The organism is Bradyrhizobium sp. LA2.1, from assembly GCF_040547725.1.
In the GTDB taxonomy this organism is placed as follows: domain Bacteria; phylum Pseudomonadota; class Alphaproteobacteria; order Rhizobiales; family Xanthobacteraceae; genus Bradyrhizobium; species Bradyrhizobium barranii.
On the sequence record NZ_JBEPQI010000006.1, the window covers coordinates 173,015 to 285,328 of the forward strand.

Annotated in this window: 104 protein-coding genes, 1 tRNA gene and 1 riboswitch (1 of these 106 running past the window's edge); of the genes, 64 read left to right on the top strand and 41 right to left on the bottom strand. The window is 64.9% G+C overall.

Annotation, left to right across the window (positions count from 1 at the left end; translation table 11 throughout):
• Positions 1–165 precede the first annotated feature (165 nt).
• Positions 166–837 carry a DUF938 domain-containing protein gene (locus tag ABIB95_RS13465; protein ID WP_354239939.1) on the top strand — a complete coding sequence of 224 codons (672 nt, stop codon included), beginning with the start codon at positions 166–168 and terminating at the stop codon, positions 835–837.
• Positions 838–1,060: 223 nt separating this feature from the next.
• Here ABIB95_RS13465 and ABIB95_RS13470 read toward each other — a convergent pair whose 3' ends face one another.
• Positions 1,061–3,130, bottom strand: coding sequence for a prolyl oligopeptidase family serine peptidase (locus ABIB95_RS13470; RefSeq protein ID WP_354239941.1), 2,070 nt, complete (start codon positions 3,128–3,130; stop codon positions 1,061–1,063).
• Positions 3,131–3,327: 197 nt separating this feature from the next.
• On the opposite strand from ABIB95_RS13470, the gene ABIB95_RS13475 reads away from it, so the two are divergent.
• Both ABIB95_RS13475 and ABIB95_RS13480 read left to right on the top strand, forming a co-directional pair.
• On the top strand, positions 3,328–4,575 hold the full coding sequence (locus ABIB95_RS13475) for an MFS transporter (RefSeq protein WP_354239943.1): 1,248 nt from the start codon (positions 3,328–3,330) through the stop codon (positions 4,573–4,575).
• 174 nt (positions 4,576–4,749) lie between these two features.
• Entirely contained in the window at positions 4,750–5,985 is a 1,236-nt protein-coding gene (locus tag ABIB95_RS13480; protein WP_354239945.1) for an MFS transporter, read from the top strand.
• A 127-nt stretch (positions 5,986–6,112) separates the two neighbouring features.
• Here ABIB95_RS13480 and ABIB95_RS13485 read toward each other — a convergent pair whose 3' ends face one another.
• Together ABIB95_RS13485 and ABIB95_RS13490 are read right to left on the bottom strand one after the other, a co-directional pair.
• Positions 6,113–6,607, bottom strand: coding sequence for a VOC family protein (locus tag ABIB95_RS13485; protein ID WP_354239947.1), 495 nt, complete (start codon positions 6,605–6,607; stop codon positions 6,113–6,115).
• Between the two features lie 90 nt (positions 6,608–6,697).
• Positions 6,698–7,243 (bottom strand): carboxymuconolactone decarboxylase family protein, encoded by a 546-nt coding sequence (locus ABIB95_RS13490; RefSeq protein ID WP_354239949.1) that lies wholly within the window; start codon positions 7,241–7,243, stop codon positions 6,698–6,700.
• 136 nt (positions 7,244–7,379) lie between these two features.
• Between ABIB95_RS13490 and ABIB95_RS13495 the strand changes: the two genes are divergently transcribed.
• Together ABIB95_RS13495 and ABIB95_RS13500 are read left to right on the top strand one after the other, a co-directional pair.
• Positions 7,380–8,579, top strand: coding sequence for an acyl-CoA dehydrogenase family protein (locus tag ABIB95_RS13495; RefSeq protein WP_354239951.1), 1,200 nt, complete (start codon positions 7,380–7,382; stop codon positions 8,577–8,579).
• 182 nt (positions 8,580–8,761) lie between these two features.
• The gene (locus ABIB95_RS13500; protein ID WP_354239953.1) at positions 8,762–9,901 is read left to right on the top strand and encodes an acyl-CoA dehydrogenase family protein; all 1,140 of its coding nucleotides are present in this window, start codon (positions 8,762–8,764) and stop codon (positions 9,899–9,901) included.
• Between the two features lie 290 nt (positions 9,902–10,191).
• On the opposite strand, the gene ABIB95_RS13505 is transcribed toward ABIB95_RS13500, so the two are convergent.
• The 10 genes from ABIB95_RS13505 to ABIB95_RS13550 form a co-directional block, all read right to left on the bottom strand.
• Positions 10,192–11,229, bottom strand: a complete 1,038-nt coding sequence (locus ABIB95_RS13505) for an amino acid ABC transporter substrate-binding protein (protein WP_071917064.1) — start codon at positions 11,227–11,229, stop codon at positions 10,192–10,194.
• Positions 11,230–11,284: 55 nt separating this feature from the next.
• On the bottom strand, positions 11,285–11,878 hold the full coding sequence (locus ABIB95_RS13510) for a L,D-transpeptidase (protein WP_354239955.1): 594 nt from the start codon (positions 11,876–11,878) through the stop codon (positions 11,285–11,287).
• 350 nt (positions 11,879–12,228) lie between these two features.
• Entirely contained in the window at positions 12,229–13,203 is a 975-nt protein-coding gene (locus tag ABIB95_RS13515; RefSeq protein ID WP_354239957.1) for a hypothetical protein, read from the bottom strand.
• A gap of 84 nt (positions 13,204–13,287) precedes the next feature.
• Positions 13,288–13,851 carry a thioredoxin family protein gene (locus ABIB95_RS13520; protein WP_354239959.1) on the bottom strand — a complete coding sequence of 188 codons (564 nt, stop codon included), beginning with the start codon at positions 13,849–13,851 and terminating at the stop codon, positions 13,288–13,290.
• A gap of 31 nt (positions 13,852–13,882) precedes the next feature.
• A complete protein-coding gene (locus tag ABIB95_RS13525) occupies positions 13,883–14,581 on the bottom strand; it encodes a cytochrome c biogenesis CcdA family protein (protein WP_354239961.1) in 699 nt (232 codons plus the stop codon).
• Positions 14,582–15,134: 553 nt separating this feature from the next.
• The gene (locus ABIB95_RS13530; protein ID WP_028151983.1) at positions 15,135–15,746 is read right to left on the bottom strand and encodes a sigma-70 family RNA polymerase sigma factor; all 612 of its coding nucleotides are present in this window, start codon (positions 15,744–15,746) and stop codon (positions 15,135–15,137) included.
• Positions 15,747–16,068: 322 nt separating this feature from the next.
• Positions 16,069–16,800 carry a response regulator gene (locus ABIB95_RS13535; RefSeq protein ID WP_028151984.1) on the bottom strand — a complete coding sequence of 244 codons (732 nt, stop codon included), beginning with the start codon at positions 16,798–16,800 and terminating at the stop codon, positions 16,069–16,071.
• Positions 16,801–16,824: 24 nt separating this feature from the next.
• Positions 16,825–18,570: an ATP-binding response regulator gene (locus tag ABIB95_RS13540; protein WP_063979952.1), complete on the bottom strand. Its 1,746-nt coding sequence runs from the start codon at positions 18,568–18,570 to the stop codon at positions 16,825–16,827.
• A complete protein-coding gene (locus tag ABIB95_RS13545; protein ID WP_223154137.1) occupies positions 18,540–20,540 on the bottom strand; it encodes a sensor histidine kinase in 2,001 nt (666 codons plus the stop codon). Before ABIB95_RS13545 ends, ABIB95_RS13540 begins: the two co-directional genes overlap by 31 nt.
• Before the next feature lie 83 nt (positions 20,541–20,623).
• Entirely contained in the window at positions 20,624–21,619 is a 996-nt protein-coding gene (locus tag ABIB95_RS13550; RefSeq protein ID WP_354239963.1) for a TRAP transporter substrate-binding protein, read from the bottom strand.
• A gap of 143 nt (positions 21,620–21,762) precedes the next feature.
• Between ABIB95_RS13550 and ugpB the strand changes: the two genes are divergently transcribed.
• From ugpB to ABIB95_RS13600, 10 genes are all read left to right on the top strand, one after another.
• Complete coding sequence (gene ugpB / locus ABIB95_RS13555) at positions 21,763–23,145, top strand: sn-glycerol-3-phosphate ABC transporter substrate-binding protein UgpB (RefSeq protein ID WP_354239965.1); 1,383 nt, start codon at positions 21,763–21,765, stop codon at positions 23,143–23,145.
• A 191-nt stretch (positions 23,146–23,336) separates the two neighbouring features.
• A complete protein-coding gene (locus ABIB95_RS13560) occupies positions 23,337–24,284 on the top strand; it encodes an aminoglycoside phosphotransferase family protein (protein ID WP_354240256.1) in 948 nt (315 codons plus the stop codon).
• A gap of 246 nt (positions 24,285–24,530) precedes the next feature.
• The gene (locus tag ABIB95_RS13565) at positions 24,531–26,153 is read left to right on the top strand and encodes an ABC transporter substrate-binding protein (protein WP_071909096.1); all 1,623 of its coding nucleotides are present in this window, start codon (positions 24,531–24,533) and stop codon (positions 26,151–26,153) included.
• Between the two features lie 275 nt (positions 26,154–26,428).
• A complete protein-coding gene (locus ABIB95_RS13570; RefSeq protein WP_063979949.1) occupies positions 26,429–27,442 on the top strand; it encodes an ABC transporter permease in 1,014 nt (337 codons plus the stop codon).
• A gap of 3 nt (positions 27,443–27,445) precedes the next feature.
• Positions 27,446–28,345 (top strand): ABC transporter permease, encoded by a 900-nt coding sequence (locus tag ABIB95_RS13575; RefSeq protein WP_063979948.1) that lies wholly within the window; start codon positions 27,446–27,448, stop codon positions 28,343–28,345.
• A gap of 284 nt (positions 28,346–28,629) precedes the next feature.
• The gene (locus ABIB95_RS13580; protein WP_354239968.1) at positions 28,630–30,360 is read left to right on the top strand and encodes a dipeptide ABC transporter ATP-binding protein; all 1,731 of its coding nucleotides are present in this window, start codon (positions 28,630–28,632) and stop codon (positions 30,358–30,360) included.
• Positions 30,361–30,390: 30 nt separating this feature from the next.
• Positions 30,391–30,570, top strand: a complete 180-nt coding sequence (locus ABIB95_RS13585) for a DUF4089 domain-containing protein (RefSeq protein ID WP_028148078.1) — start codon at positions 30,391–30,393, stop codon at positions 30,568–30,570.
• A gap of 7 nt (positions 30,571–30,577) precedes the next feature.
• On the top strand, positions 30,578–31,972 hold the full coding sequence (locus tag ABIB95_RS13590) for an AtzE family amidohydrolase (RefSeq protein WP_354239970.1): 1,395 nt from the start codon (positions 30,578–30,580) through the stop codon (positions 31,970–31,972).
• A 12-nt stretch (positions 31,973–31,984) separates the two neighbouring features.
• Positions 31,985–32,377: an oxalurate catabolism protein HpxZ gene (gene hpxZ / locus ABIB95_RS13595; RefSeq protein ID WP_014491241.1), complete on the top strand. Its 393-nt coding sequence runs from the start codon at positions 31,985–31,987 to the stop codon at positions 32,375–32,377.
• A 4-nt stretch (positions 32,378–32,381) separates the two neighbouring features.
• Positions 32,382–33,104, top strand: a complete 723-nt coding sequence (locus tag ABIB95_RS13600) for a GntR family transcriptional regulator (protein WP_354239972.1) — start codon at positions 32,382–32,384, stop codon at positions 33,102–33,104.
• Between the two features lie 111 nt (positions 33,105–33,215).
• Here the strand turns inward: ABIB95_RS13600 and atzF are convergent, their stop codons facing one another.
• Both atzF and ABIB95_RS13610 read right to left on the bottom strand, forming a co-directional pair.
• Positions 33,216–35,021, bottom strand: coding sequence for an allophanate hydrolase (atzF, locus tag ABIB95_RS13605; RefSeq protein ID WP_354239974.1), 1,806 nt, complete (start codon positions 35,019–35,021; stop codon positions 33,216–33,218).
• A 192-nt stretch (positions 35,022–35,213) separates the two neighbouring features.
• Entirely contained in the window at positions 35,214–35,720 is a 507-nt protein-coding gene (locus ABIB95_RS13610; RefSeq protein WP_354239976.1) for a MarR family winged helix-turn-helix transcriptional regulator, read from the bottom strand.
• Positions 35,721–35,868: 148 nt separating this feature from the next.
• Here ABIB95_RS13610 and ABIB95_RS13615 point away from each other — a divergent pair, with 148 nt between their 5' ends.
• Positions 35,869–37,719, top strand: a complete 1,851-nt coding sequence (locus tag ABIB95_RS13615; RefSeq protein ID WP_354239978.1) for a feruloyl-CoA synthase — start codon at positions 35,869–35,871, stop codon at positions 37,717–37,719.
• A gap of 352 nt (positions 37,720–38,071) precedes the next feature.
• Here ABIB95_RS13615 and ABIB95_RS13620 read toward each other — a convergent pair whose 3' ends face one another.
• On the bottom strand, positions 38,072–38,578 hold the full coding sequence (locus ABIB95_RS13620) for a MarR family winged helix-turn-helix transcriptional regulator (RefSeq protein ID WP_354118953.1): 507 nt from the start codon (positions 38,576–38,578) through the stop codon (positions 38,072–38,074).
• An 83-nt stretch (positions 38,579–38,661) separates the two neighbouring features.
• On the opposite strand from ABIB95_RS13620, the gene ABIB95_RS13625 reads away from it, so the two are divergent.
• The 3 genes from ABIB95_RS13625 to ABIB95_RS13635 are packed head-to-tail and all read left to right on the top strand — an operon-like array spanning position 38,662 to position 41,469.
• Positions 38,662–39,870 (top strand): cytochrome P450, encoded by a 1,209-nt coding sequence (locus tag ABIB95_RS13625; protein ID WP_071909105.1) that lies wholly within the window; start codon positions 38,662–38,664, stop codon positions 39,868–39,870.
• 12 nt (positions 39,871–39,882) lie between these two features.
• Positions 39,883–40,206 (top strand): 2Fe-2S iron-sulfur cluster-binding protein, encoded by a 324-nt coding sequence (locus tag ABIB95_RS13630; protein WP_208067634.1) that lies wholly within the window; start codon positions 39,883–39,885, stop codon positions 40,204–40,206.
• A 51-nt stretch (positions 40,207–40,257) separates the two neighbouring features.
• Positions 40,258–41,469: an ABC transporter substrate-binding protein gene (locus tag ABIB95_RS13635; protein WP_354239981.1), complete on the top strand. Its 1,212-nt coding sequence runs from the start codon at positions 40,258–40,260 to the stop codon at positions 41,467–41,469.
• Positions 41,470–41,617: 148 nt separating this feature from the next.
• Here ABIB95_RS13635 and ABIB95_RS13640 read toward each other — a convergent pair whose 3' ends face one another.
• Positions 41,618–42,880: an NAD(P)/FAD-dependent oxidoreductase gene (locus ABIB95_RS13640; protein ID WP_354239983.1), complete on the bottom strand. Its 1,263-nt coding sequence runs from the start codon at positions 42,878–42,880 to the stop codon at positions 41,618–41,620.
• 299 nt (positions 42,881–43,179) lie between these two features.
• Here ABIB95_RS13640 and ABIB95_RS13645 point away from each other — a divergent pair, with 299 nt between their 5' ends.
• Positions 43,180–44,352 carry an ABC transporter substrate-binding protein gene (locus tag ABIB95_RS13645; protein WP_247312836.1) on the top strand — a complete coding sequence of 391 codons (1,173 nt, stop codon included), beginning with the start codon at positions 43,180–43,182 and terminating at the stop codon, positions 44,350–44,352.
• Between the two features lie 293 nt (positions 44,353–44,645).
• On the opposite strand, the gene ABIB95_RS13650 is transcribed toward ABIB95_RS13645, so the two are convergent.
• From ABIB95_RS13650 to ABIB95_RS13690, 9 genes are all read right to left on the bottom strand, one after another.
• Entirely contained in the window at positions 44,646–46,517 is a 1,872-nt protein-coding gene (locus ABIB95_RS13650; RefSeq protein WP_354239985.1) for a bifunctional sugar phosphate isomerase/epimerase/4-hydroxyphenylpyruvate dioxygenase family protein, read from the bottom strand.
• Entirely contained in the window at positions 46,514–47,251 is a 738-nt protein-coding gene (locus tag ABIB95_RS13655; protein ID WP_208067631.1) for an ABC transporter ATP-binding protein, read from the bottom strand. Before ABIB95_RS13655 ends, ABIB95_RS13650 begins: the two co-directional genes overlap by 4 nt.
• 9 nt (positions 47,252–47,260) lie before the next feature.
• The gene (locus ABIB95_RS13660) at positions 47,261–48,004 is read right to left on the bottom strand and encodes an ABC transporter ATP-binding protein (RefSeq protein WP_038933436.1); all 744 of its coding nucleotides are present in this window, start codon (positions 48,002–48,004) and stop codon (positions 47,261–47,263) included.
• Complete coding sequence (locus ABIB95_RS13665; RefSeq protein ID WP_071909113.1) at positions 48,001–48,999, bottom strand: branched-chain amino acid ABC transporter permease; 999 nt, start codon at positions 48,997–48,999, stop codon at positions 48,001–48,003. The genes ABIB95_RS13660 and ABIB95_RS13665 overlap by 4 nt, the downstream gene beginning before the upstream one ends.
• The gene (locus ABIB95_RS13670) at positions 48,996–49,871 is read right to left on the bottom strand and encodes a branched-chain amino acid ABC transporter permease (protein WP_028148063.1); all 876 of its coding nucleotides are present in this window, start codon (positions 49,869–49,871) and stop codon (positions 48,996–48,998) included. The genes ABIB95_RS13665 and ABIB95_RS13670 overlap by 4 nt, the downstream gene beginning before the upstream one ends.
• A 230-nt stretch (positions 49,872–50,101) precedes the next feature.
• Complete coding sequence (locus ABIB95_RS13675) at positions 50,102–51,232, bottom strand: ABC transporter substrate-binding protein (RefSeq protein WP_354239988.1); 1,131 nt, start codon at positions 51,230–51,232, stop codon at positions 50,102–50,104.
• Positions 51,233–51,290: 58 nt separating this feature from the next.
• Positions 51,291–52,169: a shikimate dehydrogenase gene (locus ABIB95_RS13680; RefSeq protein WP_354239990.1), complete on the bottom strand. Its 879-nt coding sequence runs from the start codon at positions 52,167–52,169 to the stop codon at positions 51,291–51,293.
• Between the two features lie 144 nt (positions 52,170–52,313).
• Entirely contained in the window at positions 52,314–53,252 is a 939-nt protein-coding gene (locus ABIB95_RS13685; RefSeq protein ID WP_354239992.1) for a LysR family transcriptional regulator, read from the bottom strand.
• 251 nt (positions 53,253–53,503) lie between these two features.
• Entirely contained in the window at positions 53,504–53,680 is a 177-nt protein-coding gene (locus tag ABIB95_RS13690) for a hypothetical protein (protein ID WP_014491261.1), read from the bottom strand.
• Between the two features lie 165 nt (positions 53,681–53,845).
• Here ABIB95_RS13690 and ABIB95_RS13695 point away from each other — a divergent pair, with 165 nt between their 5' ends.
• The 9 genes from ABIB95_RS13695 (at position 53,846) to ABIB95_RS13735 (ending at position 62,618) form a co-directional block, all read left to right on the top strand.
• Positions 53,846–54,583: a helix-turn-helix transcriptional regulator gene (locus tag ABIB95_RS13695; RefSeq protein ID WP_354239994.1), complete on the top strand. Its 738-nt coding sequence runs from the start codon at positions 53,846–53,848 to the stop codon at positions 54,581–54,583.
• An 83-nt stretch (positions 54,584–54,666) separates the two neighbouring features.
• Positions 54,667–55,326, top strand: coding sequence for an acyl-homoserine-lactone synthase (locus tag ABIB95_RS13700; protein ID WP_071909116.1), 660 nt, complete (start codon positions 54,667–54,669; stop codon positions 55,324–55,326).
• A gap of 1 nt (position 55,327) precedes the next feature.
• A complete protein-coding gene (locus ABIB95_RS13705; protein WP_008540920.1) occupies positions 55,328–55,546 on the top strand; it encodes a hypothetical protein in 219 nt (72 codons plus the stop codon).
• A 296-nt stretch (positions 55,547–55,842) separates the two neighbouring features.
• Entirely contained in the window at positions 55,843–56,760 is a 918-nt protein-coding gene (locus ABIB95_RS13710; RefSeq protein ID WP_008143427.1) for a branched-chain amino acid ABC transporter permease, read from the top strand.
• The gene (locus tag ABIB95_RS13715) at positions 56,757–57,701 is read left to right on the top strand and encodes a branched-chain amino acid ABC transporter permease (protein ID WP_063979903.1); all 945 of its coding nucleotides are present in this window, start codon (positions 56,757–56,759) and stop codon (positions 57,699–57,701) included. Before ABIB95_RS13710 ends, ABIB95_RS13715 begins: the two co-directional genes overlap by 4 nt.
• Positions 57,694–58,461, top strand: a complete 768-nt coding sequence (locus ABIB95_RS13720) for an ABC transporter ATP-binding protein (protein ID WP_063979902.1) — start codon at positions 57,694–57,696, stop codon at positions 58,459–58,461. The genes ABIB95_RS13715 and ABIB95_RS13720 overlap by 8 nt, the downstream gene beginning before the upstream one ends.
• The gene (locus ABIB95_RS13725; RefSeq protein WP_354239996.1) at positions 58,454–59,182 is read left to right on the top strand and encodes an ABC transporter ATP-binding protein; all 729 of its coding nucleotides are present in this window, start codon (positions 58,454–58,456) and stop codon (positions 59,180–59,182) included. The genes ABIB95_RS13720 and ABIB95_RS13725 overlap by 8 nt, the downstream gene beginning before the upstream one ends.
• A gap of 152 nt (positions 59,183–59,334) precedes the next feature.
• A complete protein-coding gene (locus tag ABIB95_RS13730) occupies positions 59,335–60,216 on the top strand; it encodes an AraC family transcriptional regulator (RefSeq protein ID WP_354239998.1) in 882 nt (293 codons plus the stop codon).
• 110 nt (positions 60,217–60,326) lie between these two features.
• On the top strand, positions 60,327–62,618 hold the full coding sequence (locus ABIB95_RS13735; protein WP_354240000.1) for a TonB-dependent siderophore receptor: 2,292 nt from the start codon (positions 60,327–60,329) through the stop codon (positions 62,616–62,618).
• A 313-nt stretch (positions 62,619–62,931) separates the two neighbouring features.
• Here ABIB95_RS13735 and ABIB95_RS13740 read toward each other — a convergent pair whose 3' ends face one another.
• Both ABIB95_RS13740 and ABIB95_RS13745 read right to left on the bottom strand, forming a co-directional pair.
• On the bottom strand, positions 62,932–64,368 hold the full coding sequence (locus tag ABIB95_RS13740; protein WP_354240002.1) for a glutamine synthetase family protein: 1,437 nt from the start codon (positions 64,366–64,368) through the stop codon (positions 62,932–62,934).
• 130 nt (positions 64,369–64,498) lie between these two features.
• Positions 64,499–65,857, bottom strand: coding sequence for an aromatic ring-hydroxylating dioxygenase subunit alpha (locus ABIB95_RS13745; RefSeq protein ID WP_354240004.1), 1,359 nt, complete (start codon positions 65,855–65,857; stop codon positions 64,499–64,501).
• Between the two features lie 111 nt (positions 65,858–65,968).
• Here ABIB95_RS13745 and ABIB95_RS13750 point away from each other — a divergent pair, with 111 nt between their 5' ends.
• From ABIB95_RS13750 to ABIB95_RS13765, 4 genes are all read left to right on the top strand, one after another.
• Entirely contained in the window at positions 65,969–66,754 is a 786-nt protein-coding gene (locus ABIB95_RS13750) for an IclR family transcriptional regulator domain-containing protein (RefSeq protein WP_354240006.1), read from the top strand.
• 68 nt (positions 66,755–66,822) lie between these two features.
• On the top strand, positions 66,823–67,155 hold the full coding sequence (locus tag ABIB95_RS13755) for a PRC-barrel domain-containing protein (protein ID WP_085399250.1): 333 nt from the start codon (positions 66,823–66,825) through the stop codon (positions 67,153–67,155).
• Between the two features lie 85 nt (positions 67,156–67,240).
• Positions 67,241–68,974, top strand: coding sequence for a YbaL family putative K(+) efflux transporter (ybaL, locus tag ABIB95_RS13760; RefSeq protein WP_354240008.1), 1,734 nt, complete (start codon positions 67,241–67,243; stop codon positions 68,972–68,974).
• A complete protein-coding gene (locus ABIB95_RS13765) occupies positions 68,925–69,185 on the top strand; it encodes a hypothetical protein (protein ID WP_354240010.1) in 261 nt (86 codons plus the stop codon). The genes ybaL and ABIB95_RS13765 overlap by 50 nt, the downstream gene beginning before the upstream one ends.
• A 109-nt stretch (positions 69,186–69,294) precedes the next feature.
• On the opposite strand, the gene ABIB95_RS13770 is transcribed toward ABIB95_RS13765, so the two are convergent.
• On the bottom strand, positions 69,295–69,975 hold the full coding sequence (locus ABIB95_RS13770) for a transglutaminase-like domain-containing protein (RefSeq protein WP_354240012.1): 681 nt from the start codon (positions 69,973–69,975) through the stop codon (positions 69,295–69,297).
• A 181-nt stretch (positions 69,976–70,156) separates the two neighbouring features.
• Here ABIB95_RS13770 and ABIB95_RS13775 point away from each other — a divergent pair, with 181 nt between their 5' ends.
• A complete protein-coding gene (locus ABIB95_RS13775) occupies positions 70,157–70,936 on the top strand; it encodes a cobalamin B12-binding domain-containing protein (protein WP_354240014.1) in 780 nt (259 codons plus the stop codon).
• A gap of 6 nt (positions 70,937–70,942) precedes the next feature.
• Here ABIB95_RS13775 and ABIB95_RS13780 read toward each other — a convergent pair whose 3' ends face one another.
• On the bottom strand, positions 70,943–71,332 hold the full coding sequence (locus ABIB95_RS13780) for a group II truncated hemoglobin (protein WP_354240016.1): 390 nt from the start codon (positions 71,330–71,332) through the stop codon (positions 70,943–70,945).
• Between the two features lie 229 nt (positions 71,333–71,561).
• Entirely contained in the window at positions 71,562–72,578 is a 1,017-nt protein-coding gene (locus ABIB95_RS13785; RefSeq protein WP_502917829.1) for a helix-turn-helix transcriptional regulator, read from the bottom strand.
• Positions 72,579–72,606: 28 nt separating this feature from the next.
• Between ABIB95_RS13785 and ABIB95_RS13790 the strand changes: the two genes are divergently transcribed.
• The 5 genes from ABIB95_RS13790 to boxB all read left to right on the top strand — a co-directional run bounded on the left by ABIB95_RS13790 (position 72,607) and on the right by boxB (position 79,026).
• Positions 72,607–74,148: a benzoate-CoA ligase family protein gene (locus tag ABIB95_RS13790; RefSeq protein ID WP_354240018.1), complete on the top strand. Its 1,542-nt coding sequence runs from the start codon at positions 72,607–72,609 to the stop codon at positions 74,146–74,148.
• Positions 74,149–74,263: 115 nt separating this feature from the next.
• Positions 74,264–75,082 carry an alpha/beta fold hydrolase gene (locus tag ABIB95_RS13795; protein ID WP_354240020.1) on the top strand — a complete coding sequence of 273 codons (819 nt, stop codon included), beginning with the start codon at positions 74,264–74,266 and terminating at the stop codon, positions 75,080–75,082.
• An 18-nt stretch (positions 75,083–75,100) separates the two neighbouring features.
• Entirely contained in the window at positions 75,101–75,628 is a 528-nt protein-coding gene (locus ABIB95_RS13800) for a DUF309 domain-containing protein (protein WP_354240022.1), read from the top strand.
• A gap of 116 nt (positions 75,629–75,744) precedes the next feature.
• Positions 75,745–77,433 (top strand): 2,3-epoxybenzoyl-CoA dihydrolase, encoded by a 1,689-nt coding sequence (boxC, locus tag ABIB95_RS13805; protein WP_354240024.1) that lies wholly within the window; start codon positions 75,745–75,747, stop codon positions 77,431–77,433.
• A 156-nt stretch (positions 77,434–77,589) separates the two neighbouring features.
• On the top strand, positions 77,590–79,026 hold the full coding sequence (boxB, locus tag ABIB95_RS13810) for a benzoyl-CoA 2,3-epoxidase subunit BoxB (protein WP_354240260.1): 1,437 nt from the start codon (positions 77,590–77,592) through the stop codon (positions 79,024–79,026).
• A gap of 190 nt (positions 79,027–79,216) precedes the next feature.
• Here boxB and ABIB95_RS13815 read toward each other — a convergent pair whose 3' ends face one another.
• Together ABIB95_RS13815 and ABIB95_RS13820 are read right to left on the bottom strand one after the other, a co-directional pair.
• Complete coding sequence (locus ABIB95_RS13815; RefSeq protein WP_028155161.1) at positions 79,217–80,017, bottom strand: SDR family oxidoreductase; 801 nt, start codon at positions 80,015–80,017, stop codon at positions 79,217–79,219.
• 228 nt (positions 80,018–80,245) lie between these two features.
• Positions 80,246–81,304 (bottom strand): polysaccharide deacetylase family protein, encoded by a 1,059-nt coding sequence (locus tag ABIB95_RS13820; RefSeq protein WP_166348133.1) that lies wholly within the window; start codon positions 81,302–81,304, stop codon positions 80,246–80,248.
• Between the two features lie 164 nt (positions 81,305–81,468).
• On the opposite strand from ABIB95_RS13820, the gene ABIB95_RS13825 reads away from it, so the two are divergent.
• The 13 genes from ABIB95_RS13825 to phoB all read left to right on the top strand — a co-directional run bounded on the left by ABIB95_RS13825 (position 81,469) and on the right by phoB (position 93,297).
• Positions 81,469–82,863, top strand: a complete 1,395-nt coding sequence (locus ABIB95_RS13825; protein WP_354240027.1) for an OmpA family protein — start codon at positions 81,469–81,471, stop codon at positions 82,861–82,863.
• Positions 82,864–82,865: 2 nt separating this feature from the next.
• Entirely contained in the window at positions 82,866–83,162 is a 297-nt protein-coding gene (locus tag ABIB95_RS13830) for a hypothetical protein (RefSeq protein WP_063979886.1), read from the top strand.
• A gap of 128 nt (positions 83,163–83,290) precedes the next feature.
• Entirely contained in the window at positions 83,291–83,881 is a 591-nt protein-coding gene (locus ABIB95_RS13835) for a TetR/AcrR family transcriptional regulator (protein WP_354240029.1), read from the top strand.
• Positions 83,878–84,810 (top strand): haloalkane dehalogenase, encoded by a 933-nt coding sequence (locus ABIB95_RS13840; RefSeq protein ID WP_354240031.1) that lies wholly within the window; start codon positions 83,878–83,880, stop codon positions 84,808–84,810. Before ABIB95_RS13835 ends, ABIB95_RS13840 begins: the two co-directional genes overlap by 4 nt.
• An 11-nt stretch (positions 84,811–84,821) precedes the next feature.
• Positions 84,822–85,049, top strand: coding sequence for an Rdx family protein (locus ABIB95_RS13845; protein WP_354240033.1), 228 nt, complete (start codon positions 84,822–84,824; stop codon positions 85,047–85,049).
• Between the two features lie 453 nt (positions 85,050–85,502).
• Positions 85,503–86,558 carry a lysylphosphatidylglycerol synthase domain-containing protein gene (locus ABIB95_RS13850; protein ID WP_208084046.1) on the top strand — a complete coding sequence of 352 codons (1,056 nt, stop codon included), beginning with the start codon at positions 85,503–85,505 and terminating at the stop codon, positions 86,556–86,558.
• Between the two features lie 32 nt (positions 86,559–86,590).
• On the top strand, positions 86,591–87,889 hold the full coding sequence (locus ABIB95_RS13855; protein ID WP_063979881.1) for an ATP-binding protein: 1,299 nt from the start codon (positions 86,591–86,593) through the stop codon (positions 87,887–87,889).
• 144 nt (positions 87,890–88,033) lie between these two features.
• Positions 88,034–89,047, top strand: coding sequence for a phosphate ABC transporter substrate-binding protein PstS (gene pstS, locus ABIB95_RS13860; RefSeq protein WP_063985930.1), 1,014 nt, complete (start codon positions 88,034–88,036; stop codon positions 89,045–89,047).
• A 144-nt stretch (positions 89,048–89,191) separates the two neighbouring features.
• The gene (gene pstC / locus ABIB95_RS13865; protein WP_063979880.1) at positions 89,192–90,181 is read left to right on the top strand and encodes a phosphate ABC transporter permease subunit PstC; all 990 of its coding nucleotides are present in this window, start codon (positions 89,192–89,194) and stop codon (positions 90,179–90,181) included.
• Position 90,182: 1 nt separating this feature from the next.
• On the top strand, positions 90,183–91,028 hold the full coding sequence (pstA, locus tag ABIB95_RS13870) for a phosphate ABC transporter permease PstA (RefSeq protein WP_063979879.1): 846 nt from the start codon (positions 90,183–90,185) through the stop codon (positions 91,026–91,028).
• Positions 91,025–91,846 (top strand): phosphate ABC transporter ATP-binding protein PstB, encoded by an 822-nt coding sequence (gene pstB / locus ABIB95_RS13875; protein WP_063979878.1) that lies wholly within the window; start codon positions 91,025–91,027, stop codon positions 91,844–91,846. The genes pstA and pstB overlap by 4 nt, the downstream gene beginning before the upstream one ends.
• 11 nt (positions 91,847–91,857) lie before the next feature.
• Positions 91,858–92,574, top strand: a complete 717-nt coding sequence (phoU, locus tag ABIB95_RS13880) for a phosphate signaling complex protein PhoU (RefSeq protein ID WP_028148025.1) — start codon at positions 91,858–91,860, stop codon at positions 92,572–92,574.
• A 15-nt stretch (positions 92,575–92,589) separates the two neighbouring features.
• On the top strand, positions 92,590–93,297 hold the full coding sequence (phoB, locus tag ABIB95_RS13885; RefSeq protein WP_014491300.1) for a phosphate regulon transcriptional regulator PhoB: 708 nt from the start codon (positions 92,590–92,592) through the stop codon (positions 93,295–93,297).
• 236 nt (positions 93,298–93,533) lie between these two features.
• Here the strand turns inward: phoB and ABIB95_RS13890 are convergent, their stop codons facing one another.
• On the bottom strand, positions 93,534–94,046 hold the full coding sequence (locus ABIB95_RS13890) for a GcrA family cell cycle regulator (RefSeq protein WP_354095540.1): 513 nt from the start codon (positions 94,044–94,046) through the stop codon (positions 93,534–93,536).
• A 456-nt stretch (positions 94,047–94,502) separates the two neighbouring features.
• Between ABIB95_RS13890 and ABIB95_RS13895 the strand changes: the two genes are divergently transcribed.
• The 3 genes from ABIB95_RS13895 to ABIB95_RS13905 all read left to right on the top strand — a co-directional run bounded on the left by ABIB95_RS13895 (position 94,503) and on the right by ABIB95_RS13905 (position 97,939).
• Entirely contained in the window at positions 94,503–95,711 is a 1,209-nt protein-coding gene (locus tag ABIB95_RS13895; RefSeq protein WP_354240036.1) for an aspartate aminotransferase family protein, read from the top strand.
• Entirely contained in the window at positions 95,711–96,634 is a 924-nt protein-coding gene (gene argF / locus ABIB95_RS13900; RefSeq protein WP_014491303.1) for an ornithine carbamoyltransferase, read from the top strand. Before ABIB95_RS13895 ends, argF begins: the two co-directional genes overlap by 1 nt.
• A 297-nt stretch (positions 96,635–96,931) precedes the next feature.
• A complete protein-coding gene (locus ABIB95_RS13905; RefSeq protein WP_354180394.1) occupies positions 96,932–97,939 on the top strand; it encodes an Hsp33 family molecular chaperone in 1,008 nt (335 codons plus the stop codon).
• A 143-nt stretch (positions 97,940–98,082) separates the two neighbouring features.
• Here ABIB95_RS13905 and apaG read toward each other — a convergent pair whose 3' ends face one another.
• Positions 98,083–98,475 (bottom strand): Co2+/Mg2+ efflux facilitator ApaG/CorD, encoded by a 393-nt coding sequence (gene apaG / locus ABIB95_RS13910; protein WP_014491305.1) that lies wholly within the window; start codon positions 98,473–98,475, stop codon positions 98,083–98,085.
• Positions 98,476–98,655: 180 nt separating this feature from the next.
• Here apaG and ABIB95_RS13915 point away from each other — a divergent pair, with 180 nt between their 5' ends.
• Genes ABIB95_RS13915 through ABIB95_RS13925 form a run of 3 tightly spaced genes read left to right on the top strand, consistent with a single transcriptional unit; the run spans position 98,656 to position 101,702 of the window.
• Positions 98,656–99,921 (top strand): OpgC domain-containing protein, encoded by a 1,266-nt coding sequence (locus ABIB95_RS13915; RefSeq protein WP_354240038.1) that lies wholly within the window; start codon positions 98,656–98,658, stop codon positions 99,919–99,921.
• Complete coding sequence (locus ABIB95_RS13920; protein WP_354240040.1) at positions 99,921–100,700, top strand: SGNH/GDSL hydrolase family protein; 780 nt, start codon at positions 99,921–99,923, stop codon at positions 100,698–100,700. Before ABIB95_RS13915 ends, ABIB95_RS13920 begins: the two co-directional genes overlap by 1 nt.
• Before the next feature lie 12 nt (positions 100,701–100,712).
• Entirely contained in the window at positions 100,713–101,702 is a 990-nt protein-coding gene (locus tag ABIB95_RS13925; protein ID WP_071909137.1) for an SGNH/GDSL hydrolase family protein, read from the top strand.
• Positions 101,703–101,785: 83 nt separating this feature from the next.
• Here the strand turns inward: ABIB95_RS13925 and ABIB95_RS13930 are convergent, their stop codons facing one another.
• Positions 101,786–102,982, bottom strand: a complete 1,197-nt coding sequence (locus ABIB95_RS13930) for an O-succinylhomoserine sulfhydrylase (RefSeq protein WP_063979873.1) — start codon at positions 102,980–102,982, stop codon at positions 101,786–101,788.
• Positions 102,983–103,053: 71 nt separating this feature from the next.
• Positions 103,054–103,133, bottom strand: a riboswitch (SAM riboswitch).
• Positions 103,134–103,213: 80 nt separating this feature from the next.
• Between ABIB95_RS13930 and ABIB95_RS13935 the strand changes: the two genes are divergently transcribed.
• From ABIB95_RS13935 to ABIB95_RS13950, 4 genes are all read left to right on the top strand, one after another.
• Positions 103,214–104,350, top strand: coding sequence for a 2'-deoxycytidine 5'-triphosphate deaminase (locus ABIB95_RS13935; protein ID WP_094183942.1), 1,137 nt, complete (start codon positions 103,214–103,216; stop codon positions 104,348–104,350).
• Positions 104,351–104,519: 169 nt separating this feature from the next.
• Positions 104,520–104,927 (top strand): PAS domain S-box protein, encoded by a 408-nt coding sequence (locus ABIB95_RS13940; RefSeq protein ID WP_354240043.1) that lies wholly within the window; start codon positions 104,520–104,522, stop codon positions 104,925–104,927.
• A gap of 104 nt (positions 104,928–105,031) precedes the next feature.
• Complete coding sequence (locus tag ABIB95_RS13945; protein WP_354240045.1) at positions 105,032–106,084, top strand: hypothetical protein; 1,053 nt, start codon at positions 105,032–105,034, stop codon at positions 106,082–106,084.
• A gap of 162 nt (positions 106,085–106,246) precedes the next feature.
• Positions 106,247–107,692, top strand: a complete 1,446-nt coding sequence (locus ABIB95_RS13950; protein ID WP_354240047.1) for an MATE family efflux transporter — start codon at positions 106,247–106,249, stop codon at positions 107,690–107,692.
• On the opposite strand, the gene ABIB95_RS13955 is transcribed toward ABIB95_RS13950, so the two are convergent.
• The 5 genes from ABIB95_RS13955 to ABIB95_RS13975 form a co-directional block, all read right to left on the bottom strand.
• Entirely contained in the window at positions 107,689–108,180 is a 492-nt protein-coding gene (locus ABIB95_RS13955; RefSeq protein ID WP_354240049.1) for a hypothetical protein, read from the bottom strand. The two genes, ABIB95_RS13950 and ABIB95_RS13955, sit on opposite strands and share 4 nt — an antisense overlap.
• Positions 108,181–108,280: 100 nt before the next feature.
• Positions 108,281–108,682 (bottom strand): SRPBCC family protein, encoded by a 402-nt coding sequence (locus ABIB95_RS13960; RefSeq protein ID WP_354240050.1) that lies wholly within the window; start codon positions 108,680–108,682, stop codon positions 108,281–108,283.
• A 181-nt stretch (positions 108,683–108,863) separates the two neighbouring features.
• Positions 108,864–109,223 carry a VOC family protein gene (locus ABIB95_RS13965; RefSeq protein WP_354240052.1) on the bottom strand — a complete coding sequence of 120 codons (360 nt, stop codon included), beginning with the start codon at positions 109,221–109,223 and terminating at the stop codon, positions 108,864–108,866.
• Positions 109,224–109,278: 55 nt separating this feature from the next.
• Positions 109,279–110,118, bottom strand: a complete 840-nt coding sequence (locus ABIB95_RS13970) for a helix-turn-helix transcriptional regulator (protein ID WP_208084059.1) — start codon at positions 110,116–110,118, stop codon at positions 109,279–109,281.
• A 95-nt stretch (positions 110,119–110,213) separates the two neighbouring features.
• On the bottom strand, positions 110,214–110,789 hold the full coding sequence (locus ABIB95_RS13975) for a methylated-DNA--[protein]-cysteine S-methyltransferase (RefSeq protein ID WP_354240055.1): 576 nt from the start codon (positions 110,787–110,789) through the stop codon (positions 110,214–110,216).
• Between the two features lie 173 nt (positions 110,790–110,962).
• Between ABIB95_RS13975 and ABIB95_RS13980 the strand changes: the two genes are divergently transcribed.
• A tRNA-Gly gene (locus tag ABIB95_RS13980) sits at positions 110,963–111,036 on the top strand.
• Positions 111,037–111,547: 511 nt separating this feature from the next.
• Positions 111,548–112,314, top strand: the 5' end (the start) of a protein-coding gene (locus tag ABIB95_RS13985) for a DPP IV N-terminal domain-containing protein (protein ID WP_354240057.1). 2,287 nt of this gene lie beyond the right edge of the window; 767 of the gene's 3,054 nt are visible here — the first part of the coding sequence; the start codon lies at positions 111,548–111,550; the stop codon falls past the right edge of the window.

Here is a 112,314-nt window from a genome sequence, read left to right on the forward strand (position 1 = left end):
TCAAGACTATGCGCGCGGCAAAATGGAGTTAATATCTTCCGCATTGCAACTAAAGAGCTTATTTGTCCGGCGGATTCGGGCCAGGAGCGCTGGCCGGCTGTTTTCGGGGCGTTTGGGCGCCCATCGTGTTTTTTTCCCGTTCTCGTTTTTTCAAGGGGACCTCAATTGGCAGAATATGTCGTCGAATTTGGCAGGGACGGCGGACGGGTCGAGTCGGATGGGCGGCTCGATGCACCGGCATTTCATCGCAATCACGAGCCGCTCTGGGCGGCGCTGGAAAAGCATCTCGCAGGCCTGAGCGGCAACGTCGTCGAGCTCGGCAGCGGAACCGGCCAGCATGTGGTCCATTTCGCGCAGCACACACCCGGCCTGATCTGGTGGCCGAGCGACCTCAACCAGCGCCACCTCAAGAGCATCGAGGCCTGGCGCGTTCATTCGGGCCTGCAAAACATCCGCTCACCCCTGCGGATCGATCTCACCGACCCCGATTGGTGTCCGGAGATGCGAAGCGGACAGGGCCCGACGAGTCTTGCCGCATTGTTCTGCGCCAACGTCATCCACATCGCACCATGGAGCGTGGCCGAGGGCCTGTTCGCCGGTGCCGGCCGCTACTTGCGGGCCGACGGCAAGCTGTTCCTCTACGGCCCGTTCAAGCGCGACGGCAAGCACACCGCGCTCAGCAATGCCGTGTTCGACACCTCCTTGCGCGAAGGCAATCCCGAATGGGGCGTGCGTGATATCAGCGACGTCGAGACGCTCGCCCGCGGAGCCGGCCTTCGCCTCGTCGACACGATCGAGATGCCGGCAAACAATCTGACGCTGGTGTTTTCGCGCTAGCGACGCAGGAGGTGCGCTCCCTCCCCCCTTGCGGGGGAGGGCGGGCGAGAGGGGTAGCCCAGGAAACGGTCTATCCATCTACGACCTGCCGCGCGCGCAAATCGAGAGAGTCCCCCGCGTGGCCACCCCTCTCCCTGCCCCTCCCCCGCAAGGGGGGAGGGAATGAGAGAGCAGTGGCCGCCTCACGTCGTGACGCGATCAAAGTCCCCGAGCGGCAGCGCGACTACGCCTCGCCGTCCTTCCACCCGATCCTGTCCTTCAAGAACCGGAAGCCGATCACCTCGAACCCCGCGCGCTCCTTGTTGTCCTTGCCGTAGCCGTGGCCACCTGCTTCCGGCTCGTAGAACCAGGCCTCGTAGCCCATCGCCTGCAGCTTTGCGGCCATCTTGCGCGCGTGGCCGGGATGAACGCGGTCGTCGCGGCGTGTCGTGGCGATCAGGATCGGCGGATAGGACTGGCCGGCTTTCACGTTGTGATAGGCCGAGTAGGTCTTCAGCCACTCCCACTCTTCGGGTTTATCAGGGTCGCCATATTCCGCGATCCAGCTCGCGCCCGCGAGCAGTTTTGTGTAGCGGCGCATGTCGATCAGCGGAATGGTGCAGAACAGCGCGCCGAAGCGCTCGGGGTAGCGCACCAGCATGTTGGTGATGAGGATGCCGCCGTTCGATCCGCCTTGCGCCGCGATCCGCTTTGGCTGCGTCACGCCGCGTCGCACGAGATCGGCGGCCACGGCCGCGAAATCGTCGTGCGAGAGTTTCTTGCCGGCGAGCCGGCCGGCATCGTGCCAGCGGGTGCCGAACTCGCCGCCGCCGCGCAAATTCGCCTGCACGATGGTGCCGCCGCGCTCGAGCCACAGCTTGCCGAGCGAGGGGTTGTAGTACGGCTTCACCGCATGGGCGAAGCCGCCATAGGCGCTCATATAGACGGGCGCAACGCCGGTCTCGCCGGCGGGACCGGTCTGGACATAGGGAATGCGCTCGCCATCGATCGAGATCGCCTCGTGCTGTGTGACCACGAGGCCGTCGGCGGTGAACGTCTTCGGCGCCTGCTTCAGCACGGTCGGGCTTGCGACGCCGCGCTCCAGCAACAGCAGCGACGGCGGCGTGAGCGGGTCCTGCACATTGGCGAGCAGGTCTCCATTGCTCTCGGACGGATGGCGATCGAGCGGCCAGATGTCGACGACGCCGATTTGCGGGAGGCCGGGAAGCGTCTCGCGGCTCCAGCCCGTCGCTGATGGCGTGCAGATCTCGAAGCGCGGCTGCAGCTCGTCGAGGATCGACAGCACCAGCTTGCCGCCCGCCCAGAACAAGCCTTGCAGAGCGCGCCGCGGCGCGGGCTCGAACAGGACCGCGAAATCGCGGTGGCCTGCGAGGAACGCGGAGAGCGAGATGCCGAGCACGGTGTCGGTGGCATAGGTCCGCCCCTCGACCGTCCAGTCCTTGCGCAGCTTCATCGCGAACCAGTCGCCATGCGCCTGCATCCAGATGCCGGTCGGCAGATCGAGCTTCGTCGTCGCGCCAGCCGCATCGCGCAGCCAGATCGCATGGTCGAAGAAATCGATCTGGTCGACGATCCAGACCCGCGGCGCCGGTCCCGTGTCGTCGGCCACGCCTGACATCGCCATGTGGTCGGCCGTGGTCTCGAGGATCGTTTGCGCCTGATCGACAGGCTGGCCGCGCCGCCACACGCGAACGGTCCGCGAATATCCGGAAGTAGTCGCCATGCCCTCACCATGGGCGCTCGACAGCAGCAGCGTATCGGCATCGATCCAGTCCACGTCGCCCTTGGCTTCCGGCAGCACAAAACCGTCCGCCACGAAACTCTTCGTGTCGAGGTCGAACTCCCGCAAGGTGACGGCATCGCTGCCGCCGCGCGACAGGCTCAGAATGGCCCGCGAGGTCCCTCGCAGCGAGTTGATCGAGCTCAGCAGCCAGTCTTCGCCTTCCTTTGCCGCAAGCTGGTCGATATCCAGCATGACCTCCCACGCAGGACTCGCTTTGCGAAACTCCGCCAGCGTGGTTCGCCGCCACAGGCCGCGCGGGTTGGCGGCATCCTTCCAGAGATTGTGTAGATCGCTGCCGCGCCGGCTGACATAGGGGATGTTGTCGGGACGATCGTAGATCGCCGCGAGGACATCGCGGTCGCGCTCGAAGGCCGCGCCCCCGAACGCGGCGAGCGTCAGTTGATTCTGCCGCGCGACGAAATCGAGCGCCTGCTTGCCTTCGATCTCCTCCAGCCAGAGCCAGGGATCGTCGTCGGGAGCGCTGAGCGTGGGCCGGTCGTCGACGGACATGAACGATACTCCTGCAGGTCGCGGCGGATAGGATTTGATCGAGCGCAAGCCGTCAATAGCGCGGGCCGGTATCATCCGCCCGATTGCGTCAGAGGCATGGCCTGCGCCCGTTTGCGCCGGTTGCCCGCCCTCCCACGCCCCTCCATAGTGCTGGGAATCAACAAGGCTCTTGTGAGCCCCTTGGGGCGGAAATGCCGATGTTAGACGTGACTACAGCCCACGAAATCGCTGCCGACGCCCGCGTGCGTGCCAATGTGGTGCGCCTTGCCGCGGCGCAGGCGCTGACCGGCGCCAACTCGGCCGTGATCTTCGCCACCGGCTCGATCGTCGGCGCGACGCTCGCGCCCGACATGTCGTTCGCGACGGTGCCGATCTCGATGTATGTGCTGGGGCTCGCCGCCGGCACGCTGCCGACCGGTGCGATCTCGCGCCGCTTCGGCCGCCGCGCGGCCTTCATCGTCGGCACGGGTCTGGGCACGCTCACCGGTTTGTGCGGCTCGTTCGCGATTTTGCATGCGTCGTTCGCACTGTTTTGCGTCGCGACCTTCCTCGGCGGGCTCTACGGCGCGGTGGCGCAATCCTATCGCTTCGCCGCCGCCGACGGCGCGAGCGCGGCCTACCGGCCGAAAGCTGTGTCCTGGGTGATGGCCGGCGGCGTGTTCGCCGGCGTGCTCGGTCCGCAGCTCGTGCAATGGACCATGGATGTCTGGTCGCCCTACCTGTTCGCCTTCAGCTTCCTGGTGCAGGCCGCCGTCGCGCTGGTCGCGATGGGCATCGTCGCCGGCGTCGACATGCCGAAGCCGGCACCGGCAGATCTGCACGGCGGCCGGCCGCTGCTCGAGATCGTGACCCAGCCGCGCTTCATCGCGGCGGCGCTGTGCGGCGTCATCTCCTATCCCATGATGAATCTGGTGATGACCTCGGCGCCGCTCGCCATGAAGATGTGCGGCCTCAGTGTCAGCGATTCCAATTTCGGCATTCAATGGCACATCGTCGCCATGTACGGGCCGAGCTTCTTCACGGGCGCGCTGATTGCGCGTTTCGGCGCGCCCAAGATCGTCGCCGCGGGCCTGCTGCTGGAGGCCGTGGCCGCCGGCATCGGCCTCTCCGGCCTCACCGCGATGCATTTCTGGGCCACGCTGATCGTGCTCGGTGTCGGCTGGAATTTCTCCTTCATCGGCGCCTCCGCGCTGGTGCTGGAGACGCACCGTCCGCAGGAGCGCAACAAGGTGCAGGCCTTCAACGATTTCCTGGTGTTCGGCATGATGGCGATCGGCTCGTTCTCCTCCGGCCAGCTGCTGGCGAATTACGGCTGGTCCGCGGTGAACATGGTGGTATTCCCGCCGGTGGTGCTCGGCCTCGCCGTGCTCTCACTGGCGTCCTGGGCCCGCCGCCGCAAGGCGCGGCTGGACGCGGCGATGGGCGAATTCCCGGATGCGATCTGAGTTGGCAGGAGGCTGTCAGCAGCGTTGATAGTTCGATCGCTGTCGAAGTGATTTTTGGAGGCGGTTTATTAGATGATGCGTCATGGCCGGGCTCGTCCCGGCCATCCACGTCTTGGGCGCGGATCGAAGAACGTGGATGCCCGGGACAAGCCCGGGCATGACGGAGTAGGCAGCATGCTCGACAATCCTCAACAGTCTCGCATCGACGAATCCTCCCTCCGCTACGAAGGCTGGCGCATCGTCGCGGTCTGCTTCCTGCTCGCGACCTTCGGCTGGGGGCTCGGTTTCTACGGCCAGAGCGTCTATGTCGCCGAGCTCCAGCGCGCGCGGGGCTGGCCGGCTTCGCTGATCTCCTCGGGCACGACGTTCTTCTATCTGTTCGGCGCGCTGCTCGTCGTCTTTGTTGGCGAGGCGGTCAGAAAATATGGCCCGCGGCTCTGCCTGATCGCCGGCACGCTGGCGATGGCGGCGGCCGCGGTCGCGATCGGCGCGGTGCGCGAGCCCTGGCAGCTCTATCTCGCCGACGCCGTGCTCGCCTTCGGCTGGGCCGGCACCAGTCTCGCCATGATCACCAACACGATCAGCCTGTGGTTCGACCAGAAGCGCGGCATGGCGATCAGCCTGGCGCTCAACGGCGCCAGCTTCGGCGGCATCGTCGGCGTGCCGCTGCTGGTGACCCTGATCGGCCATGTCGGCTTTGCCAGCGCGATGTACGCCGCCGCCGGCGCCATGCTGGTGTTGCTGCTGCCGGTGATCCTGCTTCTCGTCGGCCGGCCGCCCGATCTTCACGGCTGGCACGCGACGGCGAAGGCCAGGCCGCAATCGTCGACGGAGATCCGCGCATGGGCGCTGCGCGACGTCGGCTTCCTCACGGTGACCATTGCGTTCGCGCTGGTGCTGTTCGCGCAGGTCGGCTTCATCGTGCACCTGATCTCGTTCCTCGATCCCGTGATCGGCCGCGAGCGCGCGGCGGTGGCGGTCGCGGTGCTGACCGCGATGGCGGTGATCGGCCGCGTGCTGTTCTCGATGGTGATCGACCGCCTCAACCAGCGGCTGGCGTCAGCGCTGTCGTTCCTCAGCCAGGCTGCGGCGCTTTGCGTCGTCATCAATTTGCACAACGACTATGCGCTGATCGCGGCTTGCGCGGTGTTCGGCTTCTCGGTCGGCAATCTCATCACGCTGCCGTCGCTGATCGTGCAGCAGGAATTCGACTCCGCCTCGTTCGGCGTGCTGATCAGCCTGAATACGGCGATCAACCAGGTGACCTATGCGTTCGGCCCGGGCGTCGTCGGCTTCCTGCGAGATTTCTCGGGCGGGTATGAGCTGCCGTTCTATCTCTGCATCGCGCTGGAGGTGGCAGCGGCGGCGCTGATCATGGTGCGTGGGACGCCGCGAGCGAAAACGGCATAGAGGCGCGACGGCGCCTCAACACACTCCGTCATTGCGAGCGCAGCGAAGCAATCCAGAATCTTTCCGCGGAGACAGTCTGGATTGCTTCGTCGCTTCGCTTCTCGCAATGACGAGGAGAGAGCGGTATTTAAGCCTCGCGCTGCTTCAGCAACCCCTCGACATCGAGCCGCTTCGTGAACATCGCAAGCTTGCCGTCCGGCCCGAGCGGCCATTGCTCTTTCGGCTTGTCCCAATACAGCTCCACGCCGTTCTCGTCGGGATCGCGCAGATACAGCGCCTCGCTGACGCCGTGATCGCTGGCGCCGTCGAGCGCAATGCCGGCCGTGAGCACGCGATGCAGCGCATCCGCAAGCGCGGGCCGCGTCGGATAGAGGATCGCGGTGTGGAAGAGGCCCGTCGTGCCCGGCGGCGGCGGCGAGCCACCCTTGCTCTCCCAGGTGTTGAGTCCGATGTGGTGATGATAGCCGCCGGCCGAGATGAACGCCGCGCCCGAGCCCATGCGCTGCATCAGCTCGAAACCAAGCACGCCGCAATAGAAGCCGAGCGCACGATCGAGATCGGCGACCTTGAGGTGAACGTGGCCGATCCTTGTGCCGGCATGGACGGTTGGGCTTTGCGACATGGTGCTGCTCCGTTGACCAACTCCAGATAAGGCCGGCTTCGGGACAGTGCTACCTGCCTATCCCGAAACCCATCGTTTCCGGATACGAAACTATGAGAGCTCCGGCACCTCGCCCTCCGGCAGCTCGAACTCAAACGTGTTCAGCGTCATCGACACCATTGTGTAATAGCCGCACAGCCCGATCACCTCGACGACGCCGCGCTCGCCGAGCAACGCGACGGCCGCATCGTAGAGGCCCTTCTCGACGCCATGGCCTTCATGCAACGATTTCGCGACGTCGTAGATCATCTGGCCCTTGGGATCGTCGAAGACAGGCGTGCGGCGGTCGCGGATCGCGTCGATGATCTCAGGATCCATGCCGCCCTGGAGCGCCAGGCGCTTATGCGCATACCATTCGTAATGCGCAGTCCAGTGCCGCGCCGTCACCAGGATCGCAATCTCCGAAAGCTTGGCGGGGAATATCGTGTCGTAGCGCAGCACTTCGCCGAGCCGGGTGGCGTGACGGGCCATGTCGGGGCTGTTGAGCCAGGCCATCATCGGCGCCGGCGGCTTGCCGCGCTTGCCGGCAATCGACTCGTCATAGGTCTGCCGCTGGCTCTCGTTCATTTCGCCAGGCGAAAGGAGTTTCAGGCGCATTGTTATTTCCTCTTTGTTTTCAAGGTCGCCGTGGCGGCGACTATAGCCGAATGCAGCGCCACGGAAGTGGTTGAATTCCACGGTGCGATGGCTCAGAGTCGCGCCCAACAAGTCTTTTTGATTGATGGAAACGACCATGAGTGAATCTGAACCCGCCGATCTTGAGAAATTCCGCAGCGAGACGCGCGCCTGGCTGGAAGCCAACTGCCCGCCGGAGATGCGCAAGCCGGTGACCTCGGATAGCGACGTGTTCTGGGGCGGACGCAATACGAAATTCGCGTCCGAGCCGCAGCGCCTCTGGTTCGAGCGCATGCGCGACAAGGGTTGGACCGTACCTGACTGGCCGAGGGAATATGGCGGCGGTGGCCTGAGCGCTGCCGAGCACAAGGTGCTGCGCGCCGAGATGGCCAGGATGGGCGCGCGTCCGCCGCTGTCGAGCTTCGGCATCTGGATGCTGGGGCCGGCGCTGCTCAAATACGGCAACGAGGCGCAGAAGAAAGAGCACCTGCCTGACATCGCGGCGGGCCTGATCCGCTGGTGTCAGGGCTATTCCGAGCCGAACGCCGGCTCCGATCTCGCCTCGCTCCAGACCCGCGCCGAGAGCGACGGCGATGATTTCGTCATCACGGGCTCGAAGATCTGGACGTCCTATGCCAACTATGCCGACTGGATCTTCTGCCTGGTGCGCACCGATCCCACGGCGAAGAAGCACGACGGCATCAGCTTCATCCTGTTCGACATGGCCTCGAAGGGCGTGACGACCAAGCCGATCCTGCTGATCTCCGGCTATTCGCCGTTCTGCGAAACCTTCTTCGACGGTGTCCGCGTGCCGAAGTCCCACGTGGTCGGCACCGTCAATCGCGGTTGGGACGTGGCAAAATATCTGCTCCAGCATGAGCGCGCGATGATATCAGGCATGGGCGAGCGCGGCGTCGGCCGGCCGCTCGGCCAGATCGCGGCGGATTCCGTCGGCACCGATGCACAAGGCAAGCTCGACGATTCCATGCTGCGCGGCCGGATCGCGAGCTTCGACGTCGATGAGGCAGCGCTCGCTGCTTGCGCCGAACGCGCGGTTGATCTTGCCAAGGCCGGCCAGGCGCATCCGGCGTTCTCGTCCGCGATGAAATATTACGGCACCGAGCTCAACAAGCGCCGCCACGAGATCCTGATGTCGGCCGGTGGCGTCAACGCGCTGGAATGGGAGAGCGAGCGTTCCAGGCAGGGCGCCCGCCCGCGCGCCTGGCTGCGCACCAAGGCCAACTCGATCGAGGGCGGCACGACGGAGGTGATGCTCGGCATCGTCGCCAAGCGCATCCTGGATTTGCCGGGGTCGTGAGCACGCTCTCACCACCCGTCATTCCGGGGCGCGCGACTTGTCCGCCGAAGCTCGAAGAGCGAAGGCGGAAGCGCGAGCCCGGAATCCATAACCACCAATCGGGAGTATGGATTCCGGGCCTGCGCCTACGGCGCATCCCGGAATGACGAAGACAAAATAGATTTCGCATCGGAAACACGCACATGGCCCTCGTCCTCACCGAAGAACAATCGATGCTCCGCGACTCCGCGCGCGGGCTGATCAGCGACAAGGCGCCGGTGTCGCACCTGCGATCCCTGCGCGACGCCAAGGATCCCACCGGCTTCTCCAAGGAGCTGTGGCACTCCTTCGCCGAGATGGGCTTTGCCGGCCTCCTGGTGCCGGAAGAGTTCGGCGGCAGCGGTCTCGGCTTCATGGAAGCCGGTGTGGTGATGGAAGAGATCGGCCGCAGCTTAATGCCGTCGCCGTTCCTCGCCACCAGCGTGGTCGCGGCCTCGGCCCTGAATCGCGGCGGCAATGCCGCGCAGAAGTCGGAATTCTTGCCGAAAATTTCCAACGGCTCGCTGCTCGCGACGCTCGCGATCGACGAAGGTGCCAAGCATCGCCCGCTTCAGACCAGCCTGCAGGCGGTGCGCGCCGGCAATGGCTTCAAGCTCAGCGGCGCCAAGGCGCTGGTCGTCGACGGCCACGTTGCGGACCTCTTCATCGTCGCGGCGCGCACCGCTGGCGCCGCCGGCGAGCGTGAAGGGCTGACGCTGTTCCTGGTCAATCCCAAGGCCAAGGGCGTTGCGATCGAGCGCACCATCATGGTCGACGCGCACAACGCGGCACGGATCGAGCTTGCCAATGTCGAGGTCAACGCCGATAGCGTGCTCGGCGAGGTCGATCAGGGCGCGGCGCTGCTCGACGGCGTGCTCGACGTCGGCCGCGGCGCGGTCGCCGCCGAAATGGTGGGCTTGAGCGAAGAAGTCTTCAACCGCACCGTCGAGTACCTCAAGAACAGAAAGCAGTTCGGCAAGCTGATCGGCGAATTCCAGGCGCTGCAGCACCGCGCCGCCGAGCTCTATGTCGACATCGAGATCACCCGCGCCGCCACGATGAAGGCGCTGCAGGCACTGGATGCCGACGTCGCCAAGGCCGCATCAAGCGTCGCCGTGGCCAAGGCCCGCGCCGGCACCACCGCCACGCGCGCGGTGCAGGAAGGCGTGCAGATGCATGGCGGCATGGGCATGACCGACCAGTTCGACATCGGCTTCTTCATGAAGCGCGCGCGCGTGTGCGAGGAGCTGTTCGGCGACGCGAACTACCACACCGAGCAGCTGGCAAGAGCGCGGGGATATTGATCTGAGTTGAGGAGAGGCGCGAAGAGCGCGCCTCACACGCGGTGTCGTCGCCCGGCTTGACCGGGCGACCCAGTACGCCGCGGCCTGTCCGCATACGATTGACGTCTCGGAATACTGGATCGCCCGGTCAAGCCGGGCGATGACAGTTGAGAAGGTGGAGAGCGCCTGCCCCAAGCTCCGTCATGGCCGGGCTTGTCCCGGCCATCCACGTTCTTAAGGTGCCTCAAAAACGTAGATGCCCGGGACAAGCCCGGGCATGACGATTGAGAGCGTGGCTGAGCCGGAAGCTACTACCGCATCGGCGGCGCGTACTGCACGCCGCCCGCATTCCACAGCTGGTTCATGCCGCGCGGAATCTTCAGCTTGGACTTCTCGCCGATGTTGCGCTCGTACATCTCGCCGTAATTGCCGACGTTGCGGATGATGCGGACGACCCAGTCCTTGGTGAGGCCGAGCTGCTCGCCGTAATTGCCCTCGGTGCCGACCAGGCGCATCACTTCCGGCTTCTTCGACTTCAGCGCCTCGTCGATGTTCTCCGAGCTCACGCCGAGCTCCTCGGCGTTGATCATCGCGTAGAGCGTCCACTTCACGATCATCATCCAGTCGTCGTCGCGCTGGCGCACCACGGGCGCGAGCGGCTCCTTGGAGATCATGTCCGGCAGGATCATGTTGTCGCCGGGCTTGGAGAGGTTCAGCCTGAGCGCGTAGAGCTGGGAGACGTCGGCGGAGAGCGTGTCGCACTTGCCGGTGTCGTAGGCCTTCACCACGTCATCCAGCTTGTCGAACTTCACCTCTTCATACTTCATGTTGTTGGCACGGAAGTAGTCGGCAACGTTGAGCAGCGTTGTCGTGCCAGCCTGCACGCAGACCTTGCTGCCGGTCAGGTCCAGCGAAGTCTCCTTGTTGCGTGAACGCGGCAGCATGAAGCCGGCGCCGTCGTAATAGGCCACCGCCGGGAAATAGAGGTCATAGTCGAGCTCGCGCGCCATGCTCCAGGTCGAGTTGCGCGAGAGGATGTCCACCTTGCGGCTCTGCAATTCCTTGAAGCGCTCGCTGGCGTCGAGTGGAACGAACTTGGCTTTGCCGGGATCGTTGAAGATGGCGGCTGCCACCGCGCGACAGAAATCGACGTCGAATCCGGTCCAGTTGCCCTTGTCATCGGGGATCGAGAAGCCCGGCAGGCCCTTGTTGACGCCGCACAGCACCTCGCCGCGGCGAACGGTGCGCTTCAGGGTGCGGGTATCGTAGAACTCATAGATCACCGCCAGGGCGCCGACCAGTACGGCAACGGCGAGCCCGATCAGCAGGCCGCCTCGAAAAGTGCGCATCATGTTGCTCTCTCGAAATAATCGGGAAAAGGACTATTCGCTAAGGCGAGGAAGATCAGAGTTCGGGCTTCTGTCGGATGACCACCTTGGTGCCAACCGGGACGCGATCGTAGAGATCGGCGACGTCATGGTTGACGAGACGGAAGCAGCCCGAGGATACCTTGGTGCCGATCGTATCAGGACGGTTGGTGCCGTGGATGCGGTAGACGGTGGTGCCGAGATACATGGCGCGGGCACCGAGCGGATTGCCGGGGCCGCCGGCCATGAAGCGCGGCAGATAGGGCTGTCGCTGGATCATCTCCGGCGGCGGCGTCCAGTCCGGCCACTCCTTCTTGTTGGTGATGTTCACCAGCCCCTGCCACTGGAAGCCGTCGCGGCCGACGCCGATGCCGTAACGGATCGCGCGCCCGCCCGGCTGCACCAGGTAGAGGTGGCGCTCAGCGGTCGAGATGATGATGGTGCCCGGCGTTTCGGTGGTGCGGAAGTAGACCACCTGCTTCTGCCATTCTGGCTCGAGCTGGTAGGCGTCGTCGGCGACCAGGCCCGGCTCATCGCCGCGGTCGGGCTGCTGGGCGATGGCGTATGAGGTGTTCAGGACCAGGCCCAGCGCCGCGATGAACGCCCCGGTCAGGCGACGATAATCCGTCATTTCAAGCTCTCCCCGCTGCCACAGCGTAAATCATTCGGACCATCTGAACTCAGGGGCAGCTTCGTGGCAAGTTCATGGCGCGCCCGGCTGGTATGTCACGAGAATGCTTTGGTTTTTTGACGAGGCCGGGCAATGCCACAAACAGGGGATGGCGCGAAAAGCAGTGCCGGCGCCATCCTTCGGGTGGCGGGCTGTCAAATCTGCATCCGTCATGCCCGGGCTTGTCCCGCCTGCGCGGCCGAAGCCGCTTCGGCGAGGCGAAGGCCCGGGCATCCACGTTCTTCGTGCCCTGGGTAAAGACGTGGATGGCCGGGACAAGCCCGGCCATGACGACGTGGGCGTAGCGCGATCTAAATCTTATTACTCTCCGCCGCGATCCCGAGCCGTCGGACGATTTCGGCACCCACCGCTCGGGCCTCGATCCGCGACCCGATTCGTGGGCTGCGAAAGCGTCGCCCCGAGCGCAATCGGATGGTGACGATGCAGTGATCGTCCTCGGATCGGCCGCGGCGGTCGACGGTGATCGTCTTCACGTCGTGCCCCTCGATATGGTCGGCGCGCGGCGTGCCGTCGCCCCACAGGCGTTCGACGCGGATATCGCTCTCGCGGATGATCCAGAACGCGCCGGTCACGAGATTGGCGTATCTGTAAACCGCGAATGCGGCGATCGCGCCGAGCGGCAGCAGCAGGATATCGACATGGCTGGGCGGCCATCCACGCCAGAGCTTGTAGGCGTAGGGAACGGCGGACAAGGCGACGGCGATCAGCGCGACAATCCTTATGTCCCGCGCCGAAAACGCCTCGAGCGGCTCGCCGAGACGCATCTCGGGATTGCTGGCATCGAGCGGATTGACGGGTGACTCGACGTCGGGGACATCGAACTGCGCGGCGATCCGCGCCACGGTGTCGCGTACATGCGTGACGTCCGAGATCGGCGGCGACGTCAGGCGCTCCCCCGAGGCCAGTGTGAAGGCCAGCTGGAAACGGGCTTTCGCCCGCTTGCTGCCGGGAACCTGTAATCCCCTGATGTCGTCCTTCGCGACGATCCTGGTCCGGAGCTTTCCGAACGGTCGCTGTTGCCCGATCAGGATCTCGTTCGGCGTGATGATCCACACCACCGCAGGCGCCAGCATGATGCCGGCGACGAACGCTGCTCCGACGAGCAGCGCGGCCACCGAGACGATCACCTCCAACGTGTCGTGCGTGAACAGGCCCGGCGTGAAGCACAGCGCCACGGCGGCCGCAAAGCCGGACATGACCAGCCGCTGCGCGATCGAGGCGCCTTCGCGAAGGCGAATGTCGGGGCTGGTGGTCGCGTCGTCCATTGCGGGCGCTGATTCCGTCGCTCGGGAAACTCCACGGACGGGTCCGTGGAGTCAAGCAACAACGGCGGCAGCGGCGATCCGGCCTCAGCTGTTGGCGTTCAGCAGCTTTGCCACGGTGCGGTCGATCTCGTCGTAGCGGCCCTCGCCCTCGTGCTGGAACACGATCTTGCCGTTCTGGTCGATGATGTATTGCGCCGGCCAATACTGGTTCTGGTAGGCGTTCCAGGTCTTGGAATCATTGTCCTGCGCCACCGGATAGGTGATGCCGTGGCGCTTCAGTGCGGCCTGCACATTGGCGGCGGAGCGCTCGAACGGGAATTCCGGCGTATGCACGCCGACCACGACGAGGCCCTTGTCCTTGTATTTGGCGTAGAGGTCGGTGACGTGCGGCAGCGTGTTGACGCAGTTGACGCAGCCATAGGTCCAGAAGTCGACCAGCACGACCTTGCCGCGGAGGTCGGCGATGCTGAGCGGTTTCGAGTTGAACCAGGTATTGATGCCGGTGAAGTCGGGCGCAGCCTGCTGGCTTGCGGCAGCCGTGACGACAGGGGTGGCGCGCGCGGCCTCGTCGCAGATGCCGGGGATGACGGCGCCTGTCACGGCGATGCCGATCAGTGCGGCGGAGACGGCGAGCAATTTGAAAGTCATGGAAGCGTCCTCCGGTGAAGATGAGGGATGATCACAGGCCGATCTGGCCGGTGGGATAGAATCCGGTGAGCCACGCCACGATCAGCGTGTCGTATTGGAAATAAGCCGCGACCGCGAAGGCGATCACGACGACGCCAAAGCCCTGCTGCAGCCGCGGCGAGATCCGCGCGAGGCTGCGTACCCGCGTGGTCGCAGCCTGTCCGCCATAGGCGATCGCGAGCATCGGGATCGCTGCGCCGATGGCATAGGCAATCAACAGCACGCCGGCCCAGCTGGCGTTCTTCGACGTCGCGACCAGCGTCAGGATCGAGCCGAGCACAGGACCGGCGCAGGGCGTCCAGACCAGGCCGAGCGTGGTGCCGAGCACGAGGCCGCCGAGCGCACCCTCGCGCTGCACGGCGCCGGCATTGCCGAGATCGAGCCAGCCGTTGAGCCGGATCGAGAGCCATTCGAACGGCGCCGGCCACAGCATCAACAGGCCGAAGCCGAGCAGCAGGATCGACGCGGCCTCGCGCAGCACGTTCGGATCGAAGTCGAACAGCCGCGTGATCGCACCCAACAGCAGCGCGGTCGCCGAGAACGAGACGACGAAGCCGAGCGCGATCATCGCGGGCCGCAAGCGGCCCGCCCGCCCGATCGAGGCGCCGAGCAGGATCGGCAGCATCGGCAGCGTGCAGGGCGCGGCGATGGTCAGGATGCCGGCAAGGACAGCGAAGACAAGTTCGAGCATCGGGCACTCGTGAAGGAGGTCACGAGGGCAGTTCGGGATGGCTGCGCGGGTTGTTACGTGGCGTCACACGTTCGTGAGGGGGCGGGTGCCTGGTGTCGGGCGTGCCGGGCGGGATTGGCCGCGGCGACGGTGCGCTCCCTCCCCCCTTGCGGGGGAGGGCGGGGGAGAGGGGTAGCCCCGGGAAAGGTCTATCCATCCGCGATCGTGCCGCGCACGACAAATCGAGGGAGTCCCCGTGCGGTACCCCTCTCCCTGCCCCTCCCCCGCAAGGGGGGAGGGAATGAGAGAGCAGTGGCAGCCTCACTCAAGCGAGAGAGGTGCACCGAGCCTGCCGCGGCTTTATCGGCCCAAACACAAAACGACCCGGAGGGGGGCATCCCGTCCGGGTCGCTGGAAGTCTTGGGAGGTTTAACGAAACCGTATGTGAGCTTTATAGGAGGGAAGTTTTTCCGCCTGATGTTGTGCTTTGTTTCAATTATTTCGTCGGCGGTAACACTTCCGTGTCCGGGGACAGGGCCGAAAATCAGGCCCTATCCCATTGAAATCCTTGGCCTTAGGCGGCGAAACGGTCGACGCCGGCGCCCTTAAGCAAATCGGCCAGTTGCTTGCGGGCATAGAACATCCGGGTCTTCACCGTGCTCTGCGGGATGCCGATGATCTGACCGACCTCCTCCACCGACTTCTCATGGTAGTAGACGAGGTTGATGATCTCGCGATGCGCGGGCGACAGCTTTTGCACGCAGGCGCGCAGGATGGCGCTGGTGTCGTTGCGGTCGAGCGAGGTCTCCGGCGTCTCGGCATCGTCAGGAATCTGGCGCACGTCGTCCTGGTCGATGTCCTCGAAGCGGCGCTGGCGCATCGCGGTCAGCGCCTTGAAGCGCGCGATCGAGAGCAGCCAGGTCGAGACCTGCGAGCGGCCCTGGAATTGGCCTGCCGTGCGCCACACGTCGAGGAACACCTGGCTGACGAGGTCTTCCGCCGTGGTCGCGTCACGCACGATGCGCAGGATGAAGCGATAAACCCGCACATTGTGCCGGCAATAGAGGATGTGCATGGACGTCCGGTTGCCGTCCGCAATGCTCTCCAGGAGCATGTCGTCCGAGGTCGCCTGAGCGGCAATGATGCTCTGGCTGGCTTGGGCGTTGATGGCGATGACGTTCGGCATTGACTTAGCTCCCCGTAGCGCCGCAACCGAGCGGCGTTTCCTTGGACCAAAGTGTTAATCAGCGAACGTTTCGGGACGTCTGCACGAAAAGCGAAAAATGGTTTCGTGCGCCGCCAAATTGTTTCGTCGGACAGGCTGCGACGAAACATTCGGGGCGAAAAGCCGTGGAATTTCAATGTACGGAAAATACGGGGGTGGGGATTGGGGAGCGTCCGGGGCAGCCGGGAACGAAATTCCGGGCTTTGCGTTCGGTCGCGCCGCCCACGCCGTCATTCCGGGGCGCGAAGCGAGCCCGGGACGACAGCGGTAGGTGCCGCGCGCCCTACGCCTTCTCGCCCGCGGGCGAGAACAGATAGCCGCCGCCGCGGATGGTGCGGATCACGGCCGGCTTGGTCGGGTCGGGCTCGATCTTGCGGCGGATGCGCATGATGCGCAGATCCACCGCGCGATCGAAGGCTTCGGCGTCGCGCGCATTGGCCAGTTCGAGCAGGCGTTCGCGCGACAGCACGCGCTTCGGATTGGCCGCGAACACTTTCAGCAGCCCGAACTCGGAGGCGGTGAGCGGATGCTCGTTGCCTTCGTCGTCGCGCAAGGCCTGCGCTTCGAGGTCGAGCCATTTGGTGCCGAAGCGCACCAGTTGATCCTTGTCCGATTTGGCGGGCGCGGTCTCGGCCGCCTTCACCGGCGTGCTCCGCCGCAACACCGAGCGGATGCGCGCCATCAGCTCGCGCAGCTCGCAGGGCTTTGCCACGTAATCGTCGGCGCCGAGCTCGAGACCGACGACACGGTCGATCGGGCTCGCGGTCGCCGTCAGCATGATCACGGGCACGTTGATGCGGCTCTTGAGGTCGCGGATGATCGAGAGGCCGTCTTCCTCGGGCATGTTGAGGTCGAGCACGACGAGGTCCGGCATGCTGCCGTCGATCGCGGTGCGCAAGCTCTTGCCGCCGTCGCACAGCGTCACGGTGAAGCCGTGCATCTTGAGGTAATCGCCGACCATCTCCCGGGCCGGGGCCTCGTCGTCGACGATCATGATGTGCTGGCTTTGGGTCATATCACTCAGATCTCGGTACTCGAATCACGGCAACTCGGTCGCGGGCAGGGTGATGGTGAAGGTCGATCCCTTGCCGGGACCGTCGCTCTCGGCCGTCACCTCGCCGCCATGCATGTCGATAATACGCTTGACGATGGAAAGCCCAAGCCCCGTCGAGCTCTCGCCCGCGGTCGGTTTGGCCGACAGCCGCTGGAACCGGCCGAACAGGCGGCCGAGATCCTCCGGCGACAGGCCGGCGCCCTCGTCGCTGACGCGGACGACGGTATCGCTGGCCTCATGGGTGACGGCGACGATGATCTTGCCGCCGATCGGTGAGTATTTGATGGCGTTGCTGATCAGATTGTCGATCGCCTCGCGGATGCGGTCGGTGTCGCACATGGTGACGATGTTGGGTGGCGCCGTGACGCTGATCGCCTGCTGCTTGTTGACCGCGAGCGGGTGGTTGGCATCGGCGACCTCTTTCACCAGCGCCGCCACGTCGACCGGCTCGCGGCGGATGGTGATGTCGAAGGCATCGGCCATCGCGTCGGAGATCAGATGATCGACCATCGTGGTCAGGCGCTTCGTCGCATCGCGGATGTGATCGACCTGGGCGACCACGCCGTCGGACGAGGCGCCGGTCGAGATCAGCTCCTTCAGCATCTCGGTGCGGCCGAGGATGACGCCGAGCGGGTTCTTGAGGTCGTGGGCGACGGTGCCGAGAATCTCGTTCTTGAAGCCGTTGGCGCGCTGCAGCCGCAGCCATTGCGCCGAGAGGCGGCGGTTGGCCTGCATCAGCGCGCGGGTGCGCTGGGCGACGCGGTCCTCGAGCTGCGTGTTGGCGTCCTGGAGCTGCTGGTAGAGGATGACGTTGTCGAAGGCGATCGAGAGCCGGCTGGAGAAGATCTCGACCAGCGAGCGGTCGGTCTCGGACAGCTCGCGCTCGGCCTGCAGCAGCACCACCACCTCGCGGCCGGAGCCGGTCCGCAGATAGATCACGCTGCGGTGGTCGGCGAATTCGTTCTTGCGGCCCTGGAACGCGGCTTCGACCATCGTCCGCAGATCGGGGTCGAGCGCCTTCGACGAGGTCGTGCCGATGAAGCGGCTGTAGCAGCCGCTGCCGGCGAGCACGGAGAGCTCGGGGTCCACGCCGCCATTGTCGCGCAGCACCAATATGCCAGCGCAATCGACATTGAGCAGCGAGGCGAGCTGGGTCAGCACGCCCTCGGCGAGACGCTGCATCGACTTGAAGTCGTACAGCGTCGAGGCGGCGTCGATGATGATCTCGAGCCCGCGCCGCGTCTGCACCATGCGCTCGAGCTGCTGATAGGAGCGCAGCGCCGCGGTCAGCGAGGTGAACAGCTTGTCTGCGGTGAGCTCGGTCTTGGCCTTGTAGTCGTTGATGTCGTACTGGACGATCACGCGCCGCTCCGGCGCCTGGCCGGGTTGTCCCGTGCGCAGGATGATACGTACGGTCTCGTTCTTGAGCTCGTTGCGGATGAACTCGACCAGCTCGAGGCCGGCGACATCGGTCTCCATGATGACGTCGAGCAGCACGGCGGCGATGTCGCCATGCGCGGCCATCAGCTTGCGACCTTCCGCCGCGGAATGGGCGGAGAGGATCTCCAGCCCCTGGCCGTTGAGGCTGTAGTCGGACAGCGCGAAGCGGGTGCCGTCGTGCACGGCCGGATCGTCGTCGATGACGGCGATCTTCCACTTCCGTGCGTTCTGGTCCTCCGGTGCGGTACCGGTATCGTCGATCAGGTGGAGGACATCGTCCTGTTCGGCCATTGAGAAGTCCCGTCAGTCTCTGTGCTTTGCGCGCCGCCCTTGGCGACCCGGGGCATGATAATGCGAAAAGTAGTGCCTTGTCCCAGCTTGGATTCCAGCATCATGCGCCCGCCGAGCTGCTGGGTGACAAGGTTATAGACGATATGCAAGCCGAGTCCCGTGCCACCTTCATTGCGCCGGGTGGTAAAGAATGGGTCAAAGGCCTGGCGCTGCACGTCAGGGGTCATGCCGGCCCCGTCATCGGCGAAGATGATCTCGATGTCGTCGGTCCCGCGCGGCCGCGCCGAGATCGTGATCGTGCCGGCGCGGCCGTCGGCAAAGGCGTGGTTGGCGGCGTTGAGGAAGAGGTTGGTCAGAATCTGGCCGTAGGAGCCTGGATAGCCGTCGAGCAGGAGCCCCTCGGGCACGTCGGCCTGGAGCGTGATCGGCGAGCGCTTCAGGACCGGACGCAGGCTGGCGATGATCTGGTCGGTGGCTTCGCTGAGTGAGAACTGCCGCCGCTCGGCATGCGAGCGGTCGACCGCGACCTGCTTGAACGACTGGATCAGCTCGCCGGCGCGGGTGAGGTTGGCGACGAGCTGCTGCGAGGCGTCGCGCGAGGACTGCACGAACTCCTCAAGCTGCGAGCGGCGCAGGCCGCCGTCGCCCTTGAGCTGGGCCTCGAAGATCTCGGTGCGCCGGGCAAAACTCGAAGCAACGGTCAGGCTGATGCCGATCGGGTTGTTGACCTCGTGCGCGACGCCGGCGACGAGGCCGCCGAGCGCCGCCAGCCGTTCGGCGTCGATCAAATTCTGCTGCGCGGTGTTGAGCTCGAGCAGCGCGCTCTCGGCCTTCTCCTTGGACGCGCGCAGCTCGTCCTCGGTCTCGCGCTTCGCGATCGCGTTCTCGCGGAACACCTCGACCGCGCGCGCCATGGCGCCGACCTCGTCGCGTGCCTTGGTGCCCTGCACCTCGCGGTCGAGGTCGCCGAGCGTGATCGCGCGCATCGCGGTCATGATCTGCTGCAGCGGCAGGCGGATCGACAGCGCGATCAGCACGCCCGCGGTGAGGATGATGCCGAGGAAAATCACCGCGATCGACAGCACCCGCCGCGAGATATCGGCCAAGGTACGATCAAACGTCTCCTGCGCCTTCTGCTCGCGCTGGCGCATCTTGGTGGAGAGGTCGTCGATGGCGCCGATCGCCTCGGCTTGGCTGGCGTCGATGGTGTTGCGCAGCAATTCGGTGCGGCTCGTCAGCTGCTCGGAGAGTTTGGCGAAACCCTCGCGCAGCGCCATGGTGCGGGTCCCGAGCCGTTGCAGCGCCATGCGCTGCAGGTCGTTGTCGGCGAGATCGATCATGACCGGAATGGTCTTCTCGATCGTCTCGGTGTTGCGGCGCGCATCATCGGCGGCACCCGGCGAGAGCGACAGATAGTAGGAGTTGGCGGCCACCAGCATCGCGGTGAAGGCCTCGCGGGACTTGCCGAGCGAGGGCCAGATCAGGGCGTCGCGATGACCGGTGGCGCCTTCGATGATGGAATAGAGACCGGCCATGTCCCTGGCCGGGCCCTGCACCTGCTCCTCATAGGTCTTGGCGATGGTCGCCTGCACGCTGCGCAGCTCGCCGAAGCCGTTAAGGAAGCGGTCGGTGGTGCGCTCCAGTTCCTCGACCGAGCCCGACAGCATCGGGTCCTTGGCGGCACGGTCGGTCAGCGTGCCCAGCACCGCCTCGCGCAGCAGCAGGATCTCGGCGAACAGGTCCGGGCTCGGCTGGTTGATGTAGCGGTGGATCAGATTGTGCAGGCGCCCGGTCTCGCTCTCGAGCAGCGCCAGGATGCGGTCGGACTCGCGCACCTGGCGGACGTCGCCCCAGGCCGAGCCCAGCACCTGCGTGCCGTTCCAGATCAGCCCCACCAGCACCACGACCACGGCCGAGTTCAGCGCCGCGATCGACAGGATGCGCCAGCGGATCGGCACCGCGCGGAGCATCCCGACCAGGCGTGCGCGCAGCCGCCCGAGCGGGCCGGGCGGCCTGTCTGCGTGCTCGCTGTGTCCAAGTGCAGCCAAGCGGCTCACTCCACCTTGCGAATGCGTTCGATCAGCGCGGCCGCGGCGGGATCGCGCCCCGCCTTGGCATAGATCGCAGCCATCGCCTCCTCGAACGGCTTGCGGTCGATGTCCCTAGCGACGGTGATGCCGGCGGCTTCAGCCTTGTGCTGCGACTGCTCCTCGAGGTCGTGCCACTTCTCGCGCATGAACCGGCTGGAGCGAGCCGCGGCCTCGCGGAAGATCTGCTGGTCGTCCGCCGACAGGCTTTTCCAGGCCTTCAGCGAGATCACCAGCACTTCCGGGCTCATCGTGTGCTCGGTGAGCGCGAGGTGGCCGGCATGTTTGTAATGGTCTGTCGTCACGAAAGATGGCCAGTTGTTTTCGGCGCCGTCGATCAGATGGTTGGCAAGCCCGGTGAGCACCTGCCCGTAGGGCATCTCGACCGGCTCGGCGCCGAGCGAGCGAATCATCTCGCTCATCAACTCCGACTGCTGCACCCGGATCCGCAATCCCTTGAGGTCGGCGACACTTCGTATCGGACGGACGCCGTTGTAGATCGACCGCGCGCCGGAATCGTAGAAGGCGAGCCCGACGAAGCCGTAGGGCTCGAAACTGCCGAGGATCTCGCTGCCGATTGGCCCGTCCAGCACCTTCTGCATGTGCTCGATGGACCGGAACAGGAACGGCATGGCGAGCACGTTCATCGCCGGGACGAAGTTGCCGATCAGCGCCACATTGGTCCGGTTAAGGTCGATCGCGCCGACCCTGGTCTGCTCGATGGTCTCCTTCTCTTCGCCGAGCTGACGGGAATGGAACACCTTGATCTCGTGCCGGCCGCCGGTGCGCTCGGCAATCAGCGCGCCCATGTAGCGCAGCGCCTGGACGGTCGGGTAATCCTCGGCCTGGGTGTCGGCGGCGCGGAATTCTCGCGCAGCTGCGCTCGTCGCGCAGACCGCGAGCAGAAGCGCGACGAAGATCACCCCGGTCCGCGAGAGTTCGGCACGGTTCAGCACTGGCACACTCAACCCCTCAGTGGTGGAGTCTATGGCGAAGCAAAAAGGTTCAATGCAATCTAACAGATGGTTGAGGGAAGGCCATCCCGCCGCACCCGGCGGAGCGATTGTGCGGCGCGGCCGCCGTTCATTCCCGGTTGAAACAGGAAATGCCGCGCCTTAAGCAGGTACGGTCGCCTTTGCCGCGCGACACGGGAAGAGCCATCGTGATTTCAGCATCGAGTCTTTTGCGGATCCTCGCCGCTTTCATCGTCCTCGCAATGCCTCCTCAGGCGCGCGCCGCCACCGACATCGCGCTGTGGCACGCCATGTCCGGCGAGCTTGGCCGGCAGCTCGAGAAGCTCGCCGCCGACTTCAACGCCTCGCAGTCCGATTACCGCATCGTGCCTGCTTACAAGGGCAACTACACCGAGACGGTGACGGCGGCGATCTTCGCCTTCCGCTCGCGCAGCCAACCGGCGATCGTCCAGGTCAACGAGGTCGCGACCGCCACCATGACCGCGGCCAAGGGCGCGATCTATCCCGTGTTCACCATGATGCGGGACATGAACGAGCCGTTCTCGCTGGGCGATTACCTTCCCGCAGTCTCCGGCTATTACACCGATGCGGCCGGCAATCTGTTGTCCTTCCCGTTCAATTCCTCGACGCCGATCCTCTATTACAACAAGACCATGTTCCGCGACGCGGGCCTCGATCCGGAGACGCCGCCGAGGACATGGCCCGAGCTTGGGCTTGCCGCAAAACGCCTGCGCGAGCGCGGCGCTGTGTGCGGCTTCACCACCTCCTGGCCGTCCTGGATCCACATCGAGAATTTCTCCGCCTTCCACAATCTGCCGCTCGCGACGCGGACCAATGGCTTCGCGGGGCTGGATGCCGAGCTGACCATCAACAACCCGGTCGTCGTGCAACACATCGCCCAACTCGCCGAGTGGCAGAAGGACAAGGTGTTCGATTACGGCGGCCGCGGGCAGTCGGCCGAGCCGCGCTTCCAGAAGGGCGAATGCGGCATCTTCATCGGCTCCTCGGCGACGCGGGCCGACATCAAGGCGAATTCGAAGTTCGATATCGGCTACGGCATGATGCCGTACTGGCCCGATGTGAAGAACGCACCGCAGAACTCGATCATCGGCGGCGCCACGCTGTGGGTGCTGCGCGACCGCCCGCGCCAGGAATACAAGGGCGTAGCGCGGTTCTTCGCCTATCTGTCGCAGCCCGGCGTGCAGGCCGCCTGGCACCAGAACACCGGCTATCTGCCGATCACCCGCGCCGCCTTCGAGCTGACGCGCGCGCAGGGTTTTTACGAGCGCAATCCGGGCTCCGCGATCTCGTTCGAGGAGATCACGCTGCATCAGCCGACGGAGAACTCGAAGGGCATCCGGCTCGGCTCCTTCGTGCTGATCCGCGGCGCAATCGAGGACGAGCTGGAGCAGGCCTTTACCGGCCAGAAGGGCGCGCAGGCCGCGCTCGATGCCGCGGTCGAGCGCGGCAACAAGCTGCTGCGCCAGTTCGAGCGCGCCAGCCCGGACCGGTAGCGTATGCCTGAGCGCGCGCCTCGTCCTTCGAGACGACCGCTTCGCGGTCTCCTCAGGATGAGGCTAAGCGGCATCGGTGCCTGCCAAAATCGCTGCCACGCACTCCGCCCTCATCCTGAGGAGCCCGCCAAAGCGGGCGTCTCGAAGGATGGGCCGAGAGGGGAACTGCTTTTGAAATGCATAAGGTCGCGATGTCGATGAAACTACCTCACTTCACCGACGCGGAAAGCTTTCGCGCCTTTCGCTCCGATCCACTGCCGTGGCTGCCGATCGCGCTCGACATCGCGCGCAGCCACGGTCTCGATACCAGCGCGCCGCACGTGTTTGCGACCGGCACCAATCTCGTCGTCGGCCTCGGCGAGAAGCTGATCCTGAAAATCTTCCCGCCGCTTCTGCGCGCGCAATTCGTCTCCGAACGCGGGTCGCTGGCGCAGCTTGCCGGCCGCCTTCATCTGCCGATCCCGGAGATCGTCGCGGAGGGGGAGCGCGACGGCTGGCCTTACCTCGTCATCACGCGCCTTACCGGCACGCTCGGCTCGGAGGTGTGGCCGCAGCTGGCGGAAGACCAGAAGGAGCGCCTGCTGCGCCAGATCGGTGAGACCATCGCCGCCGTGCAGCACGCGCCTCTCGGTCCGCTGGCGGAGATCGAGCCGCGCTGGGACGACTTCATGCGCGCCCAGATGCAGGGCTGCAAAGCGCGGCACACGCGGCTCGGCCTCGCCCCGAAATTCCTCGCCGGCCTCGACGATCTCCTGCGTGACGCCGTAAAACTGATCCCGATGGATGCGCCGCCGGTGATCCTGGTCGGCGAATATATCCCTCAGAACTTCCTGCTCGCCTGTCATGACGATCAATGGTCGCTCGCGGGCTTGTTCGACTTCGGCGACGTGCTGACGGGATGGCGCGACTACGATCTGCTCGGCCCCGGCGCCTTCATGGCGGCCGGCCGGCCGGGCCGGGTGCGCAGCCTGCTCGAAGGCTTTGGCTATACGAAGCCGGATTTCGCACTGAAGCGCCGGCTGATGGCGCTGATGCTGCTGCACCGCGCCAGCGACCTCAACAGCCACGTCTGTGTCGAGGGCTGGCAGGACAGGGCGAACGATCTCGTCGAACTCCAGGATCTGATCTGGTCGGGCTGAACCGCCCAGGCCATCTGCGACGTCCTGCTCAATCCGGCGGCGCTCAATCTTTCAGCTTATTTTTGGAGCAGAATCGCATCTTTGTATGCAATTGACTGGCTTGCCCAAAAGGCGATCAGCCGCCGAAATCACAAAAATATCGATTTGAATCAACGCTTTATCTGGAAATTAAGATCCCATTAAGCGCTGGCACGAACCTTGCGAATCCCTGTTCCAACCAGAAACTTTTGCGTTGGAGCATTTTCCATGAAGCGCCGCGATTTCCTCAAGTCCGTGTCCGGATTGGCCGCAGGCGCGGCGCTTCCGGCGATGCCACAGGTCATCTCCACCGCCTATGCCGATGCGCGTTCGGAGACGCTGCTGATCGTCTCGGAAGGCGGCCCGAACAATCTCGACATCCACGGCGTCGGCACCAACGTGCCCGGCTATGAAGTGTCGTGGAATTGCTACGACCGCCTGATCAGCCACGAGATGAAGACCGGCCCCGGCGGGGTGCCCTATTACGACCGCGACAAGTTCAAGCCCGAGCTCGCCGAGGAGTTCAAGATCGACGACATGTCGGTCACCTTCAAGCTGCGCAAGAACGCCAAATTCCACGACGGCACGCCCGTCACCGCCAAGGACGTGAAGTGGTCGCTCGATCGCGCCGTCAGCGTCGGCGGCTTCCCGACCTTCCAGATGAGCGCTGGCTCGCTGACCAAGCCGGAGCAGTTCGTCGTGATCGACGACACCACCGTGCGCGTCGATTTCCTGAAGAAGGACAAGCTCACGATCCCCGATCTCGCGGTCATCGTGCCCTGCATCGTCAATTCCGAGCTGGTGAAGAAGAACGCCAGCGAGAAGGATCCCTGGGGTCTCGAATTCACCAAGCAACAGACCGCGGGCTCCGGCGCCTACAAGGTGACGAAGTGGACCGCCGGCACCGAAGTGATCATGGAGCGCAACGAGGATTGGGTCTGCGGTCCGTTGCCGAAGATCAAGCGCGTGATCTGGCGCATGGTGCCGCAGGCCGGCAACCGCCGCGCGCTGCTGGAGCGCGGCGACGCCGACATCTCCTACGAGCTGCCCAACAAGGACTTTCAGGAGATGAAGGCGAACGGCAAGCTGAACGTCGTGTCGCTGCCGTTCTCCAACGGCATCCAGTATATCGGCATGAACGTCACCAAGCCGCCGTTCGATAATCCAAAAGTTCGCCAGGCGATCGCCTATGCGCTGCCCTATCAGAAGATCATGGACGCGGTGATGTTCGGCCTCGCCAACCCGATGTTCGGCGCGCCCAAGGACAAGCCGACCGAAGTCGCCTGGCCGCAGCCGCACAAATACAACACCGACATCGAGAAGGCGAAAGCGCTGATGGCGGAGGCAGGCCTCGCCAACGGCTTCGAGACCACGATCTCGTTCGATCTCAACTTCGCGGGCGTCAACGAGCCGCTCTGCGTGCTGGTGCAGGAATCTCTCGCGCAGATCGGCATCAAGACGACCATCAACAAGGTGCCCGGCGCCAACTGGCGCACCGAGCTGAACAAGAAGGAGATGCCGCTCTTCACCAACGTGTTCTCGGGCTGGCTCGATTACCCCGAGTACTTCTTCTACTGGTGCTATCACGGCAACAATTCCGTCTTCAACACCATGAGCTACAAGTCGGCGGAGATGGACAAGCTGATCGACGGCGCGCGCACCGCCGCCGCCACCGGCGACACCGCGACCTACGACACCGACGTGAAGGGCTTCGTCGATCTCGCTTTCACCGATATCCCGCGCATCCCGCTGTACCAGCCCTTCGTCAACGTCGCGATGCAGAAGAACATCAGCGGCTACCAATACTGGTTCCACCGGAGGCTGGATTACCGCGCGCTGGTGAAGGGGTGAGCCGTCATGCTGATCGTCGGCGACGCATCGGCATGTGGTGGTCTCTCTGATCCTCGCGGTGCAAGTTCTTCATCGCGTGAGGCGGCCACCGCTCTCTCGCTCCCTCCCCCCTTGCGGGGGAGGGTCGGGGAGAGGGGTAGCCGCGAACTCAGACCTCTCCCGGGGCCACCCCTCTCCCTAGCCCTCCCCCGCAAGGGGGGAGGGAACGCAGCGGAGCGCGGGGCAACGCTCTTGTCCGCTAGCGAGATTCGTCCGTCATCCAGGAGCGTCTTTCCATGCTGACCATGATCGGCAAGCGCCTGATGTTCGCGATTCCCTCGCTGATCGGGGTCGTCATCGTCACCTTCCTGCTGACGCGCGCGTTGCCCGGTGATCCCGCCGCATACTTCGCCGGTCCCGCCGCGACCAAGGAAGCCGTTGAGCAGATCCGCAAGAAGCTCGGGCTCGACAGGCCGCTGATCGAGCAGTTTTTCCGCTACACCAACGACCTCGCCCATGGCGATTTCGGCAACTCGCTCACCACGGGGCAGCCGGTCGCGGCCGAGATCCGCAACCGCCTGCCGGCTTCCGCCGAGCTCACGCTGCTCGGCCTCATCGTTTCGGTCGTGATTGCGATCCCGCTTGGCGTGCTGGCGGCGACGCGGCCGGGATCATGGGTCGACCATCTCTGCCGTGTCACGACGACGGCCGGCGTGTCGTTACCCGTGTTCTTCACCGGCCTGGTGCTGGTCTATGTCTTCTACTTCAGGCTAGGCTGGTCACCCGCGCCGCTCGGCCGCCTCGATGTGTTCTACAGCGCGCCGCCGACGGTGACCGGCTTCTATCTGATCGACACCCTGATCGCGCGCGACTTCGAGGCGTTCCGCTCGGCGCTGAGCCAGCTCATCCTGCCGGCGACGACGCTTGCGATCTTCTCGCTGGCGCCGATCGCGCGCATGACGCGCGCCTCGATGCTGGCGGTGTTGTCGTCGGAGTTCGTGCGCACGGCACGCGCCAGCGGCCTGTCGCCGACAACGGTCATCGTCACCTACGCGTTCCGCAATGCGATGCTCCCCGTGATCACCACGCTCAGCATGGTGTTCTCGTTTCTGTTAGGGGCCAACGTGCTGGTGGAAAAAGTGTTCGCCTGGCCCGGCATCGGCTCCTACGCGGTGGAGGCGCTGATCTCGTCGGACTTCGCGCCCGTGCAAGGTTTTGTGCTGACCATGGCGGTCATGTACGTGCTGCTCAATCTCGTGATCGACATTCTCTACGGCGTGATCGATCCGCGTGTCAGGTTGGAGGGCTAGATCATGAGCTCCGTTGCGCCTGCTGTTGAACCCGTCGGTCCCGCGCGGACATCAGGGCTGGTCGCGATCCTCGAACAGACCCGCTACGTTCTCGGCGAGAACAAGGTCACGGGTTTCGCCTTCGCGCTGCTGATCGTGATCCTCATCGCGGCGATCTTCGGCCCCTACGTGGTGCCGTATGATCCACTCGCTTCCGATACCGCCGCGGCGCTGAAGCCGCCGTCGATGGCGCATTGGTTCGGCACCGATCAGCTCGGCCGCGACATCTTCAGCCGCGTCGTCGTGGCGACACGGCTCGATACGTTCATCGCGGTCGCCTCCGTCGTGCTGGTGTTCCTGATGGGCGGCCTCGCCGGCATCGCGGCCGGCTATTTCGGCGGCTGGACCGATCGCATCGTCGGCCGTATCGCCGATACCATCATGGCGTTTCCGCTGTTCGTGCTGGCGATGGGCATCGTCGCCGCCCTCGGCAACACCGTGCAGAACATCATTCTGGCCACGGCCATCGTCAACTTTCCGCTCTATGCCCGCGTCGCGCGCGCCGAGGCCAATGTCCGCCGCAATGCCGGCTTCGTGCAGGCCGCGCGTCTGTCGGGCAACGGCGAATTCCGCATCCTGCTGGTGCACATCTTGCCGAACATCATGCCGATCATGATCGTGCAGATGTCGCTGACCATGGGCTACGCCATCCTCAATGCCGCGGGGCTGTCCTTCATCGGCCTCGGCGTCCGCCCGCCGACCGCCGAATGGGGCATCATGGTCGCCGAAGGCGCGGGCTTCATGGTGTCGGGCGAATGGTGGATCGCGCTATTCCCCGGCCTTGCTCTGATGATCGCCGTGTTCTGCTTCAACCTCCTCGGCGACGGCCTCCGCGACATCGTCGACCCCCAGCGGAGGACGTGAGTGATGGTCAAGTGCGGGGAGAGAAGCGCAACGCTTGGAAGTGAGGAGAGCACTGTTCTCTCATTCCCTCCCCCCTTGCGGGGGAGGGGCAGGGAGAGGGGTCGCCACGAACTCCGACCTCGCCTGGGGCCACCCCTCTCCCCAACCCTCCCCCGCAAGGGGGGAGGGAGCGAGAGAGGTTTGCCCGCCTCACCCGCAAATTACCGCCAGAAATTCTCTAATGATTCCAACCCCATTCTACTGTGCATGGGGTTGTTTTCGACATTTTTGATCGGGAGGCCCGCATGACCGCCCAGCCCCTGCTCGACGTCCAGGACCTCACGGTCGAATTCACCACCCGCCGCGGCATCGTCAAAGCCGTCCAGCACGTCAACATCTCCGTCGCCAAGGGCGAGACGCTCGCCATCGTCGGCGAGTCCGGCTCGGGCAAGTCGGTGACGTCCTATGCGGTGATGCGCATCCTCGATCGCGCCGGACGGATCGCCGAAGGCTCGGTGATGTTTTCGGGTATCGACGTGAAGGCCGCGACCGAAGACCAGATGCGCGATCTGCGCGGGCGCGAAGTCTCGATGATCTTCCAGAACCCGCGCGCCGCGCTCAACCCGATCCGGAAAGTCGGCGACCAGATCGAGGACGTGCTGCGTACTCATGTGCAGCAGGCGATGGTTTCGGACCACGGAGAAAAGGCGATCGAGGCGCTGGAGCAGGTCAAGATCGCCCGCCCGCGCGAGCGGTACCACGCCTATCCGTTCGAACTGTCCGGCGGCATGTGCCAGCGCGTCGTCATCGCGCTCGCGCTCGCCTGCAATCCGCAGCTCCTGATCGCGGACGAGCCGACCACCGGCCTCGACGTTACCACCCAGAAGGCGGTGATGGACCTGATCGTCGAGCTGACCAAGCGCAAGGCGATGTCGACGATTCTCATCACCCACGATCTCGGTCTCGCCGCCGCCTATTGCGACCGCGTCGTGGTGATGGAAAAGGGCCGCGTGGTCGAGACGGCGAAAGCCGCCGACATTTTTGCGAACCCGCAGCACCCCTACACCAAGAAGCTAATGCGCGCGACGCCGCGGCTCGGCGTGAGCTTGCGCGATCTGTTGCCGGAGGAGGAGGGCGCGGCCGCCGCGGCCGCGAGCCCAGCATCCGCCCCGACCGCCGCAGCAGGCACGGACAGCCAAAAGCCTCTCCTCCTCATCGAGAAGCTCGTCAAGGAATACCCCCGTCAGGGCGCCACGGCGACGCTCGGAAAACTGTTCGGCCGCAAGCCGCCGGTCGAGCCGGACGTCTTCCGCGCCGTCGACGGCATCAGCCTCTCCATCGGCCATGGCGAGAGCGTCGGCCTCGTCGGCGAATCCGGTTGCGGCAAATCGACCACGTCGATGATATTGATGCGGCTGCTCGACCAGACCTCGGGCCTGATCCAGTTCGACGGCGAGGACATCGGCGCCATCGCGCCTGCCTCCTTCGCCCGGCTGCCGCAGCGCAGCCGCATCCAGATGGTGTTCCAGGACCCGACCGACAGCCTCAACCCGCGTTTCACCGCCGCCCGCGCCATCGCCGACCCCATCATGCAGCTCGGCGACATCAGGGGCCGCGATGCGCTGCGAACGCGCTGCGAGGAACTCGCGACCATGGTCGGGCTGCCGCACAATCTGCTCGACCGCTTCCCGCACCAGCTGTCCGGCGGCCAGAAGGCCCGCGTCGGCATCGCGCGCGCGATTGCACTGCACCCGAAGCTCGTCATCCTGGACGAGCCGACCGCGGCGCTCGACGTCTCGGTCCAGGCCGTGGTCCTCAATCTGCTTCAGGACCTGAAAGCGCGGCTAGGTATGAGTTATCTGTTCGTCTCGCATGATTTGAACGTAGTGCGCTTGTTGTGCGATCGTGTCATTGTCATGCGGACAGGTCGAATCGTCGAAGAGGGCTCTTCCGAAAAAGTCCTCAGCGATCCGCAGGACGACTATACCAAGGAGCTGCTGACGGCGATCCCGCATCCGCCGTTGCAGGTCCACTAAGAGTGCACTGAGAGATTGTTTGGGAGCGTGATGGCCGAGCCGCTGGACGATTATATCGACGCCGTATCGAAAGCGCTGGCGCTGCCGGTCGAGGAGGCCTGGAGGCCGGCGGTGCGCGCCAATCTCGAAGTCTCGCTCCGGCTTGGCCGATTGGTCGACGAATTCGCGCTGCCGGACGAGACCGAGCCCGCGCCGATCTTCACGGTCTGATCCCGCCATGACCACCAAGCCAGAGATGACGGCTGCGGACATCGCCAAGGCTGTGGCCGGCGGCAAGATGTCGGCACTCGATGCCACCGAAGCAGCGCTTGCGCGCATCAAGCAGCACGATGGCGTCCTCAATTCCTTCACCGACGTCACCGCCGATCGCGCCCGTGCGAAAGCGCGTGCGATCGACGCCGACATTGCTGCCGGCAAGGAGGTTGGCCCACTCGCCGGCGTTCCCTTCGCGGTGAAGAACCTGTTTGACGTCGCGGGGCTTCCGACACGCGCCGGCTCGAAGATCAACCGCGACCTCGCGCCTGCCAAGCGCGACGCCACGCTGATCGAGCGGATGGAAGCCGCAGGTGCCGTGCTCGTCGGCGCGCTCAACATGGGCGAATACGCCTACGACTTCACCGGCGAGAACGTCCATGACGGTCCCTCGCGCAATCCGCATGACACGACCCGGATGACCGGCGGCTCGTCCGGTGGCTCGGGGAGCGCCGTCGGCGGCGCGCTGGTGCCGATCGCACTCGGCTCGGACACCAATGGTTCGATCCGCGTGCCGTCCTCCTTCTGCGGCATCTTTGGTCTGAAGCCGACCTATGGCCGGCTGTCGCGGGCGCGCTCGTTCCCGTTCGTCGCGAGCCTCGATCATCTCGGCCCGTTCGCGCGCTCGGCGACCGATCTCGCGCTCGCCTATGACGCGATGCAGGGACCGGATGCGGATGATGCTGCCTGCACCACGCGCGGTCTGGAGCCGACGCTGCCGCTGCTCGCCAATCCGGTGTCGGACCTGCGCATCGCGATTGCCGGCGGGCACTTTCAGAAGAACGTGTTTCCAGAGGCCGTCGAAGCCGTCAGCCGCGTCGCCAAGGCGCTCGGCGCGACGAAGATCGTTGACGTACCCGAAGCCTCGCGCGCCCGCGCGGCGGCCTATGTCATCACCACCACCGAAGGCGCCTCGCTGCATCTCGATCGCCTGCGGAAACGCCCGAACGATTTCGATCCCGCCGTGCGCGACCGGCTGATCGCCGGCGCGATGGTGCCGGCGCCGTTGGTCGACCGCGCGCAGAAATTCCGCCGCTGGTATCGCGCGCAGCTCGCCGAGATCTTCAAATCCGTCGACGTGCTGATTGCGCCGGCCACGCCCTGCACCGCGCCGAAGCTTGGCCAGGTGAATTTCACGCTCGACGGCGTCGAGTTGCCGGTTCGCGCCAATATCGGCATCCACACCCAGCCGATCTCGTTCATCGGGTTGCCGGTGGTCGCCGTGCCGGTGCCGCTCGAGCCGCTGCCGATCGGCGTCCAGATCATCGCCGCGCCCTGGCGCGAGGACATCGCGCTGCGCGTGGCGCACGCATTGGAGAAGATGGGCGTGGTCTCCGCGCCGTCGCCAAGGGGACTTTGAGAGGGATTTAAAATGGAGATCGATCTCCCCGAGGTGATCGCGGAAGTGAAGGCCGCGTTCGAACGCTATGAGCAGGCGCTGATCACCAACGACGTCGCCGTGCTCGGCGAACTCTTCCGCAACGATCCCCGCACGCTGCGCTACGGCATCGGCGAGAACCTCTACGGCTATGAGGCGATCTCCGGCTTCCGCGCCGGACGTTCGCCAGTGGGCCTCAACCGCCGCACCGCGAAAACCGTGATCACTAGCTATGGCCGCGACACGGCCGTGGCCTCCACCCTGTTCTACCGCGACACGGCTCCCGGCAAGGTCGGCCGGCAGATGCAGACCTGGATTCGCTTCCCGGAGGGCTGGCGCGTCGTCGCCGCCCATGTCAGCATCATCGACGAGTCGAAAGAGACCTGATCGTATGACGCTTGACGATCTTCCGCAGGGAGTATTGCCGGCCGAGCCGGTGGTGCCGCGCGTCGACCGGGCGCAGCCCAGTGTGCACAAGATCACGCGCGCCGAGGAACTGCGGCTTCAGCTCGCCGATGAGATCGTGCGCGGAACCCTGGCCCCGGGCGCGCCGCTTGATGAAACCGACATCGCGCGGCGCTTCAGCGTCTCGCGCACGCCGGTCCGCGAGGCGTTGCGCCAGCTGGTGGCGAGCGGCCTCGTCGAATCGCGCGCCCATCGCGGCGCGGTGGTGGCGCAGCCCTCGGTCGAGCGTCTGAAAAGCATGTTCGAGGCGATGGCGGAGCTCGAGGCGCTGTGCGCGGGCCTTGCCGCCGAGCGCATGTCCGCTGCCGAGCGCCACGGTCTCGAAGCCATCCACGAAGAGCTGCGCGTGCTCAGCTACGCCGGCAATCCCGATCGCTTCCACGAGGTCAACGAGCGCTTCCACAATGCGATCTATGCGGGATCGCAGAACGGCTACATCGCCGAGATCACGCTGGCGACGCGCGTCCGCGTGCAACCGTTCCGCCGCGCCCAGTTCCGCAACCTCGGCCGATTGGCAAAGTCGCAAGCCGAGCACGACCGCGTCGTCGTCGCCATCATGCGCGGCGACAAGCAGGGCGCCGCCGCCGCCATGCGCGCGCATATCGAGCTGGTGCGCGGAGAGTATGAGATTTACGCGGTGTCGGTTTAGGGCGGCAAACGCGGTACCGTAGGGTGGGCAAAGGCGCAAAGCGCCGTGCCCACCATCTATCCTAACTAATGCTGTTGGTGGGCACGCTACGCTTTGCCCACCCTACGGCAGCTACCCTTTCGCCTTCTCCGCCATAAACTTCCGCCAGCCGCCATACGCCGTGATCTCTCGCGCCTCGCTCAGCACTTCGGGCTCGACGAGAAACCCCTTCACGCTGCGGCCATCCGCCAGCCTGATTGTCCCGATCGCCATCGGCGCGGGAATCGCGTTGACGAACTTGCCGAAAGCCGACGACGACAGCGACCAGATCTCCAGCTCGATCGACGCGCCCGTGCCAGCCTCGACGCGCAGCATGCCCGGCTTCGGGGGCGTGGTCTTGAGTGCGTAGAGCTTGTAGTCCGGCGCGGTCCTGGTCGCCTCGACCAGCTTTCCGTTGAGCGCCGTCAATTCGCCGTTCAGCGCCATACCGGAGAGATGCGCGCCGACCACTGCGATCGGAATCTCGTCGCTGCCGTTTGCTGCGAGCGGCGCCAGCGGTGCCTGCGCAACGCCCTTCGCTCCAACGGTCAGTTTCGTATCCGCATGGAAAACGCGGCCGATGCTCGCGAGCAGTGCATCGCGTCCTGCGGGCGCGAGCAGCGTGATACCGAACGGAATGCCGTCGGTGCGCATCGACGCCGGTGCCGCGAGGCCACAGAGGTCGAGCAGGTTGACGAAATTGGTGTAGGTGCCGAGCCGGCTGTTGAGCTCGATCGGATTGGCCAGCACCTGCGCCGTCGTATACGCGGTCGGCGCAGTCGGCAGCACCAGCGCGTCGATGTTCGCAAACGTCCGCTCGGCGATCTTGCGCAGGCCCTGCAAACGGTAGAGCGCAGAGAAGGTTTCCGCAGCGGTCAGCCGCGCGCCGGCGACGGTGATCTCGCGCGTCACCGGATGAATCGAATCAGGTGCGGACGCCAGCAGATCCTTGATCACGAGATAACGCTCGGCGACCCAGGGACCCTCATAGAGCAGCCGCGCCGTCTCGTAGAACGGCTCGAGGTCGAACTCGACCAGCTTAGCGCCGAGCGCAGTCCAGCGCTTCAGCGCATCGCCGTAAGCGGCTTCCGCCTTCCTGTCGCCGAAGAAGATCAGCTGCCCGTTGCGGGGCACGCCGAGGCGCAAATTCGCGGGGAACGGCGTGATCGCGCCCAGCGGCCGGTCGCGCGAGAACGGGTCGGCCTGGTCCGGCCCCGCCATCACGGAGAGGGCCAGCGCGGCGTCGTCGACAGTCAGAGCGAATACCGAGATGCAATCGAGCGTACGGCAGGCCGGCACCAGGCCCGCGGTCGAGATCATGCCGAGGCTCGGCTTCAGCCCGACGATGTTGTTGAGCATCGCCGGCACCCGGCCGCTGCCGGCGGTGTCCGTGCCCAGTGACAGCGGCACCAGTCCGGCACCGACGGCGACCGCCGAGCCTGAGCTCGAGCCGCCGGGAATGAGATCCTCGCGGATCGAATTTTTGGGGATGCCATAAGGCGAGCGCACGCCGACGAGGCCGGTTGCGAACTGGTCGAGATTGGTCTTGCCGATGATGATCGCGCCGGCCGCGCGCAGGCGTTCCACCGCGGTCGAATCATGCGTCGGCGTATACGAGAAGGCCGGGCAGGCCGCGGTGGTCGGAAATCCCAGCGTGTCGATATTGTCCTTCACCGCGACCGGCACGCCGTAGAGCGGCAAGCTGATGGCATCCCTTGCGGCAAGCTTCTCGGCTTCCGCGATCGCGTCCTTCTCGTCGCGCAGGCTGATGAAGATTGCGGGATCGTTGTGATCGCGGATGCGCTGATAGGTTCGCGCGACGGTCTGCGCAGGCGTTATCGTGCCCGCGCGATGCGCGGCCACAATCGCGGCGATCGTTTCAGGCTGCTCAGCCCCCATGGTGACAAAACTCCGGCAACAGGTCTTACCCGGATTGAAGCAAGCGATGTGCCATTGTGTACACAATCCGGGCAGGCGCTATGCCTCAGATATTATCGAAGGATCAGTGGCTTGTAAGATATTTCGAGGATTGTTGGGCCGTCGTGCCAGCGCCCCGATACGGGCATTTGCGCAAATATTGGGCAGCGTCGATCAGGTGAAGCAGGCGAGGATCTGGAGCAGCTGCTCCCGGTTCTCCTTGCCGATCTTCTCCACGACATGCCGCTCGTGCTCGGCGGCGAGGCGCTTGAATTTGGCAAGCGCCGTCTCGCCCGGTGCGGTGAGGTGCAGCGCGTGGGCGCGGCGGTCCGCCTTCGACTTGACCCGCTTCACCAGCTTGCGCTGTTCGAGGCTGTCGAGCAGATGCACCAGCCGGGCGCGCTCGATGCCAAGACGCTTCGCCACCGCCATCTGCGAAAGGCCCGGATTGGCGCCGATGACCGTCAGCACGGAATACTGCGTCGGCTTGATGTCGACCTCGCCGAGCGTCTTGATGAAGTCCTGAAAGATCCAGATCTGGAAGCGCCGCACCGCATAACCGGCGTGCCCGACCAGCGCGTCGAGGCCGATCTCGTCCGCGTCGTTCGGCCGCGCCGCGCCGTTGCCGGCACGTTTGCGTGAGGAAGGGCGGGGCTCAGTTCGGGCTGCGCTGGCTGTCACGTGATCTCTCCTGCCGTGCAACCTTAGCGCCTCGAACGCCCCTACGGAAGATTATTGTTGACGACAACAATTGTCGTGCCCAACAATATGGCCAAAGCGGCCCGGAACGAGGCTGTAGCCGATCCCTGATACGGGCGAGGAGGAAACCATGACAACCGCCGCACGCGGTGACGCTTCGAGCCTGTTCGCAACACCCAAGACCGTCGCCGAGCATCGCCCCGACGGCAGCATCGTGCTGCGCTCGCCAGAACCCTTGCGCGACAGCGCCCGCTGCATCGGCGACTGGCTGGAGCATTTTGCGCGGCAGACGCCTGACACGATCTTCCTCGCCGAGCGTGACAGCGCCGACACGCCCTGGGCCACCATGACCTATGCGGGCGCCCTGCGGCGGGTACGCGCAGCGGCGAGCTGGATTTTGGCGCAACAGCTCAGCGCCGAGCGTCCCGTCGTCATCCTCTCCGACAACAGCATCGACCATGCGCTGCTCGCCCTTGCGGCCCAGCATGTCGGCGTGCCCTCGGCCGCGATCTCACCGGCCTATTCGCTGATGTCGAAAGATTTCGACAAGCTCAAGAGCATGATCGCGCTGCTCGAGCCGGGCGCGATCTATGTCTCCGCGACCAAGCCGTTTGCCGCGGCGCTGGCCGCGATCGAGCCGCTGCACAAGGCGCAGATCATCAGTGGCAATGCCGGCGATGCCGATGCGCTGGCCTTCCGTGACATCGCGGCGACGCCCGAAACGGGCGACGTCGCAAAAGCCTTCGCCGCGGTGACGCCGGATACGATCGCAAAATTCCTGTTCACCTCGGGCTCGACCGGCACGCCGAAAGCCGTCATCAACACCCAGCGCATGCTGACCTCGAGCCAGCAGGCCAAGGCGCAAACTTGGACGTTCCTGGAGCAGGCTGACAGCGATCTCGTCATTCTCGATTGGCTCCCCTGGAGCCACACGTTCGGCGCCAACCACAATTTCAATCTCGTGCTGCGCAACGGCGGGTCGCTCTATATCGACGGCGGCAAGCCCGCGCCCGGTCTCTTCGCAACGTCACTCGCCAATCTGAAAAGCGTGATGCCGACGGTCTATTTCAACGTGCCGCGCGGCTTCGACATGCTGATCGCAGCGCTGCGCGGCGACGAGGAACTGCGCCGCCGCTTCTTCGGCGAGGTGAAATTCGCCTTCTATGCCGGCGCCGCGCTGCCGCAGAACCTCTGGGACGCGCTCGAGCAGCTTTCGGTGGCGACAGTTGGTCGTCCGCTGCCGATGGTGTCGGCCTGGGGCTCGACCGAGACGTCGCCGCTGGCGACCGACTGTCATTTCCTCGCGGAGCGCTCGGGCAATATCGGCGTGCCCATTCCCGGAACCGAGCTGAAGCTCGTCACGTCAGGGGACAAGCTGGAGGTGCGCGTGCGCGGCCCTAATGTCACGCCGGGTTACTGGAAGGCGCCGGAGCTGACGAAGCAGGCTTTCGATGACGAGGGCTATTATCTCATTGGCGATGCCGTGAAGCTTGCCGATGCGGAACGGCCTGAGCGCGGGTTGTTCTTCGATGGTCGTGTTGCGGAAGACTTCAAGCTCAACTCCGGCACCTGGGTCAGCGTTGGCACGCTGCGTGTCGCCGGCATCGCCGCGCTGGCGCCGCTCGCGCAGGACATCGTCGTCACCGGCCAAGGGGGCGACGAAGTGCGCTTCCTGGTCTTCCCGAACATGGCCGCGTGCCGTGCCCATGCCGGCTTGTCCGAGACGGCAGGCGTCAACGATGTGCTTGGTGATGAGAAGGTCAGAGCGGCGATCGCTCAGGGCCTGGCGAAGCTGAAACGGCAGGGCGCCAACTCCTCCGGCCACGCGACGCGCGCGTTGCTGCTCACCGAGCCGCCGTCGGTGGACGGCGGCGAGATCACCGACAAGGGTTACATCAATCAGCGCGCCGTGCTGACGCGGCGTGCCGATGCTGTGGCGCGGGTGAATGATGATGCGTCGGGTGAGTGGATCGGTCTGTAGCCACTGGCAGATCAAGTCGGAGTGAGGCCACGCTCTGTCCACATCGTCATTGCGAGCGCAGCGAAGCAATCCAGAATCTTTCCCCGGTGGGGCTCTGGATTGCTTCGCTGCGCTCGCAATGACGGGGATGGGTCGAGCAGCTCGCAAAATACGCCAGCCATTCTGCCGCAATATCATGCATGATTCTTTTGTTGCTTAAGCAACTAATTTGTGCGAACCGTTCCAGACAAGGATGACGGCGGGAGAACCGCTGCGCCTGGTCCTGGAGGAAACGATGCTCGGCAGAGAGGTGGCCGCGGGCAAACGCCGGCGTATGCCTGAAGGCGGCGATGCCGCGCGCTTTACGCGCGCGTCAGGTGGTGGTGCTGCCGGTCACTGCGCCGAGATTTTCGTGCAGCCGGCGCAGCAGATCGATCAGCGCCTCGCGCTCGTCCTTGCTCAGGCAGGACAACAGCCGCCGCTCGCGCTCGAACGCCGCGACGATCACCTTGTCATGGGTGGCGCGGCCCTTCGCCGTCAGCGAGATCGAATGGGTGCGGCCATCGTTCGGGTCGGTTCGAATCGAGACCAGTCCGCGCTTCTCCAGCCCCGCGAGCGTCCGGCTCACCGGCCCCTTGTCAAAACCGATGACGTGGCAGATCCGCGAGGCGGGAATGCCGGGCTCAATCGCCAGCAGCGACATGATCCGCCATTCCGTGACGTTGACGCCAAACTCGCGCTGGTAGAACGCGGTAGCGCTGTTCGAGAGCTTGTTGGCGATGAAGGTGATGAAAGCCGGGACATAACGGTCGAGATCGAGCGTCGGCCCGGTTTCGGCGGGTGCGGGCCTTTGGCGGGCTCTGGTCGAAGACGGCGGCATATCGGTCTTTTGTCTCGCGGCGTGTCCGAAGACCTAAGGGCAAGCGCGGCCCTTTCACAAGATCAAAATGAGGGAGGACTACAATGAGCGCACCTGGCTCCGCCGTATCAGGCGTCCCGCATCTCGACGTCGATCCCTTCGACATGAATTTTTTCGCCGACCCCTATCCCACGCACGAGCTGCTGCGGGAGGCAGGTCCGGTCGTCTATCTCGACAAGTGGAACGTCTACGGCGTGGCACGCTATGCCGAGGTCCACGCCGTGCTGAACGATCCCGCGACGTTCTGCTCCAGCCGCGGCGTCGGCCTCTCCGATTTCAAGAAGGAGACGCCGTGGCGGCCGCCGAGCCTGATCCTCGAGGCCGATCCGCCCGCGCATACGCGGACCCGCGCCGTGCTCTCGAAGGTGCTGTCGCCGACCGTGATGAAGCAGGTGCGCGACCGCTTTGCCGCGGCGGCCGAGGAGCGGGTGGACGCGCTGATCGAAAGGCGCAGCTTCGACGCGATCGCCGACCTCGCCGAGGCCTATCCGCTCTCGATCTTCCCGGATGCGCTCGGGCTGAAATCCGAGGGGCGCGAGCATCTGATTCCCTACGCGAGCGTCGTGTTCAACGCATTCGGGCCGCCCAATGAGCTGCGCCGGGAGGCGATTGCGCGTTCGACGCCCCATCAAGCCTATGTTGCCGAGCAGTGCCAGCGCGAGAACCTTGCGCCCGGCGGCTTCGGCGCCTGCATTCATGCCCAGGTCGACGAGGGCGCGATCACGGCCACCGAAGCGCCGCTGCTGGTGCGCTCGCTGCTGTCGGCTGGCCTCGACACCACTGTCAACGGCATCGGCGCGGCCGTCTATTGCCTCGCGCGCTTCCCCGAGCAATGGCAGCGCCTGCGCGGCGATCTCACGCTCGCGCGTAGCGCCTTCGAGGAAGCGGTTCGTTTCGAAAGCCCGGTGCAGACCTTCTTCCGCACCACCACACGTGAGGTCGAGCTGTCAGGCGCGACGATTGGCGAAGGTGAGAAGGTGCTGATGTTCCTTGCCGCCGCCAATCGCGATCCGCGCCGCTGGGACAAGCCCGACAGCTACGACATCACGCGCCGCTCGTCCGGCCATGTCGGCTTCGGCTCCGGCATCCACATGTGCGTCGGCCAGCTCGTCGCGCGCCTCGAAGGCGAAGTGATGCTGACGGCGCTGGCGCGGCGTATCGCGAAGATCGAGATCACGGGCGAGCCGAAACGCCGCTTCAACAACACGCTGCGCGGGCTCGACAGCCTGCCGGTCACCATCACCCCGGCCTGACGAGGAGCCTTGATGCCCGCCATCACTTTCATCCATGCCGACGGCAAGTCCGATCGTGTCGAAACTTCAGGCGACGAAAGCGCCATGCAGGCCGCGACCCGCCATGGTCTCGACGGCATCCTGGCCGAGTGCGGTGGCAATGCCATGTGTGCGACCTGCCACGTCTATATCGACGCAGCCTGGCTCGCGCGCCTGCCCGCGATGGCTGATGACGAAGACGCGCTGCTCGACGGCACCGCCGCCGAGCGGCTGCCGAACAGCCGGCTGGCCTGCCAGATCATGATTACGCCCGCGCTCGACGGGCTGGTGCTGAGATTGCCGGAACGGCAGGTCTGATTCCAGGACGTGCCGGCGGCGACCGGCGCGACACACAAAGGGGAGGGAACGATGAAACACCTGAAATTGACGCTTGCGCTGGCGGCGAGCCTGATGAGCGGCGCGGCAAGCGCCGAGATCTCCGACAATGTCGTGCGCGTCGGCGTGCTCAACGACATCTCGGGCATCTTCCAGGACACCAACGGCATGGGCTCGGTCGAGGCTGCGCGGATGGCGGCCGAGGATTTCAACGGCGGCGGCAAGAACATCAAGGTCGAGATCGTCTATGCCGACCACCAGAACAAGGCCGATGTCGGCAACGCGATCGCGCGCAAATGGCTCGATGTCGAGGGTGTCGATGCCATCGTCGACGTGCCGAATTCGGCCGTCGGCCTCTCCATCAACACGCTGCTGCGCGACAGCCGCATGACCTTCCTGGCGTCGTCCACGGCGAGCTCGGATCTCACCGGCAAGGCCTGCTCGCCCAACACGATCCAATGGGTCAACGATGCCTGGGCGACCGGCAACACCACCGCGGCCGCGATGATGTCGCGCGGCGGCAAGGACTGGTATTTCCTCACGGTCGACTATGCGCTCGGCAAGGGCATCGAGGCGGAGGCGCAGAAATACATCGAGGCGCATGGCGGCAAAGTGCTCGGCTCCTCCAAGCACCCGCTCGGCACCTCCGACTTCGCCTCCTTCCTGTTACAGGCGCAGGGCTCGAAAGCGCAGGTGATCGGCCTCGCCAATGCCGGCGGCGACACCATCAACGCGGTGAAGCAGGCTGCCGAGTTCGGCATCCAGCAAGGCGGGCAGAAGCTCGTCGCCTTCCTGCTCTTCATCAACGACGTCCATGGCATGGGCATCAAGGTCGCGCAGGGCCTCCAGCTCATGGAAGCGTTTTACTGGGACATGAACGACGACACCCGCGCCTTCGCCAAGCGATTTGCGGCGCGACCCGGCATGAACGGCAAGATGCCGAGCGGCAACCAGGCCGGCGTCTATGCCTCGACGCTCGCTTATCTGAACGCAGTCGCCGCGACCGGCAGCGACAATGCGAAGGACGCCGTGCCCGAGATGAAGAAGTTCAGGGGTAAGGACAAGCTGTTCGGCGACACCACGATCCGCCAGGACGGGCGCGTCGTGCATCCCATGTATCTGTTCGAGGTGAAGAAGCCGGACGAGTCGAAATATCCGTACGACTATTACAAGCTGGTCTCGACGATCCCGGCGGATCAGGCGTTCCGGCCGCTCGCGGAGGGCGGGTGCGAGTTGGTGAAGTAGCGCGAGCGGGGTGGGGTGATCTCTCCACTCGGGCAGTGTGGACGTGGAGAGACCTTCACCCCACCCCGTCTCACATTTCGCTGCGCTCAATGCGAGCCGACCCTCCCCCTCCAGGGGAGGGTAAGAGAAGCGCGCCGCGGCAGCGTCCCTACGCCACCTTGCTACTCCCCTGCGTGATCAACCGCGCCGCGCGCTGGTCGCGGGCGTAGATCCAGAGCCAGCTCAGGGCGACGCTGAGGCGGTGGCGCAGGCCGATCAGGAAGTAGATGTGGGCGATGCCCCAGATCCACCAGGCGATGGTGCCGCGCAGTTTGACCTTGCCGAAATCGATCACGGCGAGCCGCTTGCCGATCTGTGCGAGGCTACCGGAGTGCTTGTAGCGGAATGCACCTTTATTCTCGCCACGCAGGCGCGCCTTGATGGTTTCGGCGACGTGCCGGCCCTGCTGCTTGGCGGCCGGCGCGATGCCGGGCACTGGCTTCCCCTCCCAGGCATTGATCACAACAGTGTCGCCGATCGCAAAGATTTCGGGATGACCAGGTATCGTCAGATCGTTGTTGACCTCCACGCGCCCGGCGCGATCGCTTGGTGCGCCCAGCCATTCGGCCGCGGGCGAGGCGCGCACGCCGGCGGCCCAGATCCGCGTCTTTGCCTCGAGCAGCTTGCCGCCGAATACGACGCCCTCACGGTTGATCTCGGTGACGGCCTGGCCCAGCACGACCTCGACGCCGATTTTTTCCAGCGAGGCTTGCGCATAGGCCGAGAGGTCATCGGGGAAGCCCGCGAGCACGCGCGGTCCGGCCTCGATCAGCACCACGCGTGCCTTGTGGGTGTCGATGTTGCGGAAGTCGGCGGGGAGCGTGTGGTGCGCCATTTCGGCGATGGTGCCGGCGAGCTCGACGCCGGTGGGGCCGGCGCCGACGATGACGAAGGTCAGCCGCGCCGCGCGTTTGGCCGGATCGGTCTCGCGCTCGGCGCGCTCGAATGCCACCAGGATGTGACGGCGCAGCGTGGTCGCGTCTTCCAGCGTCTTCAGGCCGGGGGCGAACTGCTCCCACTCGTCATGGCCGAAATAGGCATGGCGCGCGCCGGTGGCGAGCACCAGCGTGTCGTAGGGCACCTCGCTGCCGTCGTCGATCAGCACGCAGCGCCGGTCGGCATCGACGCCGCTCACCGTCGCAAACAGGGTCGTCACCTCGCGCCGGTCGCGCATCAGGTGCCGGACCGGCCAGGCGATTTCGCTGGTCGCGAGCGAGGCGGTCGCGACCTGGTAGAGCAGCGGCTGGAACAGATGATGGTTGCGGCGGTCGATCAGCGTGATCTCGACCGGCGCGCCCGCAAGCCGGTAGGTCGCCTCCAGCCCGCCGAAGCCGGCTCCGACGATGACGACGCGGTGGGGATTTGCGGCCATGATACACCCTCGAATCTCGCTGCTGCTCTCCTTCATCTAAGTGCGCATTGGGCGCCATAGTCCAATAGGCGTCATCAATCGCGGCATAGGCCGGGCGTATCGTCATCCCGCGAAAAAGCGCCGCAGCCTTGGTCGAAGTGAGTAGAATTATATTTCTTGCCATCCTCGATTGGGGCGAAATATGGTGCAGGGGCGGGCGCTGAGCCATTGGCGGCGCGACAGATTTTTCGTTCAATAGAGACAGACCCGGGGCGGCGATCACCCCGCTTCCGGGATCAATAATAAGGAGGGGAGTGGTTATGAGGACGGCATTCTGGCTGGCGGGCGCAGCGGCGCTGGTGCTGGCAAATCAGGCTTTCGCCGGCGACACCATCAAGATCGGCTTCGTTTCGACCTTCAGCGGCCCGACTGCCGTGATCGGCAACGACATGCGCAATTCCTTCGAGCTCGCGCTGGATCACATCGGCCGCAAGATGGACGGCAAGCCGGTCGAGGTGATCTACGAGGACGACGGGCAGAAGCCCGATGTCGGCAAGCAGAAGACCGAGAAGCTGGTGCAGTCCGACAAGGTCGACTTCATCGTCGGCTACATCTGGTCGAACGTGCTGCTGGCCTCGCTCAAGACCGCGGTGGATTCGCAGACCTTCCTGATCTCGGCCAATGCCGGTCCGTCGCAGCTCGCCGGCGAACTGTGCTCGCCTTACGTGTTCTCGACCTCCTGGCAGAACGACCAGACGCCCGCCGCCATGGGCCTCTACATGAACCAGAAGGGCGTCAAGAGCGTGTTCCTGATCGGGCCGAACTACGCGGCCGGCAAGGACATGCTCGCGGGCCTGAAGAGCACGTTCAAGGGTGAGGTCAAGGGCGAGGAATACACGGTCTGGCCGAGCCAGCTCGATTTCTCCGCCGAGCTCTCAAAGGCGCGCGCCTCGGGCGCCGAGTCGATCTTCGTGTTCTATCCCGGTGCGGCCGGCGTGCAGTTCCTCAATCAATATGCGCAGGCCGGCCTGAAGAGCACGATGCCGCTCTACACCGCCTTCACGGTCGACGAGCTGTCGCTGCCGCTCCAGAAGGAGAACGCGCTCGGCGTGCCCGGCGCGCAGGAATGGGTCAACGACCTCCCAAACGAGCAGAACAAGCGCTTCGTCGCCGACTACCGCAAGAAGTACACCAACCTGCGCCCGACCTACTACGGCGCCCAGGCCTATGACGCCGCCCAGCTCATCAACAGCGCGGTGGTCGCGGTGAAGGGCGACACCAGCAAGAAGGACGCGATGAAGGCCGAGATGGAGAAGGCCAACTTCAAGTCGCTGCGCGGCCCGTTCAAATACGGCAAGAACCACATTCCGGTGCAGAGCTTCTATCTCCAGGACGTGGTCAAGGACGGCGAAGGCCAGCTCTCGCTGAAGACGGTCGCGACGATCGTGGAGAACGACCAGGATCGATTCCACGACAAGTGTGCGATGAAGTGAGCTGATGCCTCTTCCCCTCTCCCCGCCTGCGGGGAGAGGGTCAGGGTGAGGGGGAGTCTCCGCGGGGACGGAGGTCGTTGTATTCCTCGATAGTCCCCACATCGTCATTGCGAGCGCAGCGAAGCAATCCAGACTGTCTCCGCGGAGGGACTCTGGATTGTTTCGCTGCGCTCGCAATGACGTGTCGAGAGAGCGTTGCTCCTGGGGGACATATGACTCGCGGAGAGTCCCCCTCACCCGGAATTTGCTGCCGCAAATTCCGGCCTCTCCCGCAGGCGGGGAGAGGCGAAGACCTACACCCGCGGCATGCTCGCAGGCCTTACCTCGCGGGCCTGCGCCGCGAGCCTGATCCCGGCATTGGCTGCGCCGAATCCCTGATAATCCCGTCGCTCCACGATCTCGAAGAAGAAGCGCTCATCGAAGATGTGGGTGTAGACCTGGAAGAACTCGCCGTCGCCTTCGCGGTCGTAGAGGATGTGGTTGGCGCGCAGCTGCGCCATCAGGTCGGGCGCGAGGTCATATTTGGCTTCGATGTCGTCGTAGTAGTTATCAGGGATATCGAGGAAATCCGCGCCACGCTTGCGCATCGCGGCGACCGTCGCAAAAATGTCCCGACAGGAGAACGCGACGTGCTGCACGCCCGAGCCGAAGAACTCCGAGATGAAGCGCGCCGGCAGGGTGCGGTTGGCGGATGAGCCGTTGAGCACGAAGCGCAGGCTCTGGTCGGCGTTGATGACCGCCTGACTCTGCACGAGGCCACGCGGGTCGGCGATCTCCATCTGCGGCAGCCGCTTCAGGTCGAGGATGCCGGTGTAGAACAGCAGCCAGGACAGCATCTCGTCGTAGGGCATCGACTGCGCGATGTGATCGACGGCAAGCAGGGCGTCGGCGTTCGCGTCACTTGCGACCGGCTCGAAATCGGTATCCCAGTTCTTGCCGGCCTGATCGAGGAAATAGAGCAGGCTGCCGCCGACGCCATGGATCGCGGGAATCTCCAGCTCGCCCGGCCCGACCGGCTGGTAGAAGGTGCGCGTCTTCAGCGCTTCGGCGCGCTGCATGGCAAGACCGGCATTGTCGACGTCGAGCGCAATCGCGCAGACGCCGGGGCCGTGCGTGGCGTAATGCGAATGCGCAAAGCCGTCGGTCTCACAATTGATCACGAGCTCGACCTTGCCCTGCGACCAGCGTTCCACGGCCTTGCTGCGATGCTTGCCGGTCTTGCGGAAGCCCAGCTGCGCGAACAGGCGGGCGAGGTCGACCGCCTTGGTCTCGTTGACGGCAAACTCGATGAAGCCGGTGCCATGGCTCTTCGCCTTCGGCGCCAGCGGCACGCTGACAAGCTTCGGCCAATCCGGTGCAAGCTGATCCTCCAGCAGGATCAGCGAACGCAGGCCGTCGACCGCGGTCTGCGCGGACGAGCCGGCGCGGAACTGGTCGTTGAAGATTTCGAGCGATAGCGGCCCGGCATAGCCGGTCGCTGCGATGGCCTGCATGAATTCACCGACCGGGAGGTCGCCCTGGCCGGGGAAGGAGCGGAAGTGCCGGCTCCATGAGAGGATGTCGAGCTCGAGCTTTGGCGCATCCGCGAGCTGCACCAGAAAGATCTTGTCGCCGGGGATCGAGGCCATGGCGCGTACCGGAAAGCCGGGCGCGAGCGCGTGAAAACTGTCGAGGATGACGCCGATCGCGGGATGATCGGCGCGGCGCACGATCTCCCAGGCGTCGCGGTAATCGTTGACATGGCGGCCCCAGGCCAGCGCCTCATAGCCGACGCGCAAGCCGCGCTTGGCCGCGCGCTCGCCGAGCTCGCGAAAATCGTCCGCGGCGCGATCGATGCCGCCGAGCGAGGCGGGCGAGACGTTGGAGCAGATCAGCAGGAGGTCGGTGCCGAGCTCCTGCATCAGATCGAACTTGCGCTCGGCGCGGGCAAAGTTGCGTGTCCGCTGCGGCTCCGGCATGCCCTCGAAATCGCGGAACGGCTGGAATGCGCAAATCTCGAGATTGAGGTCCTTGCACAGCTGCGCGACCTCGCGCGGGCCCGAGCCGAACGACAGCAGATCGTTCTCGAAGATCTCGACCGAGTCGAACCCGGCTGATGCGATGGCGCGGAGCTTCTCGTCCAGGCTGCCTGAGAGCGAGACGGTCGCGATCGAACGCTTGTTCATGCTGCGTTGTCCTCCATGGCGCCGCCGAGAAAGAGCTGGCCGATGCGTGGATCGTTCAGAATTCGCTTCGCGCCGTCGACCATGCGGGTCTGGCCGAGCTCGAGCACGATACCGATGTCGGAAATCTCCAGCGCCGAGCGCGCGTTCTGCTCGATCATCAGGATGGTGACGCCGCGGTCGCGCAAGCCTTTCAGGATGTCGAAAGTCTGCTGCACCATCAGCGGCGACAGGCCGATCGAGGGCTCGTCGATCAGCACGAGCTTTGGCTCGAGCAGCAGCGAGCGCGCGATCTCGAGCTGCTTCTGCTCGCCGCCGGAGAGTGTGGAGGCCTGCTGCGCCGACTTGCGGCGCAGCGCGGGAAACAGGTCGAGCGCGGCCTCGATCCGTGCGGGCAGGTCGATGCCCTTGCCGGCCGAGACCCCACCAAGCTCGATATTGTGGCGCACCGACAGTTCGGGAAAGATGTTGCGGCCCTGTGGCACGTAGCAGATGCCGGCATTGAGCAGCGCGCGCTGGCTCAAATTGGTGACGTCGCGGCCGGCAAAGCTGATCTTGCCTTCGCGCAGCTTCAACAGGCCGAAGATCGCCTTGAACACCGTCGACTTGCCGGCACCGTTGGGGCCGATGATGGTGGTGATGGTCGCCTGCGGCACGGCGAATGTCGTGCCGTTCAGGATCGTCATCTTGCCGTAGCCGCCGACGAGATTGTGAACCGAGAGGATCGGGTCGCTCATGATGGCTTCCTAATGTCCGAGATAGGCTTCGATCACGGCGGGATTTTTCCGCACTTCGTCCGGCCGCCCCATCGCCAGCACCTTGCCTTCCGCCATCACCATCACGCGCGAGCACAGCGACATCACGAATTCCATGTTGTGCTCGATCACGACGAAGGTCGCGTTCTTCTCGCGGTTGATCGCGACCAGGCGATCCTTCAGGTCCGACAGCATCGACGGGTTGACGCCGCCGGCGGGCTCGTCGAGCAGGACGAGGCGCGGCCCGCCCATGAAGGCCATCGCGGCATCGAGCAGTTTTTGCTGGCCATAGGAGAGCCCGCCGGCCGGCTCGTCGGCGAGATGGTCGAGCTTGAAGAAGCCGATCATCTGGTTGGCGGTCTCAGTCAGCCCGGCATCGGAGCGGCCGACCAGGCGCGAGGCCATATTGCCCTGGTGCTCCTGTCCCGCGAGGATCAGATTCTCGCGCACCGAGAGCTTTGGGAAGACCTGCAAGAGCTGGAAGGTGCGGCTGACCCCGAGCTTGTTGAGCTCGGCGGGACGCAGGCCCGTGACCACCTTGCCGTCGAGCTTGACCTCGCCGCCTGATGGTGTGAGCTGGCCGAGGATGCAGTTGAACAGGGTCGACTTGCCGCAGCCGTTCGGGCCGATCAGGCCGAGGATCTCGCCCTCGCGGACGTCGAATGAGACGCCATCGACGGCGCTGATGCCGCCGAAATTCTTCTTAATGCCGGTGACTTCCAGGACCGCGCTCATTGCACCGTCTCCAGCCGGGACTTTGCGACGGCGCGCAGCGCGGAGGCCGCCTTGGTTCGGCGCTCGGCGAGGTAGCGATCGAGAATCCCCAGAATGCCGGTCGGCGACCAGATCAAGAGAAGCATCACCGCGACAGCATAGAGCATCAGATAATACCCTTCCGTGAAGCGCAGCCATTCGGGCAACAGCACCGCGATCATCGCGCCGAGGAAGGGGCCGAAATAGAAGCCGGCACCGCCGACGATCACCATCATCAGGAGGTCGAGCGAGAGTGACAGGTTGAACGGCACGGGATCGATATATTGCGTCAGCGGCGCATAGAGCGCGCCGGCGACGCCGCCGAGCGCCGAGCCGATCGCAAAGGCCATCAGCGTATAGCGCCTTGTGTCGACGCCGAGCGACTGCGCGCGCAGCGGATTTTCGCGCAATGCCATGAAGGCGCGTCCCCAGGGCGAGCGGATCAGCCACCACACCGCGAGCGACACGATCGCAAGCGAGCCGAGGCAGACATAGTAGAACGGCAGCGGCTTGTTGGTCGCGATGCCGAAGATGTGCGGCCGCGGAATGTTGGAGATGCCGTAGATGCCGCCGGTGAGCCAGCTTTCGTTGCGGAACACCAGGAAGGCGAGGGTGGAGAAGGCGAGCGTGACGAACGCAAGGTAATGGTGCTGCACGCGCAGAGCGGGATAGCCGAGCACCCAGCCGACCGCGAAGCTCAAGGCAATCGCGACCACGATCGCCGCCGGCAGCGGCCAGCCATGCGTGGTCATGATCGCTGCCGCATAGGCGCCGATGCCGACGAAGGCGCCCTGCGCCAACGAGACCTGGCCGGCATAGCCGAGCGTCAAGTTGAGTCCCATGGCGGCGATGCTCATCACCGCCCACTGGCTCAGGATGAACAGGCCGTAGCGGTTGAAATTCATGGGGACGATGATCAGGCCGGCAATGACGATGAGGCCGAGCGCGATCTTCAACGGTTTGGCGAAGCCGCTCATACGGTGCGCTCCTCGGCGCGGCCGAGCAAGCCCTGCGGCCGGAACAGGATGACGGCGATCAGGAAGATCATCGGAACGGCGGCGCGGTACTGCGTCGAGACATAAGCGGCCGCGAGATTGTCGAGCACGCCGATCAGGAGGCCGCCGGCAATGGCGCCGCGCACCTGGTTGAAGCCGCCGACGATCGCCGCGATGAAGGCGGCCTGGCCCAGCACCTCGCCGGAGGAGAATTTTGCGAGATAGATCGGCGTGATCAAAAGCGACGCCAGCGCGACCAGGAAGGCGTTGATCAGGAACGTCAGCAGGATCATGCGCTCGACCGGGACGCCGATGATGCGCGCCACCGTCGGGTTCTGCGCCGCCGCCTGCATCTGGTGACCGAGCGACGTGCGGTTGAGAAGGCTCGTCAGGCCGAAGACGGCAAGAATGGCGAGGACGAGGACGCCGATGCTTTGCAGCGATACGGCATGTCCGAGAATGGAGATATCACCGGTCGGCACGATCGAGGGGAAGGGCGAGGCCTCCGCGCTGAAGAACTGCTTCACGGCCTCCTTGATGCCGATCGCGAGCGCCATCGTCGCGATCGCCAGCGGCAGCACGCCGTGGCGCATCATCGGATCGACCAGCAGCATCTTGAAAGCGAGGCCCAGCAGGATCATCGAGAGCAGGATGCCGAGGATGATCGCGAGCCAGAACGGCGCGCCGGCATGCATCGCCGCCAGCATCAGGAACGCCGGCAGCATCACGAACTCGCCTTGTGCGAAGTTGATGGTCTGCGAGGTCTGCCACAAGAGCGTGAAGCCGACCGCGACCAGCGCATAGATCGCGCCGGTGGCAAGTCCCGCGACCAGAAGATCGAACAGATTGGACATTTTCCCCTCTCGTGTCCCTCGCCCAGCTCTGTCGTCTCCCTCGCCCCGTTCTTACGGGGAGAGGGCGGGGTGAGGGGCTCTATCCGCGAGCCCATCTCTCACCGTCCTTGCAGAAGCATCCCTCACCCCAACCCTCTCCCCGCGAAGAGCGGGGCGAGGGAGAAGAGAGACCCCCGCATCCGCCTTCGCTGGAGCTTCGGCGGGACGGGCGCGGGGAGAGGCGAAGATCGTCACTTCACCTTGGGTAGCACCTGCTTCACCACCTGCTTGCCTTCGACCACCTCGACCAGAAAGCTCTGCCGGTCGATGTCGCCGGTCTCGCTGAAGGTGACGTCCATCAGGATGCCCGGCTCGTCTGCGGCCTTGATGGTCAGGCCGTGCAGCGTGTCGGCGAACGCCTTGCTGTCGACCTTGCCCATCTTCTCGGTGGTGGCCTTGACCATGTAGACGGCGAGGTAGCCCTTCAGGCCGTTATGGTCGGGCACGTAATTGTACTTCTTGGCGAACTTGTCGCGGAACGCCTTGATCAGGTCGACCGGTGCGTCCGTGGTGAGGCCGACATGGCCGCGCGCGCCGTTGGCGGCATCGCCGGCGAGCTCGATCACCTTCTGGCCGATCAGCGTGGTCTCGCCCATCAGCGGCGCGGTGACGCCCTGGCGCTTCAGCTCCTTCAGGATGCGCGCGCTCTCTTCTTCATTCAGGTAGACGAACACGGCGTCGGGATTGGCGGCCTTGATCTTGCCGACGTCGGCGGCGAAGTCGGCTTGTCCCGCTTCAGTCGAGAGATCGGCGACCACCTTGGAGCCAAGCCGGTCGAGTTCCTTCACGACGACGTCGCGTCCGCCGCGGCCAAAGTCGTTGTTGACCCAGACCACCGCGACCGTCTTCGCCTTCATGTCGTCGTGGATGTATTTTGCGACCTTCGGCATCGACGATTGCTGGCCGAACGAGGTGCGGAACAGGAACTTGTTGCCGGCTTGCGTCAATTCGGCGGCTTCGCCGCCCATGATCTGCGCGATGCCGGCTTCGGCCGCGAGCGGCGCCGTCACCTTGACCGAGCCGGAATAGCCGGGCCCGAGCAGGACATAGGGCTCGGCGTCGAGCGCCTTCTGCACCTGGGCGCGGGCAACGCCGGGGTTGGACTGCGAATCGGCGTGGCTGACCTCCAACTTGCGGCCGAGCACGCCGCCCTTGGCGTTGATCTCCTCGATCGCGAGGTCGATGCCGTTCTTCCAGTTGGTGCCGACGGTGGCGCCGCCGCCCGAGAGTTCGGCGACGTCGGCGAGCTTGATCGCCTGCGCGTGGACGCTGGTTGCAGTCGCGAAGGCAAGCAAGGCGCCCGCCAGTAGGGTCGATTTCATGGTCACTCCTCCCATTTTTCGTTGATATTGTCCGCGGCCTTGTGTCCGGCCGCTTCGGTTACGCGGCGTGATAGGCCGTGCTTCGCGCCGCCATCACCTCGTCGAAAGCCTCTCCCATGACCTCGGTCGATGGGGCAAGGCCCGTGAACAGTTCGAAGGCATCGGCGGCCTGGTAGATCGCGAGTTCCCGCCCGGTCATGATCCGCGCGCCCTTGGCCTGTGCCGCTGCCAGCAGCGGCGTGATCAGCGGCGAATAGACGGCGTCCGCGACCCACATTTTCTCGTGCAGCAAGGCTGCCGGGACCGGCATGCCCCGGTTCGGCAGCATGCCGACCGGCGTGCCGTTGACGAGGCCGGTTGCGCCATCGAGCGCGTCCTCGACGCTTTTCGCCACCGTGGCGCCGCCGTGCCTGGCAAGCAATGAAGCGAGCTTTTCGGCGCGCGCCGTCTCGCTGTCGAAGATGCGGAGGCCGGAGACCTTCAGGCTCGCCAGCGCAAAGGCGATCGCCTTGCCGACGCCGCCCGTTCCGATCACGGCGACCGCATTTCCGGACGGTGCCAGCAGCGGCGCGACCGCGCGCGCAAACCCGGTCGTGTCGGTGTTGTGGCCGATCAGCCGGCCGTCCCTGACGACGACGGTGTTGACCGCGCCCATGGCGGCCGCGCCCGGCGCCAGCTCGTCGAGCAGCGGGACCACCGCTTCCTTGTAAGGGTAAGTCACGTTGACGCCGGCAAAGCCGAGCCGCCGTACGCCCTCGAGCATCATGCGGAGCCCGGCCGCATCGGCGCCGGCGACCTCGATGAGCTGGTAGTGACCGCGCAGGCCAAGCGCCTCGGCGGCCCGCTCGTGCATGGCAGGGGAGGCGGAATGCGCGATCGGCGCCCCGATCAGGCCGGTGAGAAGCTTCTTGCTGGCGGCGTATCCGCGCTTGGACATGGTTGGTTATCGTCTCGTTGGGAGCGTTGGGTCCTGGCCATTAGCGGGGAAATCCGCACAATTCCAAGGGGGCTTCCAGTTGCGACGATAGCCTTTCCCGTGCCTAACACAATTACCCATTTATTGGGCAAACCTAACATAATGTTATTTCTTCCGCGCGCGTGCCGGGGCGGCGTTGCCCTCGCTGCGGGACGGCTCCACCGCGCGCATCTCGGCGCGCAGGGACTCGATGAAATACTCGACATGGAGCGACAGCGGCGCGCCGCGCTTCACCGCGATATAGGTCTCGAACCGCGTCGGCTCGGTGATCTTCAACAGCTCGATTCCCGGATAGCCGCCATGGGCCACCGTGAACTGGTCGATGATGGCGATGCCGAGCCCGGCCTTCACCAGCGCACACACCATGGTGCCGAAGCGCGCGCGGATCGTGATGTTGTAGTCGAGCCGGTGGCGCGCAAAGATCCCGGCCATGATCCGGCCGTAGGGATCGTTGGGATCGATGCCGATCAGCGGATAGCGGGTGATCTCGGCCGCCGAGACCTGCTTGCGGCCGGCAAGCTCGTGACCCGGCGGCACGATGCAATAGAGCTCACCCGAGGCGAGCGGCATGAAGTCGAGCCCGGAATGCTCGAGCCGATAGCTCATCGCCACACATTCGCCGCGGCCGAGCAGGAGGTAGTCGATGGCCTCCTCGAGCTTGAGGATGTTGATGTCGATGCCGAGATCGGGGTAGCGGCGCCGGACGCGCTCGATCGCGCGCGGCACCATCACCTGGGAGATGCTCGGCACCGAGCCGATGCGCAATTCCGACAAACCGCCGCGGCCGATCTTGGAGATGAGCTCGGAGAGGTCGTCGACCTTCTTGTAGACGCCGTTGATCTGCTCAAAGATGTTCTCGGCTTCCGGCGTCGGGAAATAGCGCCCGTTCTGGCGCTGGAAGAAGCGAATGCCGAGCGTGCGCTCGGTGTATTTGACCAGCCGGCTGATCCCCGGCGCCGACACGTTGAGCAGCTTCGCCGCGCCGCCGATGGTACCCGTCACCATCACGGCACGGATCACTTCAACCTGGCGCAGCGTCATCATGTCGTGGGCATCCCAAAGAGGATCGTGGTGGCGATCATCTCACGAGAGCCGTGATGTCATCCAGCGGCAAGTGTGATGTGGACGGAGCGGGCGGCGCTTCACCCCCCCTCCAGGGGAGGGTAAGAGCGCAGCTCGCTCACCGGCAACAATTGCTGATTAACTTCGCAGTCAGAATGTTTCGGCCAAAATCGGCACGTTCGAATGGAAGGGCGCCGCTCGCGCAGAACGTACGCCTCACCTGTAACCGCGTTCTAGCTCGCCGGGCTCTCGGGCGACGCGCTGCCGGGCCGCTCCGCGCGTTCGCGCTGCAGCACTTCGCGCGCGTACTCGATGATCTTCTGCTTGTTTGCCGTTTCGCGGACGGCGAAAAACACGCGGTTGAGTTCCAGGCCGAGCACGCTGTTGAGGGCGATGTCCTCGTCTTCCATCGTGATTTTCCCGCTTCAGACGCCATAGGTGTAACTTGACGTCACTTCCTCCACAAGTAGATTAAATCTCCGGTGCAGACGAGGGCCGGTAAACTACGGAAGCAGCGAATTGAGGCAGCTCCCAAATACGTGCTATACCTACGGCGAGGCTCAGGAAACGTACCGATGTCCGCCGTAGACGCCGTAGATTATGGCCGGGAAGCGCTCGACTTCATCGAAGGCCTGGGGACCTATCGCAAGGTACCGGACGCCATGAATGCGCTTGAGGCGGTGTTCGGTCGCTTCGGCTTCGAGACCATCATCGTGACGGGGTTGCCGAATCCCGATCAGCGGTTCGCGCAGATGGTGCTCGCCAAGCGCTGGCCGGCAGGATGGTTCAATCTCTACACCCAGAACAATTACGACCGCGTCGACCCCGTGGTGCGGCTGTGCCGGCAATCGGTCAATCCGTTCGAGTGGTCGGAAGCGCCCTATGATGCCGAGCTCGAGCCGAGCGCGGCCGAGGTGATGAACCGCGCCGGCGATTTTCGCATGTCGCGCGGCTTCATCGTGCCGATCCACGGGCTCACCGGCTACGAGGCGGCGGTGTCGCTCGGCGGCGTCCATCTCGACCTCAATCCCCGCAGCAAGCCGGCACTGCACCTGATGGCAATGTATGGCTTCGACCATATTCGCCGCCTGCTGGATCCGGCGCCGCATCTGTCGACGCGTCTCACCCCGCGCGAGCGCGAGGTGATCGCCTGGGCCTCGCAGGGCAAGTCGGCCTGGGAGATCGGCGAGATCCTGCACATCACGCAGCGCACCGCAGAAGAGCATCTTGCAACCGCCGCGCGCAAGCTCGGTGCCGTCAACCGTACGCATGCGGTTGCACTGGCGATTCGCAACAAGCTCATCAATCCCTAAGCGACGTACTGGGAAATTTCCCAATATCGAACCTGCCTCTTTTCGCAGAGGCTGCCCCTCATTCCGGCTGAATGGGGGTTTTCATGATTCACGCAATTTCTTCGGTCAATCGCCACCTTTACGAAGACGTACTCGAGCAGCACTTCCGACTACGCCACGACATCTTCGTCGAGGAGCGGCACTGGGAGACGCTGCGCCGGCCTGATTGCCGCGAGGTCGATTCCTACGACGACGAGGACACCGTCTATCTGCTCGCGCTGGAAGGCCGGCGCGTCGTCGGCGGTCACCGGCTCTACCCCACCACCAAACCCTCGATGATGAGCGAGGTCTTCCCGCATCTGGCATCGGTTCGCGGCTGCCCTGCGAATCCGCTGGTCTGGGAATGGTCGCGCTACTTTGTCGTGCGCGATCGCCGCGACGGCACTCTCAACCTGCAACTGATGGCGGCGGTGCAGGAGTTCTGCCTCGATCAGGGAATCGCGCAGGTCAGCGCGATCATGGAGACTTGGTGGCTGCCGCGCTTCCATGAGGCCGGCTTCGTCGTGACGCCGCTTGGTCTGCCCGAGCTGGTGGAGAACGCCTGGACCATGGCAGCGACCATCGACATTCGCCGCGAGACCCTCGATGCCCTGCATGATCGCATCGGCATGGATTCGATCGTACAACAGGACGGCCCGCGTCTGGACGCCGTCGCCCGTGCCAACCTCTGCGGCCTTGCTGCCGCGCAACGAAAGAGCGCCTGAAATGTCGAACATGATGCGGGACAGCCAGATCATGGCGCAGACCAAGGACGAGAATCTCGGCTACATGTCCGACATGGCGCTCGAGCTGGCGCAGATGGCGGAAGACACCGGATTGGCAACGCTCGCCTATCTGTTCCGGATGGCGGCGCTGGAAGCCTCGACGGCCAACAGCGTGCTGGCCGAGCCGGATGATCTCCCCCGGCAGATGACGTCGCACTAGACGCCTTCTCCTACTTCCGTCGACCATCGCGCCCTCTTCCAGGCATGCCTGGGGGAGGGCGATCGTTTGGGTGCGGCAGGTTGACCCATCCTGCGCGGCAGCCTTCTTGCAAGGCCAATTTCGATCGCATGCACCGGCATGCAACAAAGTGCATGTCTGGTGTTGAATCGCTCTTGCCTCGGAACGATACTGCCATTACCCATTTTTCCGCCTTGAAGAGGCAGGGGGAGCTCTTTCACTGATGGCGACCGAGTTCGAACATCGGCGCGACACCGCGTGCGCCTGAAAGAGTTTTGATGCTGCTCGTCGTCGAACAGTTCTTGAACGGATTGCAGTTCGGCCTGCTCCTGTTCCTGCTCGCCGCCGGCCTGACGCTGGTGTTCGGGATCATGGATCTCGTCAACCTCGCGCACGGCTCGCTCTACATGATGGGCGCCTATTTCGCCGCGACCTTTGCGGCCTGGACCGGCAGCTTCCTGCTCGGTGCGCTGCTGGCGTTAGGTGCGACTTTGGTGCTCGGCATCGTGCTGGAGATGTCGGCACTGCGGCATCTCTACGGGCGCGACCATCTCGACCACGTGCTCGCGACCTTCGGTCTGATCCTGTTCTTCAATGAAGCCGTGCGGCTGATCTGGGGGCCGGCCGGGCTTGCGCTGCCGCTGCCGGCCTGGCTCACGGTGCCGGTGCCGATCCTGCCCGGCATCCACTATCCCGCTTATCGTCTCGCCATCATCGTGGTGGCGCTGCTGGTCGCGCTGCTGCTCTATCTCGGCGTGATGCGCACCCGCATCGGCATGCTGATCCGCGCCGGCGCCTCCAACCGCGAGATGATCGGTGCGCTCGGCATCAACATCAAGCTGCTCTACACGCTGGTGTTCGGCCTGGGCGCCGCGCTCGCCGGCCTCGCCGGCCTGATGCAGGCGCCGATCCTCACCGTGCAGATCGGCATGGGCGAGAACATCCTGATCCTCGCCTTCGTCATCATCGTGATCGGCGGCATCGGCTCGATCCGCGGCGCGTTCCTGGCCGCGATCTTTGTCGGCATGATCGACACGCTCGGCCGCGCCTTCCTGCCCAACCTGTTGCGGCAGGTGCTGAGCGGCGCTGCCGCCTCCACCGCCGCGCCCGCGCTGTCGTCCATGCTGATCTATCTGCTGATGGCGATCGTGCTGGTGGTGCGCCCGGAGGGGCTGTTTCCGGCCAACCGTCGATGAAGGCTTTCACTGTGAGCAAGGCCGTCACGGCCCTGATGCTGGCGGGCCTCGTGCTGCTGCCGCTCTATTCGCAGCTGTCCGGCAACATCTTCATCCTGACGCTGTTCACCCGCATCGTCATCCTGGCCCTTGCGGCCGCGAGCCTCAACCTCATCATGGGTTTTGGCGGCATGATGAGCTTCGGCCACGCCGCCTATCTCGGCATCGGCGGCTACGCGGTCGGCATGCTCGCGCAGGAAGGCGTCGGCTCCGGCTTCATCCAGTTCCCGGTCGCGCTCGCAGCTTCCGCGATCTACGCCCTGGTGATCGGCGCGCTCTCCCTTCGTACGCGTGGCGTCTACTTCATCATGATCACGCTGGCGTTTGCGCAGATGGCCTATTACGTCGCCTCGGGCCTCGCGCGTTACGGCGGCGACGACGGTCTCACGGTCTACAAACGCAGCGACTTCTCCGGCCTGATCAACCTGTCGAACCGCACGCAGTTCTATTATCTCTGCCTCGCCTGCCTGTTCGCCGTGATCGTCCTGATCTGGCGCATCACCAATTCGCGCTTCGGCCTCGTCCTGCAGGGCCTGCGCTCCAACGAGCAGCGGATGCAGGCGATCGGCTTTCCGGCAAAACGCTACCAGCTGGTCTGCTTCGTCATCTCCGGTATGATGTGCGGCCTTGCCGGCGCACTGCTCGCCAACAACACCGATTTCATCAGCCCGGCCGTGATGTACTGGACCCGCTCCGGCGACCTCATGGTGATGGTGATCCTGGGGGGCATGGGCACGCTGTTCGGTCCGGTGATGGGCGCGGTGGTGTTTTTGCTGCTGGAAGAATTCCTGTCGCAGATCACCGAATACTGGGCGCTGATCATGGGGCCGCTCTTGCTGCTGATCGTGCTGTTCGGCCGCGGCGGCATCATGGGCCTGCTCGGGAGGCTCAATCGTGGCTGAACCGCTGCTCCGCGTCGAAAAGCTGGTGCGCCGTTTCGGCGGCATCGTTGCGACGGACAACGTCTCGCTCGACGTAGCTAGCGGCGAGTTGCACGCCATCATCGGCCCGAACGGCGCCGGCAAGACCACGCTGATCAGCCAGCTCACCGGGCACCTCGAACCGCATTCCGGCAGCGTCTCGCTCGGCGGTCGCGACATCACCTATCTGCCGGCCTATCGCCGCTGCGCGCTGGGGCTCGCCCGTTCGTTCCAGATCACCTCGCTGCTGCTCGACTTCACCGCCGCCGACAATGTCGCGCTGGCGGCGCAGGCGCATGCAGGCCACTCGTTCCGCTTCTTCGCCAATGCGCGCAAGGAGAAGGGCCTGCGCGATGCCGCCCATGCCGCGCTCGACCGCGTCGGGCTCGGCCATCGCGCCGATGTCCTGGTGTCCAGGCTCAGCCATGGCGAGCGCCGCCAGATCGAGCTCGCGGTCGCGCTCGCGAGCAAGCCGAAGCTGCTGCTGCTGGACGAGCCGATGGCGGGTCTTGGCGTCACCGAATCCCAGCGCATGGTGCAACTGCTTCAGGAGCTGCGGAAGGAAGTCTCGATCGTGCTGGTCGAGCACGATATGCCGGCGGTGTTCGCGCTGGCCGACCGCATCTCAGTGCTGGTCTATGGCCGCGTCATCGCCTCCGGTGATCCGGCCGCGATCCGCGCCAACGAGGACGTCAAGCGCGCCTATCTCGGCGACCAGCACGTGGTGACGCACCATGTCTGAAAAGGTGATGGCTGACACGCTGCTCGACGTCGACGGCATCGAGACCTGCTACGGCCTCTCCCAGGTGCTGTTCGGCCTGTCGCTGTCGATCAAGCCGGGCGAGATGGTCTCGCTGATGGGCCGCAACGGCATGGGCAAGACCACCACCATCCGCTCCATCATGGGCCTGACACCGGCGCGATCAGGCACGATTCGCTTTGCGGGCGCCGAGGTGCGGCAGCTGCCGTCCTATCGAATTGCAAAACTCGGCGTCGGCCTCGTCCCGGAGGGACGCCAGATCTTTCCGAACCTCACCGTTCGCGAAAATCTCGTCGCGGCCGCCGCCGATCGCTTCGCTAGCCCCAATCCCTGGACGCTGGCCGCGATCTACGTGATGTTCCCCCGCCTTGCCGAGCGCGCCGCCAACATGGGCAACCAGCTCTCCGGCGGCGAGCAGCAGATGCTCGCGATCGGCCGCGCGCTGATGACCAACCCAAAGCTGCTGATCCTGGACGAGGCGACCGAGGGCCTCGCCCCGCTGATCCGCGAAGAAATCTGGAACTGCCTGTCGCTGCTCAAGAGCCGGGGACAGTCGATCCTGGTCGTCGACAAGAACGTCGACCACCTCGCCCGCATCTGCGACCGCCACTACATCATCGAGCGCGGCAAGACGGTGTGGAGCGGCACGTCCGTCGAGCTGATGGCGGAGCCGGATCTGCAGCATAAATATCTGGGTATCTGACGCGCTCCTGGATCTGGTTGCCGTATCGTCCGTGCAGATCGCCTCGCGCGCAGAACCTCGTCGAGGACGTCAGTTTCGAAGCCCTCCAAACTGCGCGCAGAGGTCTTGAGTGCGCCGCCGCCAGCCGCCAATGTCGCGGCGTAGCGGATTCGATGCAGGACTTTTACAATCAAATTGCCGGACGGCCTGACGACGACATCATCGGCTCCGCACAGCGAGGCGCTTCGACAGCGCCTCAATGGCTGGATTTCCCGGGCTGTGTGTTCATCAGAGGTGAGTTTCGCGCCGATCCCGATCCGCCCGCGATCGTAGCGCCGGGCTTGTTCATCTCTGTCGCACTCGATGAAGGCGCAGGCCGCGGCATTCTGACGCGCACAACGGGTGCGGGGCAGATGACGGCGATTGCCGTGCGCGAATCCCTCGCCGTGGGAGGCTCGGTTCGCTGCGGCGAACGTCCTGCGATCGGCCTGGCGCTTCCCCAAGCCTCCATCGACGGGCTTGGACTCGGCGACGAGGTTCGGGCGCTGTTCAAGACCGACGCGTTGGGCACGGCCATCGTCTCTCTCACGGCGTCTCCGCGTGTGCAGGTCCTCGCGGCAGAAATGTTCTCGCCACCAGTGGCCGGAAACGCGACGCAATTGCTCCTGTCGGCGCATGCCGCCGAGATCGTGGTCCACGCCTTGTTCGGCGAGCGCGGGATCGCGCTTGATCCTGCAGCCGACCTCCAGCGGGTGCGGTTGCAATCGGTCAAGGCGCGAATGGATGCCGATCTCGCTTATCCCTGGAGCATCGACGAACTGGCGCGGAATGCGGGGCTGAGCCGCCGGTCCTTCAACCAGAAATTCCAGATGGCGTATGGCGAGAGCGCGATCGACTATTTGCGGGCCCGCCGGCTCGATGCCGCACGTGACCTTCTGATTCATCAACGCTTGTCGGTCACCGAGGCGGCCTTTCGGGTCGGCTATGCCCATCCGGCCAATTTCGCGACGGCGTTCCGCAGGCACTTCGGCTATTCGCCGAGCCGCTGTCAGTGAACTTGAACGCCTCCACGAGCGATCAAAGGTGATTTGCGCGCGCGCAAAGGCGGTGTGCGCCTCGATCTGGTTACTCCCGGGTTGTTCGAACACGGAACTCGGGGAAGACGATGACGCGCAACGACGGGCGGACGCTCGGCTGGGAACGGATGGCGAGAACTGGTCTGGGAGCGGCCGGCCTGGGAATAGTCCTGCACGCAACGCCGTCGGTCGCACAGACCTCCGGGACCAATTCGACGTCGACGGCGGCGACATTGCCTCCCGTCACGGTGGAGGCACCGATCCAGGCGCGTCCGCGCACCCAGCCCGCGCAGCGAGCTTCGCAGTCGTCGCGCGGCCGCGTCGCGACGCAACGCAATGCCCGGCCCGCGCCAGCCGGAAATTCGGGCGTGCGCGAGGCCGGTGCCGGTCGCGCCAACGCGTCGAGCGAGAGCAGCTATGTTGCAGACAGCAGCTCGGCGGGTACCAAGACCAACACGCCGTTGCTCGAGACGCCGCAGTCGATCTCGGTCGTGACGCGCAAGGAACTCAACGACCGCGCCGTCCGGACGCTGACGGAGGCGGTTGGCTATGAACCCGGCGTCCGCATCGATGCTTCAGGCTACGATCCGCGTTTCGACGCGATCGCGATCCGCGGCTTCGACATCACCTATAACGGCGTTTATCTCGACGGCTTGCGCCTCGTGGGAGCCGGTCTCAGCGTGTTCAAGACCGAGCCTTATGGGGTCGACAGCATCACTGTGGTCCGCGGGCCCAGCTCGGCGCTCTATGGCCTCGGCTCGCCCGGCGGATTGATCGATCTGTCGAGCAAGCTGCCGACCAGCCAGCCGTTTCACGAAGTGCAGACGGTGTTCGGCGACCGCGATCGCATCCAGGGCAATTTCGACCTGTCGGGCCCGGTCGATGCCAACGGTCAGTTTTCGTATCGGCTGACCGGCGTGATGCGCGACGCGAACGTGTTCGTGCCCGGCGGCAAGGATAACAGGACCTACATCGCGCCCGCCGTCACCTGGAAGCCGGATCAATCGACGACCCTGACGATTCTCGGGTCCTATCAGAAGTCGAAGACGCCCGGATCCATGTTCACCTACTCCACGGGCACCGGCACCGCCACGGACATCTTCACGGGCAGTCCGTCCTACAATTCGCTCGACCAGGAGCAGGGACGCGTGGGCTACCTGTTCGAGCACGCGTTCAACAACGACGTGACCGTCCGCCAGAAATTCCGTTACGTCGATGTCGACGCGGTCACCCGCTATGTGGGCTTTCTCGGCGCGCCGGTGGGCAATGTCGTCTCGCGCTACACCGGCTACGTCCACGACACGCTGCAATCTGCCATCATGGACAATCAGGTCGAGGCCAGGCTATCGACCGGACCCGTGCAGCACACACTCCTGATCGGCACCGACTACACCGCGTCGAAGTTCAACGACAAGCAGGGATTCGGCTTCGGCGTCTCCGATCTCAACCTCGCCGCGCCGGTCTACGCGCCGGAATCCATTCCCGATCCCGCGATCTCGTCCTCGACAGCCCAGCGGCAAACCCAGTCCGGCGTCTATGTTCAGGACCAGGCCAGGCTCGATCACTGGATCCTGACATTGAGCGGCCGCAGCGACTGGGTCAGCACCACGGGTGAGGATCTGTTCGCGCTGACCCGGCAGACGCAATCCGATCAGGCCTATAGCGGGCGAGCCGGGCTGACCTATGTGTTCGATTCCGGCGTTGCGCCTTACGTCGCCTATTCGACCTCGTTCTTTCCCAATCTCGGCGTCGATCCGTCGGGCGCCTTCTTCAAGCCGACCACCGGCAAGCAGACCGAAGTCGGTGTGAAGTACCAGCCGAAGGGCACGAGGAGCTTCATTACCGCGGCGGTGTTCGATTTGACCCAGGACGGCGGCCTGGTCACGACGGGGACGGGCGTGACGGTCCAGCGTGGCGAGATTCAAAGCCGCGGCTTCGAATTGCAGGCGCTTGCAAGCCTGGGCGGTGGTTTCGACATCACCTCGTCGTACACCTATCTCGACATGGTGACCAAGCAGGCCGCTGACGACTCGCTGATCGGCAAGTTTCCCTCGGGCAATCCTCCGCATACCGCGACGCTGTGGGCGAACTATGCCCTGCCGCTGGCCGGACCGTTTGCAGGATTGAGCGTCGGTGGCGGCGCGCGTTACATGTCCTGGAGCTACGGCGATGATGCGAACACGTCCAAGAACAGCTCGGTAACCCTGATCGACGCGGCGCTGAAATATGATTTTGGCCAGGCGGCGAAGGAGCTGAAGGGCCTCCAGTTCCAGGTCAATGCCAAGAACCTGTTCAATCTGCACTACACCACGTGCCAGGTCGGTTACTGCTACCGCGGTGCGCCACTGACCGTCATCGCAACGCTCTGGTATCGCTGGTGAACCAGCTTGCGCATGAAAACCCCGATTATCCGGTCAATATGTCTTACCCAAATCGCTGGCGCCGGCGACTAACGCGCCAGGTGGTGGGTGCCGATTTCAACCAAGGTGGTCCGGCAGGACAGGCGGTAGATCAGGCTGAACAATTGAACCCACATGATCGAACTCCACTGTTGATCACATGCAGGGATATTAGGCCCCCAGTCTTTCCGGCCGTTTTCGAGGGACAGGGAAAATGGCTTCGTCGGCGAGCGCCGTGATGTCGTCGGAACAGACCGGACGAAGTCGCCTCACGCGGGCGTGAGACGTATCTCCATCAAAACACCTCGAAATACTCGCGGTGCTCCCAGTCGGTCACCTCTGACAGGAAGCGGTCGATCTCGGCATTCTTGATGTGGGTGTAGTAGTCGACGAACTCAGGCCCGAACTTCTCGCGGAAGAACGGATCGTCCTTCAGCGCGGCGACCGCATCGCGCAAGCTCTTCGGCAACGGCGGCGCCTTGGTCTCGTAGGGCGTGTCGGCGGACGGGCCGGGGTCGAGCTTGCGGTCGACGCCGTCGAGGCCCGACAAAATTTGCGAGGCCATGTAGAGATAGGGATTGGCGGCGGGCTCGCCGATGCGGTTCTCCAGGCGCGTTGCGGCATCATTGGCGCCGCCGAGCACGCGGATCATCACGCCGCGATTGTCGCGGCCCCAGATCGCCCGGTCCGGCGCCAGCGAATAGGAGCGGTAGCGCTTGTAGCCGTTGATGGTCGGGGTGGTGAACACGGTAGAGGCGCGGGCGTGGTCGAGCAGGCCGGCAAGGTACGCCCGGCCGAACGCGCTGAGCGGCTCGCCGCCGTCCTTCGTCATGAACTGGTTCTCGCCGGTCGTGCGCGAGACGATCGACTGATGCAAGTGCCAGCCGCTCGCGAATACATTCGGCAGTTTCGGCCGGCACATGAAGGTGGCGTGATAGCCGTGGCGGTGCGCGATCTGCTTCACGGCAGAGCGGAACAGCACCATGTTGTCGGCGGGCTCCAGCCCCTTCTTCGGCGCGAAGGTAAATTCACACTGGCTCGGCCCGAACTCGACCTCGACCGAGCGCAAGGGCAGTCCGAGCGCGACGATATCGCGGCGCAGGATCTCCAGCACCGGCTCCATCTGATCGAAGCGCTGCTCGGTGAGGTATTGATAGCCGTGGCTGAGCAGGCTCACCGACGGCGGCGTGCCGGGCTGGCCGGCATCCTCGGGCCGCATATGCGCGTCGTCGAGCTTGAAGATGTGGAATTCAACCTCGAGGCCGGCGACGAAATCGTGGCCGCGGCCGCTGAGATCATCGAGCACCTTGCGGTAGAGACCGCGGGTCGCGAACGGCACGGGACGGCCGTCGCCAAAATAGAGATCGCAGAGCACCCAGCCCGTCGCAGGCGCCCATGGCAGCACGCGGAACGTGGTTGGGTCGGCGACCATCAACACGTCGGCCGCGCCCTCCATCTCCTTCATGCCGAATCCGCCGCCTGACGTGAACACCGGAAACACCGTGCGGTGCGAGGTATCCTTGGCGAGCATGGTCGTGGTGATGGAGCAGCCGCTCTCCAGCGAGGCGATCGCCTCGGCGGCGATGATGGTCTTGCCGCGCAAAATGCCGTGCTGGTCCGGGAAGGCGAGGCGGATGACCTCGAGGTTCTTTTCCTCGACGATGCGGCGCAGGCGCGCTGCGGCGTCCCTCTGCTCATCCGACCACAGCGCATGACGCGCGACGAAAGTCACTTCACCACTCCCTCAACTGCCGTAGGGTGGGCAAAGCGAAGCGTGCCCACCGCATCTATCGTCTGCACCGAAGCATGGTGGGCACGGCGCTTTGCGCCTTTGCCCACCCTACGGCAGCCGACCACAATCGTCACTCCGCCGCCGTCAGCCGGTGCACGTTGTCGGCGATCTCCTTCGGCACCGGTGCGGCCCAAGGTGCGCCGCGGCGGCGCTTGACGTCGACCTCCATCCAGTAGAGCTCCCAACCCTGGGTCGGCCCGATGCCGTCCATGGTGGCCGGTCCCTGGATGCTGCGCGCCCTGCTCTCGTCCAGGAACAGCATCGGCTTCTCGCCGCCGCCGACCTTCTCGATCTCCTGCCGCAGCAGGCGGCGGTACTGCACGATCGCCTTGTCGCTCGAGCCGAGATGCTCTTTGGTGCGGTCCTGGATGGCGCCCATCGATTCCACCGCCCACTGGTCGTGCACGTTGATGTCGGTACCCATGCCGGTATAGGTCGCGGTCGCCTGCTCGTGCGGATCGAAGCCGTAATCGTTGCTGCGGTTCTTGCGCGAGACGTAGTCGGGCAGCTCATAGAGCTCGAGCCGCTGATCGCGCATCTTCTGCTTGTCGACCGGGTTCGAATAGCTGGTGAAGATCGCGTACCAGTAGCAGTTCTCATCGTCGACCGGCACGTGCCACTGCGTGATCGTCATTTCCGTGCTCATGGGGATGACGAAGCCGTGCGGGAAGAGCTGGTTGGTGACGCGCACGTGGGTGCGCTCCTCGTCGATCTCGCGCAGCGCGATCAGCCGCAGGCCATATTCGGTGTGTTCGACATTGATGATCGGCCGGTCGTATTCGCGCAGGATCTTTGTCATCGGCAGATCGGAGCCGGCGGAGGCGCCGCGGAACTGCTTGCCGTAAGCCGTCGACGTATCCTCGTCCTCGAAGAAGCGGTGCAGATAGGAGGCGTGCGCGGGATCGATGCCGACCTCGAGGGCCTGAAGCCAGTTGCAGGCCATGTGGCCCTTGAACGCAAAAGTGTGCGTGCCGGGCGCGACAAAGCAGTCGAGCTCCGGAAATGCCGGCGGCTCACCCTCGCCGAGATAAGCCCAGAGGATGCCGCTCTTCTCGACCACGGGATAGGAACGCTGGCGAATGTTCTGGCAGAGTTTTGAGTCCTTCGGCTCGGCCGGCGTCTCGATGCACTGGCCGGTGGCGTCGAACAGCCAGCCATGGAAGGCGCAGCGCAGGCCGCCATGTTCGAGACGTCCGAAGGCGAGGTCGGCGCCGCGGTGGGCGCAGTGACGATCGATCAGGCCGTAGCGTCCGCTCTCGTCGCGGAACAGCACCAGGTTCTCGCCGAGCAGTTTGACCGGACGGATCGGGCGCGCGCCCTCCAGCTCGTCGACCAGCGCCGCCGGCTGCCAGTAGCTCCGCATCAGCTTGCCGCAGGGGTCCTTCGGACCGGTACGGGTGATCAGGTCGTTCTGCTCCTGGCTCATCATGGCGGGCGTCCTTTGTCGGAGAGGCGTTTGTTCGCCTATTGAACGAATGGGCGAATTATGCCATGCCTTGGTCCGGCGGCAAGCAATATTTTGCAGGATGTTCCCGAACCTATGCCCAAGCTGAAGCGCAGCGAAAACGACGAGCGGGCGACGGATTTCGTCGAGAGCCTCGATCGCGGCCTGCGCCTGCTGCAATGTTTCGGCGCGACCACCGGCCCGATGACGCTGAGCGATCTCGCCCGGGCCGCAGAGCTGCCGCGCGCCACCGCGCGGCGTATGCTGTTCACGCTCCAGCGCGGCGGCTTCGTCGCCGGCGACGGAAAGCTGTTCTCGCTGACGCCGCACGTGCTGACGCTCGCTGCGTCCTACCTGCGCTCCAGCCAGCTCGTCGCCGTGCTTCAGCCGGTGCTCGATCGCGTCGCCACGGCAGCGCAGGAAATCTCCTCGCTCGCGGTGCTCGACGGCGACGACGTCGTGTTTGTCGCGCGCAGCAGCCCGGCGCGGATGTTTTCAGGTGGGCTCGAGATCGGCTACCGGCTGCCGGCGTTCTGCACCTCGGTCGGCCGCGCCATGCTCGGACAGTTCGATGATGCAGCGCTTGCCGCACGCCTGAAGACAATGAAGCGCGAGATGTTGACGCCGCAGACGGTGACCGATCCGAAGGCGCTGCTGGCCAGCATCACAGCCGATCGCGAGCAAGGCTATTCGCTGGTCGATCGCGAGGCAGAGCCGCATTTCCGCTCGATCTCGGTTCCGGTGCGCCGCTACGACGGCGTGATCGTTGCCGCCATCAACATGGGCGCCCATGTCGACCGCGTGCCGGCAGGGGAGCTGGTCGACCGGTTGCTCCCGCTGCTCCGCGAAGGCGCGGAGTCCGTGCGGTCGCAGCTGTTCTAGCAACGATCGTTGGCGCCGCGCGTCCGCGGGCCTATAATCTCGTCACGCAAGACAACAGGGAGGACGCCATGAAACACACCATGGTTCCCAGTGATCGCGTGGAGCACGTCGGCGTCTACGGGCGCGACGGCGCGAAGCTCGGCTCGATCGAGCGGCTGATGCTCGACAAGGTGACCGGCACGGTCGCCTACGCCGTGATCAGGACTGGCGGGCTGCTCGGCACGCACCACCATTATCCTGTGCAGTGGGGCGCGCTGAAATACGATCCCGCGCGGCAGGCTTTCCGTGTCGAGGTGACGCAGGACGAACTCGCCAGCGGACCGTGCGAGTTCGATGGCGACGAATTCGACTGGGGCGATCGTTCGCAGCCCTACGCGCACCCAAATTATTGGTCGATCTGACGGCGCGATTGCCGCAGGCGTCGCGCGCTGAGCCGCCTCACTTGGTCGCGGTGCGCCGGCGCGCGCGCTGTGTCAAAAGGCAAAAATGCCGCATGACACACCTCTCATCGCCACCATCGTCGTCGGACTTGGACTCGCTTTCGTACTTGGAACTATAGCGCAGCGGTTCCGCATTCCGCCGCTTGTCGGCTACCTGCTCGCCGGCGTTGCCGTCGGCCCGTTCACGCCGGGCTTCGTCGCCGACCAGGCGCTCGCGACCGAGCTCGCCGAGCTCGGCATTATCTTGCTGATGTTCGGCGTCGGCCTGCATTTTTCGCTCCAGGATCTGCTGAGCGTCCGGCACATCGCCGTTCCGGGCGCCGTCGTGCAGATTGCGGTCGCAACACTGATGGGGCTCGGCCTTGCATGGCTGATGGGTTGGAGCGTCGGTGCGGGACTCGTGTTCGGACTGGCGTTGTCGGTCGCGAGCACGGTGGTCCTGCTTCGCGCGCTGCAGGAGCGGCGCCTGATGGAGACCGATCGCGGCCGCATCGCGGTCGGCTGGCTCATCGTCGAGGACCTCGCGATGGTGCTCGTGCTGGTGCTGTTCCCGGCGATCGCAAGCCTTCAGGGCGGCGGCGACAAGCCAGCCTTCGAGCCGCTGGCCGCGCAGGCCGGCTTCGGGCTTGCCGGCATCGTGATGCTGACCCTGGCCAAGATCATCGTGTTCATCGGGCTGATGCTGGTGGTGGGGCGCCGGGTGATTCCCTGGATCCTGCACTACATCGCGCATACCGGCTCGCGCGAATTGTTCCGTCTTGGCGTGCTCGCGATCGCGCTGTGCATCGCATTCGGGGCGACGAAGCTGTTCGACGTGTCGCTGGCGCTGGGCGCGTTCTTCGCCGGCATGATGCTGCGGGAATCTCCGCTCAGCGCGCGCGCCGCGCAGGAATCGCTGCCGCTGCGCGATGCCTTCGCGGTGCTGTTCTTCGTCTCGGTCGGCATGATGTTCGATCCGATGAGCGTGGTCCGCGAGCCCTGGCCGCTGCTGGCGACGCTGGCGATCATCATGCTCGGCAAATCACTCGCGGCGTTCCTGATCGTGGTGCTGTTTCGGCATCCGGTTGCGACCGCGCTGACGATCTCGGCGAGCCTGTCGCAGATCGGCGAGTTCTCCTTCATCCTTGCCGAGCTCGGCGTCGCCTCGCAGATCCTGCCCAGCGACGGTCGCGACTTGATCATGGCCGGCGCGATCCTCTCCATCATGCTCAACCCGCTGATGTTCGCGGCCGCCACCTGGCTCGCGCCGCGTCTCGACCCGCGCCGGGATTCACCGCAGGCCGCGGCAGCCGTGCCCGAACCGATCCGCACCACGGACCTGACCGACCATACGATCGTGATCGGCTATGGCCGCGTCGGCGCGCTCGTCGGCGATGCCCTGAAACAGCGGCAATTGCCGTTCCTTGTCGCCGAGGTCGGCGAGAGTGCACTGGCTAAGCTGAAGCAGGGCGGCATCGAGACCATCATGGGCAATGCCGCGCAGCCCGAAATTCTCGGCGCCACCAATCCGTCACGGGCGCGGCATCTCGTCATCGCGATCCCCGAGGCGTTCGAGGCAGGGCAGATCGTGCAGCAGGCGCGTGCGGCCAATCCGGATATCCGCATCATCGCGCGGGCGCACGCGGATGCCGAGGTCGATCATTTGAAGGGGCTGGGGGCGGATGTCGTCATCATGGGCGAGCGGGAGATCGCGCGCGGCATGATCGAGGAGCTGGAGAGGAGAGTTCCAGATGCTGCCCAGCAAGATCCCCGTGCGCTCGCGGTCGGTTCGATCGTTTGACCTGATCACGCCGCAGGGCCGGACCTACCGCTTCCCGCCGCCGACATTGTTGCAGCGGCTGTTGCGGTGGGGGCTCGCGCATGCGGAGACAATGGCGATCTCCGCGGCGATCCTGGCGTTGATCTATGTGGCGGGCTTTGCCGCCGAAGCACTCGACCGTTCGGTGTTCGATGCGTGCAATGACAGGGCCGGAATGCGTAAGGTGGGTTAGCGAAGCGTAACCCACCTCTGTTCGTCTCCGCGGAAACTGAAGTGGAGGGTTACGCCGAGCAGATGCACTTCGCGCACCTGCACGGCTAACCCACCCTACGCACCGCGCGCTACCGCCCCTCCGCCTCGCGCTCCATGTCACGGCCCGACAGATCCTCGCCCTGCATGTTGGCATAGTCCCTCGCCATCTCGCGCATCAGGAACTTGGCCGGCACGTCGTGATAGGTGCCGCGGTCGTTGACATATTGCATGTAGGCGCGCCCCTCGCCGTCGAAGGGATGCAGCAGCGCGTCGGTGTGTCCGTCGAAATCGAGCGGGGCCACGCCGACCTTGGCGCAGAGCGTGTCGTTGAAGGTCGGCGTCGCCTTGCGCCAGGCGCCGTCGACATGCACTTCCGTGAAGCCGTGCCAGGTGAAGATGTCGGTGCCCATGCTCGCGCGCAGCTTCTCGGTGGTGAGATGGTTCTTCACATCCGCAAAGCCGACCCGGGCGGGAATGCCGTGGACGCGGCAGGCGGCGGCATAGAGCGAGGCCTTGCCGACGCAATAGCCTTGCCCCGCGGCAAGCACGCTCGATGCGCGAAAAGTCTCAGCAAGGCGCATGCTGACATAAGGATTGTAGCGGATGCCGTCGCGCACTGCCTTGTAGAGCACGCTCGCCTTCTCGCGTTCGCTGGCATCCGTGCGCACGGCGGTCTCGGCGAATTGCCGCACGGCGGGATGATCGCTGTCGATGTACTCGCCGGGATCGGTATAGAGACGACGGATCGTGTCGGGCAGGGGTGCTGTCATGCGTCAAGCTTAGCAGGCAGTCTCCGCGGGACTCAAATTCGTTCGTCGCAAGCCGCCTATGCCGCACGCGACACTACCCCGTCACCACTTGCGTTGAGACGTTGCCGCTTTCGAAAGCGGCAATGCTGCGTTACGCTTAGCGGAGCCGACGCCCTTAATGTGGCCCTTGGGGAGTCAGAGCGTGCTGAAATGGTGTGCCCATTGCCAGCAATTCATCGGCGAGATGCGGCCGTACGCCGACTTCAGCATCACGCACGGGCTGTGCCCGAAATGCTCGGGTGAACAGCCGGATTTGCTCAGCGGCGATGAATATGCCCATGCGGTCGTGCTGCGGGACATCTTTCAGGCGTTGTTTGCCGCGGGTCGCAGGAGCGATTTCGACGCGGCTGGGCCGCTGGTCGACCAGGCCATCGCCGCCAATTGCCGGCCGGTCGACATTCTCATCGGCATGATCGCGCCGATGCTCTACGAGATCGGCAACGCCTGGGAGCGCGGCACGCTCACCGTCGCGGGCGAGCACGAATTCACCGCCTTCGCCGAGCGGGTAGTCGATCTTGTCGAGGCCAAGATGAGGCAGGCTTGGTCGCAGCCGGCGCGACATGCAGGCGACGGCTGCTATCTCCTGATGAACGCGCCGGGCAATATCCACGTGGTGGGCATTCGCATCCTCGGCCTCTGGCTGCAAAACCAGGGATGGCGGACGCGCCATGTCGACGATCTCACCGTTCTCGATGTCCTGTCCGAGCCGGCGATCGCGGGTGAGCCCAAGACGCTGCTCGTTTCGATCGCCCTACGCGAGCAGTGCGATGCCGTGGCGTCGCTCATCGAGCGCGTGCAGGCATTGCCGGCGACCAGCCGTCCAAACATTTTCCTCGGCGGCTACGCCGTCAAAACCCACCTGGCGCCGCGGATCCCCGGTGTGAAGCTTGCCGCCGACATCAGCGCACTCGGCCTCGACTGAACTTGGCTAGCTGCGATTGCGCATCCAGTCGGCAAGACCGGACAGCGCCTTGTCGAGGTCTTGCCGCGCGGCGGCGTCCGTGACCGTCTGGTCCAGCGCACCGCGCATGCAGAGCAGCCACGCATCGCGCTCGGCGTCGCCGATGGCAAAGCCGATGTGCCGCTGCCGCAGATGGCCCTTCTCGACGGAATAGAGTTTTGGTCCGCCGGTCCATTCGGTGAGGTAGCGCTTCAGCACGTCCCTGATCAGTCCAAGGTCATCCGCGTGCATCGCGCGGATTATTTTCGCCTCCGGCAGCGCGTCCATGCGGTCGTAGAAGCGGTCGACTAGAGAGTTGATCGTGGCGCTGCCGCCGATCCGCTCGAACATGGAGATTGCGACGTCGCTGTCGGTCATCGTTGGTCCTGATGTTTACTGCTGCGACCGGATATATGGTCATCGGAGGTCGCGCACAAACCTCCGCTGTCGTCCCGGACAAGCGAAGCGCAGATCCGGGATCCATAACACAGGGAGGTGTTGTGCGAAGATTGGTTGTTCGGGATTGGCCGCGCGAACAATCGATGGATCACGCGGTATGGGTCCCTGCGTTCGCAGGGACGACAGCAGAATATGTGGCGAGATCGCCCTACAGCGCCACACTCCGCAAACCGAAACTCCGCGCTTCGTTCTGCAGCACCGGCCGCACCGCATCGATCAGCCGTGCAGCCGCCGCATCGACTGACAGCCCAGCCGTATCCACCACCGCCGTCGCGCGCGAATACAACGGTTCGCGGCTCAGCAGGATGTTGCGCAGCTCGGCCATTGCGGAGCGGTCGTCCGCCATCGGGCGCAGGTCGCCCTGGCGGCGCACGCGGGCCATGTGCTCCTCTGGCTCGGCCTTCAGCCAGATCGTGTAGAACGACGACAGGATCTGGTCGAAGGTCAACGGCTCCGACACGATGCCGCCGCCGGTCGCCAGCACCATCAGCTCGTTGCGCGCGAGCAGCTGTTGCAGCGCGGCCTGCTCCATGCGGCGAAAGCCTTCCTGGCCGTAGAGCGCGATGATCTCGGCGACCGAGAGCCCATTCTGCTGCTCGACCTCCTTGTTGAGCTCCACGAAACTCCAGCCGACCTTCTTCGCCAGCATCCGCCCAAGCGTCGATTTGCCGGCGCCGCGCAGGCCGATCAACGCGATGCCGCAGAACGGGGCGCGCCGCGGCGCCGACGCGCTGCCGCCGGCGAGAACGTCCTTGGCCTGAGCGATCTGCGCCGGCGTCGCCTTGCGCAGGAGATCGCGAAACATCTGCCAGTCCGGCGTCGGGTCGGCAGAGGGAAGCAGGTCTTCCAGATGCGCACCCATCGCGTCGGAGACGCGGCGGAGCAGCACGATGGAGACATTGCCCTTGCCGCTTTCGAGCTGCGCGATGTAGCGCTCCGAAATTCCTGATACCTTGGCGAGCACCTTGCGCGACATGCCGCGCAGCGCGCGCATGGTGCGCACGCGCTGGCCGAGCTGTTCGAGAAATCGGGATTCGGCGTCGGGACTGTCGGTCATGGACTGCAGATCATGGGCCTTCTTGAGAGGGTGTCCTGCGGCGCGTTTTAATGAAACATAATGCCTGCCAGCATTGACAGCAAGCCGCTGCGGTGTCTTTCTATGAATTATAATTCTAAATTCGGGGGAGAAGTCCGTGAGCGAGGGATCCTATAACGCGGTGACCTGGCTGCTCGACCGCAACGTCGAGGACGGCAGGGGCGGCAAGCTCGTCTTCGACGACACCGTCGCGCGGCTCACCTATGCCGAGCTCCAGCGTGAGACCCGGCGCGCCGCCAACATGCTGCGCCGGCTCGGGGTCCGCCGCGAGGAGCGCGTGGCCATGATCATGCTGGACACGGTCGATTTCCCGATCGTGTTCCTGGGCGCGATCCGCGCCGGCATCGTGCCGGTGCCGCTCAATACGCTGCTGACCGCGGACCAATACGCCTACATCCTCGCCGATTGCCGCGCGCGCGTGCTGTTCGTCTCCGAAGCGCTCTATCCTGTCATCAAGGACGTCGTCGGCCGCATGCCGGATCTCGAGCACGTCGTGGTCTCCGGCGCCAAGCAGAACGGTCACAAGCAGCTCGCGGAAGCGCTCGCTGATGAGAGCGACCAGTTCACCACCGCCGCGACGCATCCGGACGAGCCGGCGTTCTGGCTGTATTCGTCGGGCTCGACCGGCATGCCCAAGGGCGTGCGCCACATCCATTCGAATTTGCAGGCGACCGCGGACACCTATGCGAGCCAGGTGCTCGGCATCCGCGAGAACGACGTCTGCCTCTCCGCGGCAAAGCTGTTCTTCGCCTATGGCCTCGGCAATGCGCTGACGTTTCCGATGTCGGTCGGCGCCACCGTGGTGCTGAACAGCGAGCGCCCGACGCCGGCGCGCATGTTCGACCTGATGAACAGGTACAATCCCTCGATCTTCTACGGCGTGCCGACATTGTTCGCGGCGATGCTCAACGACGAGACGATGAAAGCCGAGCGCGGCGGCAAGTCGCTCCGCATCTGCACCTCGGCCGGCGAGGCGCTGCCGGAATCCGTCGGCAACAGCTGGAAGGCTCGCTTCGGCGTCGACATCCTCGACGGCGTCGGCTCGACCGAGCTCTTGCACATCTTCCTGTCGAACGCGCCCGGCGACATCAAATACGGCTCCTCCGGCAAGCCGGTGCCGGGCTATGCGGTGCGGCTCGTCAACGAGGCCGGCCAGGATGTCGCCGACGGCGAGGTCGGCGAGCTGCTGGTCGATGCGCCCTCCGCCGGCGAGGGCTACTGGAACCAGCGCCACAAGAGCCGCCGCACCTTTGAAGGTCCGTGGACCCGCACCGGCGACAAATATGTCCGCGATGGCGAAGGCCGCTACACCTTCTGCGGCCGCGCCGACGACATGTTCAAGGTCTCCGGCATCTGGGTCTCGCCGTTCGAGGTCGAGAGCGCGCTGATCACGCATCCCGCCGTGCTCGAAGCCGCCGTCGTGCCCGAAGCCGATCCGGAAGGGCTGCTGAAGCCGAAGGCCTTCGTCGTGCTGCGCCCCGGCGCGGCGACGGCGGACTTGCAGGAGATGCTGAAGGAGCACGTCAAACAGAAGATCGGCCCGTGGAAATATCCGCGCTGGATCGACGTGGTGGAGTCGCTGCCGAAGACGGCGACGGGGAAGATCCAGCGGTTCAAATTGCGCGAGGGCGCGAATTAGCTACAGCCGTCATGGCCGGGCTTGTCCCGGCCATCCACGTGCTGCCGCGAACAACGAGAGACGTGGATGCCCGGGTCAAGCCCGGGCATGACGACGGAGAAAGAAGAGCGAAGGAATGACCAACCTCACCCGCACCGGCTTCCTGACCATCGGCAGCGCCAGCCTCGAGTACAAATGGCTCGCCCCGCAGGACGCCGATGCACCCACCATCGTCATGCTGCACGAAGGCCTCGGCTCCGTCGGCCTGTGGGGTGACTTTCCGGAAAAACTGCAGCAAGCCACCGGCGCCGGCATCTTCGTCTATTCGCGCGCGGGCTACGGCCAGTCGAGCGCGGTCACGCTGCCGCGGCCGCTAGATTACATGCAGCGCGAGGCGCTGGATGTGCTGCCGAAGATCCTCGACGCGATTTCCTTCAAGCGCGGCCTCCTGCTCGGCCATTCCGATGGCGCCTCGCTCGCGACGATCTATGCCGGTGCGCATCAGGATCACCGCCTGCAAGGCCTCGTGCTGATGGCGCCGCATTTCATCGTCGAGGACATCTCGGTGAAATCCATCGCGGCGATCAAGACGACCTTCGAGACCACCGACCTCAAGGCGAAGCTGGCGCGCTGGCACAAGGATGTCGACAACGCCTTCTACGGCTGGAACCGCGCCTGGCTCGATCCGAAATTCCGCGACTGGGACATCTCGGAATACCTCGCCTACATCCGCGTTCCCATCCTGGTCGTGCAGGGCAAGGACGACCAATATGGGACACTGCGACAGGTCGATATTGCGCAGGAAGAGTGTTATTGTCCGGTAGATTTGAAAATTATTTCAGACGCGGGGCATTCCCCGCATCGTGAAGCGCCGGGGGCGACGCTTGACGCGATTGAGCAATTTGCAAGAGCGGCCCTGCGCGACGATCGGGGACTTCAAGGACGCGCCGCATGATCCTGCGGAGGCACATCCATGAATGTGCCTTCGGATGCGAGCGGCCCGTTGCCGTGGCCGCGATGGGCCTATGTGCCGGGCGAGACCGACGGGGTTGACGCGGATTACGAGACGCTTGATTTGGCCAAGGCGCTGGTGCCCCCGGCGTTCCGCGGCTACGTGCCGGCGCGCCATCCGGCGCTGCGCTACGGGCTCGCGCTCAACGACCGCGGCTATTTCTGGGAATCGCAGGAGGTGCTGGAAGCGGTGTGGGCCGCAGTCCCGCAAGGCGGCCGCGAGCGCATTCTGCTGCGCGCCTGCATTCACATCGCCAATGCCAATTTGCGACTGCGCATGCAGCGGCTGCATTCGGCCGCGCGCCTGTTCGGCGACGCGCAGGCGGAGTTGCGGGCGCTGAACTCGCGCAAGGCGGCTGCGGGCGGCGACGGCTTTGTCGAGAGCTTCCCCATTCCGGCGCTGACGGCTCTGCTCCAGGCCAAGCTGGGCCGTCCCCAACTCTCCAAGGCGGACTGGATCACCCTCGGCGCCATCGTGCGGTCTCAATAGGCTTCATGAAACAAAGTGCATGCGATGGCCGTTAAGGGCTAGACGCTTTCGAAAAGATGCACTATTGTGCATCTAACGCTACAGCCAAAACGCATAACCAAGCTCAAGGGTGGCCCATGGCCGGGGAAGATCGGCGCCTCGCAGGCGGCGCGACATTCATCGATTTCCAGACCGAACCGTCCCGCTACAAGCACTGGAAGCTCGCGGTCGATGGCGACGTCGCCACCCTGACCATGGACGTCGACGAGAATGGCGGCCTGTTCGAGGGCTATCTGCTCAAGCTCAATTCCTACGATCTCGGCGTCGACATCGAACTGGCGGACGTCGTCCAGCGCCTGCGCTTCGAACACCCCGAGGTGAAGGTCGTGGTGATGCGCTCGGCCAAGAACCGCGTGTTCTGCGCCGGTGCCAACATCCGCATGCTTGCCGGCTCCACGCATGCCCACAAGGTGAACTTCTGCAAATTCACCAACGAGACCCGCAACGGTATGGAAGACTCTTCGGAGAATTCCGGCCAGCGCTTCATCACGGTGGTGAACGGCTCGGCCGCCGGCGGCGGTTATGAGCTGGCGCTCGCGACCGACCACATCATCCTCGCCGATGACGGCTCGTCGGCCGTCGCGTTGCCGGAAGTGCCGCTGCTCGCGGTGCTGCCGGGCACCGGCGGCCTCACCCGCGTCGTCGACAAGCGCAAGGTGCGCCGCGACCACGCCGATTTCTTCTGCACCATCGAGGAAGGCGTCAAGGGCAAGCGCGCCGTGCAGTGGCGCCTCGTCGACGAGATCGCGCCGAACTCGAAGCTTGAGGCCAAGATCGCCGAGCGCGCCAAGGAGTTCGCAGGCCAGTCGAAGCGCAAGGGCAGCGGCAAGGGTATTGCGCTAACACCGCTCAGGCGCGTCATCGACGAGACCAGCATCCGCTACGGTTTTGTCAGCGTCGACATCGATCGCTCGGCGCGCATCGCCACCATCTCGATCAAGGCGCCGGAGACCGCGCCGCCGGCCGACATCGACGGCGTGATGGCGCAGGGATCTTCGTTCTGGCCGCTCCAGGTCGCGCGCGAGCTCGACGACGCCATCCTGCACCTGCGCATCAACGAGCTCGAGATTGCGATGCTCGTCTTCAAGAGCCATGGCGACCGCGCCCATGTCCTGGCATCCGATGCCTTCCTCGAAGCCAACAAGGCGCACTGGCTGGTCAACGAAATCAGGCACTACTGGAAGCGCGTGCTGAAGCGCATCGACGTCACCTCGCGTACGCTGGTGACGCTGGTCGAGCCCGGCTCCTGCTTTGCCGGCACGCTGGCCGAGCTCGTCTTCGCCGCAGACCGCTCCTACATGCTGATCGGCACGCGCCAGGGCGACAACCGTCCGCCGCCGTCGATCGAATTGTCGGCCATGAACTTCGGTCCGTATCCGATGAGCCACGGCCTGACCCGGCTGGAATCGCGCTTCCAGGCCGATCCGTCCGACGTCGAGCGTGCGGAAGCCACCATGGGCACCGCACTCGACGCCGAGCAGGCGGAAGAGCTCGGCCTCGTCACCTTCGCGCTCGACGACATCGACTGGGACGACGAGGTGCGTGTGTTCCTGGAGGAGCGCGCCAGCTTCTCGCCGGACAGCCTCACCGGTATGGAAGCCAGCCTGCGCTTCGTCGGCCCCGAGACGATGGAATCAAAAATCTTCGCGCGCCTCACCGCGTGGCAGAACTGGATCTTCCAGCGCCCGAACGCGGTCGGCGAGGAAGGCGCACTGCGCCGCTACGGCAGCGGCCAGAAGCCGAAATTCGATATGACGCGGGTTTGACGACTTTCGTGTCCCGGGCGCGCGGCGGCACGAAGTGACGCTGCGCAGAACCGGGACCCGCAGGACCAGACATAGGTCCCGGCTCAGCAGTGCAGCACTTCGCGCCGCACTGCGTCCGGGACACGAGACAGATCAAGGAGCACGGCCATGAACATCATGAACGTCGACTACTCGACCAAGATTCCGAACAACGTGAATCTCGCCGAAGACCGCCAGGTGCTGAAGGCGCTGGAAGGCTGGCATCCCGGCTATATGGACTGGTGGAGCGACATGGGGCCGGAAGGCTTTCAGGAGTCGCTGGTGTATCTGCGCACCGCCTATTCCGTCGATCCGCGCGGCTGGGCCAAGTTCGATTATGTCCGCATGCCCGACTATCGCTGGGGCATCCTGCTTGCGCCGCAGGAGGAAAATCGCGTCGTTCCGTTCGGCGAGCATTTCGGCGAGCCTGCGTGGCAGGAAGTCCCGGGCGAGTATCGCGCCATGCTGCGCCGCCTGATCGTGATCCAGGGCGACACCGAGCCGGCTTCCGTCGAGCAGCAACGCCACCTCGGCAAGACCGCGCCCTCGCTCTACGACATGCGCAATCTGTTCCAGGTCAATGTCGAGGAAGGCCGTCACCTTTGGGCGATGGTCTATCTGCTCCAGAAGTACTTTGGCCGCGACGGCCGCGAGGAAGCGGATGACTTGCTGCGCCGTCGCTCGGGCGATGCCGATGCGCCGCGCATGCTCGGTGCGTTCAACGAGGCGACGCCGGACTGGCTGTCCTTCTTCATGTTCACCTATTTCACCGACCGCGACGGCAAGATGCAGCTGCACTCGCTCGCGCAGTCGGGCTTCGATCCCTTGTCGCGCACCTGCCGTTTCATGCTGACGGAAGAAGCGCACCACATGTTCGTCGGCGAGACCGGCATCACCCGCGTCGTGCAGCGCACTTGTGACGCGATGCGCGAAGCCGGCATCACCGATCCCACCGACATCGCAAAGGTTCGCGCGCTCGGCGTGATCGACCTTCCGACGATCCAGAAGAAGTTGAACCTGCACTATACGCTGTCGCTCGACCTGTTCGGCTCGGAGGTCTCGACCAACGCGGCCAACGCCTTCAACACCGGCATCAAGGGCCGCTATCACGAGACCCAGATCGACGACGATCACCAGCTCAAGAACGCCACCTATCCGGTGCTCAAGTTCATCAACGGCGAGATCAAGCTGGTCGACGAGCCGGCGCTGACCGCGCTCAACATGCGCCTGCGCGACGATTACAGCCAGGATTGCGTCAAGGGCATGCTGCGCTGGAACAAGGTGATCTCGACCGCGGGCTATAACTTCCAGCTCAAACTGCCCAACGTCGCTTTCCATCGCCATATCGGCGAGTTCAAGGGCATCCATGCGACGCCCGATGGCATCTTGATCGACGATGCCACCTGGGCGAAGCGCAAGGACGAGTGGCTGCCCTCGACCGCTGATGGCGACTTCATCACCTCGCTGATGCAGCCCGTCACCGAGACCGGCCAGTTCGCCTCCTGGATCTCGCCGCCGAAGGTCGGCATCGACAACAAGCCCGGCGATTTCGAGTACGTGAAGATCGAGTCGTAAGAGTCAGGGTTCGACCCTCGCACAATGCAAATGGTGTCATCACCCGCCTTGTGCGCGATTGCGCACTGGAGCGGGTGATCCAGTATTCCAGAGGCGGCTGTGCTTCAGCCGAGAAGCCGCGGCGTACTGGATGCCCCGCCTTCGCGGGGCATGACAGCGGAGTGTGCGGCGCGGCTTCTCCCTAAGCCGCCTACCCCGCGATCTCCAGCCCCGCATTCGCGTACACCACGCCGCCATCCACCGCGATGGTGTTGCCGACCACGTAATCACCCGCGCGCGAGGCGAGATAGATCGCCACGCCGGCCATGTCCTCATCGGTTCCGATACGCCGCGCCGGAATGCGCTTGGCGACCTCGTCCGCATGGTCGCGCGCGGCGCGGTTCATGTCGGACTTGAACGCGCCCGGTGCGATCGCGGTGACGTTGATGTTGTCCTTGATCAGCTTCGTCGCCATGCGCCGCGTCAGATGGATCACGGCGGCCTTGCTGGCGGCGTAGGAATAGGTCTCGCTCGGATTGACGAAGATGCCGTCGACCGAGGCGATGTTGATGACCTTGGCGGGCCGCTCGTGCGAGGCCGCCGCGCGCAGCGGCTTTGCCAGCGCCTTGGTCAGGAAGAACAGCGACTTGACGTTGAGGTCCATCACCTTGTCCCAGCCGCTCTCCGGGAATTCGTCGAACTCCGCGCCCCAGGCCGCGCCCGCATTGTTGACGAGGATGTCGAGCTTCGGCTCCAGCTTGATGATTTCGGAGGCCAGCCTGTCGCAGCCTTCGATGGTCGAGATATCGATCGGCAGCGCGATGCATTCGCCGTCATATTGGGCGGAGAGTTCTTTCGCCGTGGCCTCGCACGGCCCGGCCTTGCGCGCGGTGATGTAGACCTTCGCCGCGCCTTGCGCGAGGAAGCCCGCCGCGATCATCTTGCCGATGCCGCGCGAGCCGCCGGTCACGAGCGCGACACGGCCTTTGAGCGAGAACAGATCGTTGAACATGGTGCCTCCCTTGGTTGGCGACGTTTTGAGCGCGGCGGAGAGGGGAGTCAAGGAAGGCGCGAGAGTGGCGCGGCTGCGTTCCAACTCACTCGGTGTCGTCCCGGCGAACGCCGGGACCCATAACCACAGGGAGTAGTTTGGCGAAGACTCGTCGTTCGGTACTTCTACCAAATGTAATCGATGGATTCCGCGGTATGGGTCCCGGCGTTCGCCGGGACGACAGCGTGGCTACGCCGCCGCAATCCGGCGAAAGCCGTTCCACATCGCGGTCGCGGCGCCTGAGGTCAGCACCGGCAAAATTCGCGCGTCCTGGTAATTGCCGTTGAGCGAGACGCGCGGCAGCGCGGTCATGTGGCCGGCGTTCTCGGCGAACAGCATGCCGGGCCGGGTCGTCACCGCGGTCTTGAAGCCGGCCGATGCAGCGAGAGCGAATTCGCGCTCGCCCGCGGCTTCGCGGTCGCCATAGGGGTAGGCGAAGTGCAGCACGGTACGGCCGAGCGCCTGCTCGATCCGCGCGCGGCTTACCGCCATCTCCTGTGCGGCGATCCCCTCGCTCTGCCTGGCGAGATTGCAATGGCTGATGGTGTGCGCGCCGATCGTGACCAGCGGATCGGCGGCAAATGCCTTCACCTCGTCCCAGGACAGGCACAGGCTGCGGCACAGCGCGGCCATGTCGACGTCGTATCTGGCGCAGAGCGCCTCGATCTCGCGCTTGAGATCATGTTCGCCCGGCAGCGCGCGCAGCCAATCGTGCAGGCGGTCGAACGCCATTTGTTTTGCGGCAGGGGTCGTTGCGTCCAGCCGCAGCGCGGAATTTCCGATCTGGATGTCGATCTGTTCGGCCTTGGCGATCACGGTTTCCAGCGCGGTCCACCACAGGCGTCCGGTGCCCTCGGCAAATTCGCTCGCGACATAGACGGCCAAGGGCGCGTCAAATTCGCGCAGAACCGGCAGCGCGAATTCGAGATTGTCGCGGTAACCGTCGTCGAGGGTGAAGGCGGCGAAGGGGCGGGTGAACCGGCCCTGCACCAGCCGCTCATGCAGCTCGTCCATGCTGACGATGTCGATCCCGCGCGAGCGCAAATGGCTCAGCGTGGCGCGCAGGAAATCGGGGGTGACTTCGAGGTGCCGGTTCGGCTGGAACGCGGCCTCGCGGGCCGGCCGCACGTGGTGCAGCATGAAAATGGCGCCGACGCCCGACAAGAGCGGGCGCAACAGGTGGTGCGCCCCGCTGAAATAGAGTGCCCCCAGCCCGGCGCGGATGACGTTGTTTCGGAGTTGTTTCATGACCGGCTGGCGAACTCTGGCATTCCACTTTCAACTTACGGAAGAACCCTTGAAGAAAAAGTTATTCCAATTGTCGACGCATGGCCTTCGGAAGGGCATCATTTCCGGTTTGACAGCCCGCCAAGGGTTTGTTTTGTCTCCGGTTCCAGAGTTCGGGTCGTTGAATGCAGAAGCTTTTCAGGTGGGCCAGCAAATGGTGGCCAGGGCTGATCCCCCTGGCCGTCATGTGGGGATTTGCGGCCTGGAATAATACCTTGCCGGTCGAGGCGGACCTGTCCGCCCGCAGCTCGGCCGCGCTCAAGGAGACCGTTCTGGACAAGACCCGGATCGCGGTCGACGGCCGGGACGTCGGCCTGGCCGCGGACGCCTTTTCCGAGGAGGGGCGCCGCGATGCCGTGATGGCGGTCGAGCTCGTCCCGGGCGTGCGCCTGGTCGACGACCGGACCCGCCTTGTTCCCGAAGCAACGCCCTTCGTCTGGAATGCCGAGCGTGACGTGGTGCGGGTGACGCTGTCCGGCTCTGCGCCCCTGCCGTCGATGAAGGCGCGCCTGACCGAGGCCGCGCGCAAGGAGGTCAACGGGACCGAGGTCGCCGATCAGATGGGTCTCGCGCGCGGCGCGCCGCCGCGGTTCGAGGCCGCAGCGATGCTGCTGCTCGACCAGATCGGCAAGCTCAAGGACGGCAAGATCACGATCACGGACACCAAGGTCAATCTGTCGGGCATGGCGCGCGACCTCGGCGGCCGTGAGGCGATCGCGGCCGCGCTCAAGAACCTGCCGGAGGGCTTTTCGGTCGCCGCCAACGATGTCAAGGCGCCGCCCTACATCTTCCAGGCCTACAAGGACCCGGTCGCCGCGACCGTGACGCTGACGGGCTACGTGCCTGACAACAACGTGCACGCGGCCATTGCAACGAGTGCCTCGCGAAAGTTCTTCACCGAAAAGGTCGTCGACAATCTCAAGGCCAGCGTCGGCGCACCCGGCTCCTTCAATACTGCCGTGGTCGCAGCGCTCGGCGCGCTGTCGCGGCTGTCGACCGGTACGCTCGTGGTGTCCGATCGCGAGGTGAAGCTGTCGGGCGACGCGCTCTATGAAGGGGCCGCCAACGACATCCGCGCAGGCCTCGGCAAGGACTTCCCGAAGAACTGGCAGTACAAGCCGGAGATTACGGTGAAGCCTGCCGCGGGCCCGGTCGACGGCACGGTCTGCCAGCAATTGTTCACGGAGCTCCTGAACAAGGGCAAGATCCGCTTCGCAACGAAACGCGCCGACATCGACCCGGATTCCGCCGGCATTCTCGACCACCTGATCGAGACGGCGCTGCGCTGCCCCACCACCAATATCGAGGTGGCCGGGCACACCGATGCCGACGGTGAGGACTCCTTCAATCAGGCTCTCTCGGAGAAGCGCGCGCAGGCCGTGATCGACTATCTGGTCAAGGCCGGGCTGCCGGCCACCCGCTTCACTCCGGTCGGCTATGGCGCCACGCAACCCCTCGCCGGCAATGACACCGACGAAGGCAAGGCGCAGAACCGCCGCATCGAATTTCTGGTGAGGTGACGATGCCCTATCTCGTCTCATTCCATCTGGGCTGGCTGATCGGCTCGCTGCTGCTGGGCTTTTGCATGGGCTGGATCTCGGTGGTCCAGCGCGGCAACGGCACCTCGAAGGTGACCGCGCGCTGGCTCGCCGTGCTTGCCGCCGCCCTGGTCGCAGCCTCCTTCGCGCATGTGGTGCCCGGCCGCTTCGGCTATTGGCTCGATCTCGGGCTGGTCATGTTCGCCTGCTACCTCGTCGGCTGCACCATCGGCGCCTGGCTGCGCGACAGGGTGGTCTCGCGGAGCCAGCCGGCGGCGTAGGTCTTCAGGCTCGCTCGGGGGGGGGCGGGCCTCTATCCAACATTGCGATAACGGCCTGATCGGCAAGCAAATTGCTGAACGACCAGAATGCGCTTGACATTAATACGTACGTACGTATTAATTTCCTCATGCCAAAGCCCTCCCTCAAAGATGCCATCCTCGATGCCGGCCTGAAGGTCATGTTCCGGACCGGTTATCACGGCACCGGCGTACGCGACGTCACTGCTGCGGCAGGCGCGCCGCAGGGGTCCTTCACCAACCATTTTCGCTCCAAAGAGGTGTTCGCCTCCGAGGTGCTCGACCGCTACTTCGACACCACGAGGGGACTGGTCGCGGAGGCGCTCGACGACACCTCGCTGACGCCGCGCGCGCGGCTGCGCCGCTATCTCGACATCATCACCGGCCGGCTCGAGGCCGACGGCTATGGCCGCGGCTGCCTGATCGGTGATCTCAGCCTGGAGGCATCAGCCAGCAGCGAAATGCTGCGCGCGCGTCTCGCCGAAATCTTCGCCGAATGGCGCACGCCGTTCGCCGCCTGCATCAGGGACGCCCAGACGTGCCGCGAGATCGCATCCGATTTCGAGCCCGAAGAGCTTGCCGATTTCCTGCTCGCGTCCTGGCAGGGCGCGATCCTGCGCATGAAGGTCGACCGCAATCCCAACGCCCTCGAACGTTTCAAGACCATCGCCTTTCAAACCGTCTTCAGGGAGCTGACATGAGCAAGCCAACTGAAATCGAGATTCTCAAAACGTCTGTGCTGGGAAGCACGATGGCCTATCGCGAGGCGGGAGATCGCGATGCGCCCGTTGCCCTGTTCCTGCACGGCAACCCGACGTCGTCACATATCTGGCGCAACATCCTGCCGCTTGTATCGCCGGTCGCACATTGCATCGCGCCCGATCTCGTCGGCTTCGGCCAGTCCGGCAAGCCCGACATCGGCTATCGCTTCGTCGACCACGTCCGCTATCTCGATGCATTCATCGAACAGCGCGGCATCAAATCGGCCTATCTCGTCGCGCAGGACTGGGGCACCGCGCTCGCGTTCCATCTCGCCGCGCGCCGTCCGGATTTCGTGCGCGGTCTTGCTTTCATGGAGTTCATCCGCCCGATGCCGACCTGGCAGGACTTTCACCACACCGGGGTCGCGGAGGAGCAGGACCACGCCGAGGCGGCGAGGGCGGCGTTCCGCAAATTCAGGACGCCGGGCGAGGGCGAAGCGATGATCCTCCAGGCAAATGCGTTCGTCGAACGCGTGCTGCCCGGTGGCATCGTCCGCAAACTCGGCGAGGACGAGATGGCGCCTTACCGTGCGCCATTCCCGACGCCGGAGAGCCGCCGGCCCGTTCTCGCCTTTCCCCGCGAACTGCCGATCGCGGGCGAGCCTGCCGACGTCTACGAGACGCTTCAATCCGCGCATGCGGCGCTCGCTGCATCGTCCTATCCGAAGCTGTTGTTCTCGGGCACGCCCGGCGCGCTCGTCGCGCCCGAATTCGCCGAACGGTTCGCAGCCTCGCTGAAGCACTGCGCATTGGTCCGCCTCGGACCCGGACTGCACTTTCTCCAGGAGGATCACCCCGAGGCGATCGGCCGCTCCGTCGCCGGCTGGATCGCCGGCATCGAAGCCGTGCGCCAGCAGCGCGCTGCCTGAAGGCGGGCGAGATGGCTGATGTGACCATCATCTATTGCCGTCCCTGCGGCTACGAGAAGCGCGCCAAGGACGCCGCTGCTGCGCTGCGGCAGCATCTGGCGCTGGAGGCGGCTCTCGTGCCCGCCAAGGGTGGGATCTTCCAGGTCAAGGTCGGCGACAGCATCGTCGCCAGCCGCAGCAAGGGCCGCTTTCCCGGTACCGACGAAATCGTGGCCGCCGTCACTTCCGCGTGGCACTGATCCGGGGCGGATTCCGATCGCTTCCTGAGGCCGCCACCGTCGCCGCGGCCTTTCGGCCCACCTGAAATCCCTGAACAACAGCGCCGGCCACCCCCTCTTTCGCCAGGCGGGGGCGGCCCATAGATTGACGTCGGCTTAAGTCGTGACGGAACATTGTGCGGTCGAAATCATCAAAACTTCATGGCGCCTGCGCAGGATTGCCATGGAGATTCGCGTCAGTCTTGCCGCCGAAAGCGCCAATCCGTGCATCAGGAGCCCGCAACCCTGCCTAAAATATTGAAGGCACGAGTTTTTGTTCGAATTGCTGAATTCCACTCCGCCCCAAAACGCGCTAGTGGAAGGGCATGGGGCATGCGCGATGCCGGAGCCGGCGGCAAGGGTTCGTTGAATGCCTGTGCGTCGTCCGCCTGTCCGCCGGCCACCCCGGCCGCTGAAGCGTTGTTCGAGGTCTAGATGCTGGAAGCCATACGCAGGGCGATGACGTTTCTGCGCCAGAAGCAAGTCCTGCATAAGCTTGGAGTTGTGATCAGCGTCGCGGTCATCGGCATCGCTTGCTATGTGCTCTACCACATGCTGCGGGGCATCGACGTCAACGAGGTCCTCGAAGCGATCAAGAGCACCGAGCCGAGCCAGATCGCGATGGCGGCGCTGTTCGTGGCCGCGGGCTATTTCACCCTGACCTTCTACGATCTGTTCGCCGTGCGCGCGATCGGTCACACCCATGTGCCCTACCGCATCAATGCGCTCGCCGCCTTCACCAGCTATTCGATCGGCCACAATGTCGGCGCCAGCGTCTTCACCGGCGGCGCGGTGCGCTACCGCATCTATTCGGCCTATGGCCTGAACGCGATCGACGTCGCAAAGATCTGCTTTCTCGCCGGCCTGACCTTCTGGCTCGGCAATGCCGCCGTGCTCGGCCTCGGCATCTCCTACCATCCGGAAGCCGCTGCCTCGATCGACCAGCTTCCGCCCTGGCTGAACCGGATGCTGGCGATGATGATCATCGCGGGGCTGGTCGCCTATGTGGTCTGGGTCTGGACCCAGCCGCGGGTGGTCGGCCGCGGGCCCTGGACCGTGGTGCTGCCGGGCGGCCCGCTGACGCTGCTCCAGATCGCCATCGGCATCATCGATCTCGGCTTCTGTGCGCTCGCGATGTACGTGCTGGTCCCGGACGAGCCCAATCTCGGCTTCGTCGTGGTGGCGGTGATCTTCGTCTCGGCGACGTTGCTCGGTTTCGCCAGCCACTCGCCGGGAGGACTCGGCGTGTTTGATGCCGCCATGCTGGTCGGCCTCTGGCAGATGGACCGCGAGGAGCTGCTGGGTGGCATGCTCCTGTTCCGCGTCCTCTATTATCTCTCCCCCTTTGTCATATCTGTAATCTTGCTGACGTTTCGCGAGGTTATAATCGGCGCTCGATCGAAGCGCTTGCAGCAGGCGGCGCTCAAGCTCGACCCCGGCCCGGCGCGTGAAGCCGCCTATGTGAGAGAGCGCAGCGACACGGGCGCCTGACCGGCGCATCCCCTTAGGAGAAGCCCGCCCCGATGGCGATCGACGCCCCATCTTCTCCCTCCGCGCAGCCCTGGTCCGACCGGCTGCGGCATTCGACCGTCATCCTGATCGCCGCGGCGCTGGCGCTGTCGGTGGTGGTCTCGCTCGGCGAATTGTCGGTGATGCGGGCGGCGACCGTGTTCCTCTGCATCGCGGCCGCGGCGCTGATCCCCTGGCGGCTGCACGACAACGCCGCCTCGCGCGACGACACCCGCCGCGTCAACCCGGTCGAGAGCGCGGCGGTGGCCGCGGTCGTCGCCGGCATGCCGGATCCGGCGGTGCTGCTCGACCGCGCCGGGCGTGTCATCCATCTCAATGCCGCCGCCGCCCAGCTGGCGCCGGCGCTGCGCAAGAACGAGCTCGCCCAGTTCGCGCTGCGCTCGCCGGAGATCATCACGGCGCTGCGGGAGTCCATTGCGACCACTGAGCCGCGGCGCACGACCTATCTCGACCATGTGCCGGTCGACCGCTGGATGGAGCTGACCATTACGCCTGTGCCGGTGCCGACCTCCTTCGGCGGCGCCGACAAATGCATGCTGATGACCTTCCACGACCAGACGCCGCTGCGCCGGGTCGAGGAGATGCGCGCAGATTTCGTCGCCAATGCCAGCCACGAGCTGCGCACGCCGCTCGCCGCGCTGTCCGGCTTTATCGACACGCTCCAGGGCCAGGCCAAGGACGATCCCAAGGCACGCGAGCGGTTCCTCGGCATCATGCACAACCAGGCGACCCGGATGGCGCGCCTGATCGACGATCTGCTCTCGCTGTCGCGGGTCGAGCTGTCGGCCCATGTGCGGCCCGACACCCTGGTCGACCTGCTGCCGATCATCTTCCAGGTCGCCGACGGGCTCGAGCCGCTGGCGCGGGAGCGCCAGGTCGAGGTCGAAACCCATCTGCCTGAGACCCCGGTGATGATCGCGGGCGACCGCGAGGAATTGCTCCGCCTGTTCGAGAACCTGATCGAGAACGCGCTCAAATACGGGGCGTCGGGCGGACGTGTCATCGTGTCGCTGGCCGCGGCGGCAGCCACTGATGGAACTCAGGAAATCCGGGTCCTGGTGCGCGATTTCGGCCCCGGCATCGCGCCCGAGCATCTGCCGCGACTGACCGAGCGGTTCTACCGGGTCGACGTCGGCGACAGCCGCTCGCAGGGCGGGACGGGGCTCGGATTATCGCTGGTGAAACATATTCTTAACCGCCATCGCGGCCGGCTTTTGATCGAGAGCGTGCCCAAGCAGGGCGCCGTTTTCACGGCCTGTTTTCCCCAGGCGAAGACCGCGGCTTCAACCTGATATTCAAGCGATTTCAATCGCTTGGCCGTGTCATCCAGCTGTCACGAAACCTTCGTAAAAGCACAGCCGACCGCTCCTAAAGGGGCGGCACGGGGAGCGCGATCGGGCGCGGATGGCGCTTCGCTCCCCTGTATGGAGACCACCATGAATTTCATCAAAACTATCGTCGCTGCCGGCTTGGTCGCCGCATCGGCGACGGCGGCGTTTGCTGCCGACATCACGGGTGCCGGTGCGACGTTCCCGTTCCCGATCTATTCCAAGTGGGCTGACGCCTACAAGAAGGAGACCGGCAACGGTCTGAACTACCAGTCGATCGGCTCCGGCGGCGGCATCAAGCAGATCCAGGCCAAGACCGTGACCTTCGGCGCCAGCGACGCGCCGCTCAAGGCCGAGCAGCTCGAAAAGGACGGCCTCGTCCAGTGGCCGATGGTGATGGGCGCCATCGTTCCGGTCGTGAACATCGAGGGCGTGAAGCCCGGCGAGCTGGTGTTCGACGGCGAGACCCTGGCCAGCATCTATCTCGGCAAGATCACCAAGTGGGACGACGCCGCGATCAAGAAGCTCAATCCGAACGTGAAGCTGCCGTCGGACGCGATCACCGTGGTCCGCCGCTCGGATGGTTCGGGCACCACCTTCAACTTCACCAACTATCTCGCCAAGGCCAGCGCGGACTGGAAGAGCAAGGTCGGCGAGGGCACCGCGGTCGAGTGGCCGGTCGGCGTCGGCGCCAAGGGCAACGAAGGCGTGTCGGGCAACATCAGCCAGACCAAGAACTCGATCGGCTACGTCGAGTACGCCTATGCCAAGCAGAACAAGCTGACCTACACCGGTCTCGTCAACAAGGCCGGCAAGCCAGTGCAGCCGACCGTCGAGGCCTTCCAGGCCGCCGCTTCCAACGCCGACTGGGCCAAGGCTCCCGGCTACTACGTCATCCTGACCGACCAGCCCGGCGACAAGTCCTGGCCGATCACGGCGGCGACCTTCATCCTCATGCACAAGGATGCCACCGACAAGGCAGCCTCGCAGGAAGCCATCAAGTTCTTCCGCTGGGCCTTCAAGAGCGGCGGCAAGGCGGCTGAAGAGCTCGACTACATCCCGATGCCGGACCCGGTCGTCCAGCTGATCGAGAAGACCTGGGCTGCCGAGATCAAGAGCTAAGCGCTCTGTGTCCCGGACTGGGCGCCGGGATCTCACAAGACCTCCGCTCCGGATCGGCCTCGCGCCGCATCCGGAGCGCAAGACCAACAACAAGACCGACAACAAGCGTATATCAAACGGGCACAGGGGATCGGCGTGGCAGAGATGGCCGTTCAGAGCGATGTAATCGACGACGCCGGACCGTATGACCGCGCCAAGGCCTTGGGCGCCTTCAAGCTCGGCGACCTCACCTTCTACTGGATCACGCGGCTGTCCGCGATCTCGGTGCTGCTCATCCTCGGCGGCATCATCATCTCGCTGATCGTCGGCGCGTTCCCGGCGATGAAGGAATACGGCTTCGCCTTCCTGTGGACGCAGCGCTGGGCGCCGTCGGCAGATCCGCCCGTGCTCGGCGCGCTCGGCCCGATCTACGGCACGCTCATCACCTCCTTCATCGCGATGGCGATCGCCATTCCGGTCGGTCTCGGCATTGCGATCTTTCTGACCGAGCTCTGCCCGCAATGGGCGCGCCGCCCGATCGGCATGGCGATCGAGCTGCTCGCCGGCATTCCCTCGATCATCTACGGCATGTGGGGCTTCTTCGTGCTCGGCCCGTTCCTGGCCAACACGTTCCAGCCCTTCATGATCAAGATCTTCGACGGCGTCCCCGTGCTGGGCGCGATCTTCGCAGGCCCGCCGTCCTATCTCAGCCTGTTCAACGCGGCGCTGATCCTCGCCATCATGGTGCTGCCCTTCATCACCTCGATCTCGGTCGACGTGTTCAAGACGGTGCCGCCGGTGCTCAAGGAAGCCGCCTACGGCGTCGGCTGCACCACCTGGGAAGTCGTGCGCAGCGTGGTGATCCCCTACACCCGCGTCGGCGTCATCGGCGGTGTCATGCTGGCGCTCGGCCGCGCGCTCGGCGAGACCATGGCGGTGACCTTCATCATCGGCAACTCGTTCCGCATCTCGTCGTCGATCTTCGCCCCGGGCACCACGATCTCGGCGGCGATCGCATCGGAGTTCGCCGAGAGCGACGGCCTGCACCAGTCCGGCCTGATCCTGCTCGGCCTGCTGCTGTTCGTGCTGACATTCTTCGTGCTCGCGGCTGCACGGTTGATGCTGATGCGTCTTGAAAAGAAGGCGGGGAAGTAACATGAACCCGATCTACGCACGCCGCCGCCGCATGGACATCGTCATCCGTGTGCTCTGCCTGGCTGCCGCTGCCTTCGGCGTCACATGGCTCGCGCTGATTCTGATGACGCTGCTCTACAACGGCATTGCCGGCCTGAACCTGGAGCTCTTCGTTGCGGACACGCCGCCTCCGGGCTCGACCGAGGGCGGCCTGCGCAACGCCATCGTGGGTTCGATCATCATGACCGTGCTCGGCGTCGGCATCGGCGCGCCGCTCGGTCTGTTCGCCGGCACCTATCTCGCCGAGTACGGCCGCAACGACCGCCTGACCTCGGTGATCCGCTTCATCAACGACATCCTGCTCTCGGCGCCCTCGATCATCATCGGCCTGTTCATCTATGGTGCGGTGGTGGTGCCGATGCGCGGCTTCTCGGCGATTGCCGGCTGCCTCGCGCTTGCGGTGATCGTCATCCCGGTGGTGCTGCGCACGACCGAGGACATGCTGCTGCTGGTGCCGAACGCACTGCGTGAGGCGGCCTCGGCGCTCGGCCTGCCGCGCTCGCTGGTGATCAAGCGCATCGCCTATCGCGCGGCGCGCTCGGGCCTCATCACCGGCGTGATGCTGGCCACCGCCCGCGTCGCCGGCGAGACCGCGCCGCTGCTCTTCACCGCGCTGTCGAACCAGTTCTTCAGCCTGGGTCTGAACAAGACGATGGCGAACTTGCCGGTCACCATCAACAATTTCGTGCAGAGCCCCTACGCCTACTGGAAGCAGCTCGCCTGGAGCGGCGCGCTGCTCATCACCCTGACCGTTCTTGCCCTGAATATTGGCGCGCGCATTCTGAGCGCCGAGAGGACCGCAAAATGAGTGATCTTTCCGTATCGATGAGCGCGGCCGGTGGTTTGCCCCAAGCGCCGGTGCTGCCCGAAGCTCCGGCCAAGGTGACGGTGCGCAACCTCAATTTCTATTACGGCGAGCACCACGCGCTGAAGAACATCAATCTGGCGCTCGGTACCAACCGCGTCACGGCGTTCATCGGCCCGTCGGGCTGCGGCAAGTCGACCCTGCTGCGCATCTTCAATCGGATGTACGACCTCTATCCGGGCCAGCGCGTCACCGGTCAGCTCATGCTCGACCAGACCAACGTCCTCGACCCCAAGCTGGACCTCAATCTGCTGCGCGCCCGCGTCGGCATGGTGTTCCAGAAGCCGACGCCGTTCCCGATGACGATCTACGAGAACATCGCCTTCGGCATCCGCCTTTACGAGAAGATCTCGAAGTCCGAGATGGACGACCGCGTCGAGAAGGCGCTGCGCGGCGGCGCGCTGTGGAACGAGGTCAAGGACAAGCTCAACGCCTCCGGCCTGTCGCTCTCCGGCGGCCAGCAGCAGCGCCTCTGCATCGCCCGCACGGTCGCGGTGCGGCCCGAGGTGATCTTGTTCGACGAGCCCTGCTCGGCGCTCGACCCGATCTCGACCGCCAAGGTCGAGGAGCTGATCCAGGAACTGTCCGAGAACTACACGATCGCGATCGTCACCCACAACATGCAGCAGGCGGCGCGCGTCTCCGACAAGACCGCCTTCATGTATCTCGGCGAGCTGATCGAGTTCGACGACACCAGCAAGATCTTCACGTCGCCGACCGACCGGCGCACGCAGGATTACATCACCGGCCGGTTCGGCTGAGGAGACGGAACATGGGTTCTGAACATACCGCAAAGGCCTTCGACACCGACCTCCAGGAGCTCACGCGCCTGGTCGCCGAGATGGGCGGCATCGCCGAGCGCATGATCGTCGATTCCGTCGACGCGCTGATCCGCCGCGACGTCGCGCTCGGCCAGCGCGTGGTCACCATCGACACCGAGCTCGACGCGCTCCAGAAGAAGATCGAGGAGCGCGCCGTTCTCACCATCGCGCGCCGCCAGCCGATGGCGGTGGATCTGCGCGAGATCGTCGGCGCCATGCGCGTCGCCACCGATCTCGAGCGGATCGGCGACCTCGCCAAGAACATGGGCAAGCGCGTCGCGGCGCTGGAGACGGATTTCCATCCGCTCAAGCTGTTCCGCGGCCTGGAGCACATGACCGATCTCGTGCAGCAGCAGGTCAAGTCGGTGCTGGACGCCTATGCCGCGCACGATCTGCCGGCGGCGATGGCGGTGTGGAAGGGCGACGAGGAAGTCGACGCCATCTGCACCTCGCTGTTCCGCGAGCTCCTCACCTACATGATGGAGGATCCGCGCAACATCTCGTTCTGCATCCACCTGATGTTCTGCGCCAAGAACATCGAGCGCATCGGTGACCACGCCACCAACATCGCCGAGACCGTGTTCTACATGATCGAGGGCCAGGCGATCACCGACAAGCGGCCGAAGGGCGACATGACGACTTTCGCCACGACGGTCCCGAACACTTAAGGAGCGACGAACACCATGGGCGCACGCATTATGGTGGTTGAGGACGAGGAAGCTCTCACCGAGCTTCTCCGCTACAACCTCGAAGGCGACGGCTATGACGTCGAGACGGTGATGCGCGGCGACGATGCCGACACCCGCCTCAAGGAGCATATCCCCGATTTGATCGTGCTCGACTGGATGCTGCCGGGCCTCTCCGGCATCGAGCTGTGCCGGCGGCTGCGCACCCGGCCCGAGACCAAGCAGCTCCCGATCATCATGCTCACCGCGCGCGGCGAGGAGAGCGAGCGGGTGCGGGGCCTTGCGACCGGCGCCGACGACTACATCGTCAAGCCGTTCTCGGTGCCGGAGCTGCTGGCACGCGTGAAGGGCCTGCTCAGGCGCGCCAGCCCGGAGCGGCTCGCCACCGTGCTCGCCTATGGCGACATCGAGCTCGACCGCGACAAGCGCCGCGTGGCGCGCTCGGGCCGGCCGATCGATCTCGGTCCGACCGAATATCGCCTGCTGGAGTTCTTCCTGGAGCATCCCGGCCGCGTGTTCTCGCGCGAGCAGCTGCTCGACAGCGTCTGGGGCCGTGACATCTACATCGACGAGCGCACCGTCGACGTCCATATCGGCCGCCTGCGCAAGCTGCTCAATCTCGGCCGCGAGCAGGACCCGATCCGCACCGTCCGCGGCGCGGGCTACGCACTGGACGATCGCTTTGCGAAGGCGGAGCAGGCGTAAGCTCGGTGAGCTGCGGCCATCTCTCGGTGTCGTCCCGGACAAGCGTAAGCGCGGGTCCAGGACGCCCACCGCGAGTGATTATTGTGCGAAAAGGTAACTCCGAGTCCCCGTAGCCACATCTTGCGGTGGTTAGGGGGTCCGGATCAGCGCGCGCTTGAGGCGCGCTTGTCCGGGACGACATCGGATTTGCTGAGCCGTCATCGTGTGACGGCTCCTTGTCTGAGCTCAGAACGACTTCAGCGCGGACCCGGCTTCGCCGGCGCGCGCCGGCGCTCGGCCGCGGGCTGATACGCCACGCGCGAGTGCTGGGCGCAGTAGGGCAGGCCGGAGAGCGCCTTGCCGCCGCAGAAGAAGAAATCCGGGCTCGAGGGATCGCCGACCGGCCAGTGGCAGGTCGCCTCGTTCAGCTCCAGCAGCGACAGCCGCTGGCTCATCGGCACGACGTTGTCGTAGGTGACCGGTTCGGCCTCGACCTCGACTTCGAAGGCCTGCGCCAGCGCGGTGTTGCCGCGTGCGATCGGGCGTGTCACCCGCATCATGTGCTGCGCCGGACGCGCCTTGCGCGGCCGCGGCGCTGCCGATGAAGGGCTCTTGGCGCGGCCCGACAGGCCGAGCCGGTGCACTTTGCCGATTACGGCATTGCGGGTCACATTGCCGAGTTCAGCGGCGATCTGGCTGGCCGAAAGTCCGGCCTCCCAGAGCTTTTTCAGCTGCTCGACGCGATCATCCGACCAGGTCAAAACGGTCATTGCACCCTTTCCTTCGCCGGCGCCTGCCATCCTGGCGGCCGCACGGCGAATGCCTAAGCTTCGAAAAACCCGTGCCGCCAGAATCCCTTAAGGCTCGCCGGGCGCACCAGATGCGCCCGAACGCTTACGCCGGTACATGAGGACTTAGAGGATCAGAACTGCTGCACGAGATGTCGTATCTGACAAGCCAAACGCTACAATATGGCGTGACTCACGCGCAAGAGTCCGCCGACTCGCTTCCACATGTTCCGTGGCGGAAATACGCAAAATCGCCACCGCAAGACTACGGATTTTGCGTTTCGCGAGGCTTTCCGGGCGGCATTGACACCGGTTTCACCAGGCATAAGATAGTCACACGTGCCGCCCTTAAAAGGCGGCACGTTTCGTTTTCCGGGCCGGTCAATGGTGCGTTGCGCAATGCACGCTCACACCGTCCGCAACATTCAAGTGATCGTCATGACTAACAGCGCAGCGCCGCATTTGCTCCCCGTTTTCGCCAGGTCCGACCTCGGTTTCGAGCGCGGTGAAGGCTGCTGGCTGATTGCGACCAATGGCGATCGCTATCTCGATTTCACCTCGGGCGTGGCGGTGAATGCGCTCGGCCATGCTCATCCTGCGTTGGTCAAGGCGTTGCAGGAGCAGGCCACCAAACTCTGGCATATGTCGAACCTGTTCCAGAGCCCGGACGGCGAGAAGCTCGCCGCGCGTCTGTGCAACGAAAGCTTCGCGGACTTCGTGTTCTTCTGCAATTCCGGCGCCGAAGCGCTGGAAGGTGTGATCAAGCTCGTCCGCCATCATCACTTCTCCAAGGGTCATCCGGAACGTTACCGCATCATCACCTTCGAAGGCGCCTTCCACGGCCGCACGCTGGCAACGCTCGCCGCGACCGGTTCGGCAAAATATCTCGAAGGGTTTGGCCCGCCGATGGACGGCTTCGACCAGGTCCCGCATGGCGATGTCGAAGCCGTCAAGAAGGCGATCGGTCCGCAGACCGCCGGCATCCTGATCGAGCCGATCCAGGGCGAGGGCGGCGTGCGTTCGGCAACGCCCGCCTTCCTGAGGGCGTTGCGCCAGCTCTGCGATGAGAAGGGCCTGCTGCTCGCGTTCGACGAGGTGCAGACCGGCATGGGCCGCACCGGCGATCTGTTCGCGCATCGCCGCACCGGCGTCACGCCTGACGTGATGTCGCTGGCCAAAGCGCTCGGTGGCGGCTTCCCGATCGGCGCGGTGCTGGCGACCGCGGACGCGGCTGCCGGCATGGGGCCCGGCTCGCACGGTTCGACCTTCGGCGGCAATCCGCTCGCGATCTCGGCTGCCAACGCTGTGCTCGACGTCATGCTCAAGCCCGGCTTCTTCGACCACGTGCAGAAGATGTCGCTGCTGCTCAAGCAGAAGCTCGCCTCCGTGATCGATCGTTATCCTGACATCGTCAGCGAAGTGCGCGGCGAAGGCCTTCTGATCGGCATCAAGGCCGTGGTGCCGTCAGGCGATCTCGGAGCGGCATTGCGCAACGAAAAACTGCTCACGGTCGGCGCCGGCGACAATGTCGTGCGCTTCCTGCCGCCTTTGATCGTCACCGAAGCCGAGATCGAGGACAGCGTCGGGCGGCTCGAGCGCGCCTGCGCCGCGATCTCGTCCAGTCAGACCAAGCGGGCGGCGAGCTGATGAGCAAGTCCCCGAAGCACTTTCTGGATATCAACGAGCTCCCGTTGTCGGAGCTCAAGAGCATGCTCGCGGCCTCCTCCGCCATGAAGGCGAAGCAGAAAGCGCACCAGCCGGTGAAGCCGCTGGAAGGCAAGACGCTGGCGATGATCTTCGAGCGTCCCTCCACGCGCACCCGCGTCTCGTTCGACGTCGCCATGCGCCAGCTCGGCGGCGAGCCCATCATGCTGACCGGCGCCGAGATGCAGCTCGGCCGCGGCGAGACCATCGCCGACACCGCGCGCGTGCTGTCGCGCTATGTCGACGCCATCATGATCCGTATCCTCAATCACGAGGCCCTGCTGGAGCTGGCGGAATATGCGACGGTGCCCGTCATCAACGGCCTGACACGGCGCTCGCACCCTTGCCAGGTGATGGCCGACCTCATGACCTACGAAGAGCATCGCGGCCCGATCGAGGGCAGGACGGTGGCCTGGACCGGCGACGACAACAACGTGCTGGCGTCCTGGGCGCATGCCGCCGAGCGCTTCAAGTTCAAGCTCAATGTCGCGACGCCGCCGGAGCTTGCGCCGAAAAAGGTAATGCGGGACTTCATCAAGGCCACCGGCGCGCCGATCGTGCTCGGCACCGATCCCGAGGCCGCCGTGAAGGGGGCCGACTGCGTCGTCACCGACACATGGGTGTCGATGGGCGACAAGGAAGGCGAGCACCGTCACAACGTGCTCAAGCCCTATCAGGTCAATTCGAAGCTGATGTCGCTGGCCAAGCCCGATGCGCTGTTCATGCACTGCCTGCCCGCCCATCGCGGCGAGGAAGTCACCGACGAAGTGATCGACGGCCCGCAATCGGTCGTGTTCGACGAGGCCGAAAACCGCCTGCATGCGCAGAAGGGCATTCTGGCCTGGTGCTTTGACGCGGTGAAGTAACGAGACGGTGGAGCGGGTGGCCGCGCCGGTGGCCGCATCCACTGCCGTCGTCCCGGACCAGCGCCGCACAGCGGCGCGCCGATCCGGGACCCGTAACCACAGAGATTTGTTTGGCGAGGACTCGGAGTGGTCGTCGCCGGGTACATCGTAATCCTGTGGTTATGGGTCCCGGGCTCGCGCTTTGCGCGCCCCCGGGGCGACCCTGAGTTTGTCGTGCTTTCGTGCGATCTATTCTGCATGCCGGGGAGCGCTCCGCGCCCTCTTCCATTTTCCTCCATCGACCCCAGATAAAGCGCCATGGTTTCCCAATCCCCTGACATGAATACCGGGCCTGAAGGCCCGGTTCGCGCACCATCAGCGGTTCCCATCGATGACGCCGTGCTGCCGTACGAGGTCGACGCACTCGACGTGCGCGGCCGCCTCGTGCGGCTCGGTCCCGCGCTCGACGAGATCCTGACCAAGCACGATTATCCCGCTGCCGTGGGCAAGCTGCTCGGCGAGGCCATCGTGCTGACGACGCTGCTCGGCTCGGCGCTGAAGTTCGAGGGCCGCTTCATCCTCCAGGCCCAGACCGACGGTCCGGTGTCGTTCCTGGTCGTCGACTACATGGCGCCGGATCGCCTCCGCGCCTATGCGCGCTACGATGCCGAGCGCCTCGGCGAGACAAAAGATTCCGGCACGCTCCTCGGTAACGGTCATCTCGCCATGACCATCGACCAGGGTCCCGACATGAGCCGCTACCAGGGTCTGGTCGCGCTCGACGGCGGCAGCCTGGAAGATGCCGCCCACGAATATTTCATGCGCTCCGAGCAGATCCCGACGCGCGTGCGTCTCGCGGTCGGTGAGGAGTGGCGCTCGAACGACGGCGGCAAGCATCGCTGGCGCGCCGGCGGCATGCTGATGCAGTTCCTGCCGAAGGCGCCCGAGCGCGCGCGTCAGGCCGATCTGCATCCCGGCGATGCGCCCGAAGGCGCCGAGGTGCATGCTGTCGCCGAAGACGACGCCTGGGTCGAGGCGCGTTCGCTGGTCGAGACCGTCGAGGACGTCGAGCTGATCGACCCCGAACTCTCCGGCGAGCGGCTGCTGTTCCGCCTGTTCCACGAGCGCGGCGTGCGTGTGTTCAATCCGCTGGTGCTGAAGGCGCAATGCTCCTGCTCGCGCGACGCGGTTGGTGCGATGCTGAAGAGCTTCTCGCCCGACGACCGCGCCGCCATGGTCAAGGACGACAAGGTCGTCGTGACCTGCGAGTTCTGCTCGTCGGTGTACCAGTTCACGCCGCACGAGGCGGGCGTGGAAGACGCGTAGGCGTCGCATCCTCCGTCATTGCGCGCGCAGCGAAGCAATCCAGTCGTAGGGTGGGCAAAGCGCAGCGTGCCCACCATCTTATGCGCCACGTTTGGAATGGTGGGCACGGCGCTTTGCGCCTTTGCCCACCCTACGGCACCGCGCTAATTCAACACCCGCTTGTTGTCCGGGCTGTCCAGCGAGAACGTCGGCACGTCGATCTCGAAGCGTTCGCCGCTTTCGCTGACCATCTGGTAGCGGCCCGTCATGAATCCCGAGGCGGTCGCGAGCGGCACGCCGGAGGTGTATTCGAAGCGCTCGCCGGGAGCCAGGGTCGGCTGCTCGCCGACGACGCCCTCGCCCCTGACCTCCTGCTGGCGGCCGGTGGCGTCGGTGATGATCCAGTGCCGCGTCTTCAGCTGCACGGTTTCGTCGCCGGAATTGGTGATGACGATGGTGTAGGACCAGAAATAGCGGGAGCGGTCAGCCGACGACTGCTCCGGAACAAAGTTCGGCTCGACGGTCACTTCGATCTGGCGGGTCACAGCGCGATACATGGCGGCCATCATAACGAAAACCCGGCCGGGAACCAACGCCCGCAGGCGGTTTTGGTGACATCGTGCCGCCAGAATTGCCGAGGAAGTAGACCCAATGTGATCCGGCCGCTTTGCGAGACGACGGCCGGACCTGTACACTCCATGACACGTCGCGATTTGCGGAAGGGTTTCGAACCCCCGATGACCATTGCCGACCAAGTGACGGGATCGACGATCGCGGGAACCGGCAAGCCTGCGGAGGCCAGACCTGCGGAGGCGAAGCTGCGCTCCGCCGCGCCGGCCATCACGCTGCCCGCCACCGGCGAGCGCGAACTCCGGCTCGACCTGTTCCGCGGGCTCGCGCTGTGGCTGATCTTCGTCGACCATCTGCCGCCGAGCCTTTTGACCTGGTTCACGATCCGCAATTACGGCTTCAGCGACGCCACCGAGATCTTCATCTTCATCTCCGGCTATACCGCGGCGTTCGTCTACGGTCGTGCCATGCTCGAAAGCGGCTTCGTCGTCGCCACCGCGCGCATCCTGCGGCGCGTCTGGCAGATCTATGTCGCCCACGTCTTTCTGTTCACGATCTTCCTCGCCGAAATCTCCTACGTTGCGACCAGGTTCGAGAACCCGCTCTACACCGAAGAGATGGGCATCATGGATTTCCTCAAGCAGCCCGACGTCACGATCGTGCAGGCGCTGCTGCTGCGCTTTCGTCCGGTCAACATGGACGTGCTGCCGCTCTATATCGTGCTGATGCTGGCGCTGCCCTTGATCTTGTGGCTGATGAAATGGCGGCCCGACGTGACGCTCGGCCTCTCGGTTCTGCTCTACGCGGTGACCTGGGAATACGACCTGTATCTGTCGGCCTATCCGAACGGCTTCTGGGCGTTCAATCCCTTCGCCTGGCAGTTGCTTTTCGTATTCGGTGCATGGTGTGCGCTCGGAGGTGCGCGACGCATGTCGCGCATCCTGGCGTCCCGCGTCACGATGTGGATATCGATCGCCTATCTCGTCGCGGCGTTCTACGTGACGCTGACCTGGTATGTGCCGCAGCTCTCCCACTTCATGCCGAGGCGGCTCGAGCAGTGGATGTATCCGATCGACAAGGCCGATCTCGACGTGCTGCGCTTCACGCATTTCCTGGCGTTCGCCGCGCTCACCGTTCGCTTCCTGCCCCGGGAATGGCCGGGCCTGAAATCGCCCTGGCTGCGGCCGCTGATCCTCTGCGGCCAGCATTCCCTGGAGATCTTTTGTCTCGGCGTCTTCCTCGCCTTCGCCGGCCATTTCATCCTGGCCGAAGTCTCCGGCGGCGCAGCCATGCATGCGCTGATTAGTCTCTCCGGAATCCTGATCATGTGGGGCGTTGCCTGGGTGATTTCGTGGTACAAGCGCGTGGCTGACAAGAGCGGTGCGAAAACCAAAAACGCCGTCGGCAACGCCGATCTGGCGGGAGGGGGCTGATGAAGGCGAAGGTTCTCCTGAGCCTGGTCCTGCTGTGCGGTAACCTCGCCGCGCCCCTGGCGCGCGCGGGCGAAGCCGTGCCGGCTGGTCCGGCCGCGCCCCCAGCCTGCGAATTGCCATCCTATCTGCTCACCACTGAAAGCCAGCTTCCCCGGGTCGCCGATGCCATCAAGGCCGGCAAACCGCTGGAAATCCTCGTCATCGGCAGCCGTTCGACCACGATTCCGGCCTCAGAGGACAGCTCCTATCCGGCGCGCATGCAGGCCATCCTGCAGGACAGGCTGCTGCCGTCGGAGACCGTGCACGTCTCCGTAGAAATACAGAGCAAGAAGACGGCCGAGGAGGCGGCCGCGACCTTCGTTAAGCTGATGGAAGCAAAAAGGCCTACTTTGGTCATCTGGCAGACCGGGACTGTGGATGCTATCCGAGCGATTGATCCCGATGATTTTCGCGGGGCGGTGACCGAAGGGGTTTCCGCGCTGCAAAAAGCAGGGGCTGACGTCGTGTTGATGAACTTGCAGTACAGCCCGCGTACCGAAACCATGATCTCGGTGCCGCCCTATCTCGACAATATGCGGGTGGTGGCGCAGGAGCATGACATCCCGCTGTTCGACCGTTTCGCGATCATGCGGCAGTGGAATGATCAGGGTCAGTTCGACCTGTTCAGCCCGTCCCGCGGGCCAGAGCTGGCGAAACAGGTCCATGACTGCCTTGGCCGGGCGTTGGCACAGTTTGTGATCGACGCAGCCCATCTGGGGCCGGCCCAGCAGCAAAATTGAGGTCTAGCGTTAATGAGTTCTCTCCGCCCTTTTTGGTTGACAGCATGGCTGGCTGCGCCCGCGGCGGCTCTGCTGCTCCTGACGCCGGTGTCGCTGGCACCAGTGCAGGCGCAGGCCACGCAGGCAACGCCCGCGCCGCAGCAGGCCGCTAGTCCGGCTTCCGCTTCGCCCTCCCAGACCACCGTCGCCGCGACATCCCACGAGCAGCGCGGCGTGACCGCCCGCGCCATCGACAAGGTGAAGCAGGTCGCGAAATCCGCCGGGGACATTTTCAGCCGCGTGCCGTGCCTCACGCCGAAGGGTGGCTCGAAGGCGATGGGCTCGCTGCCGCATGTTGCGGGCAAGCTCGTCGCCGGCAAACCCGTCGTGATCGTTGCGTTCGGCTCGTCGTCGACGGCAGGCTATGGCGCGAGCTCGCCCGATTTCAACTATCCGAACCGTCTCGCCGCGCAGCTCCGCCGGCAATATCCGACCGCCGACATCACCGTCATCAATGCCGGCGTCGGCGGCGAGGACGCGCCCGAGATGATGAAGCGCCTCCAGAAGGAGGTGATCGACGTGCATCCGGATCTCGTGATCTGGCAGGTCGGCACCAATGCGGTGCTGCGCAATCTCGATCCCGGTGACACCGCCAAGATGGTCGAGGACGGCATCTCCCGCATCCAGGCCGCTGGCGGCGCCGACATCGTGCTGGTCGATCCGCAATATTCGCCAGCCGTCAACCAGCGCAAGGAGAGCGCCGGCAAGATGGTGCACCTGCTCGGCAAGGTCGCCGAGCTCCGTCACGTCGGCATCTTCCCCCGCTTCGAGGTGATGCGCGACTGGCACGAGAATCAATCGATCCCGGTCGAGAGTTTCGTGATCGCCGACGGCCTGCACATGAACGATTGGGGCTATGCCTGCTTCGCGCAGATCCTCGGCGACGACATCATCCGCTCCGTCGGTCAGATCAAGCTCGGCGTCAACGTGCCCGCGGACGTGCGAACGTATCGGCCGATGTAGGCTCGGTGCCGTAGGGTGGGTTAGCTCGCGGCTGCGCGAAGCGCAGTCCGCTAGCTAATCGACCCTACGAGAGCCCAATCGCCTCACGCCTTCTCCAGCGCCGCGGTCAGATCCTCGATCAGATCATCCACATGCTCGAGCCCCGCCGAGAAGCGGATGAAGCCCTCGCTGATGCCGAGCGCGGCGCGGTCTTCCGGCTTGAGGCGCTGATGCGTCGTGGTCGCCGGATGCGTGACGAGGCTCTTGGCATCGCCGAGATTGTTCGAGATTTTTGCAAGCTTGAGCTCGTTGAGCACACGGAACGCACCCTGCTTGCCGCCCTTGACCTCGAAGCCGACCAGCGTCGAGCCGCCGCGCATCTGCTTCTTCACGAGAGCTGCCTGCGGATGATCGGCGCGGCCGGGATAGACCAGCCGCGAAATCTTCGGATGGCTCGCCAGCACGTCGGCGATGCGTCCCGCCGTCTCGGTCTGCGCGCGCACGCGTACGCCGAGCGTTTCCAGGCCCTTGAGCAGGACCCACGCGTTGAACGGCGAGATCGACGGGCCGGTCTGGCGCATGAAATTGTGGATGTGCTCGGCGATGAACGCTTCAGACGACAGGATGATCCCGCCGAGACAACGGCCCTGGCCGTCGATGTGCTTGGTCGCGGAATAGACCACGACGTCGGCCCCTAGCGCGAGCGGGCTCTGCCAGATCGGCGTCGCGAACACGTTGTCGACGACGAGCCGCGCGCCGCCGCTGTGCGCGATCTCGGCGATCCCTGGAATGTCGAGCACGTCGAGCGTCGGGTTGGTCGGGCTCTCCAGGAAAAACGTCTTGGTGTTCGGCCGCAAGGCGCGCTGCCACTGGTCGAGATCGGCTCCGTCGACCAACGTCGTCTCGATGCCGTAGCGCGGCAACAGATCCTGGATGACGTAGAGACAGGAGCCGAACAGGGCGCGCGAGGCCACCACGTGATCGCCGGCCTTCAGCGGCGCCAGGATCGCGGTCGTCACCGCGGCCATGCCGGTCGCGGCCGAACGCGCGGCTTCGGCGCCTTCGAGCTCGATCATGCGGCGCTCGAACATCGAGATGGTCGGGTTGGAATAGCGCGAATAGATGAAGCCGGGGTCCTCACCCTTGAACCGCGCCTCGCACTCCTCGGCGCTGTTGTAGACGTAGCCCTGGGTCAGGAACAGCGCCTCCGACGTCTCGCCATATTGCGAGCGCAGGGTGCCGGAATGGACCAGGCGGGTTTCAGGACGGTATTGCGTGGTGGACGCCGGGGACTTCGACATAGGACCTCCTCTGCGTGACCATCGAAAATGGTCACAAAAAAACCGGCCTGGATAACTTCCACGGGCCGGGATCACAGAGGTCCCCGGCCTGTTTAGCGACTTATTTAACGTGGCTGCAAGCCGGCCGGCTCAAATCACCACGGGATAAGTGATGCTCATATTCCGCAATGGCCTTTCCGTCAAGGCGTCCATCGGATAGCCGTAAAAGGCTGCTATTTCCCGCATGTCCGGATGCATTTGACCCCTGACGAGGACCCCCGGTTGAGCTTCACGGTTGCCGCCGACGCCAATGGTATCCTGCCCGACCGCATGATCGCGGCGATGGCGAAGGCGGGCCTCATCCTGCCCGCTTATGACTTCGTCGAAAGCCAGATCCAGCCGGCGAGCCTCGACCTTCGCCTCGGCGACATCGCCTATCGCGTTCGCGCCAGCTTCCTGCCGGGTCCCGGCGCGACCGTCGCCGAGCGCATCGACGAGTTGAAGCTGCACGAGTTCAGCCTCGCCGATGGCGCGGTGCTGGAGACCAACTGCGTCTACATCGTGCCGCTCCTGGAAAGCCTGGCGCTGCCGCCGGAGATCGTCGCCGCCGCCAACCCGAAAAGCTCGACCGGCCGGCTCGATGTCTTCACCCGTGTCATCGCCGACGGCACCCGACGCTTCGACATGATCGGCGCCGGCTATCACGGCCCGCTCTACGCCGAGATCAGCCCGAAGACGTTTCCGGTGCTGGTCAGCGAGGGCTCGCGCCTGAGCCAGGTGCGCTTCCGCACCGGAGATGCCATCCTCAACATCGACGAGCTCGAGGCGCTGCATGCGACCGAGCGTCTCGTCGATCTCGACGATGCCGATCTCACCGGCGGCGTCGCCGTCTCCGTCGACCTCTCCGGCGAGAAGGCCAACGGCTTCGTCGGCTATCGCGCCAAGCGCCACACCGGCGTCGTCGACGTCGACCGCCGCTCCGGCTATGCGGTGGAGGATTTCTGGGAGCCGATCTCGGCGCGTCCCGACGGCAGCCTGATCCTCGACCCCGGCGAGTTCTACATCCTCGCCTCCAAGGAAGCCGTGCAGGTGCCGCCCGATTACGCCGCGGAGATGGTGCCGTTCGATCCCCTGGTCGGCGAGTTCCGCGTGCACTATGCCGGCTTCTTCGATCCCGGCTTCGGCTACGCCGGCGCTGGCGGGCAGGGATCGCGCGCCGTGCTCGAAGTGCGCTCGCGCGAGGTGCCGTTCATCCTCGAGCACGGCCAGATCGTCGGCCGTCTCGTCTATGAGAAGATGCTGGCGCGCCCCGACGCGATGTACGGCCAGCGCATCGGCTCGAACTACCAGGCGCAGGGGCTCAAACTATCGAAGCATTTTCGGGTGTAGCTACACACCCTACTGTCATGCCCCGGCTTGACCGGGGCATCCAGTACGCCGCAGCCTATCGGCATCTAACAACAGATGCCTCTGGAATACTGGATCGCCCGATCCGGGCGATGACACCGAATGTGTGTCAGGATGCGAAGCGAAATCCAGCTACGTGCGAGGCGGTGAGATGACAGATCAACTCGACGCAAGAATCCTCGAAGGCGTCGCGGACGCGCTGATCTATTCGGATCGAGCCGGCACGATCACACGCTGGAATCGCGCATCAACCACGCTGTTCGGCTTCTCGGCGGACGAGGCGCTCGGCCAGAACCTCGATCTGATCATTCCCGAACATCTGCGTGCCGCGCACTGGAAGGGCTTTGAAGCTGCGCTTGCCACCGGGGCGATGAAGCTTGCGGGCAAGCCGACGCTGACCCGCGCGCTGCACAAAAGCGGACGCAAGCTCTATATCGAGATGACCTTCGCGCTGGTGCGCGATGCCGGTGGTGCCGTGGTCGGATCGGTCGCGATGGCGCGCGACGTCACCGAACGCGTCGAGCGCGAGCGCGCGGCCAGGCTTGCGCAAAATTCGTGATGCGGAATTGACGGGCTGGCGTGCAGGGCGCTCTGCCTGAGCGTCAGGTTGCCTCGCACCGGTCGCGGTGACACACTCGATCAAAACAACGATCGGGAGTGAACATGACCGCCGCAACAGACGCAGCACAAGAAGCGCAATGGAAGCGCTGGCGTGCGGTCGCCGACCTCTATCACGCTTATTTCACCGGCCTCATCCTCACCGTCGTCACGCGGCGCGGCACTGCGGATGCCGCCGAATTCGTCTTCCGCGTGTTTCGCCGCCAGCAGCAGGAGCGCTTCCTGCCGGGGCTCGAAAAGCTCGGTCTCAATCATCTGCCGCCGGCGGTGGCCGCCGCGCAATATCATTATCTCTCCAACTGGATCGGCGGCGTGCATGTCGAGTACATGTATGAGAGCGATCGCAAAGCCTGGATCCGCTATCCGCCGCCGCGCTGGATCTGGAAGGGCACCGCGATCTGCGGCGTGCCGGGCGAGGTCTCGCGCGCGATGCTGCGCGGCTGGCACGCCAACAATGGCGTCGCGCTCGGCGATACCAGGCTCGGCTTCGTCTGCACCAAGCAGAGCGTCGACGGTCAGGACGGACTCGAAGGCTATTATTATCAGTACGACCACCAGCTCGGGCTGGATCAGCGCCTGGTGTTCGCGCGCCATCTGGAAGCGCCGTTGTTCGACGCTAAGACCGCGCCTGCCTTGCCCGTCGCGAGCTGGCCGAAGCCGCGGCTGGAAAAAGCCTACCGCAACTACGCGATGGAATATGTGCGCACCGCCGCGCCCGTCATGGTGCAATTGTTCGGCCCGGAAGACGCCGGCTATCTCCTGCACCTCACCGGCAAGCTGATCGGGATGCAGTATTTTGACGAGGTCGCGGCGGCGCTGTCTATGCGCCGCGATGGCGCCAGCGAGTTCGCAGCGTTCCTGAATGCGCTGTTTGCGGCGCAGGATGACTCCGTCGAGACGACGGCATCAGAAGGCACGTTTGAATTTCGCCAGCAGAGCTGGAAGCTGATGGATGACGTCGCCGACTATCATCGCGCCTGCACCAAAGTGCTGGAAGGGTTGTTCGAGGGGCTCGCTGCCGGATGCGGGCGGCACATCGGCGTGCACCTGCGCCCGACAGCGGGCGGTCGGCCGCCGCTGGTGTGGACCATTGAGTAATTCCACCACTTGAAATGCGCTGCCGCAGGGCACGCCTGCATCCGGCGCAGGAGGAATCGGCAATTGCCGTGCTAAGCCTGTCGCCGCGCCTTCCGCGCGAAGAAATTTATTGGCACACCTACGCATTGCCGCGCCGCGAATGGCCTGCGCCCGGGAGAGGACATGTCCGACATCGCCGAAATCCCGGTCGATGAACAAGAGCGTCCGTTGCCGCCGCCTCCGCGGCCGGTACGAAGCGCGCTGACGGACGGGCCGATTCTGCGCACGCTGCTCGGCCTCGCCTGGCCGAACGTGGTCGCGCTGTCGGCCGGCACCTGTGTGGTGATCGCGGAGACCTCCTATATCGGTCGGCTCGGCGTCGAAGCGCTGGCGGCAATGGCGCTGGTGTTTCCGACAGTGATCCTGACCATGACGATGTCCGGCGGGGCCATGGGCGGCGCCGTGGCGTCGGCCATCGCGCGGGCGCTCGGCGCAGGCGATCGCGAGCGCGCCGGCACTCTCGCCGCACATGCGCTCTTGATCGGCATCACCTTCGGCCTCGTCTTCATGCTGGGCATGCTGATCTTCGGGCCCAAGGTGCTGGAGATGCTCGGCGGACGCGGGGATGTGCTGACGCATGCGGTCGCCTACACACAGGTGTTTTTTGGCGGGGCCGTGCTGCCGTGGCTGCTCAACACCATGGCCGGCGTGTTGCGCGGCACCGGCAACATGAAGCTGCCCTCGCTGTTGATGCTGAATTCCGCGGTCATGCAGGTCGTGCTTGGCGGCACGCTGGGCCTCGGGCTCGGGCCCGTGCCGCAGTTCGGCATGCGCGGCGTCGCGGCCGGCTCGCTGATCGCCTATTCCATGAACATCTGTGTGATGGGCTGGTACCTGTTCTCCGGCCGCGCCCGAATCGTACCGAAACTGCGCGGGCTGCGCGTTCAGTGGGCGATGTTCTTCGATATCCTGAAGGTCGGCGCCATCGCCTGCTTCTCGCCGCTGCAATCGGTGCTGACGATCTCGATCTTCACCCACATGCTGGCAAAGTTCGGCACTGCGATCCTCGCCGGCTACGGCATCGGCGCGCGGCTGGAATTTTTGCTGACCTCGATCGCGTTCTCGTTCGGCATCGCTTCGGTGCCGATGATCGGCATGGCGATCGGCGCGGTGCGCATCGCGCGCGCCCGGCGCATCGCCTGGATCGCCGGTGCGAGCGCGTTCGTCGCCGTCGGCGCGCCGGCGTGCCTCGTCGCGCTGTTCCCAGATCTCTGGGTCAACATCTTCACCGACAGCGCCACCGTGCGCGCGACCAGCCATGAATATCTGTCGACGGTGGCGCCGTTCTACGCCTTCATCGGGCTCGCCTCGACAATGTATTTCTCGTCGCAGGGCGCGGCCAAGGTGATCGGGCCGGTGCTGGCGCAGACCGCGCGCCTGATCTACATCGCGGCGATCGGCTGGTGGCTGTCGACGCACGACGCCACCGCGCAGAGCTTCTTCTGGCTGGCCGCCAGCTCGATGGTCGTGCTCGGCCTGCTCTCGTGCTCCAGCGTGGTGCTGACACGCTGGGGGCCGCGCGAGACGAAACCTGCGATCAGGCCTGCGCTTTCGGGCGTTGCAGACTAGCGGTGTCTGTGGCGGCGATGGCCGCCACCGCCGCCGACATTGGCGAGCCGCATCAATTGCGGGATCATCGCCATCATGTCGCCGCCGCCGGAACCACCCAGCATGCCCATGATGTCGCCGCCACCCGTGCCGACCATTCCGGTCGGCATGTAGCCGCCACCGCCAATCGGCGAGTAGCCGCCGTAATTGGGCGCGCCGAAGCCACCGCCGAAATTGCCGCCGCCGCCCCCCATCATGCCGCCGAGCCCGCCGCCGCCGTTCTCCATCATGCGGCTCATCATCGGACCCATGGTCTGCATCAGCATGGCGAAGCGGCGCTTGCCCATCTTCGCCTTCATCATCTCCAGCATCGGCGCCATCTGGGTCATCATGTCCTCGCCGCCGGCGCCTCCACCGCCGAGGAACTGCGCCTTTGCCGGCGCGCTCGAGATCGAAAACAGCAGCAGCACGGCGGCTGCCTGGCAGATCACCTTGTCCGCACCTCTCATGGCCTGCTCCTCGCGTGCGTGGCTCCGCCGGGAGAGCGGAGCCAACCGGACGCACGCGGCCATGGTTAGGGCCGGCGAGGGCAGGGCTCTGTGAGAGAGATCACGCAGCCACGGCCGGGAACGCCCGGTGTATCGCGGCGACGGCGTCCCTGGTCTGCCCCTGGACGTAAGCCGCAAGCTCGTTCGGCAGCATGTCGATGATCCAGACAAGGCGGCAGCTCGCCTCGCCCTCGGCGATCACCTGCACCGAGGCGCTGTAATGCCTGAGCCGCTCGTTGTTGATGGCGTAGACCAGCCGCCGCCGCGCATCGTCGCAATCGACCAGCACCTCGCGCGCCACTGATCCATTGGCGAAGGTGACGATGCGTGCATCGCCGTCGAGCGTGCAGGCGGTGACGAAGCCCGGCGCCAGCCGCTGAGGCAGCGCGCCGAAATCGCGTACGGCGTCCCAGACGTCGCGGGCGGGAACGGGGAGGAAAATGTCGTTGTGGATGGAGGCCATGGTAGATTCCTATAATGTGGAGAGACGAGCGATAGGGCCATCATCTCAGGTGTCATCGCCCGACTTGGTCGGGCGATCCAGTATTCCAGAGGCCGCTGTGATTGAATCGAGAAGCCGCGGCGTACTGGATGCCCCGGTCAAGCCGGGGCATGACAGCGTGTGAGGCGATGGCGGCCGACGCTCACACGCAAACCGCCTCGATGTTGTTGCCATCGGGATCAATCAGGAACGCCGCGTAGTAGGTCGGGCTGTAGTCCTTGCGCGGGCCGGCGCCGCCATTGTCGCGGCCGCCGCTCTTCAGGCCCTCGCTGTGGAATGCCTTGACCGCGTCATGATCCTTGGCGCGAAACGCGATATGCGCGCCGTCGGCCTTGCGTCCCTTGTTCAGGTGCAGCCAGAGCGCCGGCTCGCCCTTCGGCCCGAAGCCCGCATAGTCGTCGCCGCTCGAGCACAGGGCGTAGCCGAGCGGCGCCAGCACCGCGGTGTAGAAGCGCGTGGCGGCGTCGAGGTCGGCAACACGCAGTCCGATGTGGTCGTACATGATCGTCTCCATTGCAAAGCGCGCCGCAACTGGCGCGCGCCGGAGACGACCCTATTCAGTTGAGGGTCGCGCGCTCTTGGAGAATCTTGCGCTCGCCCTTCGACGCCTGCCGGAACTTCGTCGGCGACACGCCGGCAGCGCGATGGAAGGTGCGGACGAAATTGGAGAGATCGCCGAAGCCGACGTCGTAGGCGACATCGGTGACCGCGATGTCATCATCCGTCAGCAGCCGCGCCGCATGGCGCAGCCGCGAGCGCACCAGATATTGATGCGGGGTGACGCCGAGCACGGCCGAGAACAGCCGCAGGAAATGGAACGGGCTGAGGCCCGCCTGCCGCGCGGCCTGTTCGAGGTCGACCTCGGCATGCGAGTTGGCGTCGATCCACAGCGCGGCTTCGACGGCGCGGCGGCGGTCGCGTGCGGTGGGCGTGGCCGGCTTGCGCGCCTTGCCCGAGACGACATCGATGAAGCGGCCGGCCAGAATTTGACCGACCTCGTCGAGACCGAGGTCGCTGTTGCCATCTGCCGCCGTCTGAGCGAGCTCGCCCAGCACCATCAGCTCGGGCAGCGGCGGTGTCGCGCCGACCTGCCAGATATCGCGTCGTCCCCCGAGGGCATCGACCAGGTCTTCGCTGAAGAAGAAGCCCAGGCAGACGTCGCCGCTGACATGCTCATGCGTGCAGGTGTATTCCTCGCGGGGAGCGCCGACCAGCATCGAGCCCGCCACCAGCTCGAAGAAGCCGGCGCGGCACTGGCAGCCGAAGCTGCCCGAGCGAACATAGGCAATGGAATGGCCGGTGCGGCACTCCGCGAACGGCTTGTCGTCCGGTCCCGCATCGCAGCGAAACTCGGACACCGTGATCGATTGCGTGGTCAGCAGCGTGGTCGCATCCATGCCACCTATCTAGGCATGATCCGGACAAGTGTGTAGCGGTGGTCCGACAAGATCATGCCCAAAAAACAAAGCTAAGGTGCGATTGCGATCGCGCCTTAGCTGGGCCTCGGTGGGGCAACGGGCAGCAGCACCTCGAACAGCGTCTTGCTCGCGACCGGATGGGCGCCCTCGAGCGCCAGCAGCCGCCGCTTGGAGATCACCCCGCCGTAAGGCGAGAGCCGGTCGGCGTAGTTGCCGGCCTCCAGCACCCGGTGGCAGGGCACGATCAGCATGTAGGGATTCTTGGCGATCGCCTGCGCCACCGAATGCGCGGCGCCGGAGGCGCCCAGCGCCTTGGCGATCTCGTGATAGGTGCGGGTCTCCCCGCGCGGAATGGCGCAGGCGGCTTCATAAACGCGCCGGTGGAAGCCGGGGACGCCGCCGGCGTCCAGGCTGACGTCGGAAAAATCAGGGTCGCCGCCCTGCACCAGGCCCACGATGCCCTCGATCGCAAGCTCGGCATTCAGCGGAGGCTGCTGCTCGCGCGCCTCGGGATGGACCGCGAAAATCCGGCGGCGGGTGTCGATCTCCCGCGCCTCCGGCAATTGCACGGCGACCACACCGGTGCTGCTCCAGACGATGCCGCAGCGCCCTATGGCCGTGTTGAATATCGTGTAGCCACGCCCCAGCATGCACACGCCCCACTCAGTGCACGTCTCTCCCCAGACGCGCGATCATAACACCGCCACAATCCGGCGCACCTGGAATCTTACCGAAACGTTAAGAAGCGTCCGGCCGGGTGCGCCAAACCGCTTGGCGGGAGGCGCCGTCTCGGCTAATCAGAGCGGGCGCTGCATGCGCATTCGCGGGCGTAGTTCAATGGTAGAACGGCAGCTTCCCAAGCTGCATACGAGGGTTCGATTCCCTTCGCCCGCTCCATTCAAAAATTGATGGCCGCTGATTTGGCGTGTTGGATGTTTCTCCGCCCCCTGGCCACGTTCATCTTGGCGTATCCGGAAGCATGAAGGGGCCGAAGATCCGCCAAATGGCGTCGGTCTCCCCAGCGTCGATTCTAGTGGCCAATTTTTAGCGATGGCAATTCTTGGCGATGTAACGGATCACCGCTCGCGCTGCATTTCAGAATGGAGCGGCTTATTCATCCCGACGACACGAGATCACCCTGAGGGATGCTATGCGCTCTCGCAGTTCGGCGCGGCTGCGTATCGTGAAAGACTGCTGGCGCAGTTTTGATTGCCTGTCGTGCAGCGGCGCAGCCAACGACGCTCAATCTGATCCTTCATCTGATCCTTCGCGGCTGCATCAAGCGTTCGTCATCTAGGGGCACTAAACTTGCCTTGGACAGCAGGGACTCATTGGTGCCGCGTTTCTGTTTCTGATTGTCGTGCAAAACATTCGGACCCGGCCTGTTGCCGGGCAAACGGAGGCATTGATGACGAATTCAGCACCTGTTTTCACCGCTGGCGGTGGCAGCGACGATGCGTTCACGCGCGTGTCGACCAGCGCAACCGGGGCGCAGGCGGATGGCGCGAGTGTCCAGGCAGCGTTCTCGCCCGACGGCACGAAAGTGGCGTTCGCATCCTATGCCGACAATCTGGTGCCCGGCGATACCAACGGTGCACCCGACGTCTTCGTGAAGGACCTTTCGACCGGGGCGATCACGCTCGTGTCGACCGATGCCAGCGGGGTTCAGCTGGGTGGCTACCAGCCGATTTTTTCGCCCGATGGCACCAAGTTGGCGTTCGCAACGGGCGCCGACATCTTCGTGAAGGACCTGGCCACCGGTGCCCTCACGCGCGTATCGACGAGTGCCAGTGGGGAACAGGCGGACGGCTTATCGACCACCAACCCGATATTCTCGCCTGATGGCACCAAGGTTGCGTTCTATTCCGATGCCGACAATCTCGTGCCTGATGATACCGACCACGTGCGCGACATCTTCGTGAAGGACCTGACCACTGGCGCTATAACGCTCGTGGCGCCCAGTCCATACAACGGAGGACCCGGCGGCGGCGGGCTTGAGAATGGCTTTACCTTCCCCCCCTCGTTCTCACCCGATGGCACCAAAATCGTGTTCGGGTCGGCCACAGTGCGCGGCGACACCACCGAGATCTACATCAAGGACCTTTCCACCGGGGCCACCACACTGGTGTCGGAGAGCGCCAGCGGCGCTCGTGGGGATCGCGGCAGCTTCGACCC

Bases quoted from the DNA above. Each gene is read 5' to 3' on its own strand.
- ABIB95_RS13625 (WP_071909105.1), top strand. From the start codon at position 38,662: ATGAGCGCACCTGGCTCCGCCGTATCAGGCGTCCCGCATCTCGACGTC.
- ABIB95_RS13960 (WP_354240050.1), bottom strand. From the start codon at position 108,682: ATGGCCTCCATCCACAACGACATTTTCCTCCCCGTTCCCGCCCGCGAC.
- ABIB95_RS13680 (WP_354239990.1), bottom strand. From the start codon at position 52,169: ATGTCCAAGCGCGGATACGCCGCCAGCAAGAAGCTTCTCACCGGCCTG.
- ABIB95_RS13970 (WP_208084059.1), bottom strand. From the start codon at position 110,118: ATGGATGCGACCACGCTGCTGACCACGCAATCGATCACGGTGTCCGAG.
- ABIB95_RS13480 (WP_354239945.1), top strand. From the start codon at position 4,750: ATGCTCGACAATCCTCAACAGTCTCGCATCGACGAATCCTCCCTCCGC.
- ABIB95_RS13650 (WP_354239985.1), bottom strand. From the start codon at position 46,517: ATGAACAAGCGTTCGATCGCGACCGTCTCGCTCTCAGGCAGCCTGGAC.
- ABIB95_RS13640 (WP_354239983.1), bottom strand. From the start codon at position 42,880: ATGGCCGCAAATCCCCACCGCGTCGTCATCGTCGGAGCCGGCTTCGGC.
- argF (WP_014491303.1), top strand. From the start codon at position 95,711: ATGAGCAAGTCCCCGAAGCACTTTCTGGATATCAACGAGCTCCCGTTG.
- ABIB95_RS13575 (WP_063979948.1), top strand. From the start codon at position 27,446: ATGAGCTCCGTTGCGCCTGCTGTTGAACCCGTCGGTCCCGCGCGGACA.
- ABIB95_RS13745 (WP_354240004.1), bottom strand. From the start codon at position 65,857: ATGATGAGCCAGGAGCAGAACGACCTGATCACCCGTACCGGTCCGAAG.
- pstB (WP_063979878.1), top strand. From the start codon at position 91,025: ATGAGTGATCTTTCCGTATCGATGAGCGCGGCCGGTGGTTTGCCCCAA.
- ABIB95_RS13890 (WP_354095540.1), bottom strand. From the start codon at position 94,046: ATGACCGTTTTGACCTGGTCGGATGATCGCGTCGAGCAGCTGAAAAAG.
- ABIB95_RS13520 (WP_354239959.1), bottom strand. From the start codon at position 13,851: ATGACTTTCAAATTGCTCGCCGTCTCCGCCGCACTGATCGGCATCGCC.
- ABIB95_RS13905 (WP_354180394.1), top strand. From the start codon at position 96,932: ATGGTTTCCCAATCCCCTGACATGAATACCGGGCCTGAAGGCCCGGTT.
- ABIB95_RS13565 (WP_071909096.1), top strand. From the start codon at position 24,531: ATGAAGCGCCGCGATTTCCTCAAGTCCGTGTCCGGATTGGCCGCAGGC.
- ABIB95_RS13820 (WP_166348133.1), bottom strand. From the start codon at position 81,304: ATGAAACAACTCCGAAACAACGTCATCCGCGCCGGGCTGGGGGCACTC.
- ABIB95_RS13915 (WP_354240038.1), top strand. From the start codon at position 98,656: ATGACCATTGCCGACCAAGTGACGGGATCGACGATCGCGGGAACCGGC.
- ABIB95_RS13700 (WP_071909116.1), top strand. From the start codon at position 54,667: ATGATTCACGCAATTTCTTCGGTCAATCGCCACCTTTACGAAGACGTA.
- ABIB95_RS13475 (WP_354239943.1), top strand. From the start codon at position 3,328: ATGTTAGACGTGACTACAGCCCACGAAATCGCTGCCGACGCCCGCGTG.
- ABIB95_RS13710 (WP_008143427.1), top strand. From the start codon at position 55,843: ATGCTGCTCGTCGTCGAACAGTTCTTGAACGGATTGCAGTTCGGCCTG.
- ABIB95_RS13780 (WP_354240016.1), bottom strand. From the start codon at position 71,332: ATGACCGACAGCGACGTCGCAATCTCCATGTTCGAGCGGATCGGCGGC.
- ABIB95_RS13490 (WP_354239949.1), bottom strand. From the start codon at position 7,243: ATGCGCCTGAAACTCCTTTCGCCTGGCGAAATGAACGAGAGCCAGCGG.
- ABIB95_RS13570 (WP_063979949.1), top strand. From the start codon at position 26,429: ATGCTGACCATGATCGGCAAGCGCCTGATGTTCGCGATTCCCTCGCTG.
- pstC (WP_063979880.1), top strand. From the start codon at position 89,192: ATGGCCGTTCAGAGCGATGTAATCGACGACGCCGGACCGTATGACCGC.
- hpxZ (WP_014491241.1), top strand. From the start codon at position 31,985: ATGGAGATCGATCTCCCCGAGGTGATCGCGGAAGTGAAGGCCGCGTTC.
- ABIB95_RS13755 (WP_085399250.1), top strand. From the start codon at position 66,823: ATGAAACACACCATGGTTCCCAGTGATCGCGTGGAGCACGTCGGCGTC.
- boxC (WP_354240024.1), top strand. From the start codon at position 75,745: ATGGCCGGGGAAGATCGGCGCCTCGCAGGCGGCGCGACATTCATCGAT.
- ABIB95_RS13935 (WP_094183942.1), top strand. From the start codon at position 103,214: ATGCATTTGACCCCTGACGAGGACCCCCGGTTGAGCTTCACGGTTGCC.
- ABIB95_RS13590 (WP_354239970.1), top strand. From the start codon at position 30,578: ATGACCACCAAGCCAGAGATGACGGCTGCGGACATCGCCAAGGCTGTG.
- ABIB95_RS13895 (WP_354240036.1), top strand. From the start codon at position 94,503: ATGACTAACAGCGCAGCGCCGCATTTGCTCCCCGTTTTCGCCAGGTCC.
- apaG (WP_014491305.1), bottom strand. From the start codon at position 98,475: ATGTATCGCGCTGTGACCCGCCAGATCGAAGTGACCGTCGAGCCGAAC.
- ABIB95_RS13715 (WP_063979903.1), top strand. From the start codon at position 56,757: ATGAAGGCTTTCACTGTGAGCAAGGCCGTCACGGCCCTGATGCTGGCG.
- atzF (WP_354239974.1), bottom strand. From the start codon at position 35,021: ATGGGGGCTGAGCAGCCTGAAACGATCGCCGCGATTGTGGCCGCGCAT.
- ugpB (WP_354239965.1), top strand. From the start codon at position 21,763: ATGCCGCGCCTTAAGCAGGTACGGTCGCCTTTGCCGCGCGACACGGGA.
- ABIB95_RS13630 (WP_208067634.1), top strand. From the start codon at position 39,883: ATGCCCGCCATCACTTTCATCCATGCCGACGGCAAGTCCGATCGTGTC.
- ABIB95_RS13515 (WP_354239957.1), bottom strand. From the start codon at position 13,203: ATGGACGACGCGACCACCAGCCCCGACATTCGCCTTCGCGAAGGCGCC.
- ABIB95_RS13670 (WP_028148063.1), bottom strand. From the start codon at position 49,871: ATGTCCAATCTGTTCGATCTTCTGGTCGCGGGACTTGCCACCGGCGCG.
- ABIB95_RS13950 (WP_354240047.1), top strand. From the start codon at position 106,247: ATGTCCGACATCGCCGAAATCCCGGTCGATGAACAAGAGCGTCCGTTG.
- ABIB95_RS13505 (WP_071917064.1), bottom strand. From the start codon at position 11,229: ATGCGCACTTTTCGAGGCGGCCTGCTGATCGGGCTCGCCGTTGCCGTA.
- ABIB95_RS13765 (WP_354240010.1), top strand. From the start codon at position 68,925: ATGCTGCCCAGCAAGATCCCCGTGCGCTCGCGGTCGGTTCGATCGTTT.
- pstA (WP_063979879.1), top strand. From the start codon at position 90,183: ATGAACCCGATCTACGCACGCCGCCGCCGCATGGACATCGTCATCCGT.
- ABIB95_RS13730 (WP_354239998.1), top strand. From the start codon at position 59,335: ATGCAGGACTTTTACAATCAAATTGCCGGACGGCCTGACGACGACATC.
- ABIB95_RS13695 (WP_354239994.1), top strand. From the start codon at position 53,846: ATGTCCGCCGTAGACGCCGTAGATTATGGCCGGGAAGCGCTCGACTTC.
- ABIB95_RS13845 (WP_354240033.1), top strand. From the start codon at position 84,822: ATGGCTGATGTGACCATCATCTATTGCCGTCCCTGCGGCTACGAGAAG.
- ABIB95_RS13655 (WP_208067631.1), bottom strand. From the start codon at position 47,251: ATGAGCGACCCGATCCTCTCGGTTCACAATCTCGTCGGCGGCTACGGC.
- ABIB95_RS13585 (WP_028148078.1), top strand. From the start codon at position 30,391: ATGGCCGAGCCGCTGGACGATTATATCGACGCCGTATCGAAAGCGCTG.
- ABIB95_RS13560 (WP_354240256.1), top strand. From the start codon at position 23,337: ATGTCGATGAAACTACCTCACTTCACCGACGCGGAAAGCTTTCGCGCC.
- ABIB95_RS13825 (WP_354240027.1), top strand. From the start codon at position 81,469: ATGCAGAAGCTTTTCAGGTGGGCCAGCAAATGGTGGCCAGGGCTGATC.
- ABIB95_RS13795 (WP_354240020.1), top strand. From the start codon at position 74,264: ATGACCAACCTCACCCGCACCGGCTTCCTGACCATCGGCAGCGCCAGC.
- ABIB95_RS13975 (WP_354240055.1), bottom strand. From the start codon at position 110,789: ATGCTGGGGCGTGGCTACACGATATTCAACACGGCCATAGGGCGCTGC.
- phoU (WP_028148025.1), top strand. From the start codon at position 91,858: ATGGGTTCTGAACATACCGCAAAGGCCTTCGACACCGACCTCCAGGAG.
- ABIB95_RS13500 (WP_354239953.1), top strand. From the start codon at position 8,762: ATGGCCCTCGTCCTCACCGAAGAACAATCGATGCTCCGCGACTCCGCG.
- pstS (WP_063985930.1), top strand. From the start codon at position 88,034: ATGAATTTCATCAAAACTATCGTCGCTGCCGGCTTGGTCGCCGCATCG.
- ABIB95_RS13510 (WP_354239955.1), bottom strand. From the start codon at position 11,878: ATGACGGATTATCGTCGCCTGACCGGGGCGTTCATCGCGGCGCTGGGC.
- ABIB95_RS13770 (WP_354240012.1), bottom strand. From the start codon at position 69,975: ATGACAGCACCCCTGCCCGACACGATCCGTCGTCTCTATACCGATCCC.
- ABIB95_RS13600 (WP_354239972.1), top strand. From the start codon at position 32,382: ATGACGCTTGACGATCTTCCGCAGGGAGTATTGCCGGCCGAGCCGGTG.
- ABIB95_RS13690 (WP_014491261.1), bottom strand. From the start codon at position 53,680: ATGGAAGACGAGGACATCGCCCTCAACAGCGTGCTCGGCCTGGAACTC.
- ABIB95_RS13855 (WP_063979881.1), top strand. From the start codon at position 86,591: ATGGCGATCGACGCCCCATCTTCTCCCTCCGCGCAGCCCTGGTCCGAC.
- ABIB95_RS13965 (WP_354240052.1), bottom strand. From the start codon at position 109,223: ATGTACGACCACATCGGACTGCGTGTTGCCGACCTCGACGCCGCCACG.
- ABIB95_RS13645 (WP_247312836.1), top strand. From the start codon at position 43,180: ATGAGGACGGCATTCTGGCTGGCGGGCGCAGCGGCGCTGGTGCTGGCA.
- ABIB95_RS13540 (WP_063979952.1), bottom strand. From the start codon at position 18,570: ATGGCCGAACAGGACGATGTCCTCCACCTGATCGACGATACCGGTACC.
- ABIB95_RS13815 (WP_028155161.1), bottom strand. From the start codon at position 80,017: ATGTTCAACGATCTGTTCTCGCTCAAAGGCCGTGTCGCGCTCGTGACC.
- ABIB95_RS13800 (WP_354240022.1), top strand. From the start codon at position 75,101: ATGAATGTGCCTTCGGATGCGAGCGGCCCGTTGCCGTGGCCGCGATGG.
- ABIB95_RS13665 (WP_071909113.1), bottom strand. From the start codon at position 48,999: ATGAGCGGCTTCGCCAAACCGTTGAAGATCGCGCTCGGCCTCATCGTC.
- ABIB95_RS13525 (WP_354239961.1), bottom strand. From the start codon at position 14,581: ATGCTCGAACTTGTCTTCGCTGTCCTTGCCGGCATCCTGACCATCGCC.
- ABIB95_RS13635 (WP_354239981.1), top strand. From the start codon at position 40,258: ATGAAACACCTGAAATTGACGCTTGCGCTGGCGGCGAGCCTGATGAGC.
- ABIB95_RS13705 (WP_008540920.1), top strand. From the start codon at position 55,328: ATGTCGAACATGATGCGGGACAGCCAGATCATGGCGCAGACCAAGGAC.
- ABIB95_RS13725 (WP_354239996.1), top strand. From the start codon at position 58,454: ATGTCTGAAAAGGTGATGGCTGACACGCTGCTCGACGTCGACGGCATC.
- ABIB95_RS13750 (WP_354240006.1), top strand. From the start codon at position 65,969: ATGCCCAAGCTGAAGCGCAGCGAAAACGACGAGCGGGCGACGGATTTC.
- ABIB95_RS13850 (WP_208084046.1), top strand. From the start codon at position 85,503: ATGCTGGAAGCCATACGCAGGGCGATGACGTTTCTGCGCCAGAAGCAA.
- boxB (WP_354240260.1), top strand. From the start codon at position 77,590: ATGAACGTCGACTACTCGACCAAGATTCCGAACAACGTGAATCTCGCC.
- ABIB95_RS13925 (WP_071909137.1), top strand. From the start codon at position 100,713: ATGAGTTCTCTCCGCCCTTTTTGGTTGACAGCATGGCTGGCTGCGCCC.
- ABIB95_RS13660 (WP_038933436.1), bottom strand. From the start codon at position 48,004: ATGAGCGCGGTCCTGGAAGTCACCGGCATTAAGAAGAATTTCGGCGGC.
- ABIB95_RS13945 (WP_354240045.1), top strand. From the start codon at position 105,032: ATGACCGCCGCAACAGACGCAGCACAAGAAGCGCAATGGAAGCGCTGG.
- ABIB95_RS13930 (WP_063979873.1), bottom strand. From the start codon at position 102,982: ATGTCGAAGTCCCCGGCGTCCACCACGCAATACCGTCCTGAAACCCGC.
- ABIB95_RS13495 (WP_354239951.1), top strand. From the start codon at position 7,380: ATGAGTGAATCTGAACCCGCCGATCTTGAGAAATTCCGCAGCGAGACG.
- phoB (WP_014491300.1), top strand. From the start codon at position 92,590: ATGGGCGCACGCATTATGGTGGTTGAGGACGAGGAAGCTCTCACCGAG.
- ABIB95_RS13615 (WP_354239978.1), top strand. From the start codon at position 35,869: ATGACAACCGCCGCACGCGGTGACGCTTCGAGCCTGTTCGCAACACCC.
- ybaL (WP_354240008.1), top strand. From the start codon at position 67,241: ATGCCGCATGACACACCTCTCATCGCCACCATCGTCGTCGGACTTGGA.
- ABIB95_RS13470 (WP_354239941.1), bottom strand. From the start codon at position 3,130: ATGTCCGTCGACGACCGGCCCACGCTCAGCGCTCCCGACGACGATCCC.
- ABIB95_RS13735 (WP_354240000.1), top strand. From the start codon at position 60,327: ATGACGCGCAACGACGGGCGGACGCTCGGCTGGGAACGGATGGCGAGA.
- ABIB95_RS13580 (WP_354239968.1), top strand. From the start codon at position 28,630: ATGACCGCCCAGCCCCTGCTCGACGTCCAGGACCTCACGGTCGAATTC.
- ABIB95_RS13535 (WP_028151984.1), bottom strand. From the start codon at position 16,800: ATGACCCAAAGCCAGCACATCATGATCGTCGACGACGAGGCCCCGGCC.
- ABIB95_RS13840 (WP_354240031.1), top strand. From the start codon at position 83,878: ATGAGCAAGCCAACTGAAATCGAGATTCTCAAAACGTCTGTGCTGGGA.
- ABIB95_RS13920 (WP_354240040.1), top strand. From the start codon at position 99,921: ATGAAGGCGAAGGTTCTCCTGAGCCTGGTCCTGCTGTGCGGTAACCTC.
- ABIB95_RS13835 (WP_354240029.1), top strand. From the start codon at position 83,291: ATGCCAAAGCCCTCCCTCAAAGATGCCATCCTCGATGCCGGCCTGAAG.
- ABIB95_RS13830 (WP_063979886.1), top strand. From the start codon at position 82,866: ATGCCCTATCTCGTCTCATTCCATCTGGGCTGGCTGATCGGCTCGCTG.
- ABIB95_RS13620 (WP_354118953.1), bottom strand. From the start codon at position 38,578: ATGCCGCCGTCTTCGACCAGAGCCCGCCAAAGGCCCGCACCCGCCGAA.
- ABIB95_RS13545 (WP_223154137.1), bottom strand. From the start codon at position 20,540: ATGCTCCGCGCGGTGCCGATCCGCTGGCGCATCCTGTCGATCGCGGCG.
- ABIB95_RS13940 (WP_354240043.1), top strand. From the start codon at position 104,520: ATGACAGATCAACTCGACGCAAGAATCCTCGAAGGCGTCGCGGACGCG.
- ABIB95_RS13530 (WP_028151983.1), bottom strand. From the start codon at position 15,746: ATGCCGAACGTCATCGCCATCAACGCCCAAGCCAGCCAGAGCATCATT.
- ABIB95_RS13675 (WP_354239988.1), bottom strand. From the start codon at position 51,232: ATGAAATCGACCCTACTGGCGGGCGCCTTGCTTGCCTTCGCGACTGCA.
- ABIB95_RS13485 (WP_354239947.1), bottom strand. From the start codon at position 6,607: ATGTCGCAAAGCCCAACCGTCCATGCCGGCACAAGGATCGGCCACGTT.
- ABIB95_RS13685 (WP_354239992.1), bottom strand. From the start codon at position 53,252: ATGATGACGCTGCGCCAGGTTGAAGTGATCCGTGCCGTGATGGTGACG.
- ABIB95_RS13955 (WP_354240049.1), bottom strand. From the start codon at position 108,180: ATGAGAGGTGCGGACAAGGTGATCTGCCAGGCAGCCGCCGTGCTGCTG.